Source organism: Mucilaginibacter rubeus, from assembly GCF_014643835.1.
Taxonomy (GTDB): Bacteria; Bacteroidota; Bacteroidia; order Sphingobacteriales; family Sphingobacteriaceae; genus Mucilaginibacter; species Mucilaginibacter rubeus.
The window spans coordinates 1,153,431-1,268,773 of sequence record NZ_BMKD01000001.1; the positions used below are offsets into that span (position 1 = coordinate 1,153,431).

Consider the following 115,343-nt stretch of genomic DNA (forward strand, 5'->3'; position numbering starts at 1 on the left):
TTCCTTATAGGCATTACGGTAAGCGTCCAACTTATCGGAAAGCTGCTTCCTGCTAATATCAGCGGACACATTGCCCACCGTACCATTAAAGCCTGTTGGCTCCTTAACTACCTTTTCAGGGCTTGGTGAACTGCTCTGCCAGATATAAAAGAAAAAGCAGAGAAAGGGCAGCAATATAGCAGGCAACACATATTTGGGCTGTTTAAAGTTGATTTTCATAAATTTTCATTTTAAAGATTGTTTTAACCTGGAGAGACGGTCAAGTGTACTGTCCAGCAAAACACTGTCTGTTGGGGTCAGCTGTTTTTTTGCCGAGAGGCTATCGACCACCCGCCTGAGTTCCAGGGCCTGCCGTATCGATGTAGCTATGCCCGTGATCCGATCGAAGCCCTGCTGCACTCCCCTTGTCACCGGCTGGTGTACTTTTTTTTCTGAAGAGTGGCGAAAAAGGGTAAAGGACAACAGGAATGACAGGATGATCAAAACAATCATACAGCTGAACAAAAACTTCGGATATGCTACTGATAATCGCTTAACAGCCACTTCCCCAGCCTGGAAATAAGTACCGAACTCCCTTCTGAGTTCGCTGTACAGGGTGTCCCTGGGATCCCTGTTAGAACGAATTCTTCTCAACATCCTGTAAATCTTTATTTTCGAGCGTTTTCCAGTTGGTAATTAAAACACCGTGCGGGTTATGATCACTTCTTGGTATATCCTTTAGGTTACCTTCTGTAATGAGGGACCGTACCACGGTAGAACTACGGCGATCGATTTTCAGCTTTCCATAGAAGCGGAAATATTGTTTAGGCATATTGACAACAATAGAATCCGTCTGCAGGGTAAGAACCGAGCTGGAGGAAAGGATAGAATTAAAGAAGCCGTTCTCTTTCAGGTTATTGTACTGTAGCATCCCGGACTCATCCACCAGGTACATCGCTTTTTTCATCTGGTATTCCATGTAATTATCATCCGGTGTCAGTGAAAAAAACAAGGAATGAAAGAGATCGACGTCAGCCCTGTACTCTGCGGGCCGGTTCATCTGTACATCAGTCTGCCTCGCCAGTATGGGAATATTGTTATCCAGTATGTAAATGGTTTTCTGAGCGTTGGATACAAGCCTGAATGCGTAAAAGAAGTTCATACCGACAATCATAAGAGAAGTAAACAGGCTTCCCGCGGCAATGAATGTCGCAAGCCGGATTTTGGCCTCGATATTTTTGATGATCATAATTTAATTTTATGTAAAAAAGGGCCTGAAAAGAAGCGGCCCTGGAAGTGGATGAAATGGCATACGATGCAAGAAAAATCAGGATTCGGCGAAGGAAGCCTGACTCAAAAGAAGCTACCTGCGGCTTTTCTGGCGGCTCCGGTAACTGTACCTGCACTTCGGGCAAAAGTCGACGTGGCGGAGCTGATCCCGGACGTTGAGATGATCCAAGTGGAGATACTTGGTACGGTAAACATGCAAATCGCTCCGATCAGGAAAACAATGATGACAGTACCAAAGGAAAGTACCCCGTTGCCTGCAAACCAGGCCATTTTTTCGAGATTTGCATTGAGCCCGTTCTCTCCTACCAGTTCCGTGTATTTGCTGATCTCCGATTTCAATGCATACTCCTGCATTAAGCCACAGATGTACATGATCAGGTAAGCAATACCGCTGTACAAGTTGACCGATATAAACCGGGCGATCCATGTGCTGAAGCTATCACGGAAGGCCGGAAGGATACTTGCGGCGACAGCAAAAGGTCCGAGCATGATCAGGATCGAAGAATAAATGATCTGGATCATGAAGATCACATAAACCGCGAGCCGGAGTATCCATATTCCAAGTAGTTCCAGCAATTGCGTGAACAAGAGCTGCATACCTACCGTAAGCCGGTTCTTCAGTTCAAGCAAAGGAGAAACAACATTGCTGATCCCTTCCTTAACCGTGCTGGTAACGGAATCCCATGCCTCCCCATACCAGGTATCACTCTCTTTCTCCGCAACCTCGGTTTGCGCCTGGAAGGTGTACAAGGAGTTAGCTACGGCCAGCATTAGTGCTGACCTGTTAACGCGCAGGTTGTCGACAATCGCCTGCTCACTATTGAACATTTCTTCGGTCTGGTTCGCTACCAGTTCTGTTGGAAAAGCGATCATTTGGGTAAACGGTCCCCACCAGAGGATTACCATAGACAAACCAAATGGCCTCAGCAAGGGCATTATTTCCAATTGTTTATCCCCTGCCATCATTTCATAAGACCGAATAGCGAAAAAGATGATCATAAATATCGCGGCGAGCGCCTTGGCATCATTAATAAAGAGATCGAAATGGCTCCATATGCTGCCTTTGAAGCCTTTCAAAAACGTCATGATACCGGATTCATATACACCATCGCCCTGAAGATATTGTAACGTCTTCGTTTTATCGGATGTACTTGGTGTCTGCCCGAAAACTTGAACCATGGCAAGGCAGAAAAGGATTAAAAGGGTTACTTTCTTTTTCATTGAAGATGCTGTAAAACTTGTTTAGCGATCCGGACGTCGGTATCAGGAGTCCAGTTGCTGACCGTCACCCGGCCAGCCTGAATGTGCTGCTGCTGATTAGTCATGCTGATCGCAGCGCGGGCCGAGGATGTCCGGATCGCCCACACCCCTGCAAGCCGCCGGTATTCCAAGAGGTATCTGTGGTACGCGAGGATACGGGCTCCCCGGTCGATGGTGGCCGAACGCGCTCCTTCGATCCGTTCTTTCAACATATCGAGTTCATTTTTATACCAATCAAAGAGGCCTTCAGCTACCACCCTTTCGCTTACTTCGGAAGAGAGCCCCGCAAGAATGGATGCGCTGGTATAATTCAGCACCGGTTTAAGTTCGTTGCTATAGTACAATTGCCATAACAGATCGACGTCAGAAAGTAAACCTGACTGGTTGGTGATTTCCGCCAGCGCGGTGTTGCGGATGGTATCGGACTGTATCTTGTATTTACCGTCTGTGCTGTTCATGGCAGCAACCAGCGCCAGTCGCTGGGTCTGCGGACCGTTGACGCTCAGCGGGCGCAGGTCTGTCTTATGATAGTCAGGATGGAAAAGGCCCCATGTTAGCCAGTAGAGCGGATTTAGGCTGAGAAAACCTGCTTTTGGCGTAAATTTATTCTGGTCCCACTGGAGGTAAACCATGCGCTGTTGCTGGTAGCGAACACTTTCATCATTGACTTTTTTCTGCGCCAGGCAGTGCTTATTCGTCAAGAAAGCGATCAGGATAAGTATGATATACTTCATTGGTGTAAATATTTAGCGTTTTGAATGATCTGACTGACATATAATTTATCCTGACTGATCCAGCCGGGAAATGGGGTTGCAGCCGCGATGATACCACGTTGTTTTGCCCAATACATCGATTTCCATGTCCCATAAGCCAGTCCGTCCAGAATCTGAAGTTGGGCAATTACCTTCCGGAGCAGTTGGTCACGGGAGTTATAGTCAGCGAGGATGTTATCCCCTTCTTTTAAGATATAGCCGGACACTTCGGATGCCAAGACAAGCGCTCTCGATCGCATCTCGGCGGTCATATTGCCTGCAAAGGCCAACAGGTAGGGCTCGCCCTTCGCCAGGTTAAGTGCCTGCTCAATGTATCCGGACATATCGGCTATAATAGAAGCGATATTGCGGACGGCGAGACCATTTTTGAGGGCAGAGTTAACATTTGACAAACCTTCATAGATCATAGTTTGGGCGATGATCACCGAACCAACATTGGTATTAAGGTCAGTGATATGTTCATTGATGGCGCTCAGATATTGTTCATGGGCGGCTTCCGCGCTACTCCGGGCGAGACCATTCTGATTAACCGCAGCTAAATGCTGCTTGTCAAAAACTGCTTTTTGGCCTTGTACCGAAATCACTGAACTTGTTACTAGGAACAAGGCCATAATTAAAGTGACTTTTAATCTCATGGGTGTAAGTATTTGGCATTCTGTATAATATCGCGGGCAACACTTTCGTCCGCATCGATGAAATCCTGAAAAGGGTTTGCAGCTCTTAAAAACGAGGCAAGACTGGAATACTGCATCATATTCAGCATGTTCTCTGACAGGTCCTGGATCTTGCTTAATTCGGATAGTACATAGTCAAATAGAATTTTGCGATCGGATATTTTCATCTGGTTTACATCACCTATAGAGAGCGAAAGGCCTGTTAGGTATGCTATAAGGCTCCTGGCCTGGGAGGCAAATTGTAAGGCGGATTGATAGCCTACCGCGATCAGTGCCGGGTTTTGATCCACCAAATGCAGGATCATTGCCTGGTTACTGATGATCCGGTTGACCATCGGTGTGGCATAGATGCCGATATCCGCTACATTGATCGCTGTGCCGAGGACGTTATAACGTTGCTGCAAAGTGCGGTACATAACCTTCGTTTTGTCCAGGAGCGTGAGGTTAGCCTGTTCATTCGCTGATAACAGGGCCTGTTCATTTTTAGCTTTGACCTGAAGCTTATTCTCCGATTCCGACTGCCCTACAAGCTGATGAAGCGCCGGGATATCCAGTACTTTTTTCTGGGCGAAAACATCTATCCTGTCAACGGCTAAAGCCATCAGCATTAACGAGAGCATTTTTATGACCGGTATTCCATTAATTTCTTTCATTGTTTTAAATATTTGGCGTTGCTTAATACCTCGTTAGCGATCCGTACATCCTGGTTCTGCCATTCAGCCCAGGGATTCAATGAGTGTAATACGCCGTTGATCTTTGCCCAATACATGGCCCGGTTCATACCATAGGCGATCCCGCGAAGAATACGCAGGTGATCGGCGATATGATTAAGCAGCTTCCCGCGTTCGCCGGAATCCATCAGGTTCCCTTTTCCTCCTTTGAGTACAAAGGCACTGACCTCGGCGGCGAGCATTGATGCGCGTTCTTCAAAGTCCCTGGCCCCCTGTTCTGCAAAAAGCAACAGGACAGGGTCTGATTTGGCAAGTTTCACTGCTGACTCAACATCTCCGACAATATCAACCCCGCATTGCGCAATGTCCCTGATAGCGGACAGGTTATTAATTACCGCGGACACTTCGCTAAGGCCTTGATAGATCTTGTTTTGAAGGTTATTCACCACAGTCAGCTGGCCGCTTACGGCAAGCTGGCCTTTTTGAATAAGGTCCAGCTTATCATTGGTATTGTTCAGTTGCCCGTTAATTGTGGATGAGTTGATCAGGATCGCGGAGGAAACTGCAGGGTCAACCACGAGTTCCTGCCCCCAGGTTTTGCGGGGAGCTAAAACGATTACCAGCAGGATCAGGCCCGTTATGTGTTTAAGAAAATCCATCTTTTATACTATTAGTTTGTGTAATGAAAGCAGACAGGGACTTCCCGCTGCTTTTGAAGTCTGCGATAAAGGCGTCAAGTCCGTCCGGGTAAGATCCATATTGCCTCACATAGCGTTCAACGGCAGACTTCTCAGGTTTCTCCGTGGTGTAAGTCAGGTATTGTTGCAGTGAAACTTCAACGCCGTATACTTCACCGACAGCACCACGACGGATGTACACTTCCTTAAAGCGTCCCCGGTTTCCCGTGTTATCAAGTTGATTGATCGTAAATATTTTCCGCCTTTCCGTTTCATTGATAGAGAGCAGGGCGGCGATCTCGTTATAATTGTCTTTAAATTTTGTCTGGTCCAGCAGGCAAACTGTATCCGAATTATTGATGATGCTGTCTTTTACTACGGCATTTCCAATGATATCCCCTAGCTCCTGTGTGACGACTATAGCTTCGCCCCAGAATTTACGAACGGTTTTATAGAGGTAAAGTAAGTATCCAGCCATTAACGGACTTGCAATTGCCTTCCATGCCTCCTCGACAACCAGCGTTTTTCGCCTGTCCGAGCGGTAACGCATCTTTTGGATAAAGACGTCCATAATGATCAGGGTCACAATCGGAAAAAGGATCTTATGTTCTTTGATACTATCGATCTCAAATACAATAAAGCGCTCGTTAAACAATGAACGGTCAGCTTCCTTATTCAGGATAGTGGCGAATTCTCCGCCCCGGTAAAACTTCTTCAGCACATAACGAAATTCATCGAAATCAAACACAATCTTTTCTTCTGTCCTGATCCGGGGAATATGTTCCAGTGCGAACTCGTAGAAAGTATTAAAGCTTAATTCACCGTCCCTGGCGAAGAACTCACTGTAATAGGCGGCGACCACACTCGCGACGACATCCCTTTCAACCGGACTGAAGGCCCCGTCCGCTCCTTTCCATGCTACCCCGATCAGCGTACACAGAAAATCCTTTTTTTCAATATTATATTCCGTTTGATCGATACGGAAAGGGTTCATGGTTATAGGCTTCTGATCGGTATAGGTGATGTACTTTCCGTTATAATAGGAACAAAGACCGCTATAGGAATGGCCTGTATCAACGATAACCATATCCATGTTGTACAGCATATACTGTTCGATCAGGCTTGACATAAAAAAGGACTTACCCGAGCCTGAAGGCCCTAAACAGAACCGGTTCCTGTTATTGATGCGCCCAGTTCGCATAGGCAGATCAGAAAGATCTATCCCGATAGGCACACCCTGCCTGTCGGTAAAACGCAGAAGAAAATCAGAGGGCTCATCTTTAGGAAGGGATTCCTTGAAAAAGAAACAAAGGGCCGCATCACAAGTGGTCAGGAACCAGTCATAATCCTTCAATTCCACGCCATTCCCAGGCAGGGCTGTCCTGAAAAGTTCCAGTTGATTGTAAGCATTCCTGCTGGGAATGATACCGAGCTGAAACAAAGACGCTTCAATAAAATTAATCGCCTTTTGGACGGCTGAATTCCCCGCTGTGACAACAATATTAAAATGGCAGTTGACCAGCATCTGGTTCTCGCGGGCTACATCGTTCAGCAAATGATCGATATCTTCCACGCAAAGCAGGTTTGCGGGATCAGGAATCCCTGAATGGCGCTTCTTTTTCTGCTCCAGCTTTCTAAGGGTCGCCACCTGGTTTGGAATTTCGATAAGCTGGTTAAACAGGATGGCATCCGCCCCGGGAACCTTAAACAGGAAAGAAAGCAAATCCACCGGAAAGCCGCGCATACTTTCCTTTTCATTCAGTTCGGTGTGTGCAGTTACCTCGATGGGGAGATCAATATGATCGATATTGACAAGACTGATACAGCGCACTGACCTTTCCCCTATTTTCAACTCGGTTTCCGAGGGCTGAATATTGTCGAGCGCCAGGGAACCTTTACTGAAATTCATGTTGAGCACCTGCAGGACAAATTGGTTAAGCTCAGCCTCACGCATCGCATGGGCTGATGGGAGGATGCCGATGACTTTCCCGACCGCATGCCGAAAGTCCGCGAGCATATGCGCATTATAGGCATAAAAAGCCCCCCTTTTTACCATTCTGGTTATGGTAAGATAAGTGCTTACTTCCAGGCATTCGCGGCCTTCGAAATGTGCATTGTAGCGTTTCTGCAGGTATTCGTTTGCGGGCGGACTTCGATATGGATACCTGCTGATCACATCTTGCTTCTGCAGGATATAGCCATCGCCCAGGATTTTAACAACATTGATCAGCTGACGATGAAATTCCTCGTAGCCGGCCGGGTAGGCGGAAAACCGAACAACCGGATTTTCCATACGGATGACCACAGAACATTCCCCGTTGAGGCCGATCAGGAGATCGTAATCATCACTTTGATCAACGCCGGCATAGGGTATATTAAACAGGTTTTTGACGCCCATAACGATTGAGGATAAAAATTTTTGAAGTGCGGTTTTTTGCATGAAGCCCGCCTTTTTGTCTGGCAGCAGTGTAAAGGAGCCCTCCTGCGACAAAGCCGATTAGGACAAGTGCGCCTAACCACATATTGATCATGGTCATCGTAAGGGCACCGAATACAAGCCCTGCCAGCAGGGAAGCAATACCCCAGTAAATAAACTTACCTCTGAAGCCTTTGAAAATAAGGGGCTGCTGGAGCCCCTTATAAACCGGATATTTCCTGGCCATTACAATCCAAAGAAAGCTTTGATGATCAATGCGGAAACTACCAGGAAGACTGCTGATCCTCCCCATCCCATCAACTCTTTGTTGATGTCCTGATCACCCGAGTTCCACTTCGAATAAACACGGATGGCACCCACTATGCCAACTATACCGCCAATAACGAGCGTGATGTTGGTGACCGGGGCAATGTAGGTTTTAAGTGTTGTTGTTGCGGTGTTCAACCCGTTCACACCATTTTGCGCGAACGCAGGAGCAGTAAGGGCCAGCAACAAGGCCAGTACCCATAACTTTTTTGTTTTTGTAAACATTAAAGAGGAGAAAAAATGAAGGCGGAGATCTTTTAGGCCAGCCGGGAGACGGCAGGCTATGGTAAAGGGCCGTTCAGATCACGAACAACGCCCCTGCGGGATTACCCGAAAGAAAAAGGCTTGAGGCGCCATATGAGCCGGATTTCGGCTATGAGAAGAAAATATTCCAGGAATCTTTTACAGGCGAAAGCGACACGCCAAAGAAAGCAGGGCATTCAGATTCCGAATGATGCCGGCAAAATAGATGGCGTTTAAGCGGTAGTCCGCTCCAAATTGGATTAATGGCCATTTATCGAAAATTCCGGCATACATATAAATTATAAAAGCAACCGCCTGGTCGGCTCAATCAGAGCAAGCAGCAGGCTGGTTAGTGCAAGCGGGTCAATAAGCTAACACGCGTGGTTCAGAAACTGACCGCCTTGATATATTCAACAGATTCATCCCTGGCAAGGTTAAACAGGTCTTTAAGGGACACACCACCAGAAGCTATTACGGGAGATTCTGTTCTTAAGGCAGCCGGTTCATCTTGCACCATGTGTACCGGCTCATCATCAGGAATAAAAGTAAGTTCCTGTTTATCATCGGGATGTCCGGTGTGTTTGGCCCGGAAAAGGTCCCATAAAATCAGGATTGCATAATAGCAGGTATAGATACCTAATAACCAAACGGTAAATTTTATCCAGTTCATAACATTGTATTTTGCATGTAATTCCGGATCACTGTGATCAGTTCCGGTTGGGTTTCAAAAAGATGATCAACAGCGAATGCGATCAGTTTGCTCATATCTACTTTGGTGGCCAGCTTGAATTTATTAAGCCTTTCGACGGTCAGTTTATCAAACCTGACGTGGACAAGATTCCTGTTTTTGCTGTTGTCGTATCGATATAGGGTGCGAAGGATACTGCCATCATCAGGTATTATCAAGTCGTCCGGCAGGATGCGGGGCGCCTTCTTGTCATATTCCCCGGTTGATGCTCCGGGATCAGGAGCTGGTTTGGATTTCATATTTTTTTCTATCAGGGCGCTTCGAACAGCAATCCAGCTACCCAATAGGATTAACCCTGTTTTAACATATTTCATAAACTTGAATTTTGAATAAACTGTTTAATTACTGTTTTTAGCTCAGGATTATTGCTGATCAAATGCCTGACAGCGAAAGCCACAAACCTGGTGACGTCAACGCCTGTAGCTATTTTGAATTTATTGATAAAGTCGGCAGACTCCTTATCCAGCCTGAAATGAACCATTGTTTTATGATCGCTGTTATCATACTCCATTAGTTCGGTTAATATTGGGCTGCGAATTGTTCTTTCCCTCTTGGCAGTGGCCTTTTTTGATGGCTCAGTTTCAGTTTTTTTTGCCTCGGCCGTGGCTTTCTCCGCAGTTTTTGCCATTTGCTCGCGGAGTTGGCTGGCTAAAGATTTCATTTTTTCCATAGGCGGTCTGCAAATATTTCTTCGAGAACCGGAGCTATAACCGGGTACAGGGACAATGGCATCTGAAAAGTTGTAATGCGCTGGAAATCGATCTTGTCGGGCAAGGGCCGCGTGATCCTGCCAAATTTCGAGAGCTGTTCATTAACCTCCGACATGATCTCAAATTTGACGTTGGCCTTGATACGGTTCGGAATAAAAACCACATCGATTTTAGGGTTCACTTTTTTTATAACTACGGTAAACAGCACTGTAGATTCAAAAGTAAATTCTTCATATGCGAATGGGCAAATCACCATATCCGCGGATTTGAACACCGGAAGGAGACCATCATCATCCAGTTTGCCGGGCAGGTCGATCAATATTGCGTCATTCTTGCTTTTCGTAAGCACGGGGCTCAGCATGGGAAAAGTCTCCAGCGTCGAAGGGATTACTTCATATGGTTCCGCATTCTCAAGGACTTTCGCCTTTTCGTATTTCTGTGAAACTGACTGCTGATAATCCATGTCAATTATAGTGACCGGCCATTGTTTAGCCAGGCTCAGGTAATTTCCTGACAGAACGGTAAGCGTACTTTTTCCAACGCCTCCTTTTTGGTTTCCGAATAAACATATCATAATTTTTGAATAGTGAAGTTTAACAATACGGTTCGTCAGCGCGTATTTACCCTCGCCTTTTTCATCCTCCTGCGTTTCATTCCCAGTACCTGTTGATCATCAACATCGTCAGCGATTATAATGGGGCCGATCAGGCCCTCAACAGAAGTATATTCGCTGTAATAGCCAGGCTCTCCATCATATGGATGACTATCTTCCCTGAAATCCGGGGCAATTAACGGGGGTGTGTGATTCGCGCAACTTTCCAGCAGCAACTTAAGACTGAGGATCTCGCTGCCCTTAAAAACCTGTTTGGTGCGGTGGTCAATGACTGTATATCCATAAGGCTTTTTGCCTTCCGACGAATGAAAGATAAGATCAACATTATATGTCTCCTTCATGACCCGGATAAAATCCCCTTTGTATTTTTCCGAATTAAAAAGTGTTTTGAGTGCTTCGATCCGTTCTCTATCAGGGACGTACTTATCGATCTTTCGTTGCAGCTTATCTTTATCGCGGTAGTCACGGCCAAGCAATCCGCTATTCTCCAGGATCATGTAAAACTGGGCTATTGTACTAAAACGATATTGTAAAGCGAAGGTATAACCGAGCACCTTGTCGATACTTTTTAACGCCCTGTCACGTTCAAAATCGCGATTGATCTGTATGCCGTTTTTATCAATCCTGGAGCTGACCATATGTACATGATTATTGTTGGTGTCCTTATGAAAAACGACGAGATAGGGCTGATTGCCGTAGCCCATCTCCTTCAGCCACATTTCTGCCGTCTTTGTGAGCTCATGTTTATCATAATTTCGCCCTGACGCGGAAATCACGGCGTGAAACTGCGTGTTCTTCTTTACCCTGGTGTTTTGGGAGGAAATCATCAATAGGTAATTGATCAAATCCTGTGGGCGCGGATGGTTCAATCCCTGTAATGCACCAAAGTTGGCTTTCAACATCAGTTCTCCCCTGTTCAGGTCCATTTTATCTGTGTTATACCGGACTCCTGCAAAAGTCATCGAAGGTTTCTCAAGAATATGTGCGATCATGAGTATAGAAAATAGATTGGTAAACCGCAGGATCAAAAGAACAGCCGATCACTTCGTCACTTTAACAGGAGATCATGCTATCAGCTCTGCCTAACTGATGATCACGGGATCAACCGATCATGATATTAAATGACCAGCTTAACGGAAAATCATGCTATTAGTGGCTCTGCCTAACGTACGATCAACAGATCATTCGATCTTGATAACAAATGTGCTCACGATCATCATAACTGGCGATCAATCCATCAAAAGATCGGCTGATCTGCTGCGTATGCGATCTTCCGATCAGCTTATCTTCGGAACATGTGAACCAAAGAACCGGATATCACCATATCTTTGGAGCAGCATATCAACCAATCATCAGATCGTGATATCTGATAGCCTTACCGCGGCATTTTTTTTAAAAATTGATGGAATCTAACGTCCCATAGCCCTGATGATTTTTCGGAAGGTAGCCTCCAGCACCTGCTGAACTTTAATATAATCATTAAACAGGTAGTTAAACCGGTCGACAATCAAGGGATCCAGCTGGCCTTTCAGGTTGAGGACATTGGCATGCTTTGCCAGTTGATTAATATTATTGCCAATACGTCCCATTTCGGCCCCCACATCATCAAGGTATTTGATAAGCACCCTGGAATTGACGACTATTTTCTGAGTATCAGCCAGGACGCGCATTCTGATAAGCTCCGTTCTTGATAAGCCCAATTGCTGCTCCAGTTCGACAATTTCCTTAAACTCATCCTCTGTAAACCTGACGTTGATAAACTTAGTCCGCTTCCCCTCTTTCACAGTTGGGCGCCCCATCAGTTTCTTTAACTCAACCATAGAAAAAACGAGTTGCGAGTTTTTTTTAATCCTCCCGGGAGGGCAAGAGACTTTTTGTGTAACAAAAAGACATCTTGCCGTTGAAAAAACAACGAAATTTTAGCTTATGAATCAGCGATCAGATCGCTGAAATGGAAGTTTCATTTACGGTATTGAGTTCGTTAGCCAGGGATGTGTTGGCGATTTGAACAAAGTCGCCGGAATGAATTACCCGCCGTAGCTAAATCCATTACCTTCCGGTAAACTGTTGCTGCGTTTTATTTCAGGATCAGTTCCTGCAATTTTCAATTGGGCCTTAATTTTATCATTGTAGTCGTTAAATCCGTCATAAACTTTCGAACGGTCTGCCGCGTATGGTAAGGCCTTGAGAAACTCCCGGGTTGCCAGGATGCCGGCTTTGTCCCTGTCAAAATATACATCAAGGGAAGAAAAGGCCTTAGCCTTATTGATCCCCTGCTGTAAAAGGGACAGCGTATTCAAAACGATTATAGAATGCGTGGCGTCAGGATTTTCAAATCGCCAACTCAGAAAGTCGATGAAGCCTTCGAAAACGGCCGCATTTTTCTCATGAGCCGGAATAAATGTTATGGCTTTATGTCCCATACAACCTTTGAAATACCTGTTGCGGACCTCCCAGGATTGTTGCTCATTGAGCCAGCCGGCAGCGAAATAGTGTTTCCTGACGTTCTTTTCATCTTCCATATAGTAATATACCTCGCTGAGGTAAAATTTGGCGACTTCGTAAACACCGCGGCTTTTGAGGTAATCGTTAATCGCCGGGTGGTTGCCGATTGGTTTGACCCGTTCAACCACATGGTAGGTTTTCGTCTGTTTTCTCGGGCGTTTCTCCCTTGGAGGGGCGGCATCCAATGTACAAAGGTTCTGAATCTTGTTAACCACTCCATTAAAATCCAGGTTCTTCCAGAACATAAGCCCGAAATCGATAATATTCCCTCCCTTACCAATACCATGATCGAACCATACGCCGAGGTCATCATTTACAGCAAACGAAGGATTAACGTCGTTATCCCGGATCATGCTGACATACATCTTTTCCTTTCCTCTTTTAGGTACAGGATGAAATCCTAAACGGGCTAAAAGATCAACAAGCGAGACCTGTTCTTTTATTTCCTTTGCAGTTAGTGAATTTGACATAAATAATTATTAAGCGTTGATGTTACCAGACTATTAGATGGTACCGGCAGCGGGCAACGAGCCCGTGATTGCTGTTCTGCCGGTATATATAATTCGGGACTACTCACGTCGGCTCCTACGAACCGGGCTTGCGCCTGCCTATGCGTTTTCAGTTTGATTGCTCTCCCCTTCGCAATATTTCCCGCGGCTAAGCGGGGTAATGCTTCGTCCCCCAATGTCAAAGAACCCTGTTCGACCTGTAAAACCAGATCGGTCTTCCCACCGACGTGGAAAAGGTATCCGGCAAACTTTTGTCAGCAACTCAGGCCTCCCGGTAACTCACTATCGGTATAATCATCGGGCGAATTAGTGCCGGTCTGGCGCTCAGTCTTTGTAACTTATTTTCTGCCCTTGAAGCAACTTTCAGTTCGTTGAGACCAAAATTGAAGCTATTGCGGAAGCATTTTTCAGGAGCTTTTCGGTAGTACCGAAAAATATATTTGAAAAATTACTGAGCTGGAGGTGCAAATAATAGCCTGGTAAAGCGAACCTGAAAGGCAAGCGAAAGGTAAATCGCAGCTAAAAAGTAAGAAAGGGAAATTTTTTATGAAGTTATCTGTCAGTTAAATTCAGTGTAACTGAGGAATTTGAAACTATTCCGACCGCGCTGCAATGGTATCAAAATAAAAAATGACGCCGGAGGCGCCATTCTGTTATCATGAGTTAAAAAGATATGATCAGAGATTAAACTGGGAACTCCTGGCTAAAAAGAAAAAAATCACGCCCTTCCCAAGTCGATCTTGCGGAGAATAGATTCTTTCATCTGATCGATATACTTTGTATTGCTAACGCGTTTACGGGATTCAATTTCTGCGAATCTTCGCTGGATAACGCCAATTTTCACCTGTAGGTGAAATTCCATCCACCTGACAATCTCCGCAAGATTTGCGTTGCCGTCATTCAATTGCCCGGTAAGCCACAGTCCATAAATTAGTTCAACAAGATTCACAACATCTCCGGTCCATCTTAACACCGGGCTTTTCGACCCCGAGTGTTGAAACTTCAGGCATTCGGGATTGGTGAGTTCAAAGATCCTTTCCCGCAGTAGGTTTTGCACATTTTCATAAGCTATAAATTTGGCGAACAAATAACTCATAGGAGTTGTGTAATGATTATCAGCTATCTGAATTTCCGTGGACGGAACCGGTAAGGGTCCGGATTCCCGTAGAAAAAACAGCTCATCGAATGCGGTTGCTTTAGTACGGTAATACTGATAATGAAACGCATTCAGGCGGAAAAAACTTTGAAGAGATTCAATTTCCCTTTTATAATAATCCACCTCGACATCTAATGGACCAATAGGTTTGTTGACCACGATGTTATAATTAATAATCTCTTCGATTTTCAAGGCGATGATCTGTGGTTTGATCTTTTTAAAAAAATAAATTTCTTCATCAGGACCATCAAAATCCTCAATTTCCATTAATTCATTCAGACCGGCTATTGCCCTTTCTACCAGTTCCAGTACTGCTGTAAGTTTTTCAAATGGATTTTCAATTTGGTTACTTTCGTCGAGAGCGATGGTAAGCTCACCCCTTAATTTTTCTATTCGCGCGTTTATCATATGAGGTTTAGATAGATGTTTAAGAAAAAGCACTGATATAGGATACAGGAGAACATGGGCATAGCGTCACCCGTATATAGCAACTAAATATCTTTCATAGAAAGAGATGTTTGAAGTATAGCGACACTATGAAATAGCGTCACGGGAAGTTGATGCTGTGTTGCAGCGCAGAATCTACCGCTTCTGCAACAATGAAATACGATGCAGATAATCGCGGCAGGATCGAATTGACAAGGTATGCCAATACGACTGATATCATAAACGTAGTATAATCCATACTTTTCTCCAATCTGAGCAAGCCGATTGTAAAAACAGCAATGACCATACAATTGCCAATGCATTCGAGCAGGAGATTTTGTCGTACAGTAACCATCCCTATTTTACTTTCAGAATAAATATAACATTCGTGCAAATTTTGATGCGCGATTATTTTTTCGCTTTTCGTTGCGCTATCCGATTTGTTCAAAAGCGGAATTTCAGCGATTATCTTTTGCCGGGCATTAGCAAAAGCGTCATGGCGTTCTGCATATAAATATGAAGCTTTAGGGTAGTCTTTTATTATAAGAAATACAGAAACTAAAATATATAAGACGACAAAGAAACAGCCGAGTGGGAAAAAATACGCCAATAGAACTAGTGCTGAAAACAGAAAGGAACCTTCAGTAAACATGCAGGACACAAATGTGGCTAGTCCGGTTTGTATTTTATGTGTATCGTTCAGACCTTGCTTTAAATTTGTAAAGTTCGAATCAATTATCCCGCAACCAGGTTGCCCTAATATATTCTCGATGAAACGGGAGGTGAACTCAAGGCTGATTCTGGTGTTGATCTTTAGCAAAATTAGCTGCCTGACAAAGCCTAATAAACTTTTGAACATGCTGATAATTAACAAGAGAATAGGTAAGGCAATAAGATAGGACATGGATTTATTCATAGGAGAATCTTTTAGCCCCTGTTGCAGTGTCCAGGTGATCGCAATCCCGCAGAACAACGCCCCAATATTAATCAAAGGAATACTACACCATAGCGCAGTTGGTACCAGGTTTCTAAAAGACTTCCAAATCCATTTTAATTTAAAATTATTAGCGGGCTGATGAGGTAAATTATCGAAATACAATGCCGCCTTGCTTTCCCACATGGCATCGAGCTGATTCTCGTCGCAATAAAAAACTTGTCTCGCAGGATCAGACAACAGGAATTCAACTTTTCCTTTTTTGGTCCGGGAACCAAAGCATACCAGGTAATGGTATTCTTTATGTTGATTCAGCACATGCAGAATAATAGGTTTACGAAGGTTTTTTAAGTAGTTAAGAGACATTTCAACGCAACGGCATTCAAACCCAAGGAATTTTGCCTGATTGGCCATTTCAAACAACGACATTCCGAAATCAGAGACAACGACTCTGTTACGGAACGCTGCAATTTCCGATCCACGTCCCGCATAATTCAGGATCATGGACAGGCAGGCCGGTCCACAATCAAAGGTTGACAACTGTCTCACGAAGGCCTTTCGTACGGTAGAAATTTTAAACATATTTAAAACTATAGAGTGTAGTGGTAAGATAAATTAAGGGCTCAGGCTGTCCCTGGAAAAAACATGAGGCTTACGAATGTTACAAGACAAACCCAAATGAAAAGAGCAGGCAAATAAGAGCTGACGACAATTTTTAGAGAAGCATCGTAGGATAAGCCTGTTATTGACGAGATCCCAAAGCCAAGGATAAACCAATATGTGACCTCAAAAACATTTAAGGTCTGTAAAACATAATACCAGTCTCCCGGTACAGTGTCAAACATTGACAACGCAGAGAGCACATAAGTTTTGTGCCAGTCAGCTAACGTCGGTTCCGGGTAATAAAAATGAAACCAAATGATCTTAATTAATGCAGGGACCAGGAATATATACTCCGACAATAAGGTCACTTTAAAAATAGCTGCCAGGGACACTGTTTTACCCGAAAGAAACAGCGCTGTGTAAAAAATTAACGCAATGGTGAATAATTTAACTAATAGATATATTGCTTCTGAAAAATATATCCATTTTTTCATATTTTCATAAACATTGATTTCTCCCCCGGGTATTCCGGACAAAGCACTTCCGCTCTTCTGATAAAATTCGGGCGTTAAGATGTAATAATTTGTCAGAGCGATTAAAACGTATGTCAGCGCCAGCAACGCGGAAAAATAAAAAATGTTGGATTTCGCGATCGAATTCATACCTAAAACTTTTAGGTAAATTTCTGTTTGCTGCGGGCCAAAGACAATTACCAAACACAGTAAAATATTAGTAAAAGTAATTGCATGATTTTAAAATAATACTTATGACAGAATACCTTATACCTGATTCCTTTTCGCTGGCTCCTGTTGCCTACACTTTAATGATCTCCATTCTTTTGAGCAGCTTAATAGGACTTTATCATCAAGTTTTTTTCGGCAAACTGATTCTTCATCCATACACAATCATTAACAAACGGGAATACTACCGCGTCTTAACGTCTGATTTTGTACACGTAGATTTCGTTCACCTCATATTTAATCAGATAGCATTTTATGTTATCTGCTCCGATCTCGAGGAGCTGCTTAATAGAAAATCCCGTCACGGAAGCCTTCATTTCTTGGTTATTTACCTGATAAGCATGTTAACCGCCAATATAACTGCGACAGTAAGAAACAGCGATAATTTTAATTATTCAAGTGCGGGAGCATCGGGAAGTATAATGGGTTGTCTTTTCGCTTTTATGCTATTGGATCCGTTTGGTCATGCGGTCAATGTCGCAGTTATTGGACCGATTGAGAATATTTACACCGCTCCTTTATACATCGCGATGCTAACATATTATAAGTGGAAGAAGAAAAATGAAGCTATTAATCACGACCTGCATTTGTATGGCGCGATTGGTGGGATTGCTGTCAGCTTATTTTTTTAAAAGGTATAGCCGGAAATATTCCGGCTATACTTAGGATTAGAGGATGCCCAAACAGGCAGGTCCAACTGCAGCTGCTATTCCGCCCACTACGGCACCAACGCCGCCAAATAAGCCGCCGATGGATGCCGATAGAACAATACTTGTCGCACAGGCGCTCGCGCCTCCTGACAATTTCTTAGATTTTACCGCTGAAAGGTCGTTCATTTTACATTTTTTTTAAGTTTCTTCCCCTTATTAGGAATTATTGTAAAAATGACAGTCATTTTCCGCGGCGGGTACAACTCAAAGTATTAATATATTATATTTGTTTATTGTTAATTTAATATTAATTATTATGACACTACCTATTGGAGAGAAGATTCGGTTGGAAAGATTAGCGAAGCAGTACAGTCAGGAATACATGGCCTGGTCACTCGATATATCTCAGGCGGCATATTCCAAAGTAGAAAGAGATGAAACAGAATTAACAATAAGAAGAATCTATCAAATTGCTGAAATACTCGAAATATCACCTTTCAGGCTCATGCCAAAACCCAAGTACGGAACGGCTATCGTTGGGGAGTATCTTTGGAAGATGGTTGCCAAAATCCGCGGGCTTTTTCGAAAACAACCGCAGAATAGAACTCCTAGTCAGGTCTTGTAAAAGACCTGATCTATCTTAAAGGGACATTTAGAATACCTTTTTTAAATAAATTAAAACTACTGGTTGTAATTTATATCATCGCCATTCTTCAATTTCACGACACACAATGAACTGAAATTGAACGCAATGGACTACAGATCATATGAAAAGCGCCTGGATTACGTTTTGGAGTTAATAACCAAAAATCGATTCCGCTCCATTGAAACCGTCGCCCAGAATTTTAGCTGTAGTACGCGAACCATCAAAAGAATGATCAACCACCTTCGCGACCGCGGTCACGACATCATCTATGACAAGCGATTAAAAAAATATCTGATCAAAGAAAAAGAGTGACATTTTCTGTCATTTCCTTGCCCCTACCTTTAATTCATGCTGTCGAACATGAATCACAAGGAAAAAATAGGCCGGGAGATAATCAACATATTACTGATCTTCTTATGGGTTTACGCTGCTTTTAGTAAAGCACTGAACCATCATGCCTTTGTCTGGCAAATCAGGAACCAGGAGCTTTGGCCGGTACTGAAGGAACTGGTTATAAGACTTCTTATCCCTGCTGAACTGACCACGGCTTTTTTTCTGTTGTTTCCTCGGACGAGGAGAATAGGCCTTATGATCTCGGCATTCCTGCTAATTATATTCACCATTTACATTGCGCTCGTCATACTTCATTTCTTTCCAAGGGTGCCGTGCTCATGCGGGGGTATATTGGAAAAGATGGGCTGGAAGGTGCATTTTTTCTTCAACGTCGGCTGCCTAATACTCAATATCACATCGTTGTTGACCGAGAAAGAAAGGAGGTGCGCGGCAAAGTAAAAAATACGACAGCGGATCCTGGCCATGCCATATCTGCAGGCGATCACGCCTACGAAACATAATCAATTTAATTATTCACAAAAGTTTTTGTTGCTTTTTGATTTAATAAAGCAAAACATCGAAATGAAAAAGTTAAATATTAAGCTTTCCGTACTGGCAATTGTTTTAGGGATCAGCGCAGCGTATGCGTCAAAACCGGAATTAAAAAAAGACACTCATTTATGGGGTAAACAATCTTCCGGCGTTTGGCTGAACATCGACGGCCGCACAGAAGATGATACGTCGCCGTACGTAAGTAACAGCTACCGTTGTGACGAGAGCACAAGCAGCTGTACTGTACAAGCCGCGACTCAACCAGCCACTGGCAGTAACCCTGTTGGGGCTACACTCGGAACATTTGCAATCAACAATTAATTGAAAAGGGCGGCAAAAGCCGCCCTTTCTTACCTTGGGTTCTGCTGGATTCCGCTTCTTTGAATCTCATCTGGAGGGATTGGAAAAACGTACTTTTTGTCATTAGGAGGCAGCACATAGGTCACGCCATCCACTATCCGCTTCAGCGTGGTTGCCGTAGCTTCTTCATTGTTTAACCTTCTAAGGTCTGTCCACCTTAAGTCCCTTCCAACCAATTCCTTTCTACGCTCTTCCAAAATCAGTTTTAGCGCAGCGTCGCGCTCATTGGCTACAATCGCTTTGTAAGTACCCTTTTCATATCTTGTTTGAAGCAGTGTATTCAAGGTGTTGATACCTGTTACTACATCTCCGCTCCTTACAGATACCTCAGCTTTTATCAGATATTGTTCATCGATACCAATTCCTGTAAAACCGGAATAAATTACACCAGTATTTCCTACTTCGTAAAAGAACATAGGCTTTCTCAAATCGGTCGAGGTATAAGAACGGTATAGAGTTGAGTCAACGAGCGTCCTTCCCCTTGTAAAAAATGAATACGATACAAAACCCTGATAAAAGAGAACCTCTTTATTATCATTAGGTAAAGGTTCAGGAAATGGAAAGTCTGCAGTTGGGTCAAGATCGCTCAAATTATATAATTCATCAGTGATTGACAGGCATTTACCGGCCAATATCCCCGCATCTTTATAATCCCCCATACAAAGGTAAGTTCGCGCCAGTAACGCCGCACAGGCCGCCTTTGACGGCCGGTTTTTGAAAGCGGCTTTAGTTGGCAGCAGATCCATTGCAGTAATCAAATCACCCACAATTTGCTGGTAAGTCCCCTTTAATGTTCCCCTGCCAACCTTTACATTAACATCTGAACTCAGCCGAATGGGTATGCCTGGCAGATTCACTGCAGTAGTTTCGACATAAGGGGCAGCAAAGATCTGTGACAAATTGTAGAAGGCCAGCGAACGATAAAACAGCGCGCTGCCTTTAAGGTTATTGATGGAATTATCATTGCTGCCGTCACTTCCCTTGCCGGCCAGGCCGTCCAAAACTACATTCGCATAAAAAACCTGTTTGTACGGCGTATTCCAGTCTGTGGCAGTCTGCCCTTCAAAAATATCATCTTTCCACAGGTAACTATTTTGCTGTACAGGCAGCAGGCTTTTAACTACATTTCCGGGAAGATAATAATGATCACTTGCTATGGTACCTAAGCCGGGCATGACGTTCATTATGTTATAGTTGTCAAGGATTGCCTGAAAATCAGCGGCATCGGTCGGCACCAGCAGTGATTTATCTGGTTTCTTATCCAGGAAATCCTTCGTACAGGATGACAGGAGGAATAGTGCTGCAATATATAGGAATGTTTTTTTCATTTTCTTATTATTAAAATCTGCTTCTTAAACCAAGGGATATCGTACGAGGGGGAAGGTAACCGCTAACCACATAATCAGGGTCATAGCTACTTTTTGTCGCTTTCCAGATCATTGCGACATTGTCGGCATAGGCATAGAAAAATAATTTACCCCATTGATAGCCCAATTGAATGTCCTGAAGCCTGATGTGATCGCCTTTTTCAACCAGTGCGGACGAATACGTATAAAAATGCTCCCTGTAATAATCAATCTGGTCTGGCATAGATGGAACACTAGTGATCAACTCATCTCCGGGTTGTTGCCAACGTTTGCTGTAATCGCCGTTGCCTCCAATTCCGGAAAGAACGGTTGTGTAATCGACAGAAGGTCTCCTGAAATAATAATGTAGTTTATAATTGATACTAACTGAGAGCGAGAAATTTTTGTAAGTAAAATTGTTACGCACCGCACCAAAGAATACCGGCCTTGCGGAACCGTTATAAATCATGTTGTCCTTCGTGGTCGCATTGACAATTGATCCGTAATCCTGGCTCAATTTGCCGTCGAGGTATCCTTGCGGATTGCCGCTATCGTGATCAAGGCCGCCCCATTTATAACTATAAATAGCGTAGAGCGGCCTCCCTTGTACCGGAATGCCTTCAGTCTGAATATATTGCTGTCCGCTGTAAAAAGTCTGGTAGTTGCTAACCGCATCGTGGACGAAACTAAAAAGCGTCGAGGTATTCCATTTGAATTGCCCAGTTAGGTTTTGTGTTACGAGATTTAGGTCAATACCTGTAGTCTTGGTGTTCGCAGTATTTCCACGAAAACTTAAAATGCCAGTGGAAGGCGCAAAAGGCATATCCCCGATCAGGTTGATGCCATTTTTTTGATAAACATCGACCGAGCCGCTAAAACGACGTCCTTTTGATGCAAAATCAATTCCGGCATTGATGATCTTAACCTTTTCCCAGCTTAACTCAGGATTTGGGGGATTGATGATCTGCGCATAGGGTTGCCCTATCTGGGAAACCGAACTTCCATAGTACTGCGCCGTGGTATATGCTGATAACGTTTTATCGATGTTGCCGTTATAACCAAAGCTCAGCCTGAGCTTCAGATCGGGCAGAAATGAAACGTTATAGAATTTTTCCTTAGAAATACGCCAGGCCAGACCGGCAGAATAAAGCGGCACGCCTTTTTGATTAGTTTTGACGCCGAATAAGTTGCTTTTGTCTACGCGTCCGCTTGCCGTTGCAATATACTTGTCATTAAATGTATATGTCGCGTTTGCAAAATAAGAAACATAGTGATCGGTAAGGTCCCCGTTGGTTATGTAATTAGGGACATTAGCCTTCGAACCCGGGTTATAATATAGAGGATATAGATTAACGTAATCGACATTCGAATTCAGCGCATGTTCTTCGTCATAACCGTATTTACGATTGTTACCACTTTGCACATTAACGCTTTTAAGCTCTGCTCCTCCCATGAATTCGAGATGGTGCACATTATTCCAATTCTTATCAGCATTGAGCAACAACCGCACATTATTACTTTCGAGGATGCTGTTGTAGGAATCAAGAATGCTTCCCCTGGGAATAACATAGGAAAGACTGCCATCTGCCGTGACCTGGGTAAAGCGGTTGATCAGGTTCCTGGTGAAGTATGATTGCTCACTATGGAGATTTTCGTTGTCATTTTGAGAACGTTCATATAAGTATTGCAGGTTGCTATTCAACCACGGCAATATATTATATTTCAATCCACCCTGTAGCCGCAGATCGCGTGAATAGGAATAGTTCTGTTGCTGATGAAGATCATCCAGCGGACGATAATTCCAGTCTAGTAATTTCTGTTGTGCAGGATCGCTTATAAAAGATAATGCATAATCACGAACTACAGGCAGGGCGTTTCCATTAACATCTGCAAGGCTTGCATAAGGATATAAGGATACGCCATTGTTCCAGGTCAGGTCATTGATGTTACTGTTGATGGCGGCCTTGTTGTAAACGAAATTGAATGCGGTATTCACCGACAACTTGTGATTGAGAAAATCAAAGGTATTTGAAGCGTTTACGGTCACTCTTGAGAAATCATTCCGAACCTCGTTTTCAATATTACGATCAAACCCTCCTGACAAATAGTAGACCTGATTTTCTCCGCCTCCTGAAATATTTAGGGCATATTGCTGCTTCACACTATTCCTGTAAAAATATTTATCCAGGTCATTCCTGATATCGTTACTTTTCATGGCTGTGATACTTTGATTGGCAGATTGTTCGGAAACCGCTCCATTTCGCACCTTAAAAAGCAGGTCGACAACCGGTGAAACTGGCGATTGGTCGCTTGTATTTTCCAGTCCATCATAATAGCCTTGCGAAAACAATCGCTTTTCGACATCAATAAAATCAGAAGAAGACATCTTCGGTTGATAGAACAACCCGGGTTTTGCCCCCACAGTCAGGTTGGAATTAAACGAAACCTGTGTCGGCGAACTCAGGCGTCCCTTCTTCGTGGTTATTACGATAACTCCATTACCGGCGCGGGCACCCCATATAGAAGCCGATGCCGCATCTTTCAACACAGAAACACTTTCCACATCATTAGGATTGATGTTGGAGATATCGCCGTCATACGGAAAATTATCGACTACGATCAGAGGTTGCGCATTACCATAAATAGTGCTGGTACCACGGATACTAATACTGTTTTGTCCCGCGGTGAGATCATGATTAAATATCAGGCCGGGAACAACATCCTGCAATGTACGCAGGACATCGGTACTTACCTCCCGTTCGATCATGTTCCTGCTCACTGTGGATACAGCGCCGGTCAAGCGTTCCGGGTTTATCTTTTGATAGCCGGTGTTTACTATGACCTCATTGATATTAATGACCATTGGCCTCAATACGAAAACGACAGACCTCTCAGTCATGATCAGTAGCGTGTCGATGTTATGAAACCCCGCACAGCTGACGTGAACATTCACTTGTTGACCTCTTCCGGTGGATCTGTTCAATAGGAAATTTCCGTCTTCGTCTGACAACGTAGATCTCTGCCACTCTTTGACGCTTATGAATGCCTTTGATACAGGGGATTTATCAGTCGAGCTTATAATCCTACCTGTTAAACCACTGCTAGCCTGGGAAAAACAGGGCATAATGAAAAGCTGAAAAATACAATATATTAATAACGATCTTTTAAACATCATGGTAATTGTTTAGGGTTGTCAGTAATGGTTAGCATGGGAACATCCAGTTTCTTTTCGATTAGTTTTAGGTCATAAGCCTTTAGCGCCTCGTTGAGTGATTCGACACTGGACATATTGGCTTCAAGATCAATATCTACGGCCTCTTTGAAACCCGTGGCATCCACAACTGGCACCGGGTTCATTTGCAGGTACGATGCGTTGAGATAATTGACAAGCTTCGCCAATGGCTGATTCAGGATCGAGCAACCTGAGGGTGTCCATCTGAAAAGGAACTCTCCATGCGCGGAGCCGATCAAGTCAGTTGAAGAGGTTCGAACCAGGGCGAGGCATTTAGCACTGGTCGGCTTTACAGCTGCCGCATACTGTGGAAAACGTTGCCGCAGGTCCTTGCGCATCAGTTCAAAAAAAGAAGAGTTTAAAGATGCTGGAACAGAAAACTCATAACAATAGGAGTTTTTCTTTGCCCAGTCATGGTATTCCGCCCCGCTCTTTTTTGAAACAAAATGCAACGAATCACCGGTTTTATAAATAACACGATTGGGAGCAAGATAAATACTATCCGTTCCGTATGCGATCCTGTAAATCCAGTCCAGGTTGACATTTATGAAAGTGATACGACGTCCCTTCACGCTATCAATAGGGCTTACACGATATTCAGCAAAAAAGCCTTCTGTGAACGGAGTCAAAACCGACAAAGGCTGCTCTGGTTGACTCTCTTCTAAATTTTTGAAGTTTGCCAATGATCGATCAAAATTGAACGAAACTGCTTTGGAATCTTTTTTTTCACGAAACGTGAACTTCTCCCCTTTCAACATCAACGCGATGTTCTCGGCCGTGACATCTTTATGTTCAGTTATCGCTCTTACAAAGCCATCCCTATCGATCCATACGAAATGCGGGAGCGTATTATGCGGAAATAGCATAGTCAGCTTTTTATCAGCAACGACGTCTGGCAGTGAAAAATGCTTCTTTTGCTGCTTTTCGAATCGTAATAAAAAAGTCCGTACTTCGGCAGCTGACTGATAGGCTACGGGCAGGATCTGTACTTTGCCTGCAAACTCTCTTTGCAGCGAGTCGAGTTTAGGGATCATGGCGATACAGGGAGAACACCAGGTCGCCCAGAAATCCAGGATAAGTATTTTGCCTTTGAAATCGGCAATAGATACCTGATGTTCTTGATGGTTTAAGACATTTGAAAGTACTATTTCGGGTACTTTGTTCCCTATTTCCAGCGCTTTAAATATGGTATCCGTCTTCCTGGTAAAATTGAGAACCGCGGTAGCCGGGTTTATAAACAAGTATAGTAAGAATGAGAAGGACAAAAGTAATTGCTTGCGAAAGGAAAATTTAGGCAATAGTTGTCCTGTAAAGCGAATTTTCAGCTTCATAAGATATTAGATTAGGTAAAGAAATAGTTGGACAGGACTATACAATCCTGCAATTTGAGCATCTCTAAATACTCGGGGGATCTGAATCCCGGAACCCCTGAAGTTTAACCGTGCTAATGAATCAATAATTTATGAATACTACTGTCTCCTGTAGTTAACCCAGAGAAAAACCAATATCCATAAGATGAAAAGGGCAACCAGGTAATGTAACTGACCGGTTTTATCTTTTTTTTGATTTTTCATTTTTTCGATTTTAATGCTTCATTAAAGGCAATAGAATTCCCGGAAGCTTATTAGCCTCAATTTTTGGATAGAGAAATCGGATATAAAAGAATAGCGGCAGTTAGAGTTTAACTATTAACTGACCAAACTGCCGCTATCCCTATTTTCATTCAGGGGGGCAGATAACTACAGAAAGGATGTTTTTACCAACTGTCATTCTCCGCTTTTTTGATGGTTACAAAATTCGTAAGATGAGCCGGCCAGAAAAAAATAAGGCATGGAACTCAGCTTACCGCCTTAGTGGCCCTGAGAAGCCTTGACACGAGTAAGTGAGCCCATACCTATGGCATGAGCATATCACTTATCGTCTTGCGTCAATGAAATTTCTCAGGTTTCTAAGACAAGACATTAAGCGAATGCTTCTAATTTCTTGAAGTAAACGCGAAAGTATTTATAAAATGATCTTGTTACAAATCTTAAATCCAAGATACGAATAAAAACGGAATAACATAGCTATAGCTATGTTATTTTTATGATTTTTTGCTATTTTTTCGTATCTAATGAAAGATATTTCGGAATTAGATAAGTATGTGATTGAGAAAGTGAAGATTCTACGTCAAGAACAGAATATTTCACAACAAAAATTGTCGCAACTAATCGGATTTTCTGAAGGCTTTATTGGAAATATTGAAAATCCGAGACTTCACGAAAAATACAACATAAAGCACCTAAATTTACTAGCTAAAGCTTTAAATTGTTCACCCAAAGATTTCTTTCCCGATCAACCTCTATAAAGGTTTAATGGGGTATTCTCTCATATTCGTAGGCATTGGCTGGATCAGCGGAAATAGCGTCAGTGTAGTACTCATTTGTTAGCTTTTTAAAGATGCCAAATTGATTTCGCCGTTCAATAATTTGTTTAACGGTAAACTTCCAATTTTGATCATTTGAATATTGATAGCACAACTCACTACAAATTTGTGCGAGTAAGACTTTTATCTTAAAATCTCGCATCTTTAAACTTAATGCTTTATCAGCCAGATTCTTTGCTTTCAATAAATCCTGCATAACATGTGATTCTCCAGGATATGGATAAAATAAGATACTATTGAACACAGAATATAGGAAAGCCCGATGAAATAATGCTGTTGTATCAGATAGATTTGATTTCAATTTGAATTCCAGACTATCGGTATAGGCAATATATCTTTTAGAATCAGGTTTGAGAAAGCTGCCATCATTCAATCTTAGTTGTCCATTTGCTATAATTATAGGAAGTTGGGCTTTGAGATGATCAATTACAAGAACTAACAAAACTGCAGTAATAAGAGATATTTTGAACGATTTCATAAGCGGCTATTTATAAAATCTAAAATAAATATTGTCTCGATTAATAGGAAATCTTAAATTATAACTTGTGGTTATATATAATCGAACTGCTTTTCGAAAAAAAGTATAAGCGAGCTTAAGCCGCTATGACAAAAATCCGTGCAATAAATTAATCAAGAACAAAACATCTGATAATTCAATCTGCCTCTTCGCCGTATTAACATCCCCGGTATCATGAGCCGCGAGATTACTTCGCAAATAATTTAGTTCAATTAGTTTCTTAATTCTATCATTGTCTAGATTAAATCTAAACTTTAATACGGCAACCGTCTTAAATAAGTTTGTTATTTTATTCAACCTTGTACTTTGAAAAACAACGTCTATAATATTTGTTTCAGTATTATTCTGGAAATCAAAATACCCCCGCTTTAATTCAAATTCAGCCCACAATTCCTCTCCGGATGAGCGAATGACATTTATAATATTCGAATCCTTAGTTTCAACCCCGCCCGAGGCTATAAAATAAAAAGTACAAAGTTTCTCAAGTAACTTGTAAGCATTTAGAAATGCCTCCGACAGAAATATGCTTTTAGAGCCTTCCGTAAGCGCAAATATCTTGTCAGGAATTCCACCCTTGCCTACGATTCTGTCGCGGAATTCTTTTTTATCAGCATTCGTCTCGGTACTAAACAATGATGTAGCTTTGATTTGTCGTATCGTATTATATAGAGAAGCAAGAAAACTCTTAGCAACAGCATCTTTTACATGAGCTGAGAATTCTTGGAATAAAGCGTAACTATCATTTCTAGTTAGAACCTGTTCAGGAGATTCTTTCAATATGTATCGATTTACCCCTAATTCAGCTGCCCTAGTAACATTTTCTGCCCTTTTGGAGGCAGTAAAAATTATGATTTGAACACCTTCATTTATCCTTTTAATCTCTTTAATTAATTCAAACCCGCTCAGTTCGCTTCCTTCTTTTTTATCAAAGTCGTCATCGCACAAACGGAGATCTATAATGAAAACATTAAAACCATTTTCAATAAGTTCAGCGATTTTTTCTTTAAGCCTTTTAAGTAAGTCGACTTTCTGCTCTCCTTTAGGAAATTCTGCGCAATAGTCGAATCTGCCGGCATTCGTGTACTCTTTAAAAATAAATTTGGAAAATAGATTTCCCCAGCCTTTTCTTTGTTCATCGTCAATGTAATAGACTTTCGCAGAATCTTCGGGACTAAATGGAATGAGTAATGGCATTTTCTTTTTTTCCATTTTAAATGACTGCCTTTGTTCTCGAACAGTAGATTTCCCCTCTAGATATTTAAAATAAAGAGTCTCTGTGGTTTGAATAAGGCCCCAAATTTCGTCGCGATCTACTTCCGAAAGATTTTTTGCCATATCTGTCCAACGCAAAATTGACCACTCATTCGTAATCGAATGATGGGTTTGATAATTGGCTGGCGGGGCTACTCTAATTTTCTCGATGAAATCAACATAGCTACCAAGCGAATGTATTTTTCGCTCTGCCATCAGTTTAATAAAGTTATCATACGCCTGACTTGTGTCTTTTATGAGATAAACACCCTCTGTAAAAAGGATATCTGCCAAGTCGGTTGTACGACCAAGGAAATGATATGACTCCTCTCCGACAAATACTATAGGCGTGGCAGATTTTCCTTCCAAACTTTTACTAAGCCGAATATGATAAGCCAATCGCAAGCCCAGATATTCTAAATAATTTTCAGACAGCGCAATTTTTATAAAAATCACATCCGATTTTAATATTTTATTTCGTAGGTCGCCTCTATCAAGTTCCGCAGTTATATAATGATCAATATCAAAAATATTTGCACCCGGATTAAATACGAATTGTTCGCCCGTCTCAAAATTAATTCCGTCCAGCAATATGCTTTTTTGGCTATGTATAAGTAGTTTATTGATCATATTGATTCCGAAATTAAAGTATTCAACTTAACATAAAACTCTTCGATTTGGTCTTCATTAACAGGGCTAAAGTCTGGTTTATTCAACCATTCTAATTTAAATGAAGTAATCAATTGCTGTTTGATCTGATTGTTAATTTTGAGATCCCATATTACTCTAATGCTATGGCGCTGCTTCAAATAATTTATATCATTACGTAGGCGAAGAAGTAATGTCAAACGCCACCTCGTTCCGAATTGAAGCAGCAACAAATTAATACTCCCAGTATTCCGAACATCCTCAATGAACAGTGTTAGATTAGAATAAAAATCTTTCGAATTTATTTGTAAATATTTAAATGCCGTATCGTTATAAACACTGGCTGTAATTCCTCCAGAGAAGAATACTAATGGCTTAGAAATTGAACTACAATAATCTGTGAGCAATTCAATTTGCTTTCGATCGAAGGCAGAGCGATGGGCTAAAATACATTGGTAATCTGTTAAAGACTCAAATTTGCCTTCAGAAAATAGACTATCGATTTTCTGAAAATCAACACCTGAGATCAGGGTCAATTCGTGCAAATCGGAAATGTTTCCGGTAAAGAATCTTTGCATTCGATCCGTTCTGTCCTCTATTAACGCAATTCTCATTTATAAAAAGTAAAAAGATAAGTAAAGCCAACGGCATATTGAATAGGCTCGACTGAAGCAGTGTTAGGATCTGACGCTAAAAAATTTAGTCGATAACTTCCTTCAGCAAATTCCGTCTCTATCGACCAATCGCATAGGTTGTTCAGCCTTTTTTTTATTGTACCGAAATCACCTTTTGTAAGCAGAAATTTTTCACTGGCTATCGAGACACCGCGAAGTCTTGAACCATAATTGATGATTGCTAACTGATAATATGATGGATCATCAATCAGACGATAACCAACCAATTTCTCATTACCTGGATATTTAGCAATGTTTCCAAAAACCAAATCCAAGGCTTTATGCAGGTAATCTACGTCAGTATAAAAGTTTTTATCGTTTAGATTAGTGAATTCCATTATTTCGAAACTCTGCAAATGCTTAAAATGATAATCGTATATCAATTCTTCGAGTACTGGGCCATCATTTCTTATCTCGATTTCATTTTTGAAGATGTCTATTACTTGTTTAAACTTCTGGATTGTCTGTGTTCCCCCTCGCTGTGAAGTAACTCTGAATTGCGCATGTTCTGGCAAAACCATATTCTCCGGCATCATCTCTGGCGTTCTTTCCATTGCTTCTTTCAGTTCTGGAGAACTCCACCCAAACCTGACCCGACGCATGCCCCATTTTATTCCTACACGCTTGTTAAAAAGAAAGGATAATATCTTTGCTCTTAATTGCGGATTAAGCTCGTTCAATGAGCTGCTAACAACGTTAAATTCTTTTTTTGCCTTTCTAATAAAATCCGGATAATTCTTAAATATTTTATCATCTAATCCTGCTTCCCAACTATGCGTAGCAAATTTCAGTGCAGATTCATTAATTGAAAACATCTTAAGAATTTTCACTACCTCGAGCGGGGTGTGTAATACCGGCAGGCCGTCTATAACAGGCACTGCGACACAATTCGGTTCAGCAGTATTCTGATTTTGCAATTCTTCCTTTACAATGTCTGTCAGAATTTCAAATCTTTGATTAAGTTTAAAAAAAGTTGGGTCATCTTTTCCTTTGACCATCTTTAAGAAGTCCAATTTCCCTCTGATTACTTTTGCCATGACTGGATTTGTTGCACCCAAGTAACCTTTATCGGCCGAATATGCCGATTCAAAAAATACACTTGCTTTTTTATAACCGTAATTCTCCCAGTAATAAAGCCATTTACGCAAATCTTTGATATATCTACGCTGGACGTTAAGTTTACTGTTTACAACTAAACCTGTTACTTCCTGCCGATATCCCCGCTTCTGTAACCTCGTTTTTGAATATTTAATATAAAAGCCATGATCAGTTATCTGCCTTTCCAACTCATTGATAAATTCACCTTCTTTTTGATAAACGAAATGAGAAGAACTGAACGTAATATCGTCAGCATATCGACTGTAGGTCAACCCAAAGCGCAAAGCTACCCTGCCTAAATAATAATCAAGCTGCTGGCAAATGATATTAGTTAAAACTGGAGATGTTGGAGCTCCTTGAGGCAATACGTTACGCACTTCTTTCAGCCATGCCCCATCTTCTCCTTTTCGCTCTACAATCATGCTTTGACAGCATAAGCCAGCAATTAAATTAGCCAGTTCGTGCCTACCTACACTACCATTTAATTGGAATGGTTTTACTTTTAGGCGCGCCCAGATACGAGCCTGATCAACCCCTGTAAAAAAGTCCTTGAGATCAATATTATAAACGTAAGCTTTTCCAATGTGTAAGTGGGCATTATCGGCGATAGAACGACCTGGAACAAATCCGAAAGCATGTTCATCGACATCATAAAGCGCTTGCAAGATTATATTCAAACAACGCTGAATCACCTTTAATCCCTTATTAGGTGCATGAATAATTCGGCTCCCACCTGATTTTTTTTTTATAGAAAATTTAATATATCGTCGGTTGTTATTCGCGGGGTTTGAATGGTAATTTAGACTTTTCAACACAATCGGGTGAAACTTCTCACCATACAGAATATTTTTCACGTAGTTCAACAAAGTCAAAAAATCTTTTTTTGACTGCATTTTTCTAAATGATTTCCTAATATATTCTACTTGGGGTTTTTGAAGCTCCATGCTTGGTTAAAAATGCACTTCGAAGCTCACCATCTTTTTCTTTGTGTATGCAACACCGAATCACCCGTATAATGGTATGGCTGGAAAGCATATAATTTATAAACTATCAGGTAAATAAGTGTAACCTGTATAAAATTACAGTGTTCACTTTCAGTTATCGGAAAAGCTATGCCTTACAGATAACTGCCTGCCGATTTTTCGACCATAGCCGAACAGCAGACATATTTCAAAATTTTGATGAGCTTCAAAGAACATATGCGAATAATCAGCCAACTTTACAGTAGCTGCACAAATCTAATCAATAAAGTTATAATTGTCCTCTAACGCTAAGAAAAACCTGCAATACACCAGAGCATGCGAGTCTATTATCTAATCAGGATTTCACAATGACCTCAACGTCAAAAGTATGCTCATTTTTATTTCGAATTCCATTCAAGTCGTGAAAATTTGCGATATCCCTCGTCTTTTTATAAGGATCCCAAACGAAGCAAAATAACTTTTTTAGCCATTTACACTCATGGTACGACTCGAAATCCACCTTTAATTGCTCAATGAAGTGAGTTTCATTACTGTCAGCTGACTTGATCATTTTTACTTCGATAAGAATGTCTTCCTGCCTCAATATCAAATCTATTTTAGTTGATTTGCCCCCAACCTTTGGTATCGGGTCTTCATCCCGTAAAAGGGGAAAAACACATTTCAAAATGACATATAATATGTCTTGAACGTCATATTCGTCCACGATTGCATATGCAGGATGACCTTTTCGTCTTTCCTTGACAACTTTTTGTACGGCGTTACTAAAATTATTCAATATATCCCTAACCATCTCTTCAGCCTGCTTATTTAGATATTTCACCTTCAATAATACAGATTCAAGATCTTCAAACAATATCTGCAATTGAAAATCTGGTTCTACCTTTGACAAATAAAGTATAGCATTATCTAAGTCCTGCTCATGACAAACAGAGATATTTAGTATATATCTTATTACAGTTGAAATCGGATCCGAAGTGCGACTGTTTACCTCTTGAACCAATAGCGCTGTATAATCCGGTGCGAGCTTAGCAATAAAATATTTTTGTTTCAGCTCGCTTTGCGCAAACTTCTGGTCCATCACAGATTTTAGTCCTATATTATCAGCTAGATATAGTCCCAGAAATTTATAAATATTGGATGTCGCATCCATACCTTTTATTTTGGGTTTACTGACAATGCTTTGAATCACCTTACTTTCAATATTTTCCTGCTTATAACCTTTCAACGCAACTTCCTCGTCCGGCGTTAGCTCAAAATTATTATGAAAGAGTTTTTGAGGCGAAGCGATCGCCAAATAAGCCGCCAATTCAATATTTCGATTTTGGGATAGCCGACGTAGGTTTTCGAGAATATATTGTCTTAAATAAACCATAATTTATCGCTTACTGCCTTTAGTCTATCAAAATCCCAACCATCCACTTTCTTTAATTCTTCAGTCATTTTCGCCATCAAAGATGGATACATAATTGTTACTGTTCGCTTCGACGGCATATAACTGCGATGCGATAAATGTGAAAACCAAAAAACTTGCTTCGCAATGTAAAACAAGCTTGTAAAATCTGATCTCTTGTCTATGTCAATCTTTAAGGGTAAATCACTCTTAGGAACAAAATGTAATAACGCAGAATGACGACTCAATTGAATATATGTACCTTGTCTGATGTCAGATATTCCGTCATTGGAGTACACGCGATAATTATGACCATATCCTAAATGGACAAGGGCAAACTCAAAGTTGTATGCAACCAAGCGATTCTTTAAATTTTCGATTGCTTTTATTTCATATTCTTCACTGGCGGATTTGAACAAATGAAAGATTAAACGAAACTTTCCAGTTTTACTCATTTCTTCAAGTAGAGGGGAAAGTGTCTTAAATAAATGATTCTCTAGACTTACAGGATAGGTAGCGAATGTGGACAACGGTGAACAATCTCCGGTCATATATCGTCCGTCGTTGTGAAAAACTTGGGCGATCCCTAACACAAATTCCCCGCTATCAGAAACCGTAGAGCCTATGCCTATCACAAGCTCATCCCTTAATCGGTCTTCTTTTTCAATCGTCCAGGCTGTACCTCCTAATTTTGCGTAGGTATTCAAAGCGATATTCGTCATTGTGAAATTACTCAAATTTTGACGGATCGTTTCAATTTGAATATCCTGAGTAGGAATACCGTTACCAATCAGCTTTGCTTTGCATACAAAATATGGTGAAAATTGAGGCTGGAGTTTTTCTTGTGCTTCGTTTACAATGACATATACGAGTTGACATTCTAATAAATCATCTTCATAAAGTCTTTCTTTGTAGCTATCTAAATCTGTTCCGGAAATAGTTTTGAAAACGAATGAAAGGGAATTAAAATGAAAAGTTTCCTTCAATTTGTTTTCGATCTTTCTAACGAACCCTTCAGTTTCACCTTGATAGGCTGCCGGACAAATTACACCTATTTTCATTGCCTTATGCTGATAAAGTTCTAATGAATAAGGTTGGTAAGCTTGAACCATTTTATCATAATAAATTAATCCTTCAGTATTTTTACGATTGCTGTAAAAATATCTTTGAGGTTTTCCGATAACTTCGGACTTGATAATGTCAGTATCAAATGGTAAGTATTTTCGGCTAATTGATTTGACTCTTAAACCAAATGGCATAACAATATTATCCCGATTTTTATGCAACCATTCCTGAAAGCCAATTATGATTTGAAAAACTTTGCTGTTTTTGTTTTCTTGAATAACTGCTTTTTCGTATATTTCTCTAACGCCACGAGAATCTAGAAATCGCTTAATAGATGAGAGATTTGCAAAAATAACATCTTCGTTGCCCTTTAGTCCAGTTGTATCTATTCCCGCAATCGCAAATTCATCTCGTGACCATGTGAAGGTATTTTTAAGCGCTGCCGACAGATTAAATCCAAAAAAAAGACGATCTTCTTTAAAAAAGAAAGTAGTTGAAAAGTGAACAACCCGGTTTAAAGATAACCCTCGGATATTATCGTTTAAAAGATCCTTTTTGGCGATAATTTCCCAAACATTAGCGTGCTTGTTCCTGAATATTCGATAACTACCGCTTTTAGCAATGAGTTCAATTAGGGCAGTTTCAAATATTTTAGCCAGTAGTTTCGGTTTGTCTTCAATATTAGCACTCGTTAAACTGGCGCTAGCAGGCAACACAGCTTGATCATTTTTTGGCCACATATGTATAAGGCCCTGATCTCGATAGAACCACCAGTCACGATACTGCTCTTTTAAATTTTTAAAAGCTTCTTTTGTCGCAAACAAAGAGTAAGGAAGGGTTGGGAAATCGATAGGGCCAGTTGCTGGTATATCGAGGTGAAAAAAATTCAGAAACAGACCACTCATGAAATTAAAAAGATAGGGTTTAGCCCAGTTATAAAAATATGAATTTAATATTATTCGATTAAAAGAAAAATATTTCCTCTCAATTATGTGATAATGTTATCAATCGATTATTTGTCCATAAAACGATGAGTTTAAGTACCACAGTTTTTGAAGAAAAGAAATCTATACTTTGACAAGTAATGATTAGACAAATCTATTCAATACACTGTTAATCAAATAGTATCTACATTAAGCCCCAGCAACCAAAGGCAAAAACTCTCTAACGTAAATTATTGATTGTCTCCACTAAACACGGCGACCATGGCTTTTGCCATGGCCGCCGAAAATGCAATATATCCCAACCGGTAACACATGAAATAAAATACATGGGAATAAAACCCGGTTGGTAGATTTACTAACCGGGTTCGCCCCTCTTACCAGTTTTGCTTTTTGACAAATGTTTTTATCTCCTTCAGGCTGATCTTATGACAGCCTACCCTAATAAAATCCTTATTAATCTCTTCAACTCGGTATTTGTCCATAAGTGTCATGTTGCATTCAGTACATCCACCATTATTGATTGCCTCGATAACAAAGCCATAAAAACGCTTGGCAATGGCTTCAGGAATTTCAACGCGTTGTGAAGTCTGTACTCGTTTGCTCTTCGAGTCAAAGCGAAGATAATCGAAGCCGATGCGTGTTTTGACATAAGTGGTTTTGAAGGCCCGCCAATCCTTTAGTTGTGCCTGATGAATTTTAAAATCCCGCTTGTATCTCTTTTCTTCTTCCACCTTCCTGAAGGCAGCTTCTTTCTGAACAATCGCCGAATACTGATCTAAATTCTGAATAGCACCCGCCTCGATCAGATTTTCAGGAACCGCCAACCCATAAAATTCTGCATATTTTTCTGCGTCACTAAACACGCCTCTGATCTGCGAAACATATTTTTCCGGCTTTCTTGCTGTCTGAAGATTACCGGCAATCACCTTTATCTCTTCATACCACTTTTCGAAAACTTGTTCATGATCCATTCCCGCCACAGGCACCCGTAGTTGCGTCAAATGGTTGGAGGCGCTTAAAACGATATTCACTTGCCCATTAGTAGTATTACTATTTTTTTCACGGGTAATAATAACCGCATGCTGTCCCCTATCGTTTTGCGTATGATAACCGATCAGAAAATGTGAGCCATACGACCAGATGCGGTCGTTTTCAAAGTAAAAGTTCCCTGAAGCTGTACGTGCATCGCTCTGAGAGCGGTTTGCCCAAAGGTGGGCAACGGTGTGTTTGTCAACTACTCTTTTCATCCTGTTCTGCCTTAAGTGTTTAGAAATCATTTCGGCAAAAGCCTCAATTGGCCTTTGATAGAGGCAGAATATTTGCGCGTGGGGCGGGTGAACAATGCTGACTTAAAAAATACTACCCGCACGAAGTAAGGCGTGGAGATTTTTTAAAGGTCACTTGCATGGCATTGAGAGCCGAAGAGGTATAATTTCGCCTCAGGCAAAGGTCAAATGAAAGACTCAGTTAAACACAAATGCCATTGAAAAGAAAACTCCAGTAATTGTTCGGCAGGTATATAAATTGAACTGCATCCCGGTTTTAGTACCGGGCGCAGCACCCGGAGGGCATCGGTTTAATTTTGTACCTAGCTTCGAATCTTCAGACATTTTGAAAAGTCAGGTATACCAATAACCTGTAATATTGCCAGAATATCAGTAGTATCTGTTAGTGGGCTTGATGAGAAAACATCAGGTCTTACGAATTAAATAGTTAACAATAATTGATATCGTAAAAAGTGCATTAGAAAACAGCCTGACTCATTTAAATTTGCGGCCACTAAATAAATGCTATATTCTATGGAATGTATTTTTTGCACGAAAACTAATACCGCTAAATCAATAGAACATATCGTATCTGAATCGTTAGGAAATACTACCTACTTAATGGATAGAGGAGCTGTTTGTGATGATTGCAATAAAAAGTTTTCGAACTCGGAACGTGAAGCGTTAAGCAGCACTATATTTTTAATGGAACGAGCAAGAATGGGAGTTCCCAGCAAGAAAGGAGCGCCGGCAAGTGGGCAGCTGGGTGGTTTCGGTATACAAGGGAGCCAAAATTTGGTAAAGAATCTCATTTTCCTAACCGGATTAAAAGAAGAAGACCTGGTGGATTGGGACGCAGACAAAAAGACTTTCACCCTCAAATTACCCACTTTTGAAAAAAATGAAGTTGCCGTATCCAAAACACTTCTAAAAATAGGCTTAGAAGCATTATATACCTCACAGCGAAAATTGTATAAAAAACATGATTTTACAGAGCTGAGGCAATTCTTGGATAATACCAATCGAATAGACTGGCCCTTTATTGTTTCGGATGATGAAGTCGGTTCTTTTGAAAGTATACCGATTAATTATCAAAAACATCAACTTAGCAAATTCAGGTGTAAACTCTTGTATCAGGAAACTAACGATAAGGTTTTATTATTCAAGTTTAGCTATGGGGCTGTAGCAATGGTCATTAACCTTTTAAATAGGGATCTATTATGGATGGAACAATACCAAACCAATAAATATGATACAATCTACCCTATCCACTTCCGCACAAAATTAGAAAGATTGCTTAGAAGACAAACAAGGGCCACTGATTAAAAAATTAGTAAAACGTGTAAATCAAATTCCAGCAATGAAGAACCCTATCTCTTTTTATTTCGAAAAACTGTTAAAAATTTCGGGCGCAAGCTCATCCCATTCCTTCTTGATCAACGATTTACCCTTTAGTTTCAGAAATTGTAAAAGCTGGTCTAATAACATAACAAGTTCGCCAACGCAGTTTTGATAAATAACGATATCATATTCAATATGGTGAAGTAACAGGTCATGCGCTTTTGGGCTGAAATGTTGGTATTGACTTAAATATTTAAAAAGCGCTTCCAGGTTGTCGTGCATCTTGATCCCACGGGCTTTTATAAACCTGAGTTTTGCAGCTTCGGAAATAAAGCCATTACTATCTCCCTGATCAAGCAGATCAATAAAATATTGATTGCTACTTTCTCGTAACTCATTATTTTTTTTCCAATTCCCATTTACATCAACAATGTCTGGGTTAGACTTCTTAAATTGTTTTTCAATATTACCAGTATTGGGCTTGACCGAGCCATCCAGGCTTTCAACATATCGATTAAATTTCTGACTGGCTTTTATGCCTTTAATCGAACTCATGATAAACTCTTTATGAAAAATGGTGAGTTCGTTATTCAGCGCGATCTGATTGGGATCTGCCAATGCGACTGTGCCGAAGAGATAATAAGAATTAATGATATCATCAATTATGCCCCTATAAATGAGATTTATACTGGTTTTAAACCTGTAGTCGTCAAACAGCATTGGAAGCAGTAAATTGGCAGATTCAAGATTGAACCTCATTTTCGCCAGCAGTTGAAGAAAGGCGTCACAATGTTTTAACTGTTTTTCACCATTGCTTGCCAGTAGATATCTAATTAAAAAATTAAGGACCCGATCTTGTCCAAGCTTAAGGTTTTGAAGCCGCTGGTAAAGGCGATTGTTTAATTCATCATCAAAGTGTACGTTGTTATAACTCATAAAATTTAAATTATTTCACTTGAGACTTGGTGAGGCGCGAGTTTGTCGATGTCCATTAATATACCTTACCAATTGTATTAAAATAGTATTGACCACTGCCTTTAGTCATCTACAACACTAATAAATGCCCTTTAGTAAAATATAACCCGTTCCTACTTACGCAGGCCGGAAAATTGTTAAAATCAGCCTGCCCCAAACGAAATCTTGTGTCATTGATACTATATAACTTCTTCGGCGCTACGATTCATTGTCATCAGGAACAAGAAATATGGACAAATCCCGAACTGGCGGACAACACTCCCCTTTTTTATCGATAGCAGCCACAATATTATTTCCCAACAACCTGCAAACTTGTTTAATGTCCGTTATCATATCATGAAGCCTTAAGTTAACAGAAGTGATTTTCCTGCTTTTCTTTGAACCCGTGATTTTGTAAGATCGAAACCAAAGTTTTTTTTCATTAAACATTTCCTTATCAGACATTCCGCTGCCACTTTTTTTGAAACCACCAACTCCAAAACTAGACTGCCATCTATAGTAATCACCTTCATAAGAAAGCTGAAGGAATGGTTCAGCCTGATGGCCAAACTCTTGCAATCTTTCTTCGAAATGTTCAGAGGTATTTCTTAATCCGATAATATCTTCATGAAGTTTGTCGAGATTATCATAATTAAACTTTTCAAACACTTTTTGGGGGTTCTTTACTTTACCATCAGCGATTCCCAAGGACAATTTAACACAGCGGATAACTTGAGCATATTCAATTACAAAATCATCGATCGCCTTAAACAGCTTGTAGTCCTGGCTAAAATTAATTGTATCTGCTGTAAGCTCTGAAGCAAGCGATTCTACCTTACTATAACTTTCAATGGCGTCGATCAACTTGGCACGTAAAAACTCTGCAGTTAAGTCAAATAAATCTCCTTCATTGACTGGCAACGAAGTAAATGGGGCTCTATTTAACTCTGATATATCCATTTCAATTCTTTAAACAAACTTACGGGGATCAAATTCTTTGAAGTGATCCTATTGAGCGAATGTTAAAAGTAAAAAAAACACCCGAATAATCACCGATAGCGTAGACCTATAATTGCAGGCAAATACATACGGTTAAAGGATAGCGTATATCAGCAGGAGCGTACAACTGTCCATCAGGTATCGTTACTTTCTAAATTATTTGCAACAAATTGATAATTCAAGTACTTTAGATCAGTGGCAGCCGGATGTTGCATTATCCGGTTAGACTGCTGGACAAGTATCGGATCTCCGGAAGGGGATGTTGAATACTGCTTATTCGATCAAGCGATCGGAAAGATCACGGGGGGTATCTTTGTTGAGACCCCCTCGTTTTTTAACCTAACTTATGCATATTATATTTCAATTCCCGATTACTGATTTACGGCTGATTAAAGATGAGGGGCTGCGCCTAGTTCGGCCATTTTGGACTTCGCCGGATATTGACAGAACCAGGCCCTTTATCAGACAATTCGGGAGACTTAGAGACCGTAAAAACGGAGGCGTCACCGGGTGGCCTGCGGAAGAACATTACTGCGATGCCAGATTATCGATTAAGTACAAGGATATACATAAAAGCGGATACGTTATAGATGAAGGAGAAAAGGCCATCATATATAAAACTTATCGCAGATTGTATTCTGATGGAAAATTCATGAATAAAATTGAACTCGGCTTTTTCGATGACATTGAAGAAAGACTTAAACTCAAGAGGCCGGGAATGCTAATAAAGTTAATCGACGTTCTTAAACATTACAGCAACCTTCCTATTCAAATTGACGGCGACACAGTTCAATTGGCGGGATCCGGCCCGAGGCTCCGTGATAAATTCACTCAGGCTACCACCTATAAAAGCAAATACACAAAAACGATTAACAAACTCGTTGTAGACGGGCAGCTAAATATCACAGTTGTATTAACGTCAAACGATAATATAGAGCTCCCTGAAGATGCACGTTTAATAAACGAGTATCGGGTATCACAAAAAAAGATTTGTCTTTATGGATGGAAAATGGAGCTACCGCAACGAAGTGTAAAAGTCTGGCTGATCAAAGTTTTTAAAGATACGGACAAGCTTCCTAAAGAAAATCCTGTAAAAACCGTCGTTAGAAACCTGCGTATCAACCTGGCGAGAATCCATGCTGAAAGGGAGACGCTGAGAATTTTACTCTCCAATATTATGAACGGAACGCTTCCGTTGGAAGCAGGCAGTAACGAGGCAAAACTGGTTAAAACTTATGTAAAAAAGATTACTGCCAAGCTTTTTGCAAAAAAGAGAAATAAACTGGACCAAGAAGACATATTGCGTTTTGCGCTCGCAAGTGAAGAACTCGTGTTGCCGGGAAGCCTGGAATCATTGAACGAAACGGCGATCTCGTTCAACGATAAATACACAAAAAATGCCATTAAAAAAATGGCCGATGAATTAGAGAATAGTAAGGTGTCAACGATCTTATATCTCACCTCGAGCCCTAAAGATAAACAGCTTCTTGACATTCAGCGCGAAATTGGAATGATAAAGGATAAACATATAAGTGGCCTGCATCGCGATAGGTATAAAATTGAATTTGAACCGAGTGTAAAGAAAACAGATTTACTCTCGTTGCTTAACAGATATAAGCCAACGATCTTGCACATATCATTACATGCCTCAAAAGTCGACGGCCTGTATTTTGAAGGTCCGGATCACCAACCGGCTCCATTGTCGGTTAAACAATTCGAAGATGTCATAAAAATCTATAATAAAAATCGCTCATTAACGGCAATTATTTTAAGCGCCTGCAACTCAATTAATCACGCAAAGGCCGCCCTGCCATTTTGTTCTTATGCAATGGGCACAAATGCAGCTATTCCGGACGAGGCAAGCCCATTATATGCAGAAGGATTTTATAATATATTATTCAGCTCTGCACCCCCTGTTTATACTTTCTGTCACGAATCGGCAATATTGAGAATCCAGCAAGCTGATTTGGAGTCGCCTGATGACAGACCCATCGATCAAATGTTTGAACTTTTAACTAATCCATAAGCAAATGTCCATCGCACTGAAAAATATTTTTGCGGAACACGGCTACAATCTTGTTTCTTTGCCAAAGAGCGATATCAAGCCCCTGTTACTTTTATATAAAGTAGGCAGCGACGTGTCCTCCGCCCAAAGCCAGGTAACTACGCTTTTTCCTGCTGATGAAATACCAGCGCCAGCCATTAAAAAAAATATAGATGTTATGCCAATCGTGGGTAAAGCTGAGGTCGCCTTCGATGCAAAAGCCGGTTTAAATTTCCTGGAAGGCTTATTGTCTAATTTTAAAAAGGGAAAGGCCGCGGCGAAAATTAAAATCAGCGACGAGGATGTGCTGACGTTTTCGTTTCAAGATATAAAAGAAGACTCAATAGACTTGTTAGCCCTTGACAGATTTATTAGCGGCACAGCTCCTGACATCTCACGGTTTACTGCCTTTGGGGAAAAATTAAAAAAAAGCGAACTATTTATTATCAATGCGGTATTAAAAAGTACTTCCTTCACTATAAAAATCACTGACAAAAGTGGTCAGGACGTCGATGTGGAGGCTCAAATAAAAGGTATGGCAGAAGCTAATGTAAAAATGTCCAGAGCTAAAAACAATTCAATTACCCTTAGCCATAAAGATGAGCAGCTGCCTTTAATATTTGCATTCAGAGCACAACGAATTAAATATGACCAGCCCGCATTTTGGAGTACAAAAAAAGCCAAATTCAGGATTATAGATCAGCCCGATGTCGTTTTAAGGGATACCGGAAATATCGTTACTGAACCACTCTTGTTAGGTTTATATACTACGGAGCTTTAACTCTGTAGTATATAATAATTAAAGATTGACTGATGAGGTCGGCGAAATCTGTATTGTTTTAACTTACGAGAATTGCGTTTGGTAACTTAAATTTAGAAAACACATTTAGCGGTAATAACATGTGATTATCATAACAGGCCTCCGGCGTCACGAGACGACCTAAAGCGTTGGTGTAATTGCTCGATTTCGTTGACAATTGGTTCCAGTTCATACTCCATGTCAAGCGAGCAAAAAACACCTTCATCCACGTAGTATGCCCTGAAAAACTTGGGAGGAACCTGTTCATCTCGCTTACGATAACCGATGTGTTGTGGAACAATTACCCCTGCTATCAACTGGGAAAGGAAAATGTCGAGATTTTCATCAAAATGCTCGACAAAGTTTCTGACTTTTCGATCTTTAAGTGGGTTGTCGTCTGTAATACAAAAGGAATCTCGCAATTTTGCTGCGCGATTTTGATGTATCCTCTTTTTCGAGGCTGGCCAAAAATATCTCGAAAGGATTCCGGCGCAGCTGATAATATTTTGCACAAAATCAAGCATTTGATCTGGATCCACTCCATTTCCCGAAAAAAGCTGATCAAGACAGCTTTGTAATTGTCCAACATTCTGCCGCGCTGTTCTTGTAACCGACAACAGGCTTTCAATATAGAAAACCTCGTGGGGCGGCCATATAGCTAACTCGTTTTCAATCTCCATCTCTTTAACAATACTTATACTTTACATTTTACTTAATTGACCCTGGTGAAAAGGCCGGTCCAATCGCCTGACTTCTTCGGTCTTTGTATTGAACTTTGAATCAGGTGCGCATATATGCAGGAATTGTTGCGCTGCCTATAGGTAATGATCGCGTTTTATCGAATTCTTTCACACTCTCCTCGTGAGAGATCGCGATAGCGGAATACATGATCGCAGCCCTCGTGAGTTTTAGCAATTTCATCGTTTTTTGTTCAAAAGCAGAACGCGAGATCGAGTACGAAATATCCGGTTCCTTAAACCCATCGGAGAATTCGGGCGTGTCAGATACAACCTTAAATCCCTTATGCTCAATATAGTTTCGTATGGCAGCGATCTCCTTCGCGTCCGGTTCAAGTACAGTATCGAAATCGCTATCTTTCTCATAAAGGTCTTTGCTTAACCAGAAAAGCCCGCGGAGCGCCCAGTTCTTACTTTCTTCGAACGGAGCTTGGAGCCGTTTCTTATTGATATACCACAAACTTCTAAAACTGACCTTGTTCAATTCGATATTTAATCCCATGTAGTCATTAAGGAGATATGCTATCTTGTCCAGGATTGAATAGCTCAGGCGAAATGCGATTTTCAATTGTTCAACGTAATAAGAATAACGAACCATTTCCATAGTTTCAACCAGGGGGGTATCAAGATCTGAAAAGTGGATTAGCCCTTTAGAAGCGGAAGTATAATAACTATATCTTGCTGTAGCATATTCTTGTTTGATCTGGTTAAAAAGATTAAGACATACCGGCGGGCGATTAGCCGGCAATGTAACTGTCGGCAAATTAAGGCAGTCGTGACATGCTATCCTATGAGGCCCGAGATCGTTCAAAGGGTTAATGAATAGCGTATTGGACAAACACCATAAACGATATTTATTCAGCTCCTCATCGTCGCCCATATCGTAGTTATCCAATTCCGGATAATCACGCATATATTCGTCCGGAAAGTTACTACTGATATAGATCCTCAATGAATCATGCATGCTTTGAAAGCCCGATGCCGCGTCCGGATGAAGGCTCTTTTTATTTTTCAAAGCCTGTATAAAGTGATGGTAGGCATAAACCAGAAAAAGATTAGAGTGGACCTGGTCGTATAGCGCCCGCCCGTAATAAAACAGTCCATTGGCCATATTGCCAATGGACATGGCAAAATCAGGCGTGGCACGTAAAGCCTGTTGAAAATACTCCTGGGCCTCCACAAATCTCCCCATAAAGGAAAAGCTGTTTCCCAGATTTGTATATATCTGACTCTGCCGCCAGCCTTCGACTCGGGAAAAACCGGAAGAAGCGATAGCTTTTCTCAAATAAAATATCTCCTTCGTCAGCTCTTCCATTTGGAACAGCCAACTATCCTGTGATTCATGGTATTTGATCTTACGGTAATAACTCCACCCATTTGCAAGATCATAAAATAAAAGAGTCTGTAATTCGGGGGCAAGAGCTTTCATGTTAATTTGTTTGGAAAGATTGAATGCGTATTCCAGACCATCTAACCTTTTTTGGTCAAATGAAAGATCTAACAGAGACCCGATAATATCTATCTGTTGCCTCTGCGATTTACCCTCTATTGTGATCGTCGTTAAGTCTTCTTTTAATTCCATAAGATACCTGATAAATTATTTTCTTTCGCTGGGAGGCAATTCATGATGTAAATTGCATTTCCTACCCTCTTCGTAAAGAGGGGCCAAAAACCGGCGCCGATCCTCGTTCAATACAGACATGATCTTCTTTAAACTTAAAACAGGTGAACCGACCGGCTCATCGATCAGAAAAGAGGAATAACTCGTAATCATATAAATGTCTTTCAATATATTTTGCACCAATACGATTATCCTCTTTAAATCGGTTAAACTGATACCTTCTGCTTTATCTTTAGTATGGTTTCTGTCTTTGTGCGCTATCTCTTTATTTCGGCGAGTTGAAATACGTTTTACTGTAGCACTTAATTTACCCAGCTCCCCCTCCCACAATACTATTTTATTTTCAGGAATAACTCCCGCGAATTTACCTTCAGAACCCAATTTTTTCAAAAACCTGGCAATACTAAAATCCTCTTTAGGCGTAAGCAATATATTGAGTTTCAATAAAACACGTTCCGCATATACAGATGTGGTAAATCTCCAGAAATAGTCTCTTTTACTTAAATATACATCTACGTCCGGATCGGGCAGGAGTAAATACTCCAGGATTTTGAGACACTCCTGCGCGTCCAAAAGGATTTCACTGATTCTCGATGCTTCATCCCTCAAACCGAGTGGGCTGTTCTCATCACCCTTATCAACTGACTTATCGAATTTCTCCATAAATTATTAATTTAATATTTAGAATTACCCAACAAAAATGCAATCGTACTGCGCACCCTATCTGCGCAGTGTTCTGTTAGTTTCTATATCATTTTGTGGCTTGTTATTGAGTAATGTCCTGGCGACCCCAAATTCAGGACGAGCCGTTGAAGTCACGAAATTAAAAAAAAAACGAGCGTCAATAATATATCATCAATTATTATGGCACTTTTATAGCTATTCATCTTCAAAACATGTGTATATTTTATATATTTCGATCGAATATCTACTTAAATGAACAAAACATTCATTATATTATTTGTTTGCTTTATTTCCTTTCAATCACTCGGACAAAAAAACAATTACAAGTTAAGATAGCTGACCAGGCCAATAATATCATACCTTTTGCCAGGGTAACCATTTCGTCTCAAGGATCGCAACATAAACTCCACATAGTCAGGACTGCCAACGAAATTGGTGAATTATCTCTTTCTATAGACACTTTAACAGGAAATTATCTTGTCGAAGTCACGCATGTATCATATGATACTTTAAAACGAAGTATTAACCTTCAGAATGCACCGAATCCTTTACTATTAAGCCTAAGAGCTAAACTCATGAGCCTTAAAGGAGTAACTGTAAGTGCCCCAAAAGATCTGATCTACAGGGAGCGGGACAAAGTAATTATGAACATTGAAGATAACCCCAATACCGTAGGGCAAAATATTTTCAACATACTGCAACTGGCACCGGGTGTCTCAGTTTTTAATTCAAGTATATCCATCAATGGTATTTCCGGGGCGAGGGTACATATCAACGGAAAACCACCACAACTAAGCGGTGCAGCTTTAACTACATATTTAAATACTTTGCGGTCAAATGATATCAAATCAATTGAGATCATCGCCCATCCGTCGGCAGAATACGACGCTGAAGGCGTAGGCGGTATAATTAATGTAGTTTTAAAAAGCCCGGCCTTTCTAGGTTGGTCGGGAAGCATTGGGTACGATCAATCTTTGGGGCTCGGAAAATACCCCACCTACAACCCTTATTTTTCGATGAACTTCAAAAAAGACAAATTGCAGCTATCTGCCCAGTATAGCTATTCCAACCAGAAAGACTATCTTGAAATGGCGGAAAAACGAGTCCAGGCAGGTGGTGGCAATCAATCTACCAACACCGACAGAGTGGGTAAATACCTGGCTAACAATATCAGTCTCTCTGCGATATATGACATCAACAGAGATCAGAGTCTCGGGGTAACGCTCAATGGTAATTACACCAATTCTAAAGAACTGATGCAGAGTAATACTTTAATAAACTATCCGACTGAAACCGATAATGTTCGGTCAATCGGTTTGTTTCCCAACAGTTCCGATATATCGTATCGCAACGTTGGTATAAACTATGACTGGAAAACAGATACACTAAATTCTAAATTTTCATTCGCTGCCGATTACACCAATAATAGAAACAACGCGCTAAGTGAAACCAATAATAGGACATTCAACTTTCAAAATCAGTTGATCGGAGATACGGTATATAACCTTGTATTTCCGGCTTTATCCAAAATCTTTACGGTTGAGGCGAAATACAATAAAATCTATAAATCCGGACAGGAACTGACTATCGGTGGTAAGTTTGCGGCTACATCAATTAATACTGATAAAACCTATAATGTTTTCTCGAACAACTCTTTTCAACAGGACGATGCCAATTCGTTCAATTATCATTATAAAGAGGACATAAGCGCTGCATACATACAAACGGCGGGCAAATTGATCGCACTTGATTATAAAGTCGGCCTTCGGTTAGAGAACAGCTACGTCCAGGGGACATTAAACAGGCAAGATCAGGATACGGTAAATACCCAGAAGTATCTGAATTTATTTCCATACCTGTACATCGGAAAAAGTTTGGATAAAAAGGGCAACCATACCCTATCTTTATCTTATAACAGAAGGTTGACCAGGCCATCTTATGCGGCTTTAAACCCATTCACTTATTTTATCGATAATTACACGGTCATTTCGGGCAACCCTTACTTAAAACCATCTTATGGAGATGCGATTGAACTCGGGTATACTTTACATAAGAAGTATTTTGTCAGCCTCAGCTATAATTCGATAAAAGACCAGATCAACCAGGTGCTGGTCACTGATGACAATACCAATATTGTGACGATGATCAGGAGAAACATAGGCACGACAGACAAATTCACAGGTAATTTCTCTGTACCGGTTACGATTACCAAATGGTGGACAACCAATAACTCCCTGCTGCTACAGCATGTTCATGTCGAAGCTCCCGAATTCGATATAGAGAAAAACACTTTTACATTTCAATCCAATCATCAATTCAAGGTAAGCAAAACAACCTCACTGAACTTTTCCGGTTTTTACACGCCCCGAACTATTTACGGTAACACGGTAACGGATCAATACTCCAACGTCACCGTTGGCCTAAGGCAGCGATTTTTTAAGAGAAAATTAATCGCCGGGGCGAGCATCTACGATTTATTCTACCAGAACAACCCTCACTCAGAAAGCTACTACAACAATGATGTGATCAAAAGGTATCAGAAATTTCAAACCCGGTTATTAACGTTCTCACTGGTATATAACTTCAAAATCGGCAAATCATTTGAAGCGAAGGAAAACGACAGAAGCAATGAAAATGAAAAGGACAGACTACAATAATGAAATATTGGCCGATAGAAGTTTTTATCTGCAAAAATCAGGTTCAAAATATTTGAATATTTTAACATTTAACTGGAATGGAGGCAATAGGCTAGTTATCCAGAGCAAGATGCTTTAAAACCTCATTAGTCTTGTCTGTAAAACAGGGACCTCCATTCTTCCGGTGATCAGGAAATAGGCGAAGCAGTTAACGATTCCTATTTGCTTAAAATGACCATTTTTATAAAACATCAACTTTCTGTTATGTCAGATCACAAAAAATACTTAACCATGCTCCGGATGCTGAAAGAGGGCTACCAGGAGAACAACAGCGAGCAGGAAATCTATCTTTTGGAGGAATTGCGCCGGACAGAGGATATTGATGAGTTCAAAGCCATTGCGGGCGTGATAGGTGCTACCGGCGGGCTATTTTGTATTCCGACCCTGATGGCTTTTTCGGTTGAACAAGGGTCTCCAAAGGTCATGCCTGCCATTTTTGCCATCACCGACATTTATAGCAGAGTAGAAAAAACGGAAGCTCCGGAAATACACTACCTGTTTACGCCGGCATGGTGGCAGCCAAGATGGAAAGGCAGCTTGCCAGCCTTTATCAGTTATGTATTTTGCATAACTGAAATGATAAGATCGGTACCCGAACACCAGGACGAAACTGTTGACACTATTGGCGGGAAACTAGCCAAAGAGTTTGCATTGAGTCTATTTCCCTGTGAGACGTTCCGCGAACTCAGGCTTAGTACCCCAGAAAGTAATTCAGAGTCTGGCATCAGGAAATTAGTATCAGAAGTTGACAGTGATATGCTTATGATGTCTATGTTTAATGAACAGGATATCCATAAAAGCAAAGAAGCGCTTTATGAAGAAAATATACTCAATATGCGGTGCGACTACCTGTTGACCAGGTTGAACTTCAAATTGGAATACCAATTGTTCCGTTATCTTCTGAAAACAGCAGAAGTTTTAAACGCCCCTGAACATCATTGAAATTCTGAATTGTATCTAGCCCTCTGATCACACCATTTCGAAACCCCATACAATAAAACGCAACGGCTGTATTCAGCTAAAGCAAAACTGGCGAATGCGGGTATTGTTTTAGCTGAAGTCAGGCAGCAAAGCACGCCGGAAGCCCGTTGCGGATAAAAGGAGCATTGGCTTCCGGCCGGATTTTTTCAGGCCGGTTCATACACAGAGATTGCACAATCCAACCCATCCAGCGCCTCTGCGATCATAGGCTTTACCTTATCCCACTCCAAACCACCGTTACCACAGCCTAATGCCGGCATTGCCAGGCTTGTTATTTGATTATCCTGTATAAAGGCCTGAAGTTTGATCAAACCCATTGCCACATATTCATATTCCGAAGGGTCGCGCCAATCCTTTTTGGTCGGGAAGTTAATAATCAACCTCTGGCCCATGAGCAGGGTGCTGTCAGGCACGACAAATAATTCGCCAACACGCACATTTCCTGTATGACATGCAGTACGATACCGCAGGTAATTATCAGGGAAGGCCTTTTTAAAGGCAAGGGCGATACCTTTACCCATAGCGCCCACCGTATTTACCGTATTGACCAGTGCAAACGCCTCATCAGTCAGCAGGTCTCCTTTTTTATAAGTTATCATTCTTGTCAGTCGTGTTTCTCTGTTTCGTGGTTATCCTGTTGCTGCTCCAACAGCAGTAATTTAATATAAGTATCTTCCCAGTAAGCCTGTTGCTGACGGTTATACTCCGCCTTATCCGAGCCTTTCAGCTGATAATGGCGGAAATCGTCAGCCTGTAAAATTGCCAATTGCAGGTCAATAATTTTAATCTTTTTGCCATATAAATCCATTATTTCCATCGCGCTGAGTATTAGGCCACTTTCAGGGGCTGCATCCGGTGATCTTTAAGGTTATAAAAGAATCCGCGGTCGAACACCATCCCTTCCCGGAACATCCTGTTTAAAATTTCCACACCGGGGTAAGCGAGTGAGGCATTAATGAATAAATCCTGCTCTTCCAATGCAGAAGCCGTCGAACAATTATGTCCCGCATCTTTTTCTTCTCCCGCTTTTAAAAGTTCAGGAAACTCATCTGTTACCATTCGCAACACGCTTCGGGTTTCATATTTTTCCGATTCAGGTTGTTTGATCTCCCCTATGGTCGACAGGATCACCTGCCCCGAATCGCGGCTGTTGCCGAAATCCAGCCAATATCTTGGCTTATTCCGGGAATAGGAAGCGTATTTGTGTACCATACCCAGAATAGTAGCAATTTCAAATCGCGCGTTTACCGAATCTACGGCGGTAATAGTGATGGCAGCCATTGCCATTTCAGGAAGCTCTTTGACCAGTAGATTGTCAAACTTTTCGGTCACAGCTTTCCAGTTCAGACCAAACGCCCGGTTGATCCTGTTGATCAGGACAACAGATTTGTGCAGCCCCACTTCTGTATCGTTAAATAGCATGCGCAACCTGTTGTTATGTTCAATGATGTCATCGTCAAACAACCGGACATGCAACCCCGGATGACCTAATTCATTCAGCATGAAGCTCAGCCTCATCAAGCCTGTTAATACGTGGCTTCCGGTTCCGCCCGCTCCGATCAGGTTAACCATAACCGGATTTAATGGCTGTAATAATTCGTGGTCAACAATATGTACCGGGATTTTTGGGGTAATGGTGATATTCTTTTTCATTATAGTATTTTTTGAAGTGTGAGGTCTGTTTTTACCAAATAATTTTCGGGGAACTTTTGTAACGTTCGCCCCTGTTCCTGCCAAAGCTGTACAATATTCACGGAGACTTTACTCCCGCCGTCGATGGTATGGCTGAAATAACTATTGAAAAAGTAACTTTCCCAAAGTGACATAAAATCTTCGAGGCAGGTATTTGGTTCGATGCTAATGCGGACAGAACCCATACAAACGCGTCCGTCCGGGTGCATACTGAAGTAAGGCGCATGGTAAAGCAAGCTTTGCACATGGGGCTTTCGGCAGCCTTTTACGGCAAAGATCTGCAGGCTTTCCCTCCCTGCTTTCCATATCATCGCAGGGATTTTGGCAGGAAGTGAGGGTATACCGAGCCTTTCAACAAAAAATAGTTGCCGTTCCATCGGCGGGGTATACCAAACGGCATAACCCTCGTTTTCAGAATTGATGGACAGTACATTTGGCGGGATGATGCCCCTGCATTTCAGGAAAGTATTTTTTGCATCCTGACCGCTCTTTAGAATATCAGCCAAAAGGATAGATTCTTTAGCAGACAGCGGGTGTGCATTAACAGGCCTCCCGTTTTTTGAAATGTCATAACTTTCTACATAAATTTCCTCATTTGTCCCGTAGTAGTTATTTACTTCAGTCTTGCTTTTAGCATAGATGAGCAACGCTTTAAAGGGCGTGTAGATATGGCTGATATTATTGGTGATGTTTGTCGTCATAATCGTAATCTGTTAAAAAATCTATCAATTCAGCGATAAGGGCAAAAAGCCTCGGTTCATAATCGAAATTATGTTGCTCCTGCTGCTGCGGGGTATCAAACCATTGCACCGTAATAGGTTCAATCTGTTCACCGCTTTCGTTCAGGTCATTATTGACCATATCAAAAAACACCTCCCGGAACATATCATTGGCACTCCAGTAAAAGGAAAGATATTGTTCAATGTGGATATTACCCGTTTCATCAAACTCATAATATCCATTGGGAACACTGTCATAAATGGAACGTGCGGGATAATCGACAACCATTTTTTCAATTTCCATCGCCAGATTGGCGAAACCTTTATCACAGCAGTAACTATTGAGATAGGCCATGAATACTTTATGGAAAGTATTGACGCGGAACGGCTTTTTAATGATGTCCAGAAACAGGTCTCCGAAATTCTTTATTCTTTCGAGTTCCTGCAATTGTTCATCCCGATACGCCTCTCCTTTTCCCTCATCGTCGTCGTTGATCCAATCCTCTATCATCGAATAGGTAGATTGCAGGTAACAATAATTTCTGTAATAATCAATCTTAATGACCTGATAGAAGTAGGCGCAAATGTTGCACAATAAATTAAAAAGAGGCTTTAATTCCGGTATGCCCATGATCCAGGCAATTGCATTGACCGGAATGTAATAAAGCGTATAACCCGTATCGAAGCGTTTTGTAGTAGCTAATGTTGCAGGGCGGAAACTGTCCTGCATGATCCGGCAGGTCACTCCCGTTTTCCGTTCAAGTTTTTCCGCGATCTGCTGATGACAAACCATCATGTTTTGCGGGAAAGATAAGCCGGAAACATCCGGCCTGTCCATCTCATATAAAGTGCAGATATTTTCTACCGACTGAAAAAAAGCTGTCTCCGCTTTGCGCCAGTCCCGGAGGCAAAAGCCGTTGAAAGGTAAAAAGCGGTATTTCAGAAAACCATATCGGTCAAATCTGTGGGGGCGCTTCTGCGCTGAAGGCTTTGCGCCTCCCCTGCTTCGGGGAGCGAGTCCAGTTTGTCCGTTAGTTTTTTGAATTGCTGATAAAGTTTCCATTGGCTGTTTTTGGGGTTAATGTTTACTTTTCGTTCGATGATGATTGTTTTCATGGCTTATCCTTTCGTTCCCATGGTGCTTTCAAAGCGGTACTGTATTTTATCGTTTTTGATCTCAGGCCCGGTAACGCGGGCGTTGGTGAGTATGGGATATGTGGGTGCGTAAAAGTTCAGCACCGCTTCCGGGCTAAAATTGTCGTTTGGGTCGGACAATTGAATTTCCTGCCCGTTTTCCTTATGTATAAAAATTCTTGGTAATAGCGTAGTACGTAACATATCGAATGAGTTGAGTTTAAAATAAAAGATTCTTTTTCTGTTCCCGCTTACGTTCCAGTTCCGCTTTTCGCCTGGTGATTTCCGCTTCCCGGTCGGGATAGTCCGCAACGTTTGGCAGGATTTCGAGCGCCTCGTCGTATTTGCAAAGGCTTTCGAGTTCGACGATCTTTCGGAGCAGGTCGGTATAGGCCTTTCGTTTTTCGGCGTTATCCGAATCCGCTTGCTCCGCCCCTCCCGATGTACCATCAGTTTTGGCTTTCGGTGACTTGCTTTTATTGTCCTGCACCATTTTCGATTGTTCTTTAGCCTTGGCAAGCCCTTTCAGGTAATCATCCATATTGTGCAGCAGTCCTGCGGTTTGCCTGACCGGGGCTTCGAGCATGCCGAAATAACCCTCGTCAAACTCCTGTGCCGTGCCATTTAACACAAAGGGCTTGATGAGTTTGGAAGCTGCATCCCCGGTTGCAGCAATAGTGAAATGAGTGGATACGGTAAACCCGCCCTTATCATCGGTCTGGACTACGATGTTCCAAATGCCGGGAACATTGATATCGGCGATATTTTGAAAAAAGTTAGTTTTCATGTTATGGAGTTTTAAATGTTATTGAGTTTTTCGAGATGATTGGCAGACTTACCATCGGCTGTAAACAGGAAATCATTGTTTAAGAAGCTTTCTTCGACCGCAGCGTCGCTGCACAGGTAATCGTATTGGTTTTCGATGCTGTTAAAAAGGTGATTGTTCAGCACTTCGCCGACGCTTCGCAGCCATTCTTCTAATTTTTGGAGTTCATCAAAGATATTGGGGTGCTCTTTACCATTTTCATCAATGACATAGATGCCGAGGTCAACGACGATACCGAACTGCTTTTTCCGGCAGATGATCTGCGGTTCGTCGGGCAACAGGCCTTTAGCAACAAGGTTCATCACCCGATGGTCGATAGCTGCGGGCATCAGGTTAAATTCCTGCTTTGGCGCATAAGTTTTCCATGACTGCTCTTTAATGGCAAGCTGCAAACGGGCTATATCAACTATAGCTGAAAAGCAGCTGCCGTCTCCCTGGCAATAAAAGCCACGGAAATTGATGGTTTCTTTTAGCACCCGGATACCCATGTACCCGCAGAGGTTCACAAAATCCTCGAGTTCGCTGTCCCACCATTCAAAGCCGAAGTTTAATTCGCGGTTGCTGATCAGCGCTTTTTGTTTAGCTTCCCTGTCAAGTTCAGGGAAGCTGTATAAATTAAATGTGATTGTTTTCATGATTCGTTATTTTCATCTACCGGAGGCACAGCGGGGATTGAAGTGATTTCGTCGTTTTTGATATTGATCTGAGCGGGGTTGGCAAAGATGGAATCGAAGATTTCTTTGATTTCCCCGTCAGTAAGGTTCCGGGCGTAAACGGTTTCCCGGTATACCCCGGTGATGTCAACGATACCGTCAGACTGGAGCGCCATAGCGACCGGCACGCCTCCAACCCCGGCATCCACCCATAGGCTTAGCCACAGGTCATTGGCGTATTGCATACCTATAATCAGCGTATCATGTCCGGTCAGTCCGCCGTCCTCCCAATGTTGGTTGATACGTTCATCTTTAAACCATACCCTTGCCACCCGGTTATATTTAAAGGCGACAGATTCCGCCATTTCCTTTGCGAACAACAAAGGGGACATCGCACCGTGGATGACACCTTTTCGTTGGCTAAGCAGGCTCTGAACTGAAAATTGAATTGGTTCGTTCATGGCTTCGGGATTAAAAAGGTAAATCATCATCGTCAGCACCCGATCCGGCAGCAGCTTTTGCTTTTTCCGCCTTGCCTGTTTCCTGTGTTGCTTTGGCAGCAACAGAAAACAGCTTGATGTTGTCGCAGGTGCAAACCAACCTGCCATTGGCCTCTCCCGTATTGGTCTTGTAGCCCTGCGCTTCAACCCATCCTGAAATTTCAACTACCGCACCTTTGGTGAGGTACTCGGCGATACCGGTATTACGCCAGTAGGCGCAGTTAACAAAAGCTGATTTTTCCTTTTTATCACCATCCTTATTAGTCCATCTCTGGTTAATGGCTACGGTGAAATTAATTACCTGTTTGTCACCTTTTACCGCTGTTACTTCTGCATTTGCGGTGATTCTTCCTGTGAATAGCATACTCTTAAATGTTTAAATGATGAATAATTATTTGTTTGCTCTTCCTTTGTCGCCCTGTCCTGGTGGATTATTTTTAAAAGAAAAAGGGAAAAAAGAAAGCAATAGGAAGTGCCGGAAGAAAGGGCAAAAGGAAACTGAATAATTGGAGGGGACCCTTTGGGGAGGCAACCGTTTATGCGGTAGTCTTTTGACGACCCCAACGACAGGTCCGGCAGGATATTAGCTGCGCTTTTTACCCGTTTCAGTTAAAATACATCCTAAATAAAAAATCCCCAACGAGTATATCGCCGGGGATTAAAATAGGATGATTAGAATAAACTTGTACGTCAGTTCATGTAGCAACTTGTTCTCTCTTGCTTTTTAATAGGTAGCCAAAGGACTATGATCGGCTCGCAAACGGGTAGAAAGTAAGTATCTAATCTAACTTGAGATTCTGGTTGGATTTATCAAAAATCAGCGGCAAATCAAAAGGTTGTTTAGCGAGCTTTTTATAAAATGTCTCAATAAATGGCCTGCCTTTATGGTCGAATCTGGAATAAAAATGAGGACAGGCAAACTTGTCGTCTCCTTTAAGAGTGTAACTAATGATGTCTTCGAATGCTACAATCTCAGTTACGGCTACTTTAACAGCTATTGAACCGGTAACGTTTTCTTTAGTCCAACTCTGGTTTTCCAACCAATAAATGGTATCGATACCAGTAATAAAACCTATTCCACTATGATAAATAGCATCAATTTCAACCCGAAACCATTGAGGTTCATCAAATGAGTTGTATACATGAACAGGATAATCCTTGTCATCTATGGAATGCAAGATCATACTTGATGCGCGGGTTCGATGATCTGCACTAAAATTAAGCCATAGTCCAAAATCTCGTTCAAGGCTCGTTTTCATCTTTATCCTGGATTTAACAAGCTCTTCATTTGTCATTTGTTTATGGATATAATTCGGATAATGTTTTTGCAGCGTCTTGTTAGTCAGCCCAAGCTTTTCCTGTATTGTCTCCCATCCCCAGCAAATGACCGTCGATGGTAAACCTTTTTCCTTTCTTAGTGCCTCGCAATGTTCATCAAAATCAGGATCCTCGGAAAGCGTTGTTACTATAAAGACAGTATCAAAAGAAATTTTTGGCTTCCCTGCGATCAATTTATCGATAGTATCTTCAATATCAGCCAGAAATTCCCTTTTAAGCTGGCTTTTACTTCTGTTCAGGTCTTTCAATTTACATTGTACAACAACTTTTGAATCATTTGAAAAGATGTCTATCCCTTTTTGCTGGTGGCCGTTCTTGCCAAATAATTTATAGGTCGGCTTTGTATAGATTTCATTAAACAGATCGCAAATCATTAGTTCGAAGTTTGCTGCATCTTTCAATGGCGGTAGTTGATATATTGGCATAAAAAGTTCTTAAAAGATTCTTGTCGTGTCCGGAAAATCATCCAGTGGCTTTAAAATCTGATGATGGCTTACTAAATTATTATAGCATAAACTTATCAATATTTACCAACCAATAATATTTTATTAAATAAAAAATTGAACGAAAACTCAGTATTAACATATATGTTTTCTTAGTTTTAGCTGAGAAGAAATAATTAGTTTAAATGGTCAATAAAAAAAGAGCCGGTGAAGTATCAGCTTTAAGCGGGTTCGGTTTCCAATACGAAATTTTTGCTACGCAGATTTATAATCACCTATTGAACGATGAATTAGAATGGATTGAATTTGCAAGCGAAAGAGCAGGTAAATTGGACGACGTCTTAATTGGTTTACCTGATAGAATTATAGCCTACCAGGTTAAAGAAATAGCTTCTTCGAAGTTTACATACAGCCAGTTCACCACTTCAGATACTGAAAGTATTTTCCAAGGAGTCTTTAGGGGGTGGAGAAAATTAAAATCGGCCTATTCTAATAAGGTTATCGACGCCCGTTTGATTACGACTCAACCGGCTTCAGAAAACGATGCTATACCCTTTTTTAATGGGTCACCCAAACCGTCGTTTCAAAAATTTAACAATAATTTCTGGACACCGATCCGGGAAGGGCGTTATGATTACCAAAACTTACCTGCAGTATGGGCTCCTGTGTTCGAACATCTCAAAAACTGCGTCGAAGCAAGTGCCCAAGAAGTTATTGACTTCATCCGCGACTTTACTTTTGTTTTTGATTATCAGCTTAACCAGGTGCTGCTGGACCACTATACACTAGCTAAAAGAAATGGTCACATTGAAAGCATTGTTAAAAACATTTTCCGAATCGTGTCAAAACAAGGCAATGTTGTTCTAAATAAGTCCCAATTCTTGTTGGAATTTGGCCTAAAAAATCAATTTGAAACCCATTTTCAACACGCTTTTTTTGTAGATGAAAAACACTATCAGCCTATAAGCGATACGATCGAATTACTTGAAAACCTGATCAACACGAAAGCGAAAGGCTATATAGCTCTTTTAGGAAACGCGGGCTCCGGAAAGTCAACGCTATTGACTAAGTGGCTCAGTGAAGGAAGTTATCGGGTTTTGAAATATTATGTTTACACCAACCTGGATATGGGTTATGACTTTGGTTACAGAGGTGAAGCGAAGTATTTCCTGCATGATATTATTACGCAAATCCGGGAAAAGAAATTTGCATTTCAGGATAGGCTACCAGAAAAGGACTTATTGGATCTTCAACAACACTTCCGGACTGAAATGGGGAACCTGGCTAAAAGAGAAGGTAAAGTATTTATCCTCGTGGATGGCCTCGACCATATAGACCGGGAACAAAAAGTTGATAAAAGTTTATTGGAAATTCTACCACATCCTGACGCTATTCCTGACAATATTTATTTCGTTTTAGGATCCAGGACAATTCACCAGTTGAATGATCTTCACTTTGATATCAAGCAGGATCTAGAAAACTCAAACAGTATTGTATCCATTAGCCCATTGAATAAAGTCCAATTACAGCAACTGATAGAAAGTTATCGGCTACCTTTAACGGAACGACTATTTGAAGAATTACTCAGCAATACACAAGGTCATCCCTTATTTGTACGCTATACCCTCGAGGAATTAATTCTTGCTGACGAATCAAAATACCAGCAAATTATCGACTCAAGGCATTTCAGCGGAGACATTTACACGGAGTACCAAAAGTTTTGGGATAAATACAAAGATGAGGATGAGTTTATTCATATTTTGGGAATAATTGCCCGGTTCAGATTCCCATATTTTGATACTGGGTTATTGGCTCATTTCAACATCAGTCGAAGAAATGCGCAAAAGGTGAATAATGTTGCAGAATTCTATTTTTATAAATCTGAAAATATCTGGCAATTTTTCCACAATAGCTTCAAGGAATTCCTGACACAGGAATCTGCCAAGGACCTGTTTAGTTCCAAATTCCGACCGGAATCAGACAAAGAGTTTCACCTGGAGATCGCGAATGCGATTAAAGACGTGGAAAGCGATTATAGATTTAACGCTCTGTTTCATTTTTTTAAATCAGGTCGGCACTCCATGATCACGGAAATGATTTCGCAGCAATACTTTCGCGAACAATGGTTCGCTTTTAGAAATGATGAAATTATTTTTGAGGATATTAAGCTCGCAGCGGAATCAGCGTATTTAGAAAAGGATCAGCGAGGAGTAACGACCTGTTTTTTTGCTGTATTTGAATTAAAACAGCGCGTCGGCAATTTTCAGTTAGATCAATTCTACGAGCTGTTTATGATGGTTGGGTGGCTTGACGTGGCAAGTTCATTTGTTTTCGACAGGGCCCGTTTACTCGCCGACCGAAAGACTGCTTTACATTTTGCCCGGTTATTATTTTCCCAGGGACATGAGGCATTGGCACATGACCTTTTTAACAGGGCCACTCCCATTCATTTATTAAGTATTGGCAAAAAGGTGAGTGCCCGGCGTATCAATTACACAGATTATTCAGAAGTTAACGAAACTGAGCTGGTAACGGCATGGGCCACTACCGCCAGCCTATTCATGACTATCCCTAATATCGTGGAAAAGGTAAGAGGAATAATCATCGAACCTGAGGGTTATGATGAGCCAGAGGAAGAATTCTTGCCGAGGGTAATCATTGATCTGGTTTATTTTTATCTTGATCTCAAGAATTTTGAAAAGTTAACTGAATTGCAACCAATAGTAAAGCGGGAATTAAATGAATTAGATCAATTCGAATTTTATTATAAGATATTGGAAATCGCAAAAAAAAATGACAAGCTATACCGGGAAGCTGTCGTTTTTTTCGATCAATGGCAACTATCGGATGATCATGATACCAATCTCAGGTATGCTTTGGTATACACCCTGTTCGAACAGGATATGGATCGATCTAGGGCAGCATTCGCAGCTTTACGAACTCCGTTTAAGTTAAAAGAAGAACAGTCTCGTTCGGGTGGCTTTTCACTCGCATCTTACATATTTAACTATGTAAGACTAGCATACATCATTAATAAAGACTTCTCAATTACTCTGCAGTCAATAGTACCGCTTGATGATAAACCTTCCATAAATCGCTTTAATATGGCATTTGCTGAACTTGGAAGATCTTACGCCTGGATCTATTATGGGTACAAGGATGCTTCTGCTGGATTTTTTTCAGGCTTTGATAAATTACTTGGAGCGTTTCATTATAGCCATGTCGACCCGGAATACGATTATGACATATTTTCAGCTAAGCCATATCTTATAAAATTGATTTTGAGGGTCGCGGCTTTCTTATCTGATACCATGGTCGAAAGTATACTTCTGAAATTAACTATTGAATGGAACACCAATAAGCGATACTGGTCAAATGGTAGCATCCAGAAAATAATCGAAGTGGTCATTAAAGAGGGCTGGTCTAAATCCTGGTGCGCAGAAAGTCTCAACATGCTTGATGATCAAATCTACAATAGCGGTTATTTAAATAAGCGCCTGGAAGAAGGCGCAAAACAGGGAGAACTTTGGGCGATGGCCGGGGATAACACCAAAGCTGAAATCACGATTAACAAATTGATGTCGCTTTCATTGGACCTTCGTGGCGAAGATGATTCACAACTGGAATATATCGTTAACTGGATCAGTAAATTTGAAGCATATTCCCCCGCCGAACTGCAATATTATGTTGATCGGCTGGATTCGGTTTCTGATAAAGTCAATTCACGTACACATACACCCGCGATTACCTTATTGGAGTTATCTTTGAACCAGGGAAACGGCTTTAGCGTATTAGAACAATTTGCATTCAACGGCTTTGAAGACCTGCTTGACGGCATTGAATCAATTTCCCTATACTTATCCAACTCATTACCCAGAGCGAAAAACATTGCTTTAAAACTATTTACCAGATTTGTAATGGCACTCGATGATAATCATGGGGCCAGAAGAAACTTTATTTATAGTTTTTTTAAATCGAATCCCGATTTACAACAAATTAAGGAATTAGTCATTGATACGGAAATTTATGCGGTATACGAATACCGGGAAGACTATCTTTTTGAAATTCAGGAGCGGGTAAACCAAGCTGGACTATTACCTGCCTCAGTAGGAATTGTAAAGAAGATTGAGAAAAAAAGGGAGAATAGCAGCTACGCAAACTCCATACGACTTAAAACCGGTGAAGTATTGACAGAAGAGGCGATCCAACCGACGATTTACTCAATATCCGATATAGAACAGCTTCAGCAAAACGAGGCAGAATACAGTCATTTTGACTATACCAATCTCCTGATAAAAATCATTCCAGGAGCATCGGCCAGCATTTTAGAGAGGTATATATCCGAAAAAGAATTAGAGCCAAGAAATGCTATCGAAATCGCAAGCGCACTAAGGAATAGCGGCCATCCCATTCTTGCCAGAAAAATACTTTTGAACTCTTTTAAAAAATCACGCTACAGCGGGTGGGGATCCATTTTTGACGTAAATCAAAAATACAAATTATACAAGGCATTAGAAACGGTTGAAAGCATAAACGCAGTACAGGACCTGGCATTTAAAGACTTCTCATCGAATATCACTTTTACTAATTTACGGGAGATGGAATTGGTGTTGAAAGACCTTGATAAGACCTTCGAACTCTTCTTTGACCAGGTTGATAAAGACCAGATTTACCATCAGGTAGTACAATTCAGAGACGAGTTGCTGAAAAATCATTTCACTGAAAGAAGGGTGGAAATTCAGGGAGCCGGCAATGACGCTGATCTTTTAATTGATCTCGTTTACTTCCTTATCACTTTTCCTGCAACACTTTATGAGACGATTTTCTCGCTCCTGATCGAAGAATCCGAGCGTCTTCATCCCGAAATAGATACTATTATTGAAAGATTATTCGCTGATGGTTACACGCTTAAATATGTGATGTTACTGTCAAGCCTGTCAAGAAAAGATCTTTCAATTATAGAAAAGCAAAAGGACAATTTGCTTGCGCTTGTACAAACCAATCGATTTGACGTATTCATATTGGCTGTGAACCTTTTAAATAAGGCGCAAATTGATTGGGACAGACAACCCTTAACGAGGGAAACACCTTTAGGTTATAAGCTTCAGCTTCATCGTGAGATGGGCATTGTTGATGGCAATAAACAACCGGTAGACAATATCGACGAAAATGGTTTATTAAAGGCTACTCAAGACCCGTTGATGCATTCCAGGATATTCTCGGGAGAAATCATTTCCCTGGCACGGGCGACTGGTTTTACACCCTATAATATTGCTTACCGGATAAAATCATTGGATGGTAAATTGCAGTTTCCCCAATGGTGCACCAATTGCAGCGAGGAGGAAATAGTTAATAAACTAAATAGGATGAACCTACACATTCCTTACAAGCGTCCGCAAATTCAAGGCGTTATCGACGGCTTTGCTAAAGTCTTGATGGAGTTGTATGATTTAAATCTTATCGATACCAATTTGGCATGCGAATTATTACCTTATTTCGACGAGTGCTGCTATTTTGTTAAAAGCGTGAGACGGCCATCATTTGTAGGGACGATAATAACTAAACACGGTTCTGCGCCATCAACAGACAGAAAGTGGCCAAAGGAATTAACTAAAGAATATCTTAGAAATGCAAGTCCACTAAGCTGGGGTAAAAGGATCATCCTTGCTGAAAAAACTGTTTTAGGAGGCATGGCCCACGGCACTGCTGTTGAAACACGCCAGGCTTTTGTAGATGTATTAGACTGGGATCAAAACGAAGCATACTGGATATTTCCCGACAAGCAACAATCATCGTTCGAATACTATCCTCATCTCGAAGGAAAAGGCATCTGCATTTACAATGATGTAAAGACTACAAATTCGAAAGACCAATGGATTGCTGTGAACCCACATCTAGCCCACGATATGGGGCTTACCTACAATCCTTCCATAGGATGTTTTCGATGGGATGATAAAAATGGGAATATGGTCATTGAATCGTTATATTGGATGGAGGGAGATTCATTAAATAAGAACTCTCACCATCATTCCGAAACCGGCCAGGGATGGGTTGTTTTAATTACGGAAGAGGGCTACAGCGAAATGTCAAAAATACTGAACGGACGCAAACTTTTTCATCATAGAAAAATAAACCGTGAACTTAGATTTAATCAACGACAATACGGAACCCACATTGATGAAAAAGGTGAATATTATTATTGGGATGAGGTGGAAAGTCTATCTCCCGGAAACGTTTGACAGCAAGGATCGTCACAAATCAAAATTGAAGGCTATCTGGAACTTAATAAGTGTCGATTATAGCAGCAGACCCTGTAATTGTAATTCACCTGGCTTTTCAGCTCCGCGACAAACAGCTTCAAGTTATTTAAAACCAACTACTTAACTTTACTTTCCTACTCGCGATTTATTACTTTAATTAATATTTTTTATTCATCCCTATCCATTATCAGGTGTTGACGACTCGCAAAAAAACGTAAGATATCCGTCGCCCAAATCAAGTGCCCAACATCGGGAATTGCAAATCTAAATCCTACCCCCATTGGAAGCAGGCTGACCATTATGCATTATAATGGAGTTCGCAAAAACCACTCCCTCCTTAACTTTTGCGAAGAGAAATCAAAAGTTTAAGCCTTTATTAATAAATAATATCAGCATTGTCGAACATACGATGATTATTTTCCCTGAAAAATGTCATCACCAGTAAAATTGCAGATACCAATAGAGCGCTAACAAGTAAACCTCCGCAACACCAAATAATAGCATCAATATTAAATATAAAGGTGTTGGCAAGTGGCACAATTGTGCCGAAAATCAAAATGAATATCGTATTAAAAAGTAAATGTAGAAACCCCAAAGGCAGCGGTCGTTCTACAATGGGGGCCTGATCGTTTAATTTAAGCAGTACACTATTAAAAATATATTTTTCAATACGCACTAAATTATTTAACACATCCTCCTCCGAAGTAAATGCCCCTTTCTTGAGCAGTTTGCCATAAAAAGAATGCTTTGATACCACTTTTAAAAATTCTTCCATGCCATGAACGGCATCAGGGCTCTTTTTAACGCACTCAGCAAGTAATTGAAAAACAGAAACCTGAGACATCTCGATTAAGAATTCATTAATTGTACGGTGATCATATGCAACAACGTGATGGATTTCGGCTACATGAGAAAAGATATCAGCGGGTGTAGAGCAAAAAAAAACTGTTTTTTTGACTAGCAGAACGAAATCAACAAATGGATAATCCTTATCTGCCATTTCGGTTTCAAGTATCTTCCATTGTTCGGCGTCCAATTTATCATTTTCACCGAAAGATCGGTAAAATGCTAACGTCTCTCGATCTACTTTAAGCTGAATCGCTTTTTTCTGCTTCAAATGGTCATATTGCTCAAGATGTTCGAAAAACAACCTGCATAAATATCGGTATTCTGTAACAGATACCCACAAAGGGCGCGAAATATCTATCGCTACTTCTTTTTGTGTTCGAATGGAAAATACTTTTTGTAGCAGATAAGTTAATAAAACAGATGCGTAAATAGCAGACACAGAAATTATATAATAGGTCTTGTTTTGGTCGATTGTTTTTTTACGAACAGCAACCCAGCAAAGTGCAAGACCTAATAAAAAACCCACACACGAAACGATATTATAGCTGTTAAGCCAACTGCCAGGATTTGAAGGCTTTGCTGAACTTGATAATATTCGGGTGCGCATGTAGTCGAACCAGACTTTTAAAATTTTAGCTGATAAGCCAAGGCAAAATAAAAATGATACAAGATACTTCAGCCACTCTTTTTCTCCAGTCTCGGGCTTTTCCCTATTCAAGGTCAATTGTTGATCTGCAACATCATCAGCTCTTTTAATTACTTCACGCATAATATCCTTATGTAACACATCAGGCGCCTTGAAGCCTGGATTAGCTGGCCAATTAAATACAAATTGATCGCTATGGCCAATTTGCAGATAACCCTTTTCGTGGAAAACCGCACCCTTTGTGTAATTTACAAACTGCCACCACCTATTATCCGCTGGACCGTTGTCCATTAAGGAAATCATTTTGGTAAACCATTGATATGTTTCAATTTGCCTTACCGATGCGTTACTGTCAATTTCTAAAAACATAAGTTGGCCATAAATAAAATTACGGACGTCCTGGAAATGACCGTTTACAGTGGCATTTTCTTGTTGAAAATGGTTTAGTTTACGTGTTTGCTCGAATTGATTGAGGCCATAACATAACCCAAGAAAAGAGACCAATAGCCATCCGCCTTCCACGAAAAACCATAGTCCGGCATTTCCGTTCGTGCTAAATGGACGCATTAAAAAAAATAATATCAGACAACAAAAAATCGTGCAAAACAAGAAGGAAATAGTCAGTATCATATTGAAAAGTAGAACATCAAAAATAGAGAAAAATAGATCGTTAAACACCTAAAAGGTATCCCATTTCGTTGCGTTTATTATTTTCTGAATTGGTTTGAGGGAAATCAAGATAAAAACATCTTTAGCTCATTAACACGTCAGATCATATTGATACCCTGTCTCAAAACAGACATATCAAGCCAAAGTATCTCAATTCTCTCGTTGGCTCGGAATTGGGATCGTGTTTAATTAAATATAAATTCATGCGCACTAAAATATGAACTAGACTCTTTACCCCCGATTGCGTTAATATCTAAAATATTTTGTAATCCTATTTTATCTCTTCTTGTATTAAGTGATGACATTAACATACTTGGTCAAAAACTAATTTTTTTAGTAAAAATTCTACTGTCATATTAGTTTTTCATCAACCTTCATTACATTTACGGCCATGAGAAAATACATAACTATCTTTTTACTGAGCGGGCTTGCTTTTACATTGATTTCGTGGGGCGGTAAAGGGCATCGTGCAGTAGCGACTATTGCACAACAACATTTGACCAGTAACACTGCATATGCTATTTCTGCATACCTAAAAGGCGAAACGATGGCCGGCGTGAGTACCTGGGCAGATGAACACCGTAATCCAACCACCGGCAAATGGCATTTTTTAAATTTACCCCTTGGTTTGAACCATCAGCAATTCGTGGACTATGTGAACCAACAAAGTAATGATAATGTATATGCCGCCATACTAAAAGAAGAAGCTGTTATCCAGGACAAGACTTCAGCTTTTGATCAGAAAGCGCTCGCATTGAAATACCTTATACACTTGGTTGGAGATGCACATCAACCGATGCATATAAGCCGCAAAGAAGATAAAGGCGGAAATACCATACAGGTTCGTTTTGATAACAAAGGTACAAACCTGCACAGCCTTTGGGACAGCAAACTTATCGACCACGAAGGATTTAGCGAAACAGAAATAGTACAGAAATATGACCGGGCCACTGCGTCTCAAATCGCGAAATGGCAGGCGGACAGCCCAATGGAATGGTTGTGGGAGAGCTACCAGATCAGCAGTGAACTTTACCGTAACATTAAGCCCGGACAGGAAATCGATGAAGCTTATTATAAAAAATATATTCAGACAATTCAATTAAGGATTAACCAGGCGGGTATCCGGCTTGCCGGAGAACTCAATCGCTTGTTAAACGATACAAAAGGGATTACGGCGCCATCAACTTCTGGCCTGCAAACTCCGGTGGGCGAGAAATCGTTAAGCAGTACGGCAACACTGGACTCAGTAGCACCGGAAGTACAACTTAAAGATATTAGCGGTTTTCTTAATAAAAACGTTGCTGTAACAGGCAAAGTATACGGTGTGAAGGATATCGGTAGTATGGTCCTGGTTAATATGGGCGCTGCCTATCCTAAACAGCTGTTGACATTGGCGATGAAGGGTAAAGCAAAGGCTGTGGGCTTGACCCTCACAGGAAAGACGATTACAGTAATAGGTAAAGTCATTTCCTACGACGGTAAACCTGAAATTGTGGTTACCGAACCAGATCAGGTTCAGGTAGGTCGATAAGGAAGCCTTCAAAAAAGAAATACGACCAACGGTCTTCAGTAATGGCTTCGGTTATGCATAAGGCGCAGCATCAGGCATCATTACTGAAGACTTTTCTGTTTAGTCCTAATATCAAAAAAGACCTCTCACCGTGAGATACATGTTCATTTTTGAAACGCGATTTGAAGAGCGATCTTCTGAAGTTAAATTTTAAAACATTCTTTCAAAGCCCTCCCCTGATCATTAACATTAAAAAAATAACCTCAATTTAAGATTCCGCCGTAGAATCTGCCCCTATTCCTTAGGCAATGCCTCTGCGAGGTCAAATGCCCGTATAGTCTCTGCAACATATTCCCGTTTGGGATTATCGGCCGGTAATTTCGCCTCCGACAGCTGTTCAAATGTTTCGTAGACATGTAAGTGGTCGTTTAAATCACGCGTCCGGTTTGAGCGTTTCTTCTTTGCAGCTACCTGAGCGTGATATTCATCTATCAATTTAGTTAACTCAAAACCGCTTGTTTCCAACAAATCAAAGTATTTCATGAGAAAGTTGAGATTGATAAAAGCAAGCGGCTTTATTTTTTTGAAATGTTTTTCCAGCTCGTTTTCCCTGACTTTTTCACAAAAAGACTTTGCGAGATATTGATCTATCCCGGGCATATTGAACATTTGATCAGCATAAATAATTACCGGGTAGACGGTAAGATTTCTCGCATATTTGTAACCCGGCGAACGTTCGTATGGCTTTTGGCATAGGAATTTCAATTGCTTGATAAATTGGCCTGTACCTTTTCCGCTATTATTTACCTTTTGATCAATGGCAGCCACAATCTTATCGTATGAAAACGAGTTAATTGCGTTTGCAGGGAAATACGCATCTTTTATCTCGAAAAGGACAACAGTATTTCCCTGCCGGTAGTAAGCGTCGGGAAAGCCAGCGATTTCGTGTTCATCAAATAACAAGACCCCGTACTTTTTCTTAAACAATGCCTGAAGCATTTTCCGCGACAAGTACCGCTCAGTGATTTGCTCACCGACAAACCGTTTAAAATCCGTAAAACGCTTAAAATCTGCATGCTCTTTAATGCCGGATTGGTGAAAAAAATCAAACACCAAGCCTTCGTACAACTTACCTGAAAGCGATCCCCAGCTCAGGACCAGATAATTGCTCTTATTGTATCGCCAAAGAGGTTGTGACTTTATCCCTGAAAAGTTACTCTTGCTTTCCCCATATTGCAGGGCATATGCTTTCTGATCCATGCAAAATTGGGCAAGCAGGGTTTCAAACCCCGGCGTATCGCTAATTGAAAACGATGCCCAGCCGGTTTGACCAAGCTCCTGCGTCTTTTTATGGCCGGCGATTAGCAACTGATAAATATCTCCAAGATAATTGAGCGCTGTAGCTTTATTATGCTTTTGCAAATATTTCAGGACATACCCGCTATATTCCGAATGCATCTGCAGGTAATTAAAAAAGACCGATCCCCGCACCATCACCGCATAAGGATGAACGTGTGTATTCAGTTCGAACTGATCGATTAAGGTCGGCCAGGTCATCCTGGCAAAATACTCGTCGTTAAACTCAGGGGCCGTCCTAAGTGTGCTTTTGTATTCCCTGTTGACCTCTTCTACAACTAAAAAATATGATTTAAAAACTTGAAGCTCCTGTTCCGGTGTGAGTTCGATATCTGGCAAATCTCTGAAATTGGTCAGCTCGTGGTGCAAAAAATTCATGTTATAAAGAACAGAAAAGAAATGAACGTCTTCATTCCGGTTCCTACCTACTTTGGCAAATGCTTTATCCAGAATATCACGACGGGTTCCTGCGGGTTGACGCCGCAATAACATATCGAATATCCTTGCCTGTGTTTCGTCGCCGCGATCATTGAAATGTAATTCCGCATTCAGCATGGCCATTAATGCTATGGTGAGTGCAGATGGGATATCTGCCAGCAAGTCGCTTATATTTTCCTGTGGGCCGGTAAACAGGTCTTTATATTCGGGCGTGATGATAATCTTCATTTATTACTGTATTATTTATCAATCCGCTCATAAACTAAGCCATTGATGTTACGTTGTTTTTCATCGAAGCTTATGCCCACGCCTATGATTTCTTTTCGTTCAATCAGAAATTTTTGAGCATATTTTTTCAACTTCACTTGATTAAGTGCCTGTTGGCTAAGGTCTTCGTTGTCCCCAAATTTAAACTCCAAGATATAGATCAGGTCGCTGAGCCGGATAACTGCGTCAATACGCCCTATATTGGTCATTTCTTCAGAGATAATTTCGAATCCAAGCAATTTAAGTACGACATGGACATTGGAGTGAAAATAGCCCTCCTTCACTTTCACGATTGCATAAGATACGCTGGCCATGATACTTTTCAAAGTCGTAACGAATCCATTAATATTTTTCGTGATTAACTGATAACGGAGCTCCTGGTAGGGAATAATTGCTTCCTCCTGGTCATATAGCTTTTTAACGTAGTCAACCATATCAACAAGATCATCCTTAAACTCCTGAATATAGGTAATGATCATATCCGTATCCTCACCTTCAAAATTATCGTCCAGCATATATTGCTTACTGTTTAAAAAGCTTTTGAAGTCATTCAGGAATTTAAACAGCCGTTCCGGCGTTACGAATTTATGCGGGATCAGGTGGTCGAAATGTAAATGATCCTCGACCCTCGCATGAATGCTGATGACAAAATCCATCAACTTTGTGCCATGCTTCAATTTGTAAATGCCCCAGGTACGTTGTTGATGTGTCGTGCGGTAAAAGAAATCTAATGAGTCAAAACGTTCCGAAAAAAAAGCGCGTAAATAGTGTTCAATCCTATCAATTGGTGTCATATAGAATCTCAAATTTAGATATTTTTAAATATCGTAGAAAAGCCGAAACAGGTTATTGATGTCCTGAGACAATTGGTAAGGAACGACCAGGGGGCTGACCGCCTGAAAGACAAAACCGTGTTTGGATAGAGCATAGCAGGTCGTATTTAAACGAAATTCAGCGTTCCGTTAGGGATAATAGTGGAAATCCTTTGAAAAAGATTGGAACGGATAGCCCGGACCGAAGGTAACGGCATAAGGTAGTTTCTTATAAAAGTCATTAGAATTCATCCGATGAAAGGACATCAAAAGTTTACGGTAAAAAGCGATAGACAGGTTGAACAACTATAAAAAAGGCAAAACGTTATTCGTTTTTAAAATGAAATTTAACACTAAGCAATAAAAACGAAACCAGAATATCAGCAAAAGGTATTTTAAAGATGTATTGTTAAATTTAACAATACTTAACCTGATGTAACTAAACTTTTGACTTTATGCAGTAAATCATAGATATCATGCAATATCACTGATGTTAAAGGGCCTTGCACGGCTTACAGAGCCAATACGTTTTTTCAGTCCGTTGTCTAACTTTTCAATAGCCAGGTCATCACGCATGGAGTTGACCACCGAGTCGAAAAGCTCGTTCAAACCGTTTTCGAACTCTTCGATCTCTTTCTCTTTCGTTATATTTTCAGGGAAATTCTCTTTGTTAAAGACATCAAAGTAATTATCAATATGTTCGAGTACTTCGTCTGGTAATAATAGAATCTGTTCCTGAACCGTGTCTTCCAATAAATAATATGCCTTGGTTAACTCCATATCGATCTTATCTTTCACTTTTTTAAGGCTTTTTCCTGACGACTTCATGTCCCAAAAAACGTTGGCACATTGAACATAAACAGCACCTGCAGTATTCATAGCTGCAATTACATTACGGTAACTTTTGAACTTCTCTTCAAATAGTTTGTTTTCGTTAGGTAGTTTCCTGCTGATACGGTAATTAAGCAGGGCCACGATAAAGGCGCTTGCCGCAATCAGCGCACTTGCAGCACTGATAATCAAAGAATAATTCATAATGGTGATAAGTTTGATTGCGCAATTTACGCGATTTATAATCTTTATGAACGGTTATACGCAGATTGTGTGACACACATTTTTTTGCGAAGACAGCGAATTCTTTCCTTATCACTTAAGTGATCATTAATCGAGTATTTGACACCCCTAAATCCCGTGATCACAGGAATGCGATCTAATTGACTTTTGGCAAGCATCATTTAAATATTTATATAGAAGATCATTTACCGTCCGCCATTGGTCTATTTGAGGAAAATGACGGGCATTAGAAAGCTTATAGATTTCTTTATAACAGATGTTGCCAAGATCGTCATCCAGGTAATCGATATTACAAAGAGGATCCGAAGCCCCGAATATTACCAATGGCTTAAGTCCGCTTCCTGTAATCAGTCTAATCTCATCACTATAAAATTCTTTCATCACACTTTTATGCAGCATTGATCTGAAATCTCCCTTAACTCGATAGTAATCGGACTTGATCTTATTGAATATTTCTTCCTGGTTATCTTCAATACATTGACCCAACACATTTTCGACCTCTCTTTCTTCGACATTATCTGTAAAAAAGACGGACACGTTTGCTCCGGGTTTGAATAGTTTATTTAAAGTATTGCCATCCGTTATAATGGACGGACTTATGAGGACAATGCCGGAAATATTTACATATGGGAGTATTTCCGCTACAACGTTTGTCCCAAGGGAGAGCCCAACCAATACGAATGGGTTATCAGCGATGAGTACTTTTACAACCGCAGCCAGCAATGCTGCCATTCCCAAAACCGAAAAGTCAAAAAGATCTTCCGGAATGGATGAGTTTCCGTGAGCCGGCAAATCTATCGCTATTATTCTGTATTCCTTAAACAAGGGTTCTGTCAATTGCAGGTTCCAGGTATCAGCTGATCCGGAATTCCCGTGAATAAAAAAAACTGTATATTGTTGTTCCGGGTTGACAATCTGACAGGCTATCGCTGCATTATTCACGCGAACAGCATGATGATGAATTTGACTTCTCATTATCATAACAATTATATAAGATTCTTCTTTATAGAATAGGCGAGTAAACTAATCGCATTGGGAGTATTCGTTTTTTCCTGCATTTTCCTCCTGTGATTGATCACCGTATGTTCGCTAAGGCACAACTTGTCTGCTATTTCCCGACTGGTGTAACCGTCCGCCATCCATAATAGAACTTCTCGTTCCCGTTTGGAAAATCGCCTATACTCATAATCATGATAATAATTGGTGATCTTAACAAGCTGGCTCCCCACCCCAAATACATCACAATCATCCATTTTATCTATTCTGTGAATTACTTTATCAGGGTCCACATGATGTGTCACATCGTAAACTATCCCTAAACTCATTAAGGGGTTTCCAAACTGATCCGATTGTATAAAAGAATTCTTTTGCAGTATACTGATAAAGTGACCAGCTCTGGTCTTTATCCTGAAATTATAGCTGAACAAGTAATTCTTATGTTCCAACGGTGACGTTGTTTTTAGGAATTGCAGACGATCTGGAAATATTTGTTCATTAAATAAGCGGAGATCGTCTTTATGAAACAAGCTTGCTGCAAATCCAATGCCTCCCTGGGTAAAACATTCCGCTTCGAAGCCACTTAACGCTTTTATTGTTTTAGACATAAAAACGTAGCTATTATTCCTATAATCATTTAAGTAAAAAACCGGGGCATGATGTGAAAGTAATCCCGAAGACTGGGTATTCAAAGTACCGATCAATTCTTCAACTGTATTGTTTTTTGTAACATCCGGATGTAAATCAAAAACATTATTTTTCGATTTATGTAAATATTTTAACCAGGTTGCAGGGGGCGCGCAATACATCTTTTAATGCTGTATATCAAAACATTACAGTAATTTATTTTAAAAATAGCAAGAAATTGTCATTTATTTTCAGTGCCAATAATATAATTTCATATTGTATAATAATTGTATCAAAATGCGCGCAGTTTCAGTAGTTTTTTTGCGATTGTTAGAATGTGGCTTCTTTAAACAATACAATTTCTTCGCTGCATTTTTCTATAAGGGAATATTTACTGCCAGCTGATTTCTAACTAAACAACAGTATTAAAACCATAATCACCGGACCGCCGAAAACGGTATTTACAGTAGGCATAGCAAACTATAATATGGACTTAAACCAATCTTTTGTTTCATTAGAGGTGGACACCTTTAAACCAATGTTGACCAGTCTTCAGGCCAACATATTGAAATTTCATGGTAGAAATTTCGCCCATCACCTTTTTTTTCGCTTTATTGACGGCCAAAGCGAACCTGCTGCCACATGGATCAAGGAATTCGCGTCAACCAGATTGACCACAGCGTTAAAACAATTAGAAGACAGCAAACTGCGGCGCTCAGATCAAAATTTCGATGGCGGCCCTATCTTTACATTATCACTTGCTGCTACGGGGTATGACTTTTTAAATAAAAACGACCAAAAGCCCGATAGTATAACTTTCCAGAACAGAATGCGAAATAATAGTGATCTGCTTTTGGATAGCCCGGATGATTGGGATAAAGAATTTACAGGTCAGATCGATCTGCTAATAATTGTTGCTGATGACAACAATGCGACTGCCAGTGATGAAGCAAGTCAGATTATTAGCCAAACCGCGCCATTTGCCGTGTTGCTCAAAAATCAGAGAGGCAATGTGTTAAAAACTGAAGTCGGGGTCGGGATTGAACACTTCGGCTACGCCGATGGCGTAAGCCAACCTATGTATCTTGCAGATGAAATTAATGATCAGGAGCAACCCCGGATTTGGGATGATAAAACCAACCTCGACCGGCTTCTGGTTAAAGAAGATAAAATAGACACCAATGAATTTTACGGAAGCTACCTCGTATTCCGAAAGCTGAACCAAAACGTTTTGGCCTTCAAAGATGCAGAGGGGGACAACCGAGAGGCACTTCCATCTACAAAGCCGGACACAGCGCTTCTTCCCAGGGTTAAAGACAGTTCGGGAAACGATAACATAGAATTACCTGGGGCAATGATTGTCGGCAGATTTGAAAACGGCACTCCGGTAACCATGCGCAGCAATGAATTTCAAAACGACCTGCCTCCAACCGCTAACCTAAACCCCCACAGACCGACTAACGATTTTGATTACTCGGACGATATTGGTGAATTAGCGCTTAAATGCCCTTATCACGCACATATCAGGCTCATGAATCCAAGAAATGGTGACCCCAAAGCTGATCCTTCAGATTTGCGGACACATCGCATTACGCGCAGGGGCATGCCTTACGATGACAACTTCGACAATGAAAATGTAAGGATTCCTGATGAACATATCTTATCGATAACGGATGATATGTTAAAGAAGCAAAAGGGTATCAATGTCGGCCTGCTTTTTATGTGCTACCAAAATGATATTGCTAACGCTTTTGAAATATTGCAGGGTTTCTGGGCACAGGGTGATATAGCACCCAATGCCGACCTTAAAGGCATAGACAGCATCATTAGTCAGGCCTCCCAGGACTCCAGGGTTCTTCCGGAACAATGGGGCGTTCAGGGCAAGGTCAATCCGGTTAAATTCGACCACTTTGTTACGATGAAAGGCGGAGAATACTTCTTCACACCAAGCAAAAACTTTCTCATGAACCTTTAAACTCTCTACAAACATTCAAAACCATGTTAAAAATCGATCAGGCAATAATCGACGATTTAAACGCTGCAGAAAAACTTGAAGATCTCCACGCTTTTCTGCAGGGCGCAATTGCACTGGAGCATTCCACAATTCCGCCGTATCTTACCGCCGAGTTTTCAATCAAACCGGGAACCAATGCCGACGTAAAGAAAATAATCCACAGCATTGTAATACAGGAAATGTTGCACATGACCATTGCATGCAATATTCTCAATGCACTCGGTGGTAAACCGGAAATTTATTCAGCTGGCTTTGTGCCTGTTTATCCTACAACATTACCAATGAACATCAACACCGGCCTGGTTGTCGGATTGGAAAAAATGTCGAGGATATTGATCGAAAAAACTTTTATGGAAATCGAGGAGCCCGAGGTCCCGCTGGTTTTTCCGGTTGTACTGGAGGCAATACAACCACAGGCACAAGAATTTTCGACGATCGGTCAGTTCTATAGAACGATCCAGCAAAAGATAATGGAACTTTCGGAGGACAATCTGCCCGGCGATCCGAATTTGCAGGTAGTCAGTGACTCGTTCACTGCAACTGAGCTTTTTCCGATACTCACCAAAGCAGATGTGATCAAAGCTATTGATATAATTGTTGAGCAAGGAGAAGGTACAGACAAACTACCATTTGATCTGGAGATGGAGCTTGCACATTATTATCGTTTTCAGCAAATTATTATGGGGAAAACACTAGAGGATAATAACGGCGTAATTACTTTCGGGGATCCGGCGATCGTATTCGACGAAGCATCTGTATTTCCATTAATGGCAAACACTAAGACAATTGATCTTCCTGTCGGTTCTACAGCCAGGGATATCTCAGAGCAGTTCAATATTGCCTATTCAACCCTGTTAAAAATGTTACAGGAAGCCTTTAATGGTAATCCCGCGTCATTAGATGACACGATCGCTTCCATGTTTGATATCCAGAAGCTTGGAAAAAAACTGGTGGCGCTGCCACATCCGGCGGCGCCTGGCTTCAATACAGGTCCGTCATTTGAATTTGTTCTTATTTGACTAACGGGAACAAAGAATGGCATTAATAATCCGTATAGGCTAAAAAAATAACCGACCATTGTAAACGAAAATGCCCTTTTAGCAAAACAGATCGCCCGGAAAAACCGGGCGATCTGTTAACTTTGCAAAAGCTCCTGACAGAGCTGGACGAGGGACTGGATACGGTCAACTCCCTCCTCTTCCTGTAATAAATAATTTTTTCCAACCGATTGCAAACGGTATTGCTCAATCATTTCAGGGGTAACCCTACCCTTCTGAAGTTCCTGTACTAACCATCCTTTTTGCTGACAGTAGATTTGGACACGCCCCTTCAACCGCAAATGGCTGATGCCGTCCGAGAAACGGCCAGGGATGAGTGTTACCTTCTTGTGATTCAACAGATTCTCCACAGCAATAAGATATGGGTTGATGTGATAGGATGCCAGCGGGTGTTGACCGGAGTTACCGAGGCTGTTAACATCGAAGCCAAGGTCGTCAGCCCAGGTGAACAAATTAAACGTTTCGTAAATATGCGCAGTTAACTGATAATACTTAATAAAGTAATAGCGGAAATCCATAGCTCCATGATAACCGTCGATTAATGCATTTAATTTTTCGGTTGTCGTCCCCCTTAATGCGGAAAGACTTGATAGAAAGGTGTTGAGGATTGGCCTGATGGAGGCCTGTTCCTTTTCGAAGCCGGTTGTCAATATCCTGCCCCAGTTCCCCGCCGAACCGAAATACCATATATCCCCAAGGCGTGACCCATTGTGCGTTTGGATAGAAAAATCACCGCAGGTTAACATGCCCCGGATAATTCGGGAATTGTGAACCTCCGGGTTCCAGGTTTGATAAAAAGTTTCTGCGAGCAATGGAATATCTGTTTGCTCAAAATCCAAATTATCAGTGATCCCCTGGAGTTCAGGATGGTCTTCCAAACGCTGAATAGCCATTTTATTTGAATCGTCTTTCAACAGGAAGCCCGTTTTGTATTGTTCCGGACTGAGCACACCCCTGGTAAAGCCCTTGCCGCTATATCCGGCTAGAACTTCGTAAATCCTTTTCCCGTCATTCACTTTGATCTCGCTTGTGAAACCATGAATAAATTCACTATATTCATGAAAATCCGGCAAACGCAAATTTGAAGTAAATTCTATCCGTTTCCTGGAGTTGACTTGTCGAACGCGGGTCAAAAGGTTCCGGACGATCCTGATAAAATCTTTCAGACGATCTAAGTCTTCTACACCAAAGGTAATTATGTAGTGAAGAAGAGCATAAAGCAGGATCCTATTGCGGATATCAAAGCTTGCGCCGTTCAAGCTGCGTTCAAAAAGATCTGTGCTGCCAGTTTCGAAGAGGCTAACACGCCCGGGTATATATGAGCCTTTATTGCTAAATATTTCGCCGAAGAAATCCCGGGTTGCAGAAAGGCCGGAAAGCACATCTAGGGACCTGAACAAAAACAGGGTATTTTCCTGTTTACCATAAACATCCTTTACCGCATCCTCGAACACAAAAGCGTCAGCTTCCGTACGGTCCTTATAGTAGAGCATTTCGGTGATATAACTTAGATAGTTGATCGTGCCGTTATCAACATTCACAGTCATCCTTTTATCCCAAAATAAATCCATCCACTTTCCATCCGCTTTGATAGAAAAATAATCTTTGTAAGAGACTGCAACCCCCTCATAGGGCAGGCGCTCATTCTTATAATCTGATTGTGCAAGAAGATCTATAAACTCGGCCTTGAAATTCTCAAACGGGGTCAATGCCTTGCCGCGCGAATTCATTTTAATATATAGTTCATCGGTAAGACGGAACTGCTCAGACTTAATATCGATAAACTCAAAAGTAATCGAGTCCTTACTAGTTAGTTTAGACCAGATGCCGGATGTGGTTTGAAAACTTTCGTGAATGGCATCCAGCATACTGAGCATAGACTGGATCGTAGGATCATCCTGCCAGGCGGACATAAACCAGGGTTGATCAATAATTCCTGCACTTAACTTTCCAGCCGCATAGCTGACCGACCGGTTAACCAGGCGATCACAAAACCGCTGTGACGACAACCGTGTTTTATAGGTAAAACGGGAGAGTAATTGCTTCAACAATAAAACAGAATCGGCGTCCTCGTTCAAGGTATTAAATTTTTGTTCCTTGACAGCGATATACCAGTGTAGTAAAAATAAGGTAGTCAGGCGCTGCTGTCCGTCAAGCGGAACAAATAAGTCCTTGCCTTCTGTATACCCATAAACAAAATCAAGGTGCAATCGTCCCTCGTCTATCCCATCAGACGATGGTTCACTCAATACCTGTTTAAGCTTAGATACAAAATTCTTCCTGATTGTACCTGCTGTTTCCCTGCCTTGTGCATAATCCCTTTGGATAAGCGGGATTGAAACCTGGTAGTTATTTAAAAGTTCGTAAAAAGTAAATCTCATGACTATTTTAGTTTCCAGCGTTTATCAAGAAATGGATCAAGTGTGGTTTGTATATTTTCAATGTAGTTTTTACGGTCTTTCTCGTCCCAGACATAGTTATTTTGAGGAAAAGAAGTATAAGCTTTAAGAAAAGCGTTTCTCGTACAGAGTGGAATATAATGACCATCGACCTCCCGTTTCTTTATTTTTTCCCGCTTTACGTCGAAAACGGAATTGTTCAAATGGGCATTCGTATCTGCATCGACCAGGCAGAGGTTCCCGATCTTGTGAATGGAATTATCGGCAAGGTCCGTTTTCGTGTTATAAATTTTATTAACAGCGTCAAAAATCGAATTAAACTCGTCCTGAGCCAATGATTTCTTCTCCAACAATCTTTTCATTCGTTCAATGGTCCCAGAATAAAGCTCAGTATTTATAGATCTTAAGGACCTGACGTGATCACTCAGCCAAAGTTTTTGGTTAACGGGATTGGTAATCACATCACTGTTCTGTGCGTGAATATGTTCCAGGCTCCATTTTTTTGTCCTCTTGGTCTGCTTGTATAAATTAAACGGAAAGCGGGCAAGCTCCTTATCACTGTTTAAAGTCGCAATTACATTGTGCAACAGTAATAAGTTATGGATCTCTTTTTTATACTCTCCATCCTCAGGGGAATCATAGCACAAATCTTCAAACTTAATAAAATCCTCGTCCGGATCCCGGCTCTTCAGGTCGGGTAGGTTCACAGCATCATAGATACGGGATATCAATGTAGTTATGAATGCCTCTTTGGACTGCACTTTTGCTTCATTGATAAGAAAATCGATCTCCGAACGACCGTGCATGGTGATCAGAAACCCGATGTAATGGTACAGCCTCCGGTCTCGGTACCAGTCGAGAAAATAACCGTAATAAGTTGTAACTTCCTCCCAAAACAATTTTACAGCATTGATCCTTTTTTCATCCGGATTTACACCCTTATTGCGTTCAACATCAACCCTCAGCTGATCGAGATATGCAGCTATCAATAAATAAGTACGGTGTTTTATTTTATCTTTTCCGTCATAACCGAGCAGTCCTTTTTTCTTCTCTGCGATCAAATCAAAAATCAGTTCAATATGCGTCGGATTTTCTCTCAATCCATTATTAAGAAAATACCAGAACTCTTCACGCTGCAGTCCATACTCGATCGTATCCCACTCGGCCCCGATTTCAAATAATGTATGTTGATATACAGGTTTATTTTTTTCTGTGTACTTATCCGATTGTAACAGGAGCGCTTTGATCAGCTCAGCATCCGTAAGCGGAATTTTCCCCACATTAAGGCGAATAAATGCATCAATAGGATGTTCTTCACCGATATCATACCAAATCAGTTTTACATTGCGATTGTTCTCGCCGTCGTTGTCCAGTAGAATGGGGACAAGCTTACTTTTGGAACCAGGGTGGTTTTGAAACCACGTTTTGATATGCCCATAGGCGTTGCAAATATAATGATAGTCAATATTCGCGTTGTTCTCCCCATTTTCGAAGAGTTTGTCCTTTAAAAATGCTACACAATCCTTCCGGGTTTCATAAGTCAACGAAAACAAAGGTTGGTCATAACCTTCTTCCAGCCTTCGTTCTTCAAGATAAACAAGGATCAGGTAAAGGGTTGTCAGGCGTTGTTGTCCATCAATGAGATTGTATCGTTTTTCAGCGGTCTTTTTGACGACAATGGGCTGCAAACAATAAAATTCGCCGTTCCTGGCGGTCTTCTGGAATTCCCAAAGGTCATTTAATAATTCGGTGACCTCCTGTTCTCCCCAACGATACCCACGTTGATAAGCAGGTATATTAAATTCGTTACCAAACAGGTCAATAACCGGATAAAGATTATTCATATTATTGCGATATAATATTGAAGGATTTCCTTCAATTGGTTTAGGGATAAAAACAATTGGTCTTTGGCCCGGTGTGAATGTAAAAAGTTATTTATGTTTAAACAATTATTTTTAATAAATATTAAATTGTAATTGTCACTCAAAATCTAATAGGCCTGCTCATAGAAATTCCCTTTTTACAAGAATACATTATTACTTAGCACTAAGCTGTTTTTATTACCTCAATCGATTGTTTTATGACTCGATCTCCTATCACATCGCTCCGGTATTTAAATAAGTTGGATATTTTTAATATATTCCAACAGCTTTTATGATATAGTATTGACTGATGAAAAATACTGCTGCTAAAGGATTTAAAGACAAATGCTCTCAGTTTTCTGTAAGTTTAAAATTGCTTGATACACAGTATCGTGATTTTCTGGATGAACATGCCCTCCAGGACATGGAGTCGTGCTTTGAGATAGTATTCACCCACAATAATTTCGGCCTGCCGTGTTTTCGTTTAAGGGCCAGGACAGGGCTGACAATTCCTGTAGAAATCAACAAGCCAGTACAAATACTATTCAAGCAATGCCTGGGAGACTACGCCATATGATCCTGCAACGAGGCCTGCTCTAGTATAAGTCGTTGAATAACTGTATCAACGTTCAACAGCCGTGCCTGATATATCGCTTTTTGCCTTTGAAATGCTGACGATTCTCATTGCCGGACGCAGTAGCAAAAGCACCGCTCACATTTCCCTTCCGATTATCCCAATTCATATAATACTCTCCTTTGTTCATTCCGGACAGATATTAATCTTAAAAGTTTGGTTAATACCCCTTCCTGGTTTGCAGCTAAACTTTTGACTACATAGCTGAGACAATGTCTATAATACACGTAGAATCCACCTTACGAAGGCCTTAGATGACAATAGCCGGTATAGCGGAAAATACCGAATAAATTCTTTGCCGTAAATCCGTGCTATTCTTTCCAACAATTGGACTATTTCTGCCTGCGGTTTACGCTGACATTTGTATCAGCAAAAACAAATAAATAAAACAATGAGCAAGACAATTTTCATTACCGGCGCATCAAAAGGGTTCGGTAAATTATGGGCAGAAGCATTTTTAAAACGCGGCGATAAAGTAGCAGCTACATCGAGAAATATAGATGGCCTGAAGGACCTGGCTGAGCAATATGGCAGTAACTTTTTACCGATTGCCCTGGACATCACAAACCGGGAAGCCGCAGTTGCTGCTATAAACGGCGCTCACAAACACTTCGGCAGCCTCGATGTCGTGATCAACAATGCAGGCTATGGCGTTTTCGGCGCGATTGAAGAAGTCAGTGAGCAGGACGCTAAAGATATATTTGATGCCAATGTATTCGGCACACTTTGGATAACACAGGCGGCACTCCCAATCTTCAGGGCACAAAAATCAGGGCACATTATACAATTGTCAAGTGTGTTGGGCATTTGGACACTCCCAACCCTTGGTATCTACAACGCGACCAAATTCGCTGTAGAAGGTATGACCGAAGCACTGGCCAGCGAAGTAACGGATATGGGCATCAAGGTTACGCTGATTGAGCCTAACGGTTATACAACCGATTTTGGTGGTACATCTGCAGTACAAAGCACACCAATTGACGCTTATGACGCCATCAAATCCGGTTTGGGCGCTATTGAAGGCCTGCTGCCTGAAGACTACGGAAAACCGGAGGCTACAATTCCGGCTATCATCAAGTTAATTGATGATGAAAACCCTCCCCTGCGCCTGTTCCTTGGTAAAATCGGGTTATCAAAAACAGAACGCGTTTATGAGGAAAAGCTTAAAACCTGGAAAGCCTGGGAAGAAGTCGCAATCGCGGCACATGGTTGATTGATTAGGTAATTTCCGGGACACCGGCATCTAACAGGTGCCGGTGTTTTTCAAGCATTTATCGACTTTTTCAAAACCGAAATGCGGCACCATTCAAAAAAAACAACTGATATATACAACATTTTCCTCTATTCATACCTCAATTTAAAGTAGAATCAGCGTTAACTTTAGCGAATGGCCAGTAGCCAGGATCAGCCTCTGCGAAAGCCAATCACATTATTTGACCACTTGAATCAGGCACTACAAGAACCGGACTTGGGGTTGAGCTTATCAATGAACCCGGATAAAAGTATTACACAATGAGACATTATAAAACGTTATCGGAGATGCATCGTGAAAACGGATGGCCTCCACCGGAAAACCCGCTTCTTGGGTTGCTTGGCTGTAATAAGGACTGTCCGCTCGGAGACCGTGAATTTACAAGCGATTGCTATATGATCAGCTTTAAAAAACTCAAAGCTGGCGTTATTATGTATGGCCACACCCCTTACGATCATAGCAACGGCTCGATGATGTTTGTAAAACCCCGGCAAATCATACAGATGAAAGACCTTAAACTGGAGGAAGCCGGCTTCATGATACTTATCCATGAGGATTATTTAAACGGGCACCCGCTCCATCAGGCCATTCAAAAGTACGGCTATTTCGATTATGAAATCAATGAGGCACTTCACCTTTCCCCTAAAGAGGAGGAGATAATATGGGACCTGCATGCGAAAATAAATGCAGAATATCATAACAATACCGATGAATACAGCAGGGAAATTATCATTGGGCATATTTCCTCGATCCTAATGTATGCCCAACGTTTTTATAAACGCCAATTCATTAACCGCGTAGACATGTCCGGTAAAATGGTTACACGTTTTAATGATGCCCTATCCGAATATTACAGCAATGGGCATCTACAAACCTCGGGGCTACCATCTGTCAGCCAAATCGCAGAAAAGTTGTTTGTCTCGCCCCGCTATTTAAGCGATTTACTTAGGCAGGAAACAGGTAAGACAGCGATGGACCTGATACACCTGTCTTTAATGTCCGAGGCGAAAAACATGTTGCGGAGCGGAGAGCGAAGCATCTCGGAAATTGCTTACACACTGGGGTTTGAAAACACTTCCTACTTTACCCGTCTTTTTAAGAAACAAAACGGTGTAAAGCCGCTGGAGTTCAAGAAAATGAATATGAATTAATGCACCTAAATTTATTCAAATCGTATAATTCACCTTTAATGGTATGAACACTATATTGTTAAACGCTATTAATTAAGAAAGCCGCTTTAAATAAAATTAAAGCGGCTTTTCGCGTATTTGGACTCGGAGGAACACCTGATCTTTTTCGCAGACCTTATATAATATTGAAAGCCCGCATTACCCTGATCCTAATTTTATTTAGGAGAGATTTTCATAGTCGCTGTTTTAGCCCTACCGCGTGTCATCGGCGCGAGGTAAGATTCTCCCGCATATTTTTTCCGGTATGCTTCATCAACTTTTTCATTAATATCGCCGGTAACAGCCTGATAAGTGACTTCTTTAGTCATACCTGCTGCGATTATTCTTCCTGCTTTTTGTTCCAATGCAGCCTGATACCATCTCGATTTCTGACCATAATAGGCGCGTACATAGATCTCACCTTCAACAACGACCGACCAAATCCATGTTGGGGTACCATAGGTTACGCCGTCTGCGCGAAAAGGGGAAACATGGAGGTCATTCGCCTCGTCAATCTTCTGCAATTCTTCTGCAGTAAATTTTCTATTTTCCATAATTTAAAATTAATCTCTGTTTACAATTTAAATAATCGCCCTTGTGTAAAAAGCCCTGGCATTTATTCAGATGACATGTTTGAAGCGGTGCAAATAAAGCTCCAGGAGCCTACATCTTAAATAGCTTTTAGCCGATATTATTTGTGATCCATTTTCAATTCAAAATTAGTTTCCCCACAATTCCCTTCAATTTATCTATCCTGTATTTTACGGTACAGCTTAGCACAGAGAAAGCCTTAAAACACTCCGCAGCTACATTCTTCATTGTGCGTTCATTATTGGTATGAGTTTCTTCCTGCCGGGAAAATCGGAAAATCCCAGGCCATGATTTGATCCTCGCCATATAATCAGAAAATCACCAGTTATGTTTTTTCTGCGTATCTACCGAATGGCATTGGCCTCTTCCATTGAAACATTACGTCCCGCTTTGTGTATACTAAACTTCCAGACGGTCATCTGCTTTATTAAAAGGCGTGGCGATTATGTAGATTATTAATGCCAGACTTAACAATAAGACGGCATGAGTTGTGTAAAAAACGAAAGAGTCCATAGAAGTCAGGTTAAATTTTGTTGATTGTTTATTAACCACCTGTGATAACCTAGGGTCCTTGCGGACCCTAGGTTCGGCCTGATATTAAGTTACGACGTTCAATATTATTTACTGGCTAATGCGTAAGCCACACGCAATCCCAGAAAATTCATTTTGCTGGTATTATCGCCACCCGTAAACTTGGTAGAAGCCTCGTATCTTACCCCGGCGTTGATGAAGCTGTTGCTGCTGCCCAACGGAAATTGCAGCCCCACCTGGGGTGCATAAATAAACGCTGCAGTTTTTTGGTAATTCACATCTGATTTGTTGGTTACAAAGGCTGCACCAGCCTCTGCCTGTACATATAACAAGCCGATTGGAAAATATTTAATTCCTGCCTTCACCGGGATCAGGTGCAGATCAACGTTATTATCCTTTCCGAAAAAGTTATTATAGCCTGCGTTTGCAGTTATATACCAATTCGGGGCGACCGGAAAATCCGCCTGCAAAGAACCACCAATATTCCATTTATACTTGTCATTGAAATTACCTATGGTTACACCCGATTCTACGCCTGCACTATAGACTATTCCCTGAGAAGTTCTTTGCTTAGGCTCGCCCGTTTGTGCTTTTGCAGCAGCTCCCAAGCCTAATAGTGCAGCGAATAGAATTGAACTTTTTACTGAAGTTTTCATAGTTGTTGATTTTTGTTGTTATTAATTATTATTTATTGATTGAAAGAGCAGATTAGTTTTATCCGTAAATGATCACAACCACTTCCTGAACATAGAGGTAGATCATTAACAGATGACTTTTAAGAAATTGGATGTATAATCGCACCATACGAAGGGTATGGGACGGCTGAAACCTAATCCGGACATCTGTCCCATTGGACCCAGTATTATTGACAAATGTTATCGCTTCTCTATTATTGAAAAAAGTGACAAATGCTTCTAATTTTTTCATCCTCTTATTTAATAATGGCCGTTTCACAGATTATCTGATTTACAAAGCCATATGCATTACGCATACCAAAAATTAAATAACTGAATATCAATAACTTAAAACATACAGTAAAAAACAGGATGTGATATATCGAATTTTAGCGAGCGATACGCGGGATATTGCCAACCTATATATGCGAGTCTTATAATTTTTGTAGCGCTGTAGTAATCAACTTTCAATTGTCAAAGCACCGCGTTACCCTGCCTAACCTTATTATTCCCGATCTGCCCACAAATGACATGCAGCAAGTTTGATACATTCATTTAGTGCCAGTACGTGCGGATTATTTTTATCTTTATTAAAAAAATCATGAACTCTCTTCGAATCTGCTCTTTATCCCTGTTAATACTCTTGGCCGGGTTGAAAAGCTATTGCCAGAACGGAGTTGAAGATTCGCTCAAAGAATATCATACATTGTTGAAAAAGAGCAGCGTGGACACAAATCGTGTAAGTGCGCTTTTACGATTGGGAAACTACTACCTTTTCCTGCCTCAGGAAAAGAAATCGGATCTGGACAGTGCCTTTAATTACTATAAACGTGCAGCAGAATTAAGCGAAAGTTTGCACTCGACTGAATGGCGTTATCGGATATTAGCCTATAAATCCCTGGCGTTCTTCGAGTCCGGAAAGCCAGATACCGGAAAAAAGATACTTAAGGAAGTGATCGGCTACTATCAAAAGACCGGCAACATTCGCCTGGAGGCTCATGCATGGGAATATCTTGGCAGCCACCTGCTTAACCAAAAGGCACCTGAAAACCGGGCCGAAGGTCATGCGAGCACCGAGCGGGCAATCAAGCTTTACAATCAGGCAGGAAATAAGTTTAAAGCTTTAGAGCTTCAGGCTGCGAACGCTACCGGCTACGTTTATGATAAAAAGTATGCCGAAGCTGAAAAAATCTTGCTGTCGGTCCATGAAGGTTTTAAAAGGATCAAATATTTCGGCGAAAGTGATGGCAGAGTTTTAGATTGGCTGGACTACATAGCGGGATTAAACAATGACCTCAACAAGCAACTCTATTATGCGTCGCAGGAACTTGATAATTTACAGAAACATCCGAAGGAGTTCTCGAAAAGCAGGGAGGAACTTTTTTACCGACACTTATCAGTACTTTATAAGGATCTGGGGAATCTTTCTCAAAGTGAGTTATACGCCAGAAAACAACTGTCGCTTTCGTTAGAGTTGAAAACAGATTACACCATTTCTCTTTGGAATTTAATTCCCAGCGTCGTGAAACAAGGGCGGCCTGCGGACGCTATGAAAATCCTAAATGAAACTGTAAAGAAGGCCCCTCCTGACTCCCTTCAGCAAATTTATGTTTATCAGTTCTATGGAGAAATTTATGCTGCCATGCACAACTACAAGGCAGCTGAGCATTATTACCAGCTCACTAATCGTCAATATGATAGAGTAGACCCCAAACATGAGAATTTATCGCTACTGGGCTTGGTTTACAGATCCATTGGTACTTTCTATGGTTCAATAAATCAATTTAAGAAAGCTGAACCTTTCTTAGCGGAAATAGCGGCTAAGAAACCTCCGATCAGACCGCTGCAAAAAAGTATCCTGGCGTTATTGCAATCCAGGATAGACTCATCGGCAGGAAATTACTTTCCGGCGTTGCAACAATTCCAGCTCCACAAACGACTGAATGATTCAATATTTACAGTTGAAAAAAGCAGGCAGATTAACCAGCTCGAGGTCTCTTTTGAAACCAAGCAAAAGCAAATCAAGATTGATTTACTTAACGCACAAAATAAAGTTAACCTTGCACAAGCACAAAAGGCCAACATTCAGCGTAATATTACCGGAGGTGGCATCATAGTAATGTGCATAATATCAGGTGGTATTTTTTACGGTTTCAGAACTAAGATAAAAAGCAATCGTATTTTAACCTCTAAAAATAAGGAAATCGACCTAAAAAACGAGAGCCTGCAGACCCTGTTAAGTGAAAAGGAAATACTGCTTGGCGAAAAAGAGCTACTTCTTGCAGATAAAGACATGCTATTGAAAGAAGTTCATCACCGGGTAAAAAATAACCTGCAAATAGTAACCAGCCTGTTAAGTACCCAACTGGCATATTTGGAAAATAGCGATGCTGTACAGGCTTTGGAAGAAAGCCAGCAACGGGTGCAGGCTATCGCATTGATTCACCAGAAGCTCTACCGGGAAACGGGAGGTGTCAGTATTGAAATGCAGTCTTATGTTCATGATCTTATTGAGGACCTGAAGGATGCATTTAACACATCCACCCGTCATATCCTGTTCAGGATTTCTATTGATGATATCAACCTGGACATTGATTTGGCCGTACCTGTAGGATTGATCTTAAACGAAGCCATTACAAACTCAATTAAATATGCCTTTGGTGAAAAAGGCGGAGAGCTATCTGTGTCGATACTTAAGACAGAGGACGAACATTATGTTCTCACCGTCGCCGACAATGGCCGTGGATTACCCGAAGACTTTGACTTCGATAAAGTTAACACGCTTGGGATGGTAATGATCAAAGGACTTGGAAGGCAAATACAAGCCTCGTTCGAGATTAGCAATTTGCAAGGATTAACGCTTTCTTTGAAATTTCCTTTTAGGAAGACAAGCCAGGTCAAATCATAAAGCGGAACCTTATTTTCAAATCATTATAACACAACAAGTAGGTACTCCCTTCCGGTCATCTTGCACACAATAAAAAAGCCTAAGAGCTGGTTTTTCGCACTCTTAGCCGCCTCCACTATTTACGTGATCTAATGAATTCCGGAATATCTTTAAGCGTAGGATAATTGGGTAAGGCGGGTGGGGCGTCGTTCAAAAATTCATCGATTGAGTTTTTTACCCGTACATTGTTATTGTGTAAACCATTCCATAAAATGTGTCCTGCATTTTTGAAATACTGCACACGTTCGATTCCGGGGTTGATACGCAGGAGATCAAGCGGTGCGTTTCTTTCAATGTAAGAGCTTTCCCCCAGCATAAGCATCGACCTTACTTTGTTATGCTGAAATTTAGTTTTCAAATCTTTATTATAGACTGCTACCTGCGGAGGGATAATACCTATTACCGAGAAATTGATCAAACCCGGTTCTACTTTCGGAATGCTATTCCTGTCGTCTTTTGGAAAGGATTGAATAAAAAGTTTCTGAACCAGGTCCTGCCTGTTACTCATATAATTCAGGATTTCGTTTTGCGATGTAAAATCGCCTCCGGGATTTATAAGTATACCGATAATGGCCCTGAGAGGCAGGTTTACATCTTCGTTTAGGGCATTGGGCGACCTCGTAAACGTGGCAGTGCCAGCAGATGAAACAGTAACTCCGGGCTCCGCATAAACAGCTTTATATATACGCCCAGCCATTCGGCTATCTGATGCAATATCGGCCAAAAGTGACCCTCCATAGGACTGTCCTATAACTATATATTGCTTTGCGTTAATAACATTAACAATGGCTTCAAAATCAAGAATATTCCGCAAGTGCGAGTACCCTGACTTAGGCAACAATCCGCTTCTCCCGGAGCCAACCTGATCGTACAGGTATACATCGTAGCCGTCAATAGCGAACGTTTTAAAAAAATCGAGATCTAATTTTCTGACATAAGCACCAGGCCCACCATGAAGGAAGATGATGGGTGTAGTTTTTTTAGCAATACCTGGTTTCGCCGCGATCTTATAGTATGCGATATGACTTCCGGTCTTCAGATTCCAAAAACACGTAGGTACGTCACTAAAGTCCGGCGCAGGTTTCGGATTATCATTAGACGCTAACGGGGTTGATGTATGGATTACGAAAACCATAAACGCTCCGAAAATAATTATTATAACGTAGCGCTGAACCCCGGGTTTGACCCAGCTTCTACCGATGAACAAGATGAGTGTCAAACCGGCTATCAATATGCCTCCCAGGGCGGCCACAGCCCCCTGAAGCATTCCGTTAGTGATATATATTAAAGTCAGGTAAACAATAAACCAACTGAGAATAACAGACGCCATTTTAAGGGCGTAGGCTAACCATGTCTTAATTTGCTGAAATAATGTACTTTTCACTGCAATTGTATTTTAGATAGAATCCGAAACATATCCGGAGGCGCAGTTTGCCGCCTCCGGGTAGCGAACAATTTGATCATCTCACCGCCGCAGATAAAACCCCTGCTGTCTCGGTGAGGAGTGCCGGCATTTCCGACAGACTGATATTTGTCAGGGAAAGCTTCCCACTGATAGTTACCGCGCCTACCGTTTGCTCAGCGCCGGTGCCGGAAATTACTATAGGGCCCCACAATGATTCGATACGATATTCACCGAATGACTCCTCCTCTATCCGTCCGAGATTACTGACCATAAAATCGGTTCCGATGGTTGCTTCTATTCCTTTAACAATTTGAGCAAAGGGAACGGGTTGCAAAATACGGCTCCTGAAATATTTCACATATCCCCTGACCTGTTCAATTGACGGAGCCCCATTGAGCTCTGATGTGATTATCCGTGCAAACTCCCAAAAATCTTGATGATCTGCCGGATTAACATCGAGGTTTTTGGTAATAACATTTAACGCGTAGTCATCATCAATATTGAGCGCTTTGCGTGCCGATACCGGAGAGCGTGTTACTAGTGGCCGTCCGGAAAAACGACCATCAATTTTACTCATCGCGATGGCCACGGCGGCGTTCAACGCGCCATTCACAGTTGTAGATTCATTGCGGGACCGGTCTGCAAGTGCGTTTGTAAACGCTTCTGAAAATTGCAATTTATTGATATAAATAGAAGCTCCTGTATTTTTATCCCTGCGTCCTAAGGAACCCAAACCAACCGGCGAAAAATCGGGTACCGGGAAGGAAATTTCATTTAAAGATTCATCCATTGAAAGCGGAACAGGGAGCGTGCCGGATTTCATCCCTGAAAGTATCTTCAAAAAATCACGCAAGGCGAAACTAACGGACATTCCGTCCCCTATACTATGATTAGAAAGCATGATGAGTACCGAATTTGATTGTTTTTGTAAAACAACGACCCGGAAAAGCGGCGCCCTGGAGAGATCAAAAGAGTTTGTCAATTCAGCAGCGACGGTTTCCGGCCAATCAGCTTTATCCTCGATCTGTATAATCCTGAATGGGATAACGCTGTCCGCGTCACTGATAAACCAGAACTGAAACTGATCATCTTCGGCAATCCGGTACTTAAGTTGGGGATGGCGCTTTGAAAGCTCGTTAAGTGCGGGGCGGATGCTATTCTCCGGAATTTTACTTCCGAGCTCAGCCACTATAGCAAATGTTTTTACAAAAATCTCGTTTAGCGCCAGATACAACTTTTCCACGCCGCCCAATGGTCTTCCCTTAAAATCCGACATATCTGTTTTTTATAATTTTCTTTTCTTCAAATGGTTTCAACTATAGATCGAACTGAGATTAATCATGATCTGTGCTAAGCGATGCCTCAAGCCAGGTCGTCACTTCGCCTGCCACCCTATCAGCGTTACCCTGATACCATTGAACTGCGTCCCGTCCAACTAATAAATGGAGTGGCGGGTTTTCGGTATGTGCAATATGAATTGCCAGCCTGGCCAGTTTTTTAGGATCGCCCGGTTGCTGTCCATGAAAACCACCAACGCGCTCTCTAACTGCGCCAACAGTATCCGTGTAGTCAGCTATAACCAAACCGCTTTGAACGAACGAACCTTTACCTAAAAAGTCAGTGCTGAATAGTCCCGGCGCTAACGCGGTCACGTGGATACCCAGTGGTGCCAGTTCTTTTGCCATACCGGAAGAAATACCTTCGACCGCATACTTTGTGGAGCTGTATATTGTCCATCCCGCTATCGCATCGTAACCGAATAAAGAGGAAATATTAATAATATGGCCAGACTTTCTTTCCCTCATATCAGGCAAGACGGCGCGGATCACGTTAAGCATCCCAAAGACATTAGTATCATATTGCTTTCTTACCTCAGCATCGGATGCTTCCTCTACAGCTCCAATTAAACCGTAGCCGGCGTTATTAATCAGAACGTCGATAATGCTAAAACGCTTTAAGGCTTGCTGAACTGCCTGTTGCACTGCTTCCTCGCTGGTTACGTCCATAGTAACAACAAACAGGTTTTTATTGTAATCGAATGCCTTCATCAGGCTTTCAGCGTCACTTCTTACGGTTGCTATTACCCGGTCGTCATTTTTCAACGCAGCGCCAACCATTTCAAAACCAAAGCCTTTGGAGGCGCCGGTGATCATGATCACTTTTTCATTTTTCATACTTTCAATTTAGTTGTAGATAATCCTCGTCTTTAAAGCCTTTACAAAGGGCAGTTCCGTAAAACCACCCTTGTTCTCATAGGTGAGTTAGGTTTGATCTTTTATTTTTTCGATGGCATGTGCCTGGTCATATCGCCAGGGTCAATACCTAATTCATTCATGACCGCCATGCCCAGGCTAAATTCGGCACGAAAAAAATGGCACAATTGCCGGTTAATGATTTCTTCTTTCAGAGGCCCTTCAATTTGCCTCATTGATTCAGCAATATTTGATACCAAACGTGATTTATCTTCCTGCGATAATACATTACGATAGAAAATTCCGGGTTGTGTGTAGTGATCGTTCTCTCCTTCGGCATTCCTGTCAAACCAGTCAGCAACCGGCTGATGCACTTGCTCTGCCGGTCTCGCATAGGCTGCATCCGGCTTTATGTTGTCAAAGCTGTTCGGGAAATAATTCGGCGAGCGCTTTCCATTATCGTCTACCCTCATTAAACCATCGCGTTGGTAATTATTGACGATGAACGGACAGCGGTTAACAGGCAACTGTTCAAAATTAACACCCAGCCTGTACCGTTGTGCGTCAGGATAGGCCAATATCCGCCCCTGCAGCATTTTATCCGGTGAGTGTCCTATGCCATCAACAATTCTCGATGGGGCAAATGCAGCCTGCTCTACTTCTGAGAAGTAATTGTCCGGATTCTGGTTAAGTTCCAGTTCTCCCACCTCGATTAAAGGGTATTCGTTCTGACTCCAGACTGTAGTAAGATCAAAAGGGTTAAAGGAATAAGCAGCCGCTTGTTCAGGTGTCATTACCTGGATTTTAAGTGTCCATTTAGGAAAGTTACCGTCCTCAATAGCATTCAGAAGGTCACGCTGTGCAAAATCCGGGTCTTCACCACGCATTAACTTCGCTTCTGCCGATGTGAAATTCCTGATACCCTGGACGCTTTTGAAGTGAAATTTAACGTAGACTATTTCATTTTCCTTGTTAATCAAAGTATAGGTATGACTGCCGAAACCATGCATATAGCGAAACCCGTATGGCGTACCGCGATCGCTCATCAAAAAAAGTACCTGATGTAACGATTCTGGGTTTAAGCTAAAAAAGTCCCAGACCATAGTAGCGCTTTTGCAATTGGTGAATGGGTCCCGCTTCTGCGTATGTATGAAATCGGGGAATTTCTTTGGATCTTTTATAAAAAACACCGGTGTATTGTTACCGACCAAATCCCAATTTCCGTCCTCCGTATAGAATTTTACGGCAAAGCCCCGCGGGTCACGTTCTGTATCCGCAGATCCCTTTTCGCCGCCGACCGTCGAAAATCTGAGAAGCACCCTTGTTTGTTTACCAATTTCTCCAAACAATTTGGCTTTTGAATATGATGTAATGTCACTGGTCACCGTGAAGGTTCCGTATGCTGCTGAACCCTTGGCATGGACTATACGCTCAGGGATACGTTCCCGGTTAAAATGGGCGAGCTTTTCATGAAGTATAAAATCCTGAAGTAATAAGGGGCCGCGGGCCCCGGCACTTTGTGTATCTTCATGATTTACATAAGGGATCCCGGAGGCTGTAGTCAGTTTTTCCATTTTCAGTCATTTTAGTTTTGATAGGCAAAAGTAGTTTCGGCCTCCAGCCGGTTCAATGGCTGCTTCGAGCATTTTATGGTATCATTCATAGGAACGATCATCTGCCCCTACGAACGAATGCATCATTGGCAACAGGTACCAATGACGATGACCAATACTTAAGAGGAGTGCTTTGCCGTGCCCAAGCCAAGGATTTTATCGAGCCATTCATTAGCTCTCCCGGGAACCCGTAAAGCACGCCTGTTTCGATTCCATCTTTGGAGGGAATGCGATATATCGCATCGTAGAAACACGACCATACAATACAATACACTTTATCTCAATCAATTACACCAATGGCATCCTACTTGCATATTCCGGCCATTCTTACCACTGAAGAAGCTGGTTAAAGAAGCATATGGATCCTGCTGAACATGAAAAATGATATAATTAAGTCGCTGCTAAATTGCACCGGCACCGGACATTTCGATTCGCTTTTCGGGTCGGATATCCTGATGTCAGGTAAATACTTTTGGATAAGGAATTGGGTGCACTATACGCATGAAAACGTATGGATGGCTTCATTGTTACCGGTCCTGATTGCGGCCGGACTTTGGGTCAGAAAGAAGCTTTGCGATAGAACGCTAGCGTTAAACGATGCTCATTTAATGCTAAGGCAAACAGAAAACACGCTTGCAAAATGTAACGAGGAACGCGAATGGCTGATCGGCGAAATCAATCATAGGGTCAAAAACAATTTGCAGATCATCAGTAGCCTGCTCAACACCCAATCAGCATATTTAATTGGCCAAAACGCGCGGGAAACCTTTAAAAACACTGAACGGCGGTTATATGCCATCTCACTGGCTTATCATAGTTTATACCAGCCCGATCACCTTTCAAAAGTTAATCTCCGGCAATATGTGGAAAATCTGATCGGATATCTGAAAGACGAATTTGAGCTGGATGAACGGATCAATTTCAAATCCGGCATACAGGACATCAATCTGTTGGTAGAACCTATGGTTCCGCTCGGCCTGATCATTTATGAGGCCTTGAGTAACGCAATAAAGTTTGCGTTCCCTGGCAATAAACCTGGTAATATAAAGATCGATGTAACCAGGTCAGAAGATGACAACCTTTTTTTGATGATTTCAGACGATGGTGTGGGACTTCCATCCTCCTTCAAACCTGGTGAGGGCAACACCATGGGTACTGCTCTTATTATGGGACTAAGTCGTCAACTGGGCGGGGAATGTAAATTAACTGGTATGCATGGATTATCGCTAACACTCACTTTTACAGACGCAAGTAGCGAAAAACTGAACTTAATATGAACGGTAATAAAGAAAATATCCTGATTGTAGAGGATGAATTTATAGTTGCGAATGACCTGCGCTTAAAACTAACTAAAGCCGGGTATCAAATCTGTGGCGTAGCATCCTCGGTGGAAGAAGCAAAGCCCCTCATTGCGTCGTGCGACCCTACCTGGGTGTTATTGGATATTTATTTACAGGACGGCTCGCTGGGAACCGAACTAGCACCTTTGCTGGTGGAAAAAAACATCGGATTTATTTACATATCGGCGAACACAAACCAGAGCGTTCTCGAGTCTGCCAAGGCGACGCAGCCATATGGCTTTCTCGTAAAACCATTCAGAGAGAAGGATTTACTGATCATGTTGGACATCGCTCGTCAAAAGCACCAGAACAACACCGATCTTTCGTCACAGCGAGAGTTGATCTGGAAAAGGCAGCTGGAAAACTTAACCGAGTCTGTTAATGACGCCGAACAAAAAGTAACCCGGTTGCCGGGATTAATCCAATCATTCATTTCCTTTGATTTCATGAGGATAAATTTTAAGATTCAGAACAATCCTGGCTTGCAAACTTATAATTTTGTCCGTACCTCTTTTGATGAGTATGATTTCCTGAATGACCAGGACCTAAATAAACAAATTGATTATAAGTCAAATAACAATTCAGCTCCACGAATTTCATCCAGACAAACGAATTTTTATCTGAATGGTATCGATTATAAGCGGTCGCTATTGGATGAAGTCTGGGAAAAGCGCCTCAGTTCTTATTTCAACCTGAACGCTAAGTTGAATTTCCGGATTGAAGTAGGCGGATCAAACTATGCGGAAATTTCATTTTACAGCAAGAGGGCGATTGCTTATTCTACGAATGACCTGGGCTTACTGGAACGGGCTCAAATTTCTTTTTCCGGCTTATTCGAAGAGCTGATAAAAAAGACATTCACAGGTCAAAGTGTTCCTAAATCCAGGCAACCAGAAGTGATTACAGATTGGGCAAGCACTACGCCGCAGCCCCAACCTCATAGATTTGATGGAATTATTGGTAAAAGTCCCGCGCTGCTCACCGTTTTAGACAAAATAGATGTCGTTGCGCCTTCCGTAACCTCCGTATTGATTACCGGAGAAAGCGGTACAGGTAAAGAACGCGTCGCGCAATGTATCCACAAACTTTCACCACGGCACAAAAAACAGATGGTTATTGTAAACTGCGCTGCGCTTCCGATAGATTTAGTCGAGAGCGAACTTTTCGGGCATGAAAAAGGCGCGTTTACCGGAGCTTTTGAAAAACGGGTGGGCAAATTCGAACAGGCCGACGGAGGCACCTTGTTTTTGGATGAGGTTGGGGAGCTGCCGTTATCGGCACAGGTTAAACTATTACGCGTGCTGCAGGAAATGGAATTTGAACGCCTTGGAAGCAGTAAAACAATAAAGGTTGATGTCAGGATATTGGCGGCAACTAACAGGAACTTGGAGAGAGAGGTATCTGAAGGCCGTTTTCGATTGGACCTTTATTACCGTTTGAATGTTTTCCCTATCGAAACGCCGCCGTTGCGCGAGCGCATAGACGATATTCCGTTGCTTGCAGAAAGCTTTACGGAAAAATTTGCAAAAAAAATGAGGCGTTCCAGTTTAAAAATCAGCAACGAGGCGTTGGAAAGCTTGAAACTATATGATTGGCCCGGGAATGTACGAGAATTGGAACACTTGATCGAACGAAGTGTCCTGGATGCACAAGATAATGAGATCCGGTCTGTCAGGATACCCAATATTCGTTTAAGCAAACCTGCAAGTGATCCCCCGGTGGTCAAAATACAAAAACTAAAAACATTGGACGAGAACGAAGCCGAGCATATTATCGAAGTACTGAAAGCCGTTCAGGGCAGAGTTGCCGGAGTTGGCGGTGCTGCGGAAATCCTCGGCGTTCCGCCGGGGACCTTATACTCGCGAATGAAAAGATTAGGCATAAGAAGAGAATACGACGCCAATCAATGAAAGTCCCCAATGCCAGGAGGCCCGTCCTTTCTTTACCGCCGAAAGCTTTTTTTGATGCCGAGGCGCTTCATTTTAGAGTTTAACGTGCTTGATGGTACACCCAGTAATTCAGCGGCGCCTTTGGGGCCGCTGATTTTACCAAAACATTGTTTCAATGTTTTTAAGATCAAATCTCTTTCGTGGTCATCTATTGTTTGGGCTGCGCTATTTTCAATTAAATTAACAGGCAGGACTTCCTGCTTAGCGGTGGGCAGCGAAAAGCTCTTGATGGTGTTACTGGTTGCAAGCAGCACGCTCCTCTCTATTTGATGTTCCAATTCACGCACGTTTCCCGGCCAGTTGTAAGCCATTAACTCCTGCATAGCTTTTTGACTTATCATATTGATGGGCTTACCGGTTTTCTTCGCAAAACGGGCTGCGAAATGGCCTGCAAGTAAAGCGAGATCCGCTTTCCGTTCCCTTAAAGATGGCAAATAGATAGGAAAAGTGCTGAGCCGGAAATAGAGATCGCTTCTGAAACGCCCTTCGGCTACTTCAGTTTCGAGGTTACGATTTGTGGCTGTAATAATTCGGACATCGATTTTTATCGTAGCCTTTCCCCCGATCCGTTCAATTTCCCGTTCCTGCAGAGCCCGTAAGAACTTCACTTGCAGCTCAAGCGGAAGTTCCCCTATTTCATCTAAAAATAATGTGCCACCGTTAGCAAGCTCAAATTTGCCTATTCTCTTTTCGGTTGCACCGGTAAAACTTCCCCGCTCGTGACCAAACAGTTCACTTTCTATCAGGCTTGCGGGCAATGCAGCACAGTTCACCTTTATCATTAATTTATTTTCCCTGGACGAGTGATTATGTATCGCCCTGGCAACCAACTCTTTTCCGGTACCGGTTTCTCCCTGGATCAATACTGTGCTGTCCGAGGCGGCAACTTGCGAAACCTGTCGAAATACCTGTTTAATTTCATCGCTTTCTCCAATTATTTCAGAATAATTGTGGGAGGTTTCCAGCTCCTGCCTGAGATAAACCTTTTCCTCTTCCAGTCTTTCCTTGTAGCTGTTGATCTCAGCCAGCTGTTTGGTAATTTTATCCGTTGCTATCAAATCGGAAACTGCGATGGCAAGCTGCGAACACAGCCCTTTAAATAAAGGCTGATCCGCATAGTTCGCATCGTACTCTTTAACGAACAACACGCCTACCATTTCCTTTCCTTTGTACAAAGGCACACCGATGATGTCTGAAATTCCCTCACTGTAAAAAAGCTTTGCATAGGACGGCGCTTCGGGGTGTGCCATAATTTCAGCCACTTGAAACCTCGCCGCAACCCCGCCGGAGATCAGGTTCCCCAGGATGATATCATTGGCCGGATATAGTGCAGATATTAACTTTTCAAAATCCGGTTTAGCAGCATGTTCGCTTTTATCCTTCCAAAAATAACAGAAATGCGAACTCTTATCTTCGGAGAACCAATGAAGACATATATCTTCAATCAGGCAAAGGTTTTTAAGGTAATGGTTGAATATCTTCCGTAGCTCAAACCGATCTTTGACATCAGCTATAGCACCGGCAAACTCAAGCATGGTTGATTTCTCGTGTTCCCGTTTGTTAATTTGTTCATTAAAAGAGATATTGAAAATCGGCACTGTCAGCACATTCGCAATCTCTTCAACCGATTCGAGGTAAGCCGGTGTGCCATCAGGAGCGGATCCATACCAAAGCACCCAAAAACCTAATACCTCTCCGTTGATGATCAATTTAGTAAACATAACATGAGACATTCCGCTTTCAAAGCTCACCTGCATATAAAGAGGCATTTTGTTGTTTTTGGAAAAAGCGACAATATCGATGATAAGCGGTTTGTCTGACCTTAGCGCGAGGTCTGCCACTCCATCATAGACTGGTGTTAAGCCTATAATATCCTTATAACGGGCGTGACCACTGGATTTCGATTCAGCAGGAAGCACCCACGGGAGAGCGAAAGTTTTTTCCCTGTTATCAAAAAGCACAATCGACCCGTGAGAAAAATTCAGTTCTCTTTTTAATTCTGAGGCGAGTACTTTAAGCAGGTCAACAGGGTTACGTGCCGATGAAACTTTTGTACTCAATGAGAGTAGCAGTCCTTTCCGCTTTTCATTATAAGCCAGTTTATTATTGGCCTGAATATTAGCAACGGCAATTGAAAGCTGATCGCTAATGCCTTTGAGCATCCTGAAAAGCCCAGGCTCTATATTTTTTTCTTCGGGAAACGAAACAACCCAAAAAGCAAGAATCTTATTATCCTGCACGAAATTAGTAATTACTGTCTTATGAGGTCCGATGCCTCGATGTACTGTCGGGAAAGCATCAAATTCTGAGGTACCGTCAATAATACAGGGGGAGTCCGCATTATCGAGGAGTCGTTTTATCTCGGCTGTCATAACTATTTTGAGCGGCTCATGGAGTTGAAGATGTTTACCGGGATTCTCGTTAGGCAACAGTATGCTTATGGACTGGCCGTCTTCGTCCGTGACCCCGACAAAAAAGTTATCGAAATTGAAAGCGTTCTTTAGTTTTGTCGACATGAGCCTGATGAGCTCACAATAATTCCTTAAACCAGCGGAATCATTGCTAAATGTAATAAGCAATTCGTTTTCCTTTTGTCTTTCAGCAATCTCCATATTAGCCCTTATATTGTAAACTGCTGTTGACAATTGGTTGGCGATCGCCTGTAGCAGCCCGAACTGGCTGGTCTTAATCGTATTCCGGGACGCAAAACAAAGTACCCAATATCCAAAAACCGTAACTCCGTCATAAAGTCTCGCAATTAAAATTTCCTCAATGCCACTTTCGAAATTTACCGTTAAGAACTTTGGTAAATCCTGAAATTCAAAACGGCTCGTTCTGGTAATGGAAACAGGCAAAGATGAAGAGTCGATAAAATCGATAAATTCTGTGTATCGACTGATATCCAACCGTTGTACCTTAGCGTATTCCTGATGTCCGCGGGACTTTGAGTTAGGGTCATTAAGAAATGAAACTATAAAACCGTCAGGGCATTTCATACTCAAAGAAATATGTTCGAACTTCAAAACCGGCCTTATACGCTCGTTAATAATCCTGATCAACTGATCTTTTTCCCTTGTTGCGGCTATATCTTCGCTAACTGCCAGCAAAAGTTCTTTTTCACGTTCACGGCTCGCTATCTCTTCGTTATGTAAAATATTGGAAACCGTCTTCGCGATTTGATAGGAAACTTCTTTGAGAAGATGAAGTTGCGGTTCATGAAGGTGAATGCCTTCCATCAGATATAAACTCAGCGTACCGATCTGCCTGTTATCGTTCCGTAAAGCAATAGAAACAACACCTCTCGTGCCCCCATCATACTCCGATTTTAAAAATGGCGATCCTCCCGTCCTTTCAATTATCCTTTCCAGGCTCGCTACATTAGGGTCCGCAGTTTCGCAAAGCCTTGAGAAAATCTGGCCGCCTTTAAACCAATCATCAACTTCAGGCGATACACAATCCACACGATTTCCCAGGCCTAACCCGGCAAGATATATAAAAGGTGTGTCTTCATACCCATCAGCATGAACGAAAACGGACATGCTGTTGAAAATAAAAAATTTGCGAAGATAAGGCTCTATAATCCCAATAAACTCCGCCTTGCTTTTAACGGAGGTCAATTCGAAACTTAAGTCCATGAGCTTGTTTCTTTCGGTCTCCCTGTATCGCAGGGATTCGCTAATCCGGATATTATCTACGGCAACAGATATTGGTGCCGCAATCGTTTTGGCCAACTCTATGTACCTCGGACGAACCGGTTGTTCGCCGGTAAAGGCAATACACCATATTCCCATAACTCTAAAATCAACCCTGAGCGCCAGCATTAACACTTTTTTTACTCCAGATTCATAATTGATTCGCAGATATAAGGGCAATTGCTTTCGTTCGTTCAACTTTTCGAGATCTAAAATTACTGGTTCCGTGGACAACAGAGCTTTGTTAAATATACCATCGGCAATGTTAACCTCCGTTTTCATGGTGGTTTCAAATAACGGGTGATTTTGTGAACGGGAATGCGCGTCAATAAGCAATACACTCGCCGTCATTTGATCATCATTGATCTTGTATATAAAGTGATGGGAAAATTGAAAGAGGTTTAAAAGTTTCGATCTTATAATTTTAAACAGATCATCTTCGTCCCGGGCAGAGGCGAGCTCCACATTAAGCGACTGCAATACATCATTCTCTTTTTTTGCTTCACTTAACTGACTGGAAGTATTAATACAATAAACTGCAGAGGCCAGTTGAATAATTATTTGTTCCAAAATACAATTTGGCAAATCGTTTATATCGGCATCATGGTTTAATACTAGCACCCAAAAACCGACAAATTCAGCTCCGCGAAACAGATTAACAATTGTAGCTTTTTGAAAGCCCTGTTTTTGGCAAGCGGCGAAAAACGGGTGAAGTCTTTCGATATCAGCATAAATAGTCAAATCGAGTTCAAAAAAGCCTGCGGATTTCTCCGATCTGCGTAGATGCTCATATAAATAGCCGAAGCTGTCGGCCCCTATCGCTGAAGCAGAATCCGCATATTGATTGGCGTCACTATCGCGTTCGTTATCATAATAAAACAGGTATTCTATGGGGGCCAATCCCTTATTGTTATAAATAACAGCTGAACTGAATGCGTTTACCAATCGGTTGACCTTATGCTTTAAAATATCATTCAAAAGCAGAGGCTCCTCGGTCGCTGTCAATAATTTGCCCAGCTGGCAAACTTCTTCCATACAATCAATAAGTTTCTGCTTATTATCTCCAAGTACCGCTGCAAGTTGACCTGTGTTTGCGCCTGATTGTCCGACTATTGCCCGGATATCATCTTCAGAACTTTCAATACTCGATTGATGAGGAAAAATTATCATACTACTGATTATTAATTTTATAGGGTATTGGATTTATCGCATACGCTCTTAACCTGGACCGTAGTGTCAGGCCGCCATTGCTCTTTTATAATCGGTAAAACTCTCGCCGGTTATTCGCTTAAAAAACTTACTGAAATGAGATACATCTAAGAAACCGAGCTTATAAGCCACCTCCTTCATATTTAATTCATTGTAACTTATCAAACGTTTGGCTTCTACCAGGATACGCTGTTGAATAAAGTAACTGGTGGTGTTTCCAAGCGTATCCTTTATCATGTTATTGAGGTATGCCGGGGTGACAGCCATCATCCTGGCATAGTCGGCAGGCATTTTCAGTGTGGTAAAATATTTATCAAGCAGGGAAAAGAAATGCTGGGTTTGAAGAAGGCATTTACCCGGTGTCGCTGGACTCAGCTGCGATGTCGCACGATTTAAAAAGGACGCTACTACCTGGAACAAGCCCTGCACTATTTCACAGTTACTCCCGTCGTAGCTTTTAGATTCATAAATAAGACGCTCCAGAATATCTTTAAGAAACCGATGCTCACTTTTCTGGAGCGGCAACTGGTCTATTTCTCTTAAATTCAAAAAAACGGATCTCAGGAGTGCGGAGGACCCGGTTGACAATTGCAGGAAATCATGAGAAAAAGATAGTAAATAACCATCTGCATCACGTCCCTTTTGTAAGGAAAAGCCCACCGTAGGTCTTACCAAACCTATATTTAATGTATCAACAGTACGATCTTTTCGATCCAATATATAATCGCAGTCACCCTGCGTCACGAAAATTATCCTGTAATAACCTGTTTGATTCGCTGCAACCTGCACCGCATTAAGGTTTCCATCAGACAGCCGTCGTATATCAAATAGACGACGATAATTGAAGATAGCAGGTTTTAGATCGGTTGATTTGGAAATTGTAATGGCCATAGGACTTTATTAATAGAAACTCGACGCCAATTACGCCAATCTTATACCATACATTACAAATGGCTGACCATAAGTAAATTAGATCAAAATATTGATTTTTAAAATTTGCGATATATCGCTAAAATGAAATTAGTCAAGGGTAGGGTTTGATATTTCGATACTTAAGCACATTCTTCCTCCGCAAGCCGGACGCAGTGCAGAAATTTCTCATTCTTTTCGAACTACTTTGGGTGTGACAAGTGGATAGTTAATTGAAGTTATTTAAAACTAAAGCGGTAAGCCTTTCCATTCGCCCAAATTGCCTGTTAATTATATCTACCCCCATTTGCTTCATCCGTACCACTAATTAATCTTTTTGTACATGGTTTAGACATTTCCTTAGGTATACCTTGCACCCCAAAAATCACCTCATTGAAAATGACCGCGGTTAAAGCTCAATGATATCTATTGATGAGGAAGACCGTTGCAGTGCAACACACGTACAGCGACGACTTTTAAATCCAAATAGCGGAACATTAAAACGTATTGCAGATTTTGACAAGGATCCGGAAAATCAATTTTGTTGGCATATTGCTTAATTTCGTATTGTTATTGAACGGTTCAACAGCAATCGCGCAGGATTCTGCAATTTCGCAAACAGACAGCATAACTATAGCCAAGTGGTTAAAAACCGCAGAACTCTACTTGAATAAACCGGGAGAACTTGACCCGGACCTTCGGTTTGCTGAAAAAAATACCAGACAAGCCCTCGTATTCAGCGAAAAACTCATATATAAAAAGGGCATCGGACAATCTTTTTTTACGTTATCAAAGGTTTACAGAGAACGGAAAGATCAAAAAAAAGCAAAAGATTACCTAGGTCGTTCGATTGAAATATTTACTTCAGATGCTTCCTTCAGATTGGCGGAGGCTGATGCCGATATTGAGCTGGCAAGCTACTATGGAATTAATGACGCCGGCGATTTAGAAAAAAAAATAGCCCTGTACAGGCATGCAATAGATATACTAAGCGAAAAACTTCCAAATTCGATCAAACTCGCAGATCAGCTGAAGTACCTTGGAGACCTTTACAATGTGAAGGAAGACAATATCCTGGCGATAGAAAAACTGAAGCAAGCCCTGATAATTTACAAGGCAAATAATTTCTATAAACTTCAGGACATTTATTGCCTGCTTGGCGCAGTGCTGAATAGAACGGGAGCGTCCCGTGACGGTTTAAAATACCTGCTTCTGGCAGAAAAATGCGCATTAAAATCCGGTGACAGCACATCAACTGTTGCAACCTTATACAACCGGATGGGGATCATTTACAATTCCTTGAATCAACGAGCTGAAGCCAGTAAAGTATTTGAAAAAGCAATGCGTTACGCAAGGCGAAATCATGACAATGACGCAGTGATGATCATCAGTGCTAATCTTGGCTGGAGCTATATTCGTATTAACGAAGCCAATAAGGCAATAGTTACACTTAAAGAAGCTCTTCGGATTATCACACCACAGGATACAGGGCATTATATCAATTTAAACACAACACTCATGGAGGCGTATCTGCAAAAACGTGACGTGGATAATGCCCTGAAATATAATGACGCTATTAAAAGTCTGATAAAACAGTTTTATCTCTACGATTTCCTGCTGATGAATTATCATCGCGCGGCAGCTCGTTTATTTTTGATGAAAAAAGATTTCAAAGAATGCAAAGTGCAACTTGGTGCTATGCAAACAATTACGCAAAAAACCAAAAATATTCATGACATGGCCGGGGTTGAGGAGATCTATTACCGCTTAGACTCAGCAAGCAACCGGCCCTGGGAAGCCTTAACGCACTTCGATCGCTATAAACAACTCAGTGATTCATTAAACCGTCGCAATCACGACCGCGAATTAACACAGCTTCAAATCCAATACAAGACTGAAAAAAAAGACATGGACATCGCGTCGCTGAAACAAAAAGCAGCCTTGCAGGAAAGAACACTTAACAGTGAGAAGCTTGTCCGGAACCTTTCTATTGCGGGAATGCTGCTATTCATCATGTTAACATTCGTGCTGTTAGGCAGCTATCGTCTCAAACAAAAAACAAACAGGGAATTACAGAGCAAACAAAATGCAATCAATGGTCAAAATCTTTCACTTAAACACTTATTAAAGGAACGGGAATGGTTGATAAAGGAAGTCCATCACAGAGTGAAAAACAATCTGCAAATTGTAATCAGCCTTCTCGATTCGCAATCATCTTTTCTGGTCGATGAGAATGCACTTGAAGTACTTCGCGAAAGCCGTCACCGGATGCACAGCATTTCACTCGTGCACCAGAAACTGTACCAGGATGAAAACCTTACCGGTATCAATATAAAAGAATACATTTCAGAACTTATCGGTTTTTTGAGGGACAGTTTCGGTACCGGCAAAAATATAAGCTTTGAGTACGATGTCGAAGAGCTTCTATTCGACGTATCTCAAATCGTGCCGCTGGGGTTGATATTAAATGAGGCCATCACCAACTCGATTAAATATGCTTTTAAAAACCGAACCAACTGTCTGATAACAGTCCGGGTAAAGGAAATTACTGAAAATGATGTTGAAATTTGTATTGCGGATAACGGCTGCGGGTTACCTCCGGATTTCGACTTTAATAATTGCAGCACGCTCGGGATGAATATCATCAGCGGGCTTACCAGGCAGCTTCAGGGGGAATTATCTATATTTTCAGCAAACGGCACAAATATCTGCATTAAACTACAACGGCTTAAAACATTGGGGGGCATCAAAGATATCCGGCATGAGAAACTGAACAGAGAAGCTTAACAGAGAGCCCCCACATCAAACCGGTTTCTAATTTCCAAAATTCAAGCGATCCGTACATCAAATCCAGGGTTCCTTACTTTTTAGCTATATCACCAGCGGTGTATTTTTGAACTGCGGAGCGGACGCATTGTCTTCAGATCCGTCGGCTTATAATTAAAAATTATGGAAACAATTATTACAATAAAGCATCGCGCGTTAACAATTGATGCAGATTTCAAGCAATTCAATAAAAAAATGGTGTCGTTATTAGGCGCTATAGGCAAGGAGGATTTTGATCTCATTAAATCGCATCCTGAAATTGCACAATCACACCTGCGTTCTCTTGGCGGTTTTGAAGATCTTATCCTGTTTGGCGTCCAGGAGCACGGTGCACTACTGCGCCTGGACGGACAAAATAAAAACGCAATTCAATATATTCTTGGCAATCCCCTGATAGCATTGCAAATGACGCGACATGACGTTCGGGCCGCCCTTTATGCGCCGCTTCGCATATTGGTTTACGAAACTGCTACAGGTCAGATCACTATAGAGTATGATCTTCCCTCTACCCTTTTTGGGCAGTTTGGCAATCCTGAAATTTTAGAGATTGGATTATTGCTTGACCAAAAACTGGAAAAACTCGTCAATGAAAGTGTGAATCGTAGTGTTCGGTAACAATTCCTCACATTCCATACTATAAATCACACGATTCATACATCAAAGCAAGGGAGCGTAATTTTAATTTTGTAAAGAATTTAATTGAGCATAGTCACGTAGGCACTGATAATATCGCGGGATTTTTTAACCCGCTTTAGTATCCGGCTGCTAATATGTTTACGAATCCCGTATTACGATGAATAACCTCCAGCTGTCAGATAACCAACTTCAGTATAGCATCAGCCAAGATCAACAAACAACGCTGCTGGATAACTATCAAAAAATACTTCAATGCGCTGAAATCGGAAGATGGGAAATCGATCTTGAACAACGCATCGCCAGGGGGTGTGAAACGTCAAACTTCTTTTTGGGCATATCCGGTAACGGAATCACTATCAGGGAATTTTGGAAAAAACTGGGTGCCGATGATCGGGTAAGACTTCGTGAGCAGTACAGAACACTTCAAACGACGGGGCAGATCAAGGTTGACGTTAAAATTTTAAGCTTCGGGAATTTGTACCCGATTTGGATCAGGATTGTTGGAGTGGCGGTTAAGCGACCAGGGCCCCCTGCCGTGTTGCAGGGTGTTTTGCAAAATGTGACAGAGAATTACTCGAATGAATCGGTGGCATCAGAACTGCTGAGTTTTGCTAACCATGAGATCCGTTCCTCGCTCTCTACTCTCAAATTATTTATTCAGCAGTCGATACGCATGTTGGCAAGATCAGATCGGGCCGACACCGAATCGCTGCTGAGCAAGGCAGATGAGAAAATCAATGCTATAACCCAGCTTACGACCTCTTTTTTGGATTCATCAGCGATCACGGCCGTAAACCTAGGCCTTCAGACAGAGACTTTTAACCTCTCTGACTTGCTGCATGAAATCGCATCCGAATTCAGGTTTACTAATCCGGCCTATTACTTCCTGGTTTTAACGTCTTGCCAGGTCGGTGTAAAAGCCGATCGCTTAAAACTCTGCCAGGCTATCACAAACCTTGTCAACAATGCGGTCAAGTACTCGGCAAGCGGTACAACAATAACCATGATATGTGAAGTTCAGATCGATGGTATCAGGGTTACTGTTCGTGATCAGGGGATCGGGATACCCGAAAATGAAAAAAACAGAATTTTTGGAAAATTTTATCGCATCGCAGACAGAAAAAACAAAGCCATAAGTGGCTATGGGGTTGGCTTGTATTTTTTCAAAAAGGTAATTGAATGCCACAACGGAACTGTGGGGGTATTAAGCAGGCCTAAAAAAGGAACTGAGTTTTACTTCAAGTTACCGGCATCCCGGTTTTGGTGCGCAGGATAAAAAGCATAATAGTAAGGATTACATTACTTCTAAGTTTAGATAAATGAGCGCTTCGGCAAACAGTCTCCAATTAGCAAAATTCCCATCGCTGCAAGATGTGCCGGCGGAGCAACTTTTATGGCTTGCTGCAAACAGTATGCAGCAGGATTTAAATGACGGTGAAATATTGACTTCTCCGGACGTACCCCTGACCGGCTCTCATTTTATTATGGCGGGGGCATGCATTGTTTATAATTTTCAGCAAGGTGCCCGGCGAGACCTGGGGACCTTAACGTCAGGTGAGATTACCGGTTACTTACCCTTTTCGCGAGGAAATAAAACTACAGTTTATATAAGCGCAACGGGTTCGACTATTGTACTGACGCTCCCTATGGCAAAGATCGGAATAATGATTGCCGAGCACTATGAGCTTACACAGGCATTGGTACATGTGATGTGCAACCGAATCAGGTACATGACCTCCCTGCAACTCCAAAATGAAAAAATGATGGCATTGGGCAAGCTATCCGCTGGAATTACCCATGAGATCAATAATCCGGCATCAGCCAATATCAGCGACGCGTTAAACTTGATTAACTACCTCGACGGGCTACCCGTATCAATCCAAAATCTGCCAATCTCAGATGTGAACATTGAAATTAAAGAAATATTAAAGACGGTTAGTGTTATCCAAACCCGGGTTATTGAAGATATAGCAGTTTCCTTCAAAGAACGCCTGCGGCGGGAAAACGATTTCAACGATTGGCTTTTAGACAATGGAGTTGAAGATGGTGATGAAATTGCAGAGGCGTATGTAGATCTTGGCCTTAATCATTTGTTATTCTCCGATTTAAGCAGGTTGTATCAAAACGAAAACCTTGCGGCTTTATTGAAATGGCTTGCAGAATTGTTCCAGGCACAAAGAGTTGCGCGAAACATGCTGTCGTCATCTAAAAGAATTGAGCAACTTGTTAAGGCGGTTAAAACCTATACACATATGGATCGCGGTTCAGCGAAGCAACGCATTAATATCCATACAGGTATCAGGAACGCCCTGGTCATGCTTGAACACAAGCGTAAACAATTGAATGTACAACTGGTGGAAGATTACGATACCGGTCTGCCCGAGGTGACTGCGCTGGTCGGCGAACTCAATCAGGTATGGACCAATTTGATTGACAACGCTTTGGACGCAATGGAAAAAAATCACAGTGGGACGCTGGCCATTCGCACCGAACGTGACAAAGAATTTGTTCGGGTGACCGTCACCGACAATGGAGCCGGTATCCCGGAAGATATCCAGGCCCTTGTATTTGACCCGTTTTTTACGACCAAAGCGATGGGCAAGGGCACTGGTATAGGTCTGGAGGTTGTGAAGACTATTATAACCCAACATTCCGGAACTGTGAAATTACAATCGAGTCCGGGCAATACGTCCTTTATTATTTGCTTCCCAATTGATAACTGAATAAAAACAGCAACATGGAAAAACCAATTATTATTTCTATCGATGATGACCCTCAAGTATCCAGGGCTATCGCCGGGGACCTCAAAGCTAAGTTTGGCAAATCTTATCGTATCGTCAGTTCAGTATCGGCAAAAGAAGTCCTTGAAAGCCTGCCTGATCTGCGTAACAGCGGTGTCCCTGTCGCTCTGTTCCTAAGCGACCAGCGCATGCCCGAAATGAATGGGGTCACTTTCCTCGCAGAAGCTATGAAAGTATTTCCCGAAGCAAAAAAAGTACTGCTGACGGCATATTCTGACACTGAGGCGGCAATCAAGGCAATTAATGACATAAGGTTGGATTATTACCTTCTCAAACCCTGGGACCCTCCAGAGGAACGCCTTTATCCGGTACTTACCGACCTGCTTGAGGATTGGCAACGGGAGTACATCCCCGAGTTTAAAGGAATAAAGGTTATTGGTTTCCAATACTCGTCACTTACGCACACCGTTAAAGATTATCTCGCAAGCAACCTTATACCTTACCAATGGCTCGAGGTAGACGAATCCGGAAGCAACAGGGATATCCTTGAAATTAATGGTATTGCTGAAGGCGACCTGCCTGCAATTATATATGAAGATGGTACTTTTGAGGTTTCACCATCGATCAGATCTATCGCAGCTAAGATCGGCCGGGATCCTGGTTTGGTTCATCAGATATATGATGTTGTCATTGTTGGGTCAGGGCCGGCTGGGCTTGCGGCTGCAGTTTATGGGGCTTCTGAAGGACTTAAAACGCTGGTGATTGAACGCAAAGCCCCTGGTGGACAAGCGGGCACCAGCTCCAGAATTGAAAACTACCTTGGCTTTCCTGCCGGCTTAAGCGGCGCAGACCTAACCCGGCGCGCTGTCAGTCAGGCTAAACGTCTTGGTGCTGAATTCATTTCACCTTGTACGGTTACCGATATCCGGCAAAAAGATGGTTATAAAATTGTGATATTGGAAGATGGACGGGAAGTGGTGACCAGGACACTTATCGTAGCAACGGGAGTTGATTACCGCAGACTCGACGTACCGGAAATTGACAGACTTACCGGGGCGGGCATATATTACGGTGCTTCAACAACCGAAGCCGGGGCTTGTCGCGGCAGAGATGTGTTTATATTGGGAGGCGGGAACTCGGCGGGCCAATCAGCTGTGTATCTTTCAAATTTCGCAAAAGATGTTTACATACTGATCAGGAGGGACAGTCTATCCTACACGATGTCGGCATACCTTATCGACCAACTCAATGCTATTTCAAATGTGCATCTGATAACAGATTCTGAGGTCATTGCAGTTGCCGGCGGGGACCGCCTGGAAACATTAACATATTTCAATTCACGTACAGGAAATTATACGACAAGCGAGGCAAGTGCACTTTATATTTTTATTGGTGCAAAACCCTATACAGACTGGATCAAACTTGATGTGTTGCGGAATGACAAAGGTTATATATTGACAGGCCGGGAGCTTGCAAGAAGCATTGATCTGCCTAAAATATGGAAACAAACAAGGGAACCATTTTTGCTTGAAACCAGTTGCAGCGGAATTTTCGCTGCGGGAGACGTACGTGCCGGAGCAATGGCAAGGGTCGCGTCGGCCGTTGGAGATGGCTCTATGGCAATCAGTTTCATTCATAAGTATCTTGCAGATCAATAAAAAACATGTTGATTTTATCTTCGCGTGGATTTCGGCCGGTTATATGAATTGATCAGTGATATTTAATTTTCAAAAAACTGATATTATCAGTGACAAAAAAATACTTTTTCGCTGTTAATAATCGTAGCGATGCGAAATATCGTCTTTTAAAATATTTAGTTTTCAGATAATTAACTGTAAACTAATCTATTATTAAAGTGGCATCAGAGTTGTTGATTTTCGGGAGATAATAGTTAACCATATCATTTCAAAGGCTATTCTATCGTCGAAATCAACTTAATATAAAAAATGATGCTGACCAACTGGTGGGAGGTAAACCGCCTCTCATATCGTGTTTATAGTTCGATCATAGTAGCCATGCCTGACATATTCAATTTTCCGGTTAAAAACGGGTATTTGACCTTCGGAATAATTGGAATTATACTAATTTTATTGTGGCAGACCGTAAAGTGGAAAATGTCATTTAAAAAAAACAGGGAGATGCTTGAAAAGGTCAATAGAGAAAACGAAGTATTGATCAATGAATTGAATCACCGTGTCAAAAACAATTTGCAGATAGCGATCAGTTTACTGGAGGGGCAGGCTGCGTATACAGGACAGCCTGAAATAGCCGAGGCCATAAAGGAAGGATGTAACAGACTCTATGTTATGTCACTCGCATTTCATTCCATATATGACGGCGAGTTGCTTTCAACAATCAACCTGCGGGAATACCTTGGTAAACTGGTTAATTATCTAAGAGAAGAATTTGGAAACGATAACAATGTCAAACTTGAAAGCGAGCTTGATCCCTGCCTGGTGGACCTGGCGCAGGCCATACCTATGGGGCTTATTTTAAGTGAAGCAGTGAGTAATGCCTATAAGTTTGCTTTTCCTGACAAAAAAAACGGATGTATCTCAATAACGCTTAAAAACCTGCAAGGTTCAATCGTACTGACGATCAGCGACAACGGTGTTGGCCTCCCCGCACCGGCAGTGAATGCAGAAAGTCAGGCATTCGGGTTCAGTCTGATAGAAGGACTTGGTAGGCAATTGTCAGCAATTGTTAATATCGAAAATTTAAATGGTTTGACCGTTTCCCTGGAGATCGCGCAGTCCGGACAAACTTTATCTAATACCAGTATTGCGAACAATACCTAGATGAAAGAAAATATACTCATAGTAGAAGACGAATTTATTGTTGCGAATGATCTTAAGATCAAACTCACCAAAGCGGGTTATCAAGTTTGCGGAATTGCTGCGTCTGTGAAAGAGGCAGAGCAACTGATCGATAAGCACAAGCCGGGTTGGGTGCTGCTCGACATTTTTTTGCTTAACGATTCAAAAGGAACGGATCTTGCGCCAATTTTGATATCCAAAAATATCGGATTTATTTATATCTCCGCTAATACCAATCAATCGGTATTGGAAGCGGCGAAAGCTACTCAGCCATACGGATTTCTTGTAAAACCTTTTAGGGAAAAAGACCTGCTGATCATGCTGGAGATAGCACTTCAGAAGCATCAGTTAAACCTCCAGATGCAGCAGCAGAGGGAACAGATATTCCGTATGCAGCTGGAAGGGCTTGCGCATATTTCCGGATCAATGACCGAGAAGATCAGCAAGCTCCCGGCCATGACGCAAAGTTTTGTACCATTCGACCTGTTAAGAATTATTCTTCCCGTGAGAAAGGAGATTGATCACATTGGCTTTGCACGGACCGGTTATGAAGAATACCAAACCTACGTAAAGAATGAGCTGGCAGCCATATGTGGCACCGGCAATAATGATTGGAACAGCAATAAATCAATTTTACTTGAACTCGAAAGTGGAACTATCAGCAATTCCATTAACTATCGTAAGCTATTATTGGACGATATATGCGAGAAACGCTTAAGTACACAGTTTCGGCTCGCGTCGCGGATTGCTGTAAAGTTCCGGCTGAAAAATGGAGACCCTTTTACCCTGGCATTCTACAGCAAAAATGAAGATTTATATACGGAAGCACATTTAGGACTGCTTCGGCGTTCATCTGTGGCATTGGAATCCATGATGGAACAGCTTCTTAACGAGCGTCCGGTTTCTGCTGTAGAAAGACGGGATGCCGCGTTAAGGAAAACTTCGGGCAGTAAACCAGGCGCAGAGGAATCAAAATTTGACGGAATTTTGGGTAAGAGCAGATCGCTGCTGGCCGTACTTGACCAGATTGATATGGTCGCAACCTCCCCTACTTCTGTGCTCATTACAGGCGAAAGCGGGACGGGCAAGGAGCGCGTAGCTCAGTGTATTCACAAACTATCCCCGCGTGCTAAAAATCCGCTGGTTATAGTCAACTGTGCGGCCTTACCGGCCAATCTTATAGAATCTGAACTTTTTGGGCACGAAAAAGGCGCTTTCACAGGAGCTGTAGATCGCCGTGTGGGTAAGTTCGAGCAAGCAAATGGCGGAACGATCTTCCTGGACGAAATTGGAGAACTGCCACTGGATGCACAAGTGAAATTACTGCGGGTTCTCCAGGAAATGGAGTTTGAACGTGTCGGAAGTAACAAATCAATTAAAGTAGATGTCAGGGTTATCGCTGCTACCAATCGTACTCTTGAAAAGGAAGTCGCTGAAAACCGCTTCAGGCTCGACCTGTATTACCGTTTAAATGTATTTCCGATTTTTATACCGCCACTGCGCGAGCGAAAGGAGGACATCGGTATCTTAGCTAAAGGTTTCGTGGAAAAATTCGCTCTCAAAACGGGCAGGCCGGTAACCGGGATCAGTGCCGCGGCTATTACCCAATTAAAAAATTACAACTGGCCGGGCAACATACGTGAACTGGAACATTTTATTGAAAGACAGGTGTTAATAAAAACCGAAGGCGTAATTGAGCAGATTTCGCTGCCGCAAAGCCAGCCCCTGGCTTCGGCGGAAAATGATACGGCTAATAATAAAACATCCCTGAAGACAATGGAAGAGATGGAAGCAGATTATATCGTCCATGTGCTGAAAAGTTGCCAGGGACGTATCGGCGGGCCGGGCGGAGCAGCAGAGATATTGGGGATGCCGCCGAGTACCCTACATTCAAGAATAAAGAAATTGGGTATCAAAAGAGAATTCAGTGCAGACTGATCAATAATTTTATTTTGTACTGCATGCCCATCCTGCGATTTATATCGTAAAAAGGATGGGCAGCATATTTTCAGGACTTTGCTCAAAAAATCAATTACTTAGGCGAGTATTTGAAATCCATCACCAGTTTACAAAGCTCGTCAACACAACTTCTGAGGTTCTTTTAGAGCATAATTACGGGCTACCCGATAATATGGTAATAACTGATGCCGAGCCGAACCATATATGCTAATCAGGCGGCTATCGCTCTTCGAAAATCAGTAAAAGGCATTCCGGTATTTCTCTTGAAGAATTTACTAAAATGAGACACATCAAAGAAGCCTAGTTTATACGCAACCTCTTTCATCGTAATTTCATGTGAGCTCATCAATTTCTTTGCCTCAGTAAGCACGCGTTGTTGGATATAATAGCTTGTGTTTAGACCAAAGTTTTCCTTAATGATGAAATTAAGATAAGATGGGCTTACCGCCAGTAGATTTGCATAATCTGCAGGCATTTTAAGCGTCGCGAAGTGTTCATCCAAAAGTGCAAAAAAACGATTCGCATGATAAAGGCACCTGTTTTGTATTGACGGCTGCCTTTCAGCAGTAATCCTGTTCAGGTACAATGCGAAGATCTGGAACAGGCCTCTTAAAATCGCATCTTTTAAACCGTTGGTTGTTTGAAATTCGCTGCGCAACCTGCATACAATATCTTGAAGAAAACCACGGTCCTCATCAGGTATTGCAATTTGTCCCGCGGTACTGTTTAAATGAAATTCCTGCGCCATGCCCGCAGAATTAAGCGCGGCCTGCATAAATTCAAAAGTGAAAGAAAGTACGTAACCACAGCCCGATTGAGATAGGGCAAGCGTATAAGCCTGCTTCGGTTTAATGATGGCAACGGAAGACGGATCAAGTATCAGTACCTGATCAGAAGTTTGACACTCGCAGCTGCCTTTCTCCATAAAAACGACAGTATAACAGTAATTATCCTGTAACAAACGTCCTTCATGCCCGTGCCGTTGCAGGGAAGCTACGCTAAAAAACGAAGATCCGCATTCATGGTTAAGCATAAATTTCTTATCAGTAGGAGTTGATGTTGTGCTCATAAATTTGATATTGATGCAAATCATTAGGCATACGACATGCCACCAGCACAACTAATTGTATATCTGTCAGTTAAATAGAAAATTCAACAAAATAAATTCTCGATATATAGAAAAAATGCGATGTCCGGAATCCGGTAAGAAGGCATCAAAACGAAATTTCGCATTATCAAATAGCAAAAAAACAGGTCTGGCGAACCAGGAGCCCGAACGGGTTGGCGGTACTACTGGAGGTTGATATAAATATTCAGGATAAATAACTGTAATAAGGCATAAAACTGGTCAATCACAATCAAAGCAGTGCCTTTCTTAAAACCGATCAAAACCTGGGAATTTATTTCAGGAGCGGCTACCTGAGCTCCTCTTTTCAACGATTTTCTTTGTGATATTCAGACGCTTCATTCGGGATGTAAGCGTACTTGCCGGTATTCCTAATATCTCTGCTGCGCCGCCTGCGCCACTTACTTTTCCATTACAATATTTGAGCGTTTTGATAATGTAATCACGTTCAACGTCATCAAATATACCTGGTATAAACTTGTCTGCCGGACTTTCTGTTTTATTACCTGGCTGGGGGGACGACGGCAGGTATATCTCCTTTATAGTTGTTCCGTTGGTCATAAGGACACACCTCTCCATTTGATGTTCGAGTTCACGAACATTGCCTGGCCAGTTGTACGCCATTAGCTCGTTCATAGCCCTGCTTCCAATATTCTGGATAACCTTGCCAGCGCGTTTTGCAAATCTTTTTAAAAAATACATAGCCAACAAAGGGATATCCTCAACACGATCGCGAAGTGCAGGGAGATGAATCGGGAAAGTACTAATCCTGAAATAAAGGTCGTTTCTGAAACGGCCTTCACGAATTTCCTGTTCCAGGTTTCTGTTTGTGGCGGCTATGATTCTTACATCAGTTTTTACTGTACTCTTTCCACCTATCCGTTCAATCTCTTTTTCCTGTAATGCACGCAGCAATTTAACTTGTAGCTCAGGTGGCATTTCGCCAATTTCGTCAAGAAACAGTGTCCCTCCATGCGCCAGTTCAAACTTACCTATTCTACGCTCCGTAGCACCGGTAAAGCTACCTTTTTCATGACCGAATAATTCACTCTCAATCAGATTTGCAGGAAGTGCGGCGCAGTTAACCTTTACCAGCATATTCTTCCGTCTCGGCGAATCATTATGGATAGCGCGGGCAATCAATTCCTTTCCGGTACCTGTTTCACCGAGTATTAACACCGTGCTCTCTGAACCGGAAACCTGGGAAATCCTGGTAAACACTTCATTCAAAGCGGGACTATTACCTACTATTTCCGCATAATTATGGGTTGTCTCCAGCTCTTGGGTCAGATAAACTTTTTCTTCTTCGAGTCTTTCCTTGTACCTGTTAATTTCCGCTAGCTGCTGAACAACCCGTTCAGTGGCTATCAAATCCGAAACAGCTAAAGCAAACTGAGACGACAGGCTCCGGAAAAGTGGCTGATCTGCGTTATCTATATCATACCGCTCAACTAATAAAACAGCAACAATATCCTCGCCCTTGAATATGGGAAGTGCAACA

94 protein-coding genes (2 of these 94 cut by a window edge) are annotated in these 115,343 nt (G+C 41.5%); 28 read left to right on the plus strand and 66 right to left on the minus strand.

Translation table 11 applies throughout. From position 1 onward, the window contains the following. The 16 genes from traM to IEX80_RS04750 form a co-directional block, all read right to left on the minus strand. On the minus strand, positions 1 to 219 hold the start of the coding sequence (traM, locus tag IEX80_RS04675) for a conjugative transposon protein TraM (RefSeq protein WP_188832083.1). The gene continues 972 nt to the left of window position 1, outside the view; the window shows 219 of its 1,191 coding nt (coding positions 1–219); its start codon is at positions 217 to 219; the stop codon falls past the left edge of the window. Positions 220 to 225: 6 nt separating this feature from the next. Then, positions 226 to 636: a hypothetical protein gene (locus IEX80_RS04680; protein ID WP_188832084.1), complete on the minus strand. Its 411-nt coding sequence runs from the start codon at positions 634 to 636 to the stop codon at positions 226 to 228. Further along, positions 614 to 1,228 (minus strand): conjugative transposon protein TraK, encoded by a 615-nt coding sequence (gene traK, locus IEX80_RS04685; protein ID WP_188832085.1) that lies wholly within the window; start codon positions 1,226 to 1,228, stop codon positions 614 to 616. Before traK ends, IEX80_RS04680 begins: the two co-directional genes overlap by 23 nt. Positions 1,229 to 1,332: 104 nt before the next feature. Further along, positions 1,333 to 2,490, minus strand: coding sequence for a TraJ family protein (locus tag IEX80_RS04690; protein WP_188832086.1), 1,158 nt, complete (start codon positions 2,488 to 2,490; stop codon positions 1,333 to 1,335). After that, the gene (locus tag IEX80_RS04695; RefSeq protein WP_188832087.1) at positions 2,487 to 3,263 is read right to left on the minus strand and encodes a hypothetical protein; all 777 of its coding nucleotides are present in this window, start codon (positions 3,261 to 3,263) and stop codon (positions 2,487 to 2,489) included. Before IEX80_RS04695 ends, IEX80_RS04690 begins: the two co-directional genes overlap by 4 nt. Beyond that, positions 3,260 to 3,937 carry a hypothetical protein gene (locus IEX80_RS04700; RefSeq protein ID WP_188832088.1) on the minus strand — a complete coding sequence of 226 codons (678 nt, stop codon included), beginning with the start codon at positions 3,935 to 3,937 and terminating at the stop codon, positions 3,260 to 3,262. Before IEX80_RS04700 ends, IEX80_RS04695 begins: the two co-directional genes overlap by 4 nt. Further along, complete coding sequence (locus IEX80_RS04705; protein ID WP_188832089.1) at positions 3,934 to 4,629, minus strand: hypothetical protein; 696 nt, start codon at positions 4,627 to 4,629, stop codon at positions 3,934 to 3,936. The genes IEX80_RS04700 and IEX80_RS04705 overlap by 4 nt, the downstream gene beginning before the upstream one ends. After that, positions 4,626 to 5,306, minus strand: coding sequence for a hypothetical protein (locus IEX80_RS04710; RefSeq protein WP_229701511.1), 681 nt, complete (start codon positions 5,304 to 5,306; stop codon positions 4,626 to 4,628). Before IEX80_RS04710 ends, IEX80_RS04705 begins: the two co-directional genes overlap by 4 nt. Next, a complete protein-coding gene (locus tag IEX80_RS04715; protein ID WP_229701512.1) occupies positions 5,293 to 7,764 on the minus strand; it encodes a TraG family conjugative transposon ATPase in 2,472 nt (823 codons plus the stop codon). The genes IEX80_RS04710 and IEX80_RS04715 overlap by 14 nt, the downstream gene beginning before the upstream one ends. Continuing rightward, complete coding sequence (locus IEX80_RS04720) at positions 7,700 to 7,987, minus strand: plasmid transfer protein (protein ID WP_188832090.1); 288 nt, start codon at positions 7,985 to 7,987, stop codon at positions 7,700 to 7,702. The genes IEX80_RS04715 and IEX80_RS04720 overlap by 65 nt, the downstream gene beginning before the upstream one ends. Next, the gene (locus IEX80_RS04725) at positions 7,987 to 8,292 is read right to left on the minus strand and encodes a DUF4134 domain-containing protein (protein ID WP_188832091.1); all 306 of its coding nucleotides are present in this window, start codon (positions 8,290 to 8,292) and stop codon (positions 7,987 to 7,989) included. Before IEX80_RS04725 ends, IEX80_RS04720 begins: the two co-directional genes overlap by 1 nt. 403 nt (positions 8,293 to 8,695) lie before the next feature. Then, the gene (locus IEX80_RS04730; protein ID WP_188832092.1) at positions 8,696 to 8,980 is read right to left on the minus strand and encodes a hypothetical protein; all 285 of its coding nucleotides are present in this window, start codon (positions 8,978 to 8,980) and stop codon (positions 8,696 to 8,698) included. Next, positions 8,977 to 9,297: a hypothetical protein gene (locus tag IEX80_RS04735; protein WP_188832093.1), complete on the minus strand. Its 321-nt coding sequence runs from the start codon at positions 9,295 to 9,297 to the stop codon at positions 8,977 to 8,979. The genes IEX80_RS04730 and IEX80_RS04735 overlap by 4 nt, the downstream gene beginning before the upstream one ends. Before the next feature lie 71 nt (positions 9,298 to 9,368). Next, a complete protein-coding gene (locus IEX80_RS04740; RefSeq protein ID WP_188832094.1) occupies positions 9,369 to 9,728 on the minus strand; it encodes a hypothetical protein in 360 nt (119 codons plus the stop codon). After that, on the minus strand, positions 9,716 to 10,342 hold the full coding sequence (locus tag IEX80_RS04745) for a ParA family protein (protein ID WP_188832095.1): 627 nt from the start codon (positions 10,340 to 10,342) through the stop codon (positions 9,716 to 9,718). The genes IEX80_RS04740 and IEX80_RS04745 overlap by 13 nt, the downstream gene beginning before the upstream one ends. A gap of 35 nt (positions 10,343 to 10,377) precedes the next feature. Continuing rightward, positions 10,378 to 11,373 (minus strand): relaxase/mobilization nuclease domain-containing protein, encoded by a 996-nt coding sequence (locus tag IEX80_RS04750; RefSeq protein ID WP_188832096.1) that lies wholly within the window; start codon positions 11,371 to 11,373, stop codon positions 10,378 to 10,380. 151 nt (positions 11,374 to 11,524) lie between these two features. Here IEX80_RS04750 and IEX80_RS04755 point away from each other — a divergent pair, with 151 nt between their 5' ends. After that, positions 11,525 to 11,794: a hypothetical protein gene (locus tag IEX80_RS04755; protein WP_188832097.1), complete on the plus strand. Its 270-nt coding sequence runs from the start codon at positions 11,525 to 11,527 to the stop codon at positions 11,792 to 11,794. Here IEX80_RS04755 and IEX80_RS04760 read toward each other — a convergent pair. From IEX80_RS04760 to IEX80_RS04780, 5 genes are all read right to left on the minus strand, one after another. Next, complete coding sequence (locus tag IEX80_RS04760) at positions 11,791 to 12,201, minus strand: plasmid mobilization protein (protein ID WP_188832098.1); 411 nt, start codon at positions 12,199 to 12,201, stop codon at positions 11,791 to 11,793. The genes IEX80_RS04755 and IEX80_RS04760 overlap by 4 nt on opposite strands. A gap of 207 nt (positions 12,202 to 12,408) precedes the next feature. Then, the gene (locus IEX80_RS04765) at positions 12,409 to 13,356 is read right to left on the minus strand and encodes a DUF8464 domain-containing protein (protein ID WP_188832099.1); all 948 of its coding nucleotides are present in this window, start codon (positions 13,354 to 13,356) and stop codon (positions 12,409 to 12,411) included. Positions 13,357 to 14,113: 757 nt separating this feature from the next. After that, on the minus strand, positions 14,114 to 14,959 hold the full coding sequence (locus tag IEX80_RS04770) for an RteC domain-containing protein (RefSeq protein ID WP_188832100.1): 846 nt from the start codon (positions 14,957 to 14,959) through the stop codon (positions 14,114 to 14,116). Between the two features lie 139 nt (positions 14,960 to 15,098). Further along, the gene (locus IEX80_RS04775) at positions 15,099 to 16,493 is read right to left on the minus strand and encodes a cysteine peptidase family C39 domain-containing protein (RefSeq protein ID WP_188832101.1); all 1,395 of its coding nucleotides are present in this window, start codon (positions 16,491 to 16,493) and stop codon (positions 15,099 to 15,101) included. 41 nt (positions 16,494 to 16,534) lie between these two features. Next, positions 16,535 to 17,176: a hypothetical protein gene (locus IEX80_RS04780; protein ID WP_188832102.1), complete on the minus strand. Its 642-nt coding sequence runs from the start codon at positions 17,174 to 17,176 to the stop codon at positions 16,535 to 16,537. Between the two features lie 104 nt (positions 17,177 to 17,280). On the opposite strand from IEX80_RS04780, the gene IEX80_RS04785 reads away from it, so the two are divergent. Continuing rightward, positions 17,281 to 17,886, plus strand: coding sequence for a rhomboid family intramembrane serine protease (locus tag IEX80_RS04785; RefSeq protein WP_188832103.1), 606 nt, complete (start codon positions 17,281 to 17,283; stop codon positions 17,884 to 17,886). Positions 17,887 to 17,922: 36 nt separating this feature from the next. Here IEX80_RS04785 and IEX80_RS04790 read toward each other — a convergent pair whose 3' ends face one another. Next, positions 17,923 to 18,090 (minus strand): hypothetical protein, encoded by a 168-nt coding sequence (locus IEX80_RS04790; protein ID WP_188832104.1) that lies wholly within the window; start codon positions 18,088 to 18,090, stop codon positions 17,923 to 17,925. Between the two features lie 130 nt (positions 18,091 to 18,220). On the opposite strand from IEX80_RS04790, the gene IEX80_RS04795 reads away from it, so the two are divergent. The 4 genes from IEX80_RS04795 (at position 18,221) to IEX80_RS04810 (ending at position 19,756) form a co-directional block, all read left to right on the plus strand. Further along, positions 18,221 to 18,529 carry a helix-turn-helix domain-containing protein gene (locus IEX80_RS04795; protein ID WP_188832105.1) on the plus strand — a complete coding sequence of 103 codons (309 nt, stop codon included), beginning with the start codon at positions 18,221 to 18,223 and terminating at the stop codon, positions 18,527 to 18,529. Positions 18,530 to 18,655: 126 nt separating this feature from the next. After that, positions 18,656 to 18,862 carry an HTH domain-containing protein gene (locus IEX80_RS04800; protein WP_188832106.1) on the plus strand — a complete coding sequence of 69 codons (207 nt, stop codon included), beginning with the start codon at positions 18,656 to 18,658 and terminating at the stop codon, positions 18,860 to 18,862. Positions 18,863 to 18,910: 48 nt separating this feature from the next. Then, complete coding sequence (locus tag IEX80_RS27960) at positions 18,911 to 19,342, plus strand: MauE/DoxX family redox-associated membrane protein (protein WP_188832107.1); 432 nt, start codon at positions 18,911 to 18,913, stop codon at positions 19,340 to 19,342. A 123-nt stretch (positions 19,343 to 19,465) separates the two neighbouring features. After that, positions 19,466 to 19,756 (plus strand): DUF6520 family protein, encoded by a 291-nt coding sequence (locus IEX80_RS04810; RefSeq protein WP_188832108.1) that lies wholly within the window; start codon positions 19,466 to 19,468, stop codon positions 19,754 to 19,756. A gap of 29 nt (positions 19,757 to 19,785) precedes the next feature. Here IEX80_RS04810 and IEX80_RS04815 read toward each other — a convergent pair whose 3' ends face one another. From IEX80_RS04815 to IEX80_RS04825, 3 genes are read right to left on the minus strand one after another with little or no spacing between them, the layout of a single operon-like run. Further along, a complete protein-coding gene (locus IEX80_RS04815; RefSeq protein WP_188832109.1) occupies positions 19,786 to 21,123 on the minus strand; it encodes a RagB/SusD family nutrient uptake outer membrane protein in 1,338 nt (445 codons plus the stop codon). Positions 21,124 to 21,133: 10 nt separating this feature from the next. Then, entirely contained in the window at positions 21,134 to 24,316 is a 3,183-nt protein-coding gene (locus IEX80_RS04820) for a SusC/RagA family TonB-linked outer membrane protein (protein ID WP_188832110.1), read from the minus strand. Next, positions 24,313 to 25,704, minus strand: coding sequence for a redoxin domain-containing protein (locus IEX80_RS04825; RefSeq protein WP_188832111.1), 1,392 nt, complete (start codon positions 25,702 to 25,704; stop codon positions 24,313 to 24,315). Before IEX80_RS04825 ends, IEX80_RS04820 begins: the two co-directional genes overlap by 4 nt. A 782-nt stretch (positions 25,705 to 26,486) precedes the next feature. Here IEX80_RS04825 and IEX80_RS04830 point away from each other — a divergent pair. Then, on the plus strand, positions 26,487 to 26,720 hold the full coding sequence (locus tag IEX80_RS04830) for a helix-turn-helix domain-containing protein (protein WP_188832112.1): 234 nt from the start codon (positions 26,487 to 26,489) through the stop codon (positions 26,718 to 26,720). A gap of 4 nt (positions 26,721 to 26,724) precedes the next feature. On the opposite strand, the gene IEX80_RS04835 is transcribed toward IEX80_RS04830, so the two are convergent. The 7 genes from IEX80_RS04835 to IEX80_RS04865 all read right to left on the minus strand — a co-directional run bounded on the left by IEX80_RS04835 (position 26,725) and on the right by IEX80_RS04865 (position 36,615). Continuing rightward, positions 26,725 to 27,276, minus strand: coding sequence for a hypothetical protein (locus IEX80_RS04835; RefSeq protein WP_188832113.1), 552 nt, complete (start codon positions 27,274 to 27,276; stop codon positions 26,725 to 26,727). A 123-nt stretch (positions 27,277 to 27,399) separates the two neighbouring features. After that, positions 27,400 to 29,196, minus strand: a complete 1,797-nt coding sequence (locus IEX80_RS04840) for a response regulator transcription factor (protein WP_188832114.1) — start codon at positions 29,194 to 29,196, stop codon at positions 27,400 to 27,402. Continuing rightward, positions 29,193 to 29,828, minus strand: a complete 636-nt coding sequence (locus tag IEX80_RS04845) for a hypothetical protein (protein WP_188832115.1) — start codon at positions 29,826 to 29,828, stop codon at positions 29,193 to 29,195. The genes IEX80_RS04840 and IEX80_RS04845 overlap by 4 nt, the downstream gene beginning before the upstream one ends. Further along, positions 29,825 to 31,930 carry a reverse transcriptase domain-containing protein gene (locus IEX80_RS04850; RefSeq protein WP_188832116.1) on the minus strand — a complete coding sequence of 702 codons (2,106 nt, stop codon included), beginning with the start codon at positions 31,928 to 31,930 and terminating at the stop codon, positions 29,825 to 29,827. Before IEX80_RS04850 ends, IEX80_RS04845 begins: the two co-directional genes overlap by 4 nt. A 373-nt stretch (positions 31,931 to 32,303) precedes the next feature. After that, the gene (locus IEX80_RS04855; protein ID WP_188832117.1) at positions 32,304 to 33,341 is read right to left on the minus strand and encodes a PD-(D/E)XK nuclease domain-containing protein; all 1,038 of its coding nucleotides are present in this window, start codon (positions 33,339 to 33,341) and stop codon (positions 32,304 to 32,306) included. After that, positions 33,329 to 35,329, minus strand: a complete 2,001-nt coding sequence (locus tag IEX80_RS04860; protein WP_188832118.1) for a Piwi domain-containing protein — start codon at positions 35,327 to 35,329, stop codon at positions 33,329 to 33,331. Before IEX80_RS04860 ends, IEX80_RS04855 begins: the two co-directional genes overlap by 13 nt. Before the next feature lie 413 nt (positions 35,330 to 35,742). After that, a complete protein-coding gene (locus tag IEX80_RS04865; RefSeq protein ID WP_188832119.1) occupies positions 35,743 to 36,615 on the minus strand; it encodes a hypothetical protein in 873 nt (290 codons plus the stop codon). Positions 36,616 to 37,167: 552 nt separating this feature from the next. Here IEX80_RS04865 and IEX80_RS04870 point away from each other — a divergent pair. Further along, on the plus strand, positions 37,168 to 37,959 hold the full coding sequence (locus IEX80_RS04870) for an HNH endonuclease (protein ID WP_188832120.1): 792 nt from the start codon (positions 37,168 to 37,170) through the stop codon (positions 37,957 to 37,959). A 54-nt stretch (positions 37,960 to 38,013) separates the two neighbouring features. Here the strand turns inward: IEX80_RS04870 and IEX80_RS04875 are convergent, their stop codons facing one another. Both IEX80_RS04875 and IEX80_RS04880 read right to left on the minus strand, forming a co-directional pair. Continuing rightward, positions 38,014 to 38,910, minus strand: coding sequence for a hypothetical protein (locus IEX80_RS04875; protein ID WP_229701513.1), 897 nt, complete (start codon positions 38,908 to 38,910; stop codon positions 38,014 to 38,016). A 237-nt stretch (positions 38,911 to 39,147) separates the two neighbouring features. Beyond that, positions 39,148 to 39,888 (minus strand): hypothetical protein, encoded by a 741-nt coding sequence (locus tag IEX80_RS04880; protein WP_188832122.1) that lies wholly within the window; start codon positions 39,886 to 39,888, stop codon positions 39,148 to 39,150. 385 nt (positions 39,889 to 40,273) lie between these two features. On the opposite strand from IEX80_RS04880, the gene IEX80_RS04885 reads away from it, so the two are divergent. Together IEX80_RS04885 and IEX80_RS04890 are read left to right on the plus strand one after the other, a co-directional pair. Then, entirely contained in the window at positions 40,274 to 41,953 is a 1,680-nt protein-coding gene (locus IEX80_RS04885; RefSeq protein ID WP_188832123.1) for a hypothetical protein, read from the plus strand. A 4-nt stretch (positions 41,954 to 41,957) separates the two neighbouring features. Continuing rightward, complete coding sequence (locus tag IEX80_RS04890) at positions 41,958 to 42,752, plus strand: gasdermin (protein WP_188832124.1); 795 nt, start codon at positions 41,958 to 41,960, stop codon at positions 42,750 to 42,752. Positions 42,753 to 42,880: 128 nt separating this feature from the next. On the opposite strand, the gene IEX80_RS04895 is transcribed toward IEX80_RS04890, so the two are convergent. The 3 genes from IEX80_RS04895 to IEX80_RS04905 all read right to left on the minus strand — a co-directional run bounded on the left by IEX80_RS04895 (position 42,881) and on the right by IEX80_RS04905 (position 45,791). Further along, positions 42,881 to 43,450 (minus strand): hypothetical protein, encoded by a 570-nt coding sequence (locus IEX80_RS04895; RefSeq protein ID WP_188832125.1) that lies wholly within the window; start codon positions 43,448 to 43,450, stop codon positions 42,881 to 42,883. Between the two features lie 100 nt (positions 43,451 to 43,550). Continuing rightward, complete coding sequence (locus IEX80_RS04900) at positions 43,551 to 45,089, minus strand: LA2681 family HEPN domain-containing protein (protein WP_188832126.1); 1,539 nt, start codon at positions 45,087 to 45,089, stop codon at positions 43,551 to 43,553. 15 nt (positions 45,090 to 45,104) lie between these two features. Then, the gene (locus IEX80_RS04905; RefSeq protein ID WP_188832127.1) at positions 45,105 to 45,791 is read right to left on the minus strand and encodes an AbiU2 domain-containing protein; all 687 of its coding nucleotides are present in this window, start codon (positions 45,789 to 45,791) and stop codon (positions 45,105 to 45,107) included. 596 nt (positions 45,792 to 46,387) lie between these two features. On the opposite strand from IEX80_RS04905, the gene IEX80_RS04910 reads away from it, so the two are divergent. Together IEX80_RS04910 and IEX80_RS04915 are read left to right on the plus strand one after the other, a co-directional pair. Then, entirely contained in the window at positions 46,388 to 48,469 is a 2,082-nt protein-coding gene (locus tag IEX80_RS04910) for an outer membrane beta-barrel family protein (protein ID WP_188832128.1), read from the plus strand. 243 nt (positions 48,470 to 48,712) lie between these two features. After that, positions 48,713 to 49,450, plus strand: a complete 738-nt coding sequence (locus IEX80_RS04915; protein ID WP_188832129.1) for a hypothetical protein — start codon at positions 48,713 to 48,715, stop codon at positions 49,448 to 49,450. A 185-nt stretch (positions 49,451 to 49,635) separates the two neighbouring features. Here the strand turns inward: IEX80_RS04915 and IEX80_RS04920 are convergent, their stop codons facing one another. From IEX80_RS04920 to IEX80_RS04970, 11 genes are all read right to left on the minus strand, one after another. Further along, positions 49,636 to 50,088: a macro domain-containing protein gene (locus IEX80_RS04920; protein WP_188832130.1), complete on the minus strand. Its 453-nt coding sequence runs from the start codon at positions 50,086 to 50,088 to the stop codon at positions 49,636 to 49,638. A gap of 5 nt (positions 50,089 to 50,093) precedes the next feature. After that, positions 50,094 to 50,306 carry a hypothetical protein gene (locus IEX80_RS04925; protein WP_188832131.1) on the minus strand — a complete coding sequence of 71 codons (213 nt, stop codon included), beginning with the start codon at positions 50,304 to 50,306 and terminating at the stop codon, positions 50,094 to 50,096. Positions 50,307 to 50,317: 11 nt separating this feature from the next. Beyond that, on the minus strand, positions 50,318 to 51,142 hold the full coding sequence (locus IEX80_RS04930; protein WP_188832132.1) for a PRTRC system ThiF family protein: 825 nt from the start codon (positions 51,140 to 51,142) through the stop codon (positions 50,318 to 50,320). After that, complete coding sequence (locus IEX80_RS04935) at positions 51,142 to 51,882, minus strand: PRTRC system protein B (RefSeq protein WP_188832133.1); 741 nt, start codon at positions 51,880 to 51,882, stop codon at positions 51,142 to 51,144. The genes IEX80_RS04930 and IEX80_RS04935 overlap by 1 nt, the downstream gene beginning before the upstream one ends. Beyond that, on the minus strand, positions 51,860 to 52,963 hold the full coding sequence (locus IEX80_RS04940; protein ID WP_188832134.1) for a hypothetical protein: 1,104 nt from the start codon (positions 52,961 to 52,963) through the stop codon (positions 51,860 to 51,862). The genes IEX80_RS04935 and IEX80_RS04940 overlap by 23 nt, the downstream gene beginning before the upstream one ends. Before the next feature lie 56 nt (positions 52,964 to 53,019). Further along, on the minus strand, positions 53,020 to 53,238 hold the full coding sequence (locus IEX80_RS04945) for a PRTRC system protein C (protein ID WP_119408981.1): 219 nt from the start codon (positions 53,236 to 53,238) through the stop codon (positions 53,020 to 53,022). 16 nt (positions 53,239 to 53,254) lie between these two features. Then, complete coding sequence (locus tag IEX80_RS04950) at positions 53,255 to 53,821, minus strand: PRTRC system protein E (protein WP_188832135.1); 567 nt, start codon at positions 53,819 to 53,821, stop codon at positions 53,255 to 53,257. 11 nt (positions 53,822 to 53,832) lie between these two features. Next, positions 53,833 to 54,495 carry a DUF8835 domain-containing pootine gene (locus IEX80_RS04955; RefSeq protein ID WP_188832136.1) on the minus strand — a complete coding sequence of 221 codons (663 nt, stop codon included), beginning with the start codon at positions 54,493 to 54,495 and terminating at the stop codon, positions 53,833 to 53,835. After that, entirely contained in the window at positions 54,492 to 54,878 is a 387-nt protein-coding gene (locus IEX80_RS04960) for a hypothetical protein (protein WP_188832137.1), read from the minus strand. Before IEX80_RS04960 ends, IEX80_RS04955 begins: the two co-directional genes overlap by 4 nt. 106 nt (positions 54,879 to 54,984) lie before the next feature. Then, complete coding sequence (locus IEX80_RS04965; RefSeq protein ID WP_188832138.1) at positions 54,985 to 55,377, minus strand: single-stranded DNA-binding protein; 393 nt, start codon at positions 55,375 to 55,377, stop codon at positions 54,985 to 54,987. 415 nt (positions 55,378 to 55,792) lie between these two features. Further along, positions 55,793 to 56,752 carry a hypothetical protein gene (locus IEX80_RS04970; RefSeq protein WP_188832139.1) on the minus strand — a complete coding sequence of 320 codons (960 nt, stop codon included), beginning with the start codon at positions 56,750 to 56,752 and terminating at the stop codon, positions 55,793 to 55,795. 227 nt (positions 56,753 to 56,979) lie between these two features. Here IEX80_RS04970 and IEX80_RS04975 point away from each other — a divergent pair, with 227 nt between their 5' ends. After that, positions 56,980 to 63,033, plus strand: coding sequence for an NACHT domain-containing protein (locus tag IEX80_RS04975; RefSeq protein WP_188832140.1), 6,054 nt, complete (start codon positions 56,980 to 56,982; stop codon positions 63,031 to 63,033). 397 nt (positions 63,034 to 63,430) lie between these two features. Here the strand turns inward: IEX80_RS04975 and IEX80_RS04980 are convergent, their stop codons facing one another. Next, positions 63,431 to 65,116: a hypothetical protein gene (locus tag IEX80_RS04980; RefSeq protein WP_188832141.1), complete on the minus strand. Its 1,686-nt coding sequence runs from the start codon at positions 65,114 to 65,116 to the stop codon at positions 63,431 to 63,433. Positions 65,117 to 65,609: 493 nt separating this feature from the next. Here IEX80_RS04980 and IEX80_RS04985 point away from each other — a divergent pair, with 493 nt between their 5' ends. Beyond that, on the plus strand, positions 65,610 to 66,749 hold the full coding sequence (locus IEX80_RS04985) for a S1/P1 nuclease (protein WP_188832142.1): 1,140 nt from the start codon (positions 65,610 to 65,612) through the stop codon (positions 66,747 to 66,749). Positions 66,750 to 67,022: 273 nt separating this feature from the next. Here the strand turns inward: IEX80_RS04985 and IEX80_RS04990 are convergent, their stop codons facing one another. From IEX80_RS04990 to IEX80_RS05010, 5 genes are all read right to left on the minus strand, one after another. Then, a complete protein-coding gene (locus tag IEX80_RS04990; protein WP_188832143.1) occupies positions 67,023 to 68,750 on the minus strand; it encodes a hypothetical protein in 1,728 nt (575 codons plus the stop codon). An 11-nt stretch (positions 68,751 to 68,761) separates the two neighbouring features. Further along, on the minus strand, positions 68,762 to 69,583 hold the full coding sequence (locus tag IEX80_RS04995) for a PD-(D/E)XK nuclease domain-containing protein (RefSeq protein ID WP_188832144.1): 822 nt from the start codon (positions 69,581 to 69,583) through the stop codon (positions 68,762 to 68,764). Between the two features lie 492 nt (positions 69,584 to 70,075). Then, positions 70,076 to 70,636 (minus strand): hypothetical protein, encoded by a 561-nt coding sequence (locus tag IEX80_RS05000; protein ID WP_188832145.1) that lies wholly within the window; start codon positions 70,634 to 70,636, stop codon positions 70,076 to 70,078. A 147-nt stretch (positions 70,637 to 70,783) separates the two neighbouring features. Further along, the gene (locus tag IEX80_RS05005) at positions 70,784 to 71,650 is read right to left on the minus strand and encodes an alpha/beta fold hydrolase (RefSeq protein ID WP_188832146.1); all 867 of its coding nucleotides are present in this window, start codon (positions 71,648 to 71,650) and stop codon (positions 70,784 to 70,786) included. Positions 71,651 to 71,661: 11 nt separating this feature from the next. Continuing rightward, positions 71,662 to 72,480 carry a response regulator transcription factor gene (locus IEX80_RS05010; protein WP_188832147.1) on the minus strand — a complete coding sequence of 273 codons (819 nt, stop codon included), beginning with the start codon at positions 72,478 to 72,480 and terminating at the stop codon, positions 71,662 to 71,664. A gap of 305 nt (positions 72,481 to 72,785) precedes the next feature. On the opposite strand from IEX80_RS05010, the gene IEX80_RS05015 reads away from it, so the two are divergent. Both IEX80_RS05015 and IEX80_RS05020 read left to right on the plus strand, forming a co-directional pair. Next, positions 72,786 to 74,273 carry a Dyp-type peroxidase gene (locus IEX80_RS05015; RefSeq protein WP_188832149.1) on the plus strand — a complete coding sequence of 496 codons (1,488 nt, stop codon included), beginning with the start codon at positions 72,786 to 72,788 and terminating at the stop codon, positions 74,271 to 74,273. Between the two features lie 23 nt (positions 74,274 to 74,296). After that, a complete protein-coding gene (locus IEX80_RS05020) occupies positions 74,297 to 75,331 on the plus strand; it encodes a ferritin-like domain-containing protein (protein ID WP_188832151.1) in 1,035 nt (344 codons plus the stop codon). A 116-nt stretch (positions 75,332 to 75,447) separates the two neighbouring features. Here IEX80_RS05020 and IEX80_RS05025 read toward each other — a convergent pair whose 3' ends face one another. Together IEX80_RS05025 and IEX80_RS05030 are read right to left on the minus strand one after the other, a co-directional pair. After that, positions 75,448 to 77,751: a DUF262 domain-containing protein gene (locus IEX80_RS05025; protein WP_188832159.1), complete on the minus strand. Its 2,304-nt coding sequence runs from the start codon at positions 77,749 to 77,751 to the stop codon at positions 75,448 to 75,450. A 2-nt stretch (positions 77,752 to 77,753) separates the two neighbouring features. Then, positions 77,754 to 79,613, minus strand: a complete 1,860-nt coding sequence (locus IEX80_RS05030; RefSeq protein ID WP_188832161.1) for a DUF262 domain-containing protein — start codon at positions 79,611 to 79,613, stop codon at positions 77,754 to 77,756. A 1,043-nt stretch (positions 79,614 to 80,656) separates the two neighbouring features. Here IEX80_RS05030 and IEX80_RS05035 point away from each other — a divergent pair. Together IEX80_RS05035 and IEX80_RS05040 are read left to right on the plus strand one after the other, a co-directional pair. Then, the gene (locus IEX80_RS05035) at positions 80,657 to 81,478 is read left to right on the plus strand and encodes an SDR family NAD(P)-dependent oxidoreductase (RefSeq protein ID WP_188832170.1); all 822 of its coding nucleotides are present in this window, start codon (positions 80,657 to 80,659) and stop codon (positions 81,476 to 81,478) included. Positions 81,479 to 81,777: 299 nt separating this feature from the next. After that, entirely contained in the window at positions 81,778 to 82,668 is an 891-nt protein-coding gene (locus tag IEX80_RS05040; protein ID WP_188832171.1) for a helix-turn-helix domain-containing protein, read from the plus strand. A 194-nt stretch (positions 82,669 to 82,862) separates the two neighbouring features. Here IEX80_RS05040 and IEX80_RS05045 read toward each other — a convergent pair whose 3' ends face one another. Beyond that, positions 82,863 to 83,240 (minus strand): DUF2255 family protein, encoded by a 378-nt coding sequence (locus IEX80_RS05045; RefSeq protein WP_188832172.1) that lies wholly within the window; start codon positions 83,238 to 83,240, stop codon positions 82,863 to 82,865. Positions 83,241 to 83,894: 654 nt separating this feature from the next. After that, positions 83,895 to 84,464, minus strand: a complete 570-nt coding sequence (locus IEX80_RS05050) for an outer membrane beta-barrel protein (protein WP_188832174.1) — start codon at positions 84,462 to 84,464, stop codon at positions 83,895 to 83,897. A 619-nt stretch (positions 84,465 to 85,083) separates the two neighbouring features. On the opposite strand from IEX80_RS05050, the gene IEX80_RS05055 reads away from it, so the two are divergent. Continuing rightward, entirely contained in the window at positions 85,084 to 87,390 is a 2,307-nt protein-coding gene (locus IEX80_RS05055) for a sensor histidine kinase (protein ID WP_188832176.1), read from the plus strand. A gap of 115 nt (positions 87,391 to 87,505) precedes the next feature. Here the strand turns inward: IEX80_RS05055 and IEX80_RS05060 are convergent, their stop codons facing one another. The 4 genes from IEX80_RS05060 to IEX80_RS05075 all read right to left on the minus strand — a co-directional run bounded on the left by IEX80_RS05060 (position 87,506) and on the right by IEX80_RS05075 (position 92,600). Further along, positions 87,506 to 88,813 carry an alpha/beta fold hydrolase gene (locus tag IEX80_RS05060; protein WP_188832177.1) on the minus strand — a complete coding sequence of 436 codons (1,308 nt, stop codon included), beginning with the start codon at positions 88,811 to 88,813 and terminating at the stop codon, positions 87,506 to 87,508. A gap of 76 nt (positions 88,814 to 88,889) precedes the next feature. Beyond that, positions 88,890 to 90,110 carry a condensation domain-containing protein gene (locus IEX80_RS05065; protein ID WP_188832179.1) on the minus strand — a complete coding sequence of 407 codons (1,221 nt, stop codon included), beginning with the start codon at positions 90,108 to 90,110 and terminating at the stop codon, positions 88,890 to 88,892. 58 nt (positions 90,111 to 90,168) lie between these two features. After that, positions 90,169 to 91,008, minus strand: coding sequence for an oxidoreductase (locus IEX80_RS05070; protein WP_188832181.1), 840 nt, complete (start codon positions 91,006 to 91,008; stop codon positions 90,169 to 90,171). A 101-nt stretch (positions 91,009 to 91,109) separates the two neighbouring features. Beyond that, entirely contained in the window at positions 91,110 to 92,600 is a 1,491-nt protein-coding gene (locus tag IEX80_RS05075; RefSeq protein WP_188832182.1) for a catalase, read from the minus strand. A gap of 413 nt (positions 92,601 to 93,013) precedes the next feature. On the opposite strand from IEX80_RS05075, the gene IEX80_RS05080 reads away from it, so the two are divergent. Further along, positions 93,014 to 93,916 carry a sensor histidine kinase gene (locus IEX80_RS05080; protein WP_188832184.1) on the plus strand — a complete coding sequence of 301 codons (903 nt, stop codon included), beginning with the start codon at positions 93,014 to 93,016 and terminating at the stop codon, positions 93,914 to 93,916. After that, a complete protein-coding gene (locus tag IEX80_RS05085; protein WP_188832186.1) occupies positions 93,913 to 95,889 on the plus strand; it encodes a sigma-54 dependent transcriptional regulator in 1,977 nt (658 codons plus the stop codon). Before IEX80_RS05080 ends, IEX80_RS05085 begins: the two co-directional genes overlap by 4 nt. A 32-nt stretch (positions 95,890 to 95,921) precedes the next feature. On the opposite strand, the gene IEX80_RS05090 is transcribed toward IEX80_RS05085, so the two are convergent. Together IEX80_RS05090 and IEX80_RS05095 are read right to left on the minus strand one after the other, a co-directional pair. Beyond that, positions 95,922 to 100,790, minus strand: coding sequence for a sigma 54-interacting transcriptional regulator (locus IEX80_RS05090; RefSeq protein WP_188832188.1), 4,869 nt, complete (start codon positions 100,788 to 100,790; stop codon positions 95,922 to 95,924). A gap of 66 nt (positions 100,791 to 100,856) precedes the next feature. Beyond that, complete coding sequence (locus IEX80_RS05095; protein WP_188832190.1) at positions 100,857 to 101,720, minus strand: helix-turn-helix domain-containing protein; 864 nt, start codon at positions 101,718 to 101,720, stop codon at positions 100,857 to 100,859. A 534-nt stretch (positions 101,721 to 102,254) separates the two neighbouring features. Here IEX80_RS05095 and IEX80_RS05100 point away from each other — a divergent pair. The 7 genes from IEX80_RS05100 (at position 102,255) to IEX80_RS05130 (ending at position 112,695) form a co-directional block, all read left to right on the plus strand. Further along, positions 102,255 to 104,525 (plus strand): tetratricopeptide repeat-containing sensor histidine kinase, encoded by a 2,271-nt coding sequence (locus IEX80_RS05100; RefSeq protein WP_188832192.1) that lies wholly within the window; start codon positions 102,255 to 102,257, stop codon positions 104,523 to 104,525. 162 nt (positions 104,526 to 104,687) lie between these two features. Continuing rightward, complete coding sequence (locus IEX80_RS05105) at positions 104,688 to 105,179, plus strand: DUF302 domain-containing protein (RefSeq protein ID WP_188832193.1); 492 nt, start codon at positions 104,688 to 104,690, stop codon at positions 105,177 to 105,179. A 178-nt stretch (positions 105,180 to 105,357) separates the two neighbouring features. After that, positions 105,358 to 106,476: a PAS domain-containing sensor histidine kinase gene (locus IEX80_RS05110; protein ID WP_188832195.1), complete on the plus strand. Its 1,119-nt coding sequence runs from the start codon at positions 105,358 to 105,360 to the stop codon at positions 106,474 to 106,476. 43 nt (positions 106,477 to 106,519) lie between these two features. Then, complete coding sequence (locus IEX80_RS05115; protein WP_188832197.1) at positions 106,520 to 107,923, plus strand: ATP-binding protein; 1,404 nt, start codon at positions 106,520 to 106,522, stop codon at positions 107,921 to 107,923. Positions 107,924 to 107,937: 14 nt separating this feature from the next. Continuing rightward, a complete protein-coding gene (locus IEX80_RS05120; RefSeq protein WP_188832199.1) occupies positions 107,938 to 109,599 on the plus strand; it encodes an NAD(P)/FAD-dependent oxidoreductase in 1,662 nt (553 codons plus the stop codon). A 288-nt stretch (positions 109,600 to 109,887) separates the two neighbouring features. Continuing rightward, positions 109,888 to 110,739, plus strand: coding sequence for a sensor histidine kinase (locus IEX80_RS05125; RefSeq protein ID WP_188832200.1), 852 nt, complete (start codon positions 109,888 to 109,890; stop codon positions 110,737 to 110,739). Continuing rightward, positions 110,740 to 112,695: a sigma 54-interacting transcriptional regulator gene (locus IEX80_RS05130; RefSeq protein ID WP_188832202.1), complete on the plus strand. Its 1,956-nt coding sequence runs from the start codon at positions 110,740 to 110,742 to the stop codon at positions 112,693 to 112,695. A 232-nt stretch (positions 112,696 to 112,927) separates the two neighbouring features. Here the strand turns inward: IEX80_RS05130 and IEX80_RS05135 are convergent, their stop codons facing one another. Together IEX80_RS05135 and IEX80_RS05140 are read right to left on the minus strand one after the other, a co-directional pair. Next, positions 112,928 to 113,785: a helix-turn-helix domain-containing protein gene (locus IEX80_RS05135; protein WP_188832205.1), complete on the minus strand. Its 858-nt coding sequence runs from the start codon at positions 113,783 to 113,785 to the stop codon at positions 112,928 to 112,930. A gap of 336 nt (positions 113,786 to 114,121) precedes the next feature. Continuing rightward, positions 114,122 to 115,343, minus strand: the end of a protein-coding gene (locus IEX80_RS05140) for a sigma 54-interacting transcriptional regulator (protein WP_188832207.1). The gene runs 2,525 nt beyond the window's last position; 1,222 of the gene's 3,747 nt are visible here — the last part of the coding sequence; the start codon falls outside the window, past its right edge; the stop codon is at positions 114,122 to 114,124.

What these genes read in the sequence shown, in the direction of transcription:
- IEX80_RS04680 (WP_188832084.1), bottom strand. Translation starts at nt 636, where the DNA reads ATGTTGAGAAGAATTCGTTCTAACAGGGATCCCAGGGACACCCTGTAC.
- traK (WP_188832085.1), bottom strand. Translation starts at nt 1,228, where the DNA reads ATGATCATCAAAAATATCGAGGCCAAAATCCGGCTTGCGACATTCATT.
- IEX80_RS04690 (WP_188832086.1), bottom strand. Translation starts at nt 2,490, where the DNA reads ATGAAAAAGAAAGTAACCCTTTTAATCCTTTTCTGCCTTGCCATGGTT.
- IEX80_RS04695 (WP_188832087.1), bottom strand. Translation starts at nt 3,263, where the DNA reads ATGAAGTATATCATACTTATCCTGATCGCTTTCTTGACGAATAAGCAC.
- IEX80_RS04700 (WP_188832088.1), bottom strand. Translation starts at nt 3,937, where the DNA reads ATGAGATTAAAAGTCACTTTAATTATGGCCTTGTTCCTAGTAACAAGT.
- IEX80_RS04705 (WP_188832089.1), bottom strand. Translation starts at nt 4,629, where the DNA reads ATGAAAGAAATTAATGGAATACCGGTCATAAAAATGCTCTCGTTAATG.
- IEX80_RS04710 (WP_229701511.1), bottom strand. Translation starts at nt 5,306, where the DNA reads ATGGATTTTCTTAAACACATAACGGGCCTGATCCTGCTGGTAATCGTT.
- IEX80_RS04715 (WP_229701512.1), bottom strand. Translation starts at nt 7,764, where the DNA reads ATGCAAAAAACCGCACTTCAAAAATTTTTATCCTCAATCGTTATGGGC.
- IEX80_RS04720 (WP_188832090.1), bottom strand. Translation starts at nt 7,987, where the DNA reads ATGGCCAGGAAATATCCGGTTTATAAGGGGCTCCAGCAGCCCCTTATT.
- IEX80_RS04725 (WP_188832091.1), bottom strand. Translation starts at nt 8,292, where the DNA reads ATGTTTACAAAAACAAAAAAGTTATGGGTACTGGCCTTGTTGCTGGCC.
- IEX80_RS04730 (WP_188832092.1), bottom strand. Translation starts at nt 8,980, where the DNA reads ATGAACTGGATAAAATTTACCGTTTGGTTATTAGGTATCTATACCTGC.
- IEX80_RS04735 (WP_188832093.1), bottom strand. Translation starts at nt 9,297, where the DNA reads ATGAAATCCAAACCAGCTCCTGATCCCGGAGCATCAACCGGGGAATAT.
- IEX80_RS04740 (WP_188832094.1), bottom strand. Translation starts at nt 9,728, where the DNA reads ATGGAAAAAATGAAATCTTTAGCCAGCCAACTCCGCGAGCAAATGGCA.
- IEX80_RS04745 (WP_188832095.1), bottom strand. Translation starts at nt 10,342, where the DNA reads ATGATATGTTTATTCGGAAACCAAAAAGGAGGCGTTGGAAAAAGTACG.
- IEX80_RS04750 (WP_188832096.1), bottom strand. Translation starts at nt 11,373, where the DNA reads ATGATCGCACATATTCTTGAGAAACCTTCGATGACTTTTGCAGGAGTC.
- IEX80_RS04755 (WP_188832097.1), top strand. Translation starts at nt 11,525, where the DNA reads ATGCTATTAGTGGCTCTGCCTAACGTACGATCAACAGATCATTCGATC.
- IEX80_RS04760 (WP_188832098.1), bottom strand. Translation starts at nt 12,201, where the DNA reads ATGGTTGAGTTAAAGAAACTGATGGGGCGCCCAACTGTGAAAGAGGGG.
- IEX80_RS04765 (WP_188832099.1), bottom strand. Translation starts at nt 13,356, where the DNA reads ATGTCAAATTCACTAACTGCAAAGGAAATAAAAGAACAGGTCTCGCTT.
- IEX80_RS04770 (WP_188832100.1), bottom strand. Translation starts at nt 14,959, where the DNA reads ATGATAAACGCGCGAATAGAAAAATTAAGGGGTGAGCTTACCATCGCT.
- IEX80_RS04775 (WP_188832101.1), bottom strand. Translation starts at nt 16,493, where the DNA reads ATGTTTAAAATTTCTACCGTACGAAAGGCCTTCGTGAGACAGTTGTCA.
- IEX80_RS04780 (WP_188832102.1), bottom strand. Translation starts at nt 17,176, where the DNA reads ATGAATTCGATCGCGAAATCCAACATTTTTTATTTTTCCGCGTTGCTG.
- IEX80_RS04785 (WP_188832103.1), top strand. Translation starts at nt 17,281, where the DNA reads ATGACAGAATACCTTATACCTGATTCCTTTTCGCTGGCTCCTGTTGCC.
- IEX80_RS04790 (WP_188832104.1), bottom strand. Translation starts at nt 18,090, where the DNA reads ATGAACGACCTTTCAGCGGTAAAATCTAAGAAATTGTCAGGAGGCGCG.
- IEX80_RS04795 (WP_188832105.1), top strand. Translation starts at nt 18,221, where the DNA reads ATGACACTACCTATTGGAGAGAAGATTCGGTTGGAAAGATTAGCGAAG.
- IEX80_RS04800 (WP_188832106.1), top strand. Translation starts at nt 18,656, where the DNA reads ATGGACTACAGATCATATGAAAAGCGCCTGGATTACGTTTTGGAGTTA.
- IEX80_RS27960 (WP_188832107.1), top strand. Translation starts at nt 18,911, where the DNA reads ATGAATCACAAGGAAAAAATAGGCCGGGAGATAATCAACATATTACTG.
- IEX80_RS04810 (WP_188832108.1), top strand. Translation starts at nt 19,466, where the DNA reads ATGAAAAAGTTAAATATTAAGCTTTCCGTACTGGCAATTGTTTTAGGG.
- IEX80_RS04815 (WP_188832109.1), bottom strand. Translation starts at nt 21,123, where the DNA reads ATGAAAAAAACATTCCTATATATTGCAGCACTATTCCTCCTGTCATCC.
- IEX80_RS04820 (WP_188832110.1), bottom strand. Translation starts at nt 24,316, where the DNA reads ATGATGTTTAAAAGATCGTTATTAATATATTGTATTTTTCAGCTTTTC.
- IEX80_RS04825 (WP_188832111.1), bottom strand. Translation starts at nt 25,704, where the DNA reads ATGAAGCTGAAAATTCGCTTTACAGGACAACTATTGCCTAAATTTTCC.
- IEX80_RS04830 (WP_188832112.1), top strand. Translation starts at nt 26,487, where the DNA reads ATGAAAGATATTTCGGAATTAGATAAGTATGTGATTGAGAAAGTGAAG.
- IEX80_RS04835 (WP_188832113.1), bottom strand. Translation starts at nt 27,276, where the DNA reads ATGAAATCGTTCAAAATATCTCTTATTACTGCAGTTTTGTTAGTTCTT.
- IEX80_RS04840 (WP_188832114.1), bottom strand. Translation starts at nt 29,196, where the DNA reads ATGATCAATAAACTACTTATACATAGCCAAAAAAGCATATTGCTGGAC.
- IEX80_RS04845 (WP_188832115.1), bottom strand. Translation starts at nt 29,828, where the DNA reads ATGAGAATTGCGTTAATAGAGGACAGAACGGATCGAATGCAAAGATTC.
- IEX80_RS04850 (WP_188832116.1), bottom strand. Translation starts at nt 31,930, where the DNA reads ATGGAGCTTCAAAAACCCCAAGTAGAATATATTAGGAAATCATTTAGA.
- IEX80_RS04855 (WP_188832117.1), bottom strand. Translation starts at nt 33,341, where the DNA reads ATGGTTTATTTAAGACAATATATTCTCGAAAACCTACGTCGGCTATCC.
- IEX80_RS04860 (WP_188832118.1), bottom strand. Translation starts at nt 35,329, where the DNA reads ATGAGTGGTCTGTTTCTGAATTTTTTTCACCTCGATATACCAGCAACT.
- IEX80_RS04865 (WP_188832119.1), bottom strand. Translation starts at nt 36,615, where the DNA reads ATGAAAAGAGTAGTTGACAAACACACCGTTGCCCACCTTTGGGCAAAC.
- IEX80_RS04870 (WP_188832120.1), top strand. Translation starts at nt 37,168, where the DNA reads ATGGAATGTATTTTTTGCACGAAAACTAATACCGCTAAATCAATAGAA.
- IEX80_RS04875 (WP_229701513.1), bottom strand. Translation starts at nt 38,910, where the DNA reads ATGAGTTATAACAACGTACACTTTGATGATGAATTAAACAATCGCCTT.
- IEX80_RS04880 (WP_188832122.1), bottom strand. Translation starts at nt 39,888, where the DNA reads ATGGATATATCAGAGTTAAATAGAGCCCCATTTACTTCGTTGCCAGTC.
- IEX80_RS04885 (WP_188832123.1), top strand. Translation starts at nt 40,274, where the DNA reads ATGCATATTATATTTCAATTCCCGATTACTGATTTACGGCTGATTAAA.
- IEX80_RS04890 (WP_188832124.1), top strand. Translation starts at nt 41,958, where the DNA reads ATGTCCATCGCACTGAAAAATATTTTTGCGGAACACGGCTACAATCTT.
- IEX80_RS04895 (WP_188832125.1), bottom strand. Translation starts at nt 43,450, where the DNA reads ATGGAGATTGAAAACGAGTTAGCTATATGGCCGCCCCACGAGGTTTTC.
- IEX80_RS04900 (WP_188832126.1), bottom strand. Translation starts at nt 45,089, where the DNA reads ATGGAATTAAAAGAAGACTTAACGACGATCACAATAGAGGGTAAATCG.
- IEX80_RS04905 (WP_188832127.1), bottom strand. Translation starts at nt 45,791, where the DNA reads ATGGAGAAATTCGATAAGTCAGTTGATAAGGGTGATGAGAACAGCCCA.
- IEX80_RS04910 (WP_188832128.1), top strand. Translation starts at nt 46,388, where the DNA reads ATGAGCCTTAAAGGAGTAACTGTAAGTGCCCCAAAAGATCTGATCTAC.
- IEX80_RS04915 (WP_188832129.1), top strand. Translation starts at nt 48,713, where the DNA reads ATGTCAGATCACAAAAAATACTTAACCATGCTCCGGATGCTGAAAGAG.
- IEX80_RS04920 (WP_188832130.1), bottom strand. Translation starts at nt 50,088, where the DNA reads ATGATAACTTATAAAAAAGGAGACCTGCTGACTGATGAGGCGTTTGCA.
- IEX80_RS04925 (WP_188832131.1), bottom strand. Translation starts at nt 50,306, where the DNA reads ATGGAAATAATGGATTTATATGGCAAAAAGATTAAAATTATTGACCTG.
- IEX80_RS04930 (WP_188832132.1), bottom strand. Translation starts at nt 51,142, where the DNA reads ATGAAAAAGAATATCACCATTACCCCAAAAATCCCGGTACATATTGTT.
- IEX80_RS04935 (WP_188832133.1), bottom strand. Translation starts at nt 51,882, where the DNA reads ATGACGACAAACATCACCAATAATATCAGCCATATCTACACGCCCTTT.
- IEX80_RS04940 (WP_188832134.1), bottom strand. Translation starts at nt 52,963, where the DNA reads ATGGAAACTTTATCAGCAATTCAAAAAACTAACGGACAAACTGGACTC.
- IEX80_RS04945 (WP_119408981.1), bottom strand. Translation starts at nt 53,238, where the DNA reads ATGTTACGTACTACGCTATTACCAAGAATTTTTATACATAAGGAAAAC.
- IEX80_RS04950 (WP_188832135.1), bottom strand. Translation starts at nt 53,821, where the DNA reads ATGAAAACTAACTTTTTTCAAAATATCGCCGATATCAATGTTCCCGGC.
- IEX80_RS04955 (WP_188832136.1), bottom strand. Translation starts at nt 54,495, where the DNA reads ATGAAAACAATCACATTTAATTTATACAGCTTCCCTGAACTTGACAGG.
- IEX80_RS04960 (WP_188832137.1), bottom strand. Translation starts at nt 54,878, where the DNA reads ATGGCGGAATCTGTCGCCTTTAAATATAACCGGGTGGCAAGGGTATGG.
- IEX80_RS04965 (WP_188832138.1), bottom strand. Translation starts at nt 55,377, where the DNA reads ATGCTATTCACAGGAAGAATCACCGCAAATGCAGAAGTAACAGCGGTA.
- IEX80_RS04975 (WP_188832140.1), top strand. Translation starts at nt 56,980, where the DNA reads ATGGTCAATAAAAAAAGAGCCGGTGAAGTATCAGCTTTAAGCGGGTTC.
- IEX80_RS04980 (WP_188832141.1), bottom strand. Translation starts at nt 65,116, where the DNA reads ATGCGTCCATTTAGCACGAACGGAAATGCCGGACTATGGTTTTTCGTG.
- IEX80_RS04985 (WP_188832142.1), top strand. Translation starts at nt 65,610, where the DNA reads ATGAGAAAATACATAACTATCTTTTTACTGAGCGGGCTTGCTTTTACA.
- IEX80_RS04990 (WP_188832143.1), bottom strand. Translation starts at nt 68,750, where the DNA reads ATGAAGATTATCATCACGCCCGAATATAAAGACCTGTTTACCGGCCCA.
- IEX80_RS04995 (WP_188832144.1), bottom strand. Translation starts at nt 69,583, where the DNA reads ATGACACCAATTGATAGGATTGAACACTATTTACGCGCTTTTTTTTCG.
- IEX80_RS05000 (WP_188832145.1), bottom strand. Translation starts at nt 70,636, where the DNA reads ATGAATTATTCTTTGATTATCAGTGCTGCAAGTGCGCTGATTGCGGCA.
- IEX80_RS05005 (WP_188832146.1), bottom strand. Translation starts at nt 71,650, where the DNA reads ATGAGAAGTCAAATTCATCATCATGCTGTTCGCGTGAATAATGCAGCG.
- IEX80_RS05010 (WP_188832147.1), bottom strand. Translation starts at nt 72,480, where the DNA reads ATGTATTGCGCGCCCCCTGCAACCTGGTTAAAATATTTACATAAATCG.
- IEX80_RS05015 (WP_188832149.1), top strand. Translation starts at nt 72,786, where the DNA reads ATGGACTTAAACCAATCTTTTGTTTCATTAGAGGTGGACACCTTTAAA.
- IEX80_RS05020 (WP_188832151.1), top strand. Translation starts at nt 74,297, where the DNA reads ATGTTAAAAATCGATCAGGCAATAATCGACGATTTAAACGCTGCAGAA.
- IEX80_RS05025 (WP_188832159.1), bottom strand. Translation starts at nt 77,751, where the DNA reads ATGAGATTTACTTTTTACGAACTTTTAAATAACTACCAGGTTTCAATC.
- IEX80_RS05030 (WP_188832161.1), bottom strand. Translation starts at nt 79,613, where the DNA reads ATGAATAATCTTTATCCGGTTATTGACCTGTTTGGTAACGAATTTAAT.
- IEX80_RS05035 (WP_188832170.1), top strand. Translation starts at nt 80,657, where the DNA reads ATGAGCAAGACAATTTTCATTACCGGCGCATCAAAAGGGTTCGGTAAA.
- IEX80_RS05040 (WP_188832171.1), top strand. Translation starts at nt 81,778, where the DNA reads ATGAGACATTATAAAACGTTATCGGAGATGCATCGTGAAAACGGATGG.
- IEX80_RS05045 (WP_188832172.1), bottom strand. Translation starts at nt 83,240, where the DNA reads ATGGAAAATAGAAAATTTACTGCAGAAGAATTGCAGAAGATTGACGAG.
- IEX80_RS05050 (WP_188832174.1), bottom strand. Translation starts at nt 84,464, where the DNA reads ATGAAAACTTCAGTAAAAAGTTCAATTCTATTCGCTGCACTATTAGGC.
- IEX80_RS05055 (WP_188832176.1), top strand. Translation starts at nt 85,084, where the DNA reads ATGAACTCTCTTCGAATCTGCTCTTTATCCCTGTTAATACTCTTGGCC.
- IEX80_RS05065 (WP_188832179.1), bottom strand. Translation starts at nt 90,110, where the DNA reads ATGTCGGATTTTAAGGGAAGACCATTGGGCGGCGTGGAAAAGTTGTAT.
- IEX80_RS05070 (WP_188832181.1), bottom strand. Translation starts at nt 91,008, where the DNA reads ATGAAAAATGAAAAAGTGATCATGATCACCGGCGCCTCCAAAGGCTTT.
- IEX80_RS05075 (WP_188832182.1), bottom strand. Translation starts at nt 92,600, where the DNA reads ATGGAAAAACTGACTACAGCCTCCGGGATCCCTTATGTAAATCATGAA.
- IEX80_RS05080 (WP_188832184.1), top strand. Translation starts at nt 93,014, where the DNA reads ATGAAAAATGATATAATTAAGTCGCTGCTAAATTGCACCGGCACCGGA.
- IEX80_RS05085 (WP_188832186.1), top strand. Translation starts at nt 93,913, where the DNA reads ATGAACGGTAATAAAGAAAATATCCTGATTGTAGAGGATGAATTTATA.
- IEX80_RS05090 (WP_188832188.1), bottom strand. Translation starts at nt 100,790, where the DNA reads ATGATAATTTTTCCTCATCAATCGAGTATTGAAAGTTCTGAAGATGAT.
- IEX80_RS05095 (WP_188832190.1), bottom strand. Translation starts at nt 101,720, where the DNA reads ATGGCCATTACAATTTCCAAATCAACCGATCTAAAACCTGCTATCTTC.
- IEX80_RS05105 (WP_188832193.1), top strand. Translation starts at nt 104,688, where the DNA reads ATGGAAACAATTATTACAATAAAGCATCGCGCGTTAACAATTGATGCA.
- IEX80_RS05110 (WP_188832195.1), top strand. Translation starts at nt 105,358, where the DNA reads ATGAATAACCTCCAGCTGTCAGATAACCAACTTCAGTATAGCATCAGC.
- IEX80_RS05115 (WP_188832197.1), top strand. Translation starts at nt 106,520, where the DNA reads ATGAGCGCTTCGGCAAACAGTCTCCAATTAGCAAAATTCCCATCGCTG.
- IEX80_RS05120 (WP_188832199.1), top strand. Translation starts at nt 107,938, where the DNA reads ATGGAAAAACCAATTATTATTTCTATCGATGATGACCCTCAAGTATCC.
- IEX80_RS05125 (WP_188832200.1), top strand. Translation starts at nt 109,888, where the DNA reads ATGATGCTGACCAACTGGTGGGAGGTAAACCGCCTCTCATATCGTGTT.
- IEX80_RS05130 (WP_188832202.1), top strand. Translation starts at nt 110,740, where the DNA reads ATGAAAGAAAATATACTCATAGTAGAAGACGAATTTATTGTTGCGAAT.
- IEX80_RS05135 (WP_188832205.1), bottom strand. Translation starts at nt 113,785, where the DNA reads ATGAGCACAACATCAACTCCTACTGATAAGAAATTTATGCTTAACCAT.